General features: G+C 42.4%; 102 protein-coding genes, 1 tRNA gene and 1 pseudogene (1 of these 104 running past the window's edge). 35 read left to right on the plus strand and 69 right to left on the minus strand.

Going from position 1 to position 115,343, the window contains the following annotated elements; translation table 11 throughout:
- Positions 1–165: 165 nt before the first annotated feature.
- Together AC1DO4_RS19995 and glmM are read right to left on the minus strand one after the other, a co-directional pair.
- A complete protein-coding gene (locus AC1DO4_RS19995) occupies positions 166–1,302 on the minus strand; it encodes a cysteine desulfurase family protein (RefSeq protein ID WP_477419031.1) in 1,137 nt (378 codons plus the stop codon).
- Between the two features lie 97 nt (positions 1,303–1,399).
- A complete protein-coding gene (gene glmM, locus AC1DO4_RS20000) occupies positions 1,400–2,788 on the minus strand; it encodes a phosphoglucosamine mutase (RefSeq protein WP_477419033.1) in 1,389 nt (462 codons plus the stop codon).
- Positions 2,789–3,060: 272 nt separating this feature from the next.
- On the opposite strand from glmM, the gene AC1DO4_RS20005 reads away from it, so the two are divergent.
- Positions 3,061–3,624, plus strand: a complete 564-nt coding sequence (locus AC1DO4_RS20005) for a phosphatase PAP2 family protein (protein ID WP_477419035.1) — start codon at positions 3,061–3,063, stop codon at positions 3,622–3,624.
- The gene (locus AC1DO4_RS20010; RefSeq protein WP_477405219.1) at positions 3,624–4,340 is read left to right on the plus strand and encodes a ZIP family metal transporter; all 717 of its coding nucleotides are present in this window, start codon (positions 3,624–3,626) and stop codon (positions 4,338–4,340) included. Before AC1DO4_RS20005 ends, AC1DO4_RS20010 begins: the two co-directional genes overlap by 1 nt.
- Positions 4,341–4,643: 303 nt before the next feature.
- Here AC1DO4_RS20010 and AC1DO4_RS20015 read toward each other — a convergent pair whose 3' ends face one another.
- Both AC1DO4_RS20015 and AC1DO4_RS20020 read right to left on the minus strand, forming a co-directional pair.
- Entirely contained in the window at positions 4,644–5,708 is a 1,065-nt protein-coding gene (locus AC1DO4_RS20015) for a M20 family metallo-hydrolase (protein ID WP_477419037.1), read from the minus strand.
- A gap of 198 nt (positions 5,709–5,906) precedes the next feature.
- Entirely contained in the window at positions 5,907–7,232 is a 1,326-nt protein-coding gene (locus AC1DO4_RS20020) for an MFS transporter (protein ID WP_477419039.1), read from the minus strand.
- 166 nt (positions 7,233–7,398) lie between these two features.
- Between AC1DO4_RS20020 and hscB the strand changes: the two genes are divergently transcribed.
- Positions 7,399–7,923 carry a Fe-S protein assembly co-chaperone HscB gene (gene hscB, locus AC1DO4_RS20025; protein ID WP_477419041.1) on the plus strand — a complete coding sequence of 175 codons (525 nt, stop codon included), beginning with the start codon at positions 7,399–7,401 and terminating at the stop codon, positions 7,921–7,923.
- Between the two features lie 28 nt (positions 7,924–7,951).
- Positions 7,952–8,031 (plus strand) — tRNA-Leu (locus tag AC1DO4_RS20030).
- Between the two features lie 728 nt (positions 8,032–8,759).
- Here the strand turns inward: AC1DO4_RS20030 and AC1DO4_RS20035 are convergent.
- The 3 genes and pseudogenes from AC1DO4_RS20035 to AC1DO4_RS20045 form a co-directional block, all read right to left on the minus strand.
- A pseudogene (locus AC1DO4_RS20035) lies at positions 8,760–9,539 on the minus strand (recombinase family protein); the annotation flags it as partial.
- A complete protein-coding gene (locus tag AC1DO4_RS20040) occupies positions 9,536–9,727 on the minus strand; it encodes a hypothetical protein (RefSeq protein WP_477419043.1) in 192 nt (63 codons plus the stop codon). The pseudogene AC1DO4_RS20035 and the gene AC1DO4_RS20040, both read right to left, overlap by 4 nt.
- A gap of 110 nt (positions 9,728–9,837) precedes the next feature.
- Positions 9,838–10,947, minus strand: coding sequence for a DUF4238 domain-containing protein (locus AC1DO4_RS20045; protein WP_477419045.1), 1,110 nt, complete (start codon positions 10,945–10,947; stop codon positions 9,838–9,840).
- Between the two features lie 450 nt (positions 10,948–11,397).
- On the opposite strand from AC1DO4_RS20045, the gene AC1DO4_RS20050 reads away from it, so the two are divergent.
- The 6 genes from AC1DO4_RS20050 (at position 11,398) to AC1DO4_RS20075 (ending at position 15,447) form a co-directional block, all read left to right on the plus strand.
- Complete coding sequence (locus AC1DO4_RS20050; protein ID WP_477419047.1) at positions 11,398–11,808, plus strand: mobilization protein; 411 nt, start codon at positions 11,398–11,400, stop codon at positions 11,806–11,808.
- The gene (locus AC1DO4_RS20055) at positions 11,790–12,728 is read left to right on the plus strand and encodes a relaxase/mobilization nuclease domain-containing protein (RefSeq protein WP_477419049.1); all 939 of its coding nucleotides are present in this window, start codon (positions 11,790–11,792) and stop codon (positions 12,726–12,728) included. The genes AC1DO4_RS20050 and AC1DO4_RS20055 overlap by 19 nt, the downstream gene beginning before the upstream one ends.
- Before the next feature lie 461 nt (positions 12,729–13,189).
- Positions 13,190–13,798: a hypothetical protein gene (locus tag AC1DO4_RS20060; RefSeq protein ID WP_477419051.1), complete on the plus strand. Its 609-nt coding sequence runs from the start codon at positions 13,190–13,192 to the stop codon at positions 13,796–13,798.
- 80 nt (positions 13,799–13,878) lie between these two features.
- On the plus strand, positions 13,879–14,007 hold the full coding sequence (locus AC1DO4_RS20065) for a hypothetical protein (protein WP_477419053.1): 129 nt from the start codon (positions 13,879–13,881) through the stop codon (positions 14,005–14,007).
- Between the two features lie 177 nt (positions 14,008–14,184).
- Complete coding sequence (locus AC1DO4_RS20070; protein WP_477419055.1) at positions 14,185–15,252, plus strand: DUF932 domain-containing protein; 1,068 nt, start codon at positions 14,185–14,187, stop codon at positions 15,250–15,252.
- Positions 15,253–15,297: 45 nt separating this feature from the next.
- The gene (locus AC1DO4_RS20075; protein WP_477419057.1) at positions 15,298–15,447 is read left to right on the plus strand and encodes a hypothetical protein; all 150 of its coding nucleotides are present in this window, start codon (positions 15,298–15,300) and stop codon (positions 15,445–15,447) included.
- 754 nt (positions 15,448–16,201) lie between these two features.
- On the opposite strand, the gene AC1DO4_RS20080 is transcribed toward AC1DO4_RS20075, so the two are convergent.
- The 3 genes from AC1DO4_RS20080 to AC1DO4_RS20090 all read right to left on the minus strand — a co-directional run bounded on the left by AC1DO4_RS20080 (position 16,202) and on the right by AC1DO4_RS20090 (position 18,315).
- The gene (locus tag AC1DO4_RS20080) at positions 16,202–16,579 is read right to left on the minus strand and encodes a tautomerase family protein (RefSeq protein WP_477419059.1); all 378 of its coding nucleotides are present in this window, start codon (positions 16,577–16,579) and stop codon (positions 16,202–16,204) included.
- Positions 16,580–17,018: 439 nt separating this feature from the next.
- A complete protein-coding gene (locus AC1DO4_RS20085) occupies positions 17,019–17,744 on the minus strand; it encodes a YoaK family protein (RefSeq protein ID WP_477419061.1) in 726 nt (241 codons plus the stop codon).
- Positions 17,745–17,841: 97 nt separating this feature from the next.
- Positions 17,842–18,315, minus strand: a complete 474-nt coding sequence (locus AC1DO4_RS20090) for a Dps family protein (protein ID WP_477419063.1) — start codon at positions 18,313–18,315, stop codon at positions 17,842–17,844.
- A 384-nt stretch (positions 18,316–18,699) separates the two neighbouring features.
- Between AC1DO4_RS20090 and AC1DO4_RS20095 the strand changes: the two genes are divergently transcribed.
- Positions 18,700–19,845 (plus strand): alpha/beta hydrolase, encoded by a 1,146-nt coding sequence (locus AC1DO4_RS20095; protein WP_477419065.1) that lies wholly within the window; start codon positions 18,700–18,702, stop codon positions 19,843–19,845.
- Positions 19,846–20,510: 665 nt separating this feature from the next.
- Here the strand turns inward: AC1DO4_RS20095 and AC1DO4_RS20100 are convergent.
- The 5 genes from AC1DO4_RS20100 to AC1DO4_RS20120 form a co-directional block, all read right to left on the minus strand.
- On the minus strand, positions 20,511–21,089 hold the full coding sequence (locus AC1DO4_RS20100) for a Crp/Fnr family transcriptional regulator (RefSeq protein ID WP_477419067.1): 579 nt from the start codon (positions 21,087–21,089) through the stop codon (positions 20,511–20,513).
- 120 nt (positions 21,090–21,209) lie between these two features.
- On the minus strand, positions 21,210–21,572 hold the full coding sequence (locus AC1DO4_RS20105; protein ID WP_477419069.1) for a hypothetical protein: 363 nt from the start codon (positions 21,570–21,572) through the stop codon (positions 21,210–21,212).
- Between the two features lie 2 nt (positions 21,573–21,574).
- Positions 21,575–23,074 (minus strand): malate dehydrogenase (quinone), encoded by a 1,500-nt coding sequence (gene mqo / locus AC1DO4_RS20110; protein ID WP_477419071.1) that lies wholly within the window; start codon positions 23,072–23,074, stop codon positions 21,575–21,577.
- 4 nt (positions 23,075–23,078) lie between these two features.
- On the minus strand, positions 23,079–23,840 hold the full coding sequence (locus AC1DO4_RS20115; RefSeq protein WP_477419073.1) for an alpha/beta hydrolase: 762 nt from the start codon (positions 23,838–23,840) through the stop codon (positions 23,079–23,081).
- Positions 23,841–24,043: 203 nt separating this feature from the next.
- Complete coding sequence (locus AC1DO4_RS20120) at positions 24,044–24,892, minus strand: SDR family oxidoreductase (protein ID WP_477419075.1); 849 nt, start codon at positions 24,890–24,892, stop codon at positions 24,044–24,046.
- Between the two features lie 500 nt (positions 24,893–25,392).
- Here AC1DO4_RS20120 and AC1DO4_RS20125 point away from each other — a divergent pair, with 500 nt between their 5' ends.
- The gene (locus tag AC1DO4_RS20125; protein WP_477419078.1) at positions 25,393–26,667 is read left to right on the plus strand and encodes a hemolysin family protein; all 1,275 of its coding nucleotides are present in this window, start codon (positions 25,393–25,395) and stop codon (positions 26,665–26,667) included.
- Between the two features lie 5 nt (positions 26,668–26,672).
- Here AC1DO4_RS20125 and AC1DO4_RS20130 read toward each other — a convergent pair whose 3' ends face one another.
- The 3 genes from AC1DO4_RS20130 to AC1DO4_RS20140 all read right to left on the minus strand — a co-directional run bounded on the left by AC1DO4_RS20130 (position 26,673) and on the right by AC1DO4_RS20140 (position 29,341).
- The gene (locus tag AC1DO4_RS20130; RefSeq protein WP_477419080.1) at positions 26,673–27,314 is read right to left on the minus strand and encodes an oxidoreductase; all 642 of its coding nucleotides are present in this window, start codon (positions 27,312–27,314) and stop codon (positions 26,673–26,675) included.
- Positions 27,315–27,362: 48 nt separating this feature from the next.
- Positions 27,363–28,682 carry an IS110 family RNA-guided transposase gene (locus AC1DO4_RS20135; protein ID WP_477419082.1) on the minus strand — a complete coding sequence of 440 codons (1,320 nt, stop codon included), beginning with the start codon at positions 28,680–28,682 and terminating at the stop codon, positions 27,363–27,365.
- A gap of 164 nt (positions 28,683–28,846) precedes the next feature.
- Complete coding sequence (locus AC1DO4_RS20140; RefSeq protein WP_477419085.1) at positions 28,847–29,341, minus strand: oxidoreductase; 495 nt, start codon at positions 29,339–29,341, stop codon at positions 28,847–28,849.
- Positions 29,342–30,102: 761 nt separating this feature from the next.
- Between AC1DO4_RS20140 and AC1DO4_RS20145 the strand changes: the two genes are divergently transcribed.
- The 3 genes from AC1DO4_RS20145 to AC1DO4_RS20155 all read left to right on the plus strand — a co-directional run bounded on the left by AC1DO4_RS20145 (position 30,103) and on the right by AC1DO4_RS20155 (position 31,552).
- Positions 30,103–30,480, plus strand: a complete 378-nt coding sequence (locus AC1DO4_RS20145; protein ID WP_477419087.1) for a tautomerase family protein — start codon at positions 30,103–30,105, stop codon at positions 30,478–30,480.
- 173 nt (positions 30,481–30,653) lie between these two features.
- Positions 30,654–30,989, plus strand: a complete 336-nt coding sequence (locus AC1DO4_RS20150; RefSeq protein ID WP_477419089.1) for an NAD(P)/FAD-dependent oxidoreductase — start codon at positions 30,654–30,656, stop codon at positions 30,987–30,989.
- A gap of 272 nt (positions 30,990–31,261) precedes the next feature.
- Positions 31,262–31,552: a putative quinol monooxygenase gene (locus tag AC1DO4_RS20155; protein ID WP_477419091.1), complete on the plus strand. Its 291-nt coding sequence runs from the start codon at positions 31,262–31,264 to the stop codon at positions 31,550–31,552.
- A 351-nt stretch (positions 31,553–31,903) separates the two neighbouring features.
- Here the strand turns inward: AC1DO4_RS20155 and AC1DO4_RS20160 are convergent, their stop codons facing one another.
- The 5 genes from AC1DO4_RS20160 to AC1DO4_RS20180 all read right to left on the minus strand — a co-directional run bounded on the left by AC1DO4_RS20160 (position 31,904) and on the right by AC1DO4_RS20180 (position 39,043).
- The gene (locus AC1DO4_RS20160; RefSeq protein ID WP_477419094.1) at positions 31,904–32,836 is read right to left on the minus strand and encodes a LysR family transcriptional regulator; all 933 of its coding nucleotides are present in this window, start codon (positions 32,834–32,836) and stop codon (positions 31,904–31,906) included.
- Between the two features lie 896 nt (positions 32,837–33,732).
- Entirely contained in the window at positions 33,733–34,641 is a 909-nt protein-coding gene (locus AC1DO4_RS20165) for an AraC family transcriptional regulator (RefSeq protein WP_477419096.1), read from the minus strand.
- 372 nt (positions 34,642–35,013) lie between these two features.
- On the minus strand, positions 35,014–35,448 hold the full coding sequence (locus tag AC1DO4_RS20170; protein ID WP_477419098.1) for a TetR/AcrR family transcriptional regulator: 435 nt from the start codon (positions 35,446–35,448) through the stop codon (positions 35,014–35,016).
- Positions 35,449–35,589: 141 nt separating this feature from the next.
- Positions 35,590–37,158: a GMC family oxidoreductase gene (locus tag AC1DO4_RS20175; RefSeq protein WP_477419100.1), complete on the minus strand. Its 1,569-nt coding sequence runs from the start codon at positions 37,156–37,158 to the stop codon at positions 35,590–35,592.
- 1,576 nt (positions 37,159–38,734) lie between these two features.
- Entirely contained in the window at positions 38,735–39,043 is a 309-nt protein-coding gene (locus AC1DO4_RS20180; protein ID WP_477419102.1) for a hypothetical protein, read from the minus strand.
- Positions 39,044–39,716: 673 nt separating this feature from the next.
- On the opposite strand from AC1DO4_RS20180, the gene AC1DO4_RS20185 reads away from it, so the two are divergent.
- The 6 genes from AC1DO4_RS20185 to AC1DO4_RS20210 all read left to right on the plus strand — a co-directional run bounded on the left by AC1DO4_RS20185 (position 39,717) and on the right by AC1DO4_RS20210 (position 46,078).
- Entirely contained in the window at positions 39,717–40,292 is a 576-nt protein-coding gene (locus AC1DO4_RS20185) for an outer membrane beta-barrel protein (protein WP_477419104.1), read from the plus strand.
- Between the two features lie 376 nt (positions 40,293–40,668).
- Positions 40,669–41,556, plus strand: a complete 888-nt coding sequence (locus AC1DO4_RS20190; RefSeq protein ID WP_477419106.1) for a hypothetical protein — start codon at positions 40,669–40,671, stop codon at positions 41,554–41,556.
- A gap of 18 nt (positions 41,557–41,574) precedes the next feature.
- Positions 41,575–41,880 carry a phosphoribosylpyrophosphate synthetase gene (locus tag AC1DO4_RS20195; RefSeq protein WP_477419108.1) on the plus strand — a complete coding sequence of 102 codons (306 nt, stop codon included), beginning with the start codon at positions 41,575–41,577 and terminating at the stop codon, positions 41,878–41,880.
- 54 nt (positions 41,881–41,934) lie between these two features.
- The gene (locus AC1DO4_RS20200; RefSeq protein ID WP_477419110.1) at positions 41,935–42,882 is read left to right on the plus strand and encodes a heme-binding domain-containing protein; all 948 of its coding nucleotides are present in this window, start codon (positions 41,935–41,937) and stop codon (positions 42,880–42,882) included.
- A 1-nt stretch (position 42,883) separates the two neighbouring features.
- Positions 42,884–43,369, plus strand: a complete 486-nt coding sequence (locus AC1DO4_RS20205) for a cytochrome P460 family protein (RefSeq protein ID WP_477419112.1) — start codon at positions 42,884–42,886, stop codon at positions 43,367–43,369.
- Positions 43,370–43,621: 252 nt separating this feature from the next.
- A complete protein-coding gene (locus AC1DO4_RS20210; protein ID WP_477419114.1) occupies positions 43,622–46,078 on the plus strand; it encodes a tetratricopeptide repeat-containing sensor histidine kinase in 2,457 nt (818 codons plus the stop codon).
- Positions 46,079–46,134: 56 nt separating this feature from the next.
- Here the strand turns inward: AC1DO4_RS20210 and AC1DO4_RS20215 are convergent, their stop codons facing one another.
- The 3 genes from AC1DO4_RS20215 to AC1DO4_RS20225 are packed head-to-tail and all read right to left on the minus strand — an operon-like array spanning position 46,135 to position 48,716.
- A complete protein-coding gene (locus AC1DO4_RS20215) occupies positions 46,135–46,569 on the minus strand; it encodes a nuclear transport factor 2 family protein (protein ID WP_477419116.1) in 435 nt (144 codons plus the stop codon).
- Positions 46,570–46,602: 33 nt separating this feature from the next.
- Positions 46,603–47,664, minus strand: a complete 1,062-nt coding sequence (locus tag AC1DO4_RS20220) for an alpha/beta hydrolase (RefSeq protein ID WP_477419118.1) — start codon at positions 47,662–47,664, stop codon at positions 46,603–46,605.
- A gap of 53 nt (positions 47,665–47,717) precedes the next feature.
- Positions 47,718–48,716, minus strand: a complete 999-nt coding sequence (locus AC1DO4_RS20225; RefSeq protein ID WP_477419120.1) for an alpha/beta hydrolase — start codon at positions 48,714–48,716, stop codon at positions 47,718–47,720.
- 470 nt (positions 48,717–49,186) lie between these two features.
- Between AC1DO4_RS20225 and AC1DO4_RS20230 the strand changes: the two genes are divergently transcribed.
- Positions 49,187–49,579 (plus strand): YidH family protein, encoded by a 393-nt coding sequence (locus AC1DO4_RS20230; protein ID WP_477419122.1) that lies wholly within the window; start codon positions 49,187–49,189, stop codon positions 49,577–49,579.
- A 9-nt stretch (positions 49,580–49,588) separates the two neighbouring features.
- On the opposite strand, the gene AC1DO4_RS20235 is transcribed toward AC1DO4_RS20230, so the two are convergent.
- The 11 genes from AC1DO4_RS20235 to AC1DO4_RS20285 form a co-directional block, all read right to left on the minus strand.
- On the minus strand, positions 49,589–50,968 hold the full coding sequence (locus AC1DO4_RS20235) for a sigma-54-dependent transcriptional regulator (protein ID WP_477419124.1): 1,380 nt from the start codon (positions 50,966–50,968) through the stop codon (positions 49,589–49,591).
- 52 nt (positions 50,969–51,020) lie between these two features.
- Positions 51,021–53,360, minus strand: a complete 2,340-nt coding sequence (locus AC1DO4_RS20240; protein WP_477419126.1) for a histidine kinase dimerization/phosphoacceptor domain -containing protein — start codon at positions 53,358–53,360, stop codon at positions 51,021–51,023.
- A 179-nt stretch (positions 53,361–53,539) separates the two neighbouring features.
- Positions 53,540–55,852: a histidine kinase dimerization/phosphoacceptor domain -containing protein gene (locus tag AC1DO4_RS20245; RefSeq protein ID WP_477419129.1), complete on the minus strand. Its 2,313-nt coding sequence runs from the start codon at positions 55,850–55,852 to the stop codon at positions 53,540–53,542.
- A 70-nt stretch (positions 55,853–55,922) separates the two neighbouring features.
- Positions 55,923–58,217 (minus strand): tetratricopeptide repeat-containing sensor histidine kinase, encoded by a 2,295-nt coding sequence (locus AC1DO4_RS20250; protein WP_477419131.1) that lies wholly within the window; start codon positions 58,215–58,217, stop codon positions 55,923–55,925.
- Between the two features lie 55 nt (positions 58,218–58,272).
- Positions 58,273–60,504 carry a sigma-54-dependent Fis family transcriptional regulator gene (locus AC1DO4_RS20255; protein ID WP_477419133.1) on the minus strand — a complete coding sequence of 744 codons (2,232 nt, stop codon included), beginning with the start codon at positions 60,502–60,504 and terminating at the stop codon, positions 58,273–58,275.
- A 253-nt stretch (positions 60,505–60,757) separates the two neighbouring features.
- Positions 60,758–61,249: a DUF302 domain-containing protein gene (locus AC1DO4_RS20260; RefSeq protein ID WP_477419135.1), complete on the minus strand. Its 492-nt coding sequence runs from the start codon at positions 61,247–61,249 to the stop codon at positions 60,758–60,760.
- Positions 61,250–61,251: 2 nt separating this feature from the next.
- The gene (locus tag AC1DO4_RS20265) at positions 61,252–61,815 is read right to left on the minus strand and encodes a DUF417 family protein (protein WP_477419137.1); all 564 of its coding nucleotides are present in this window, start codon (positions 61,813–61,815) and stop codon (positions 61,252–61,254) included.
- Positions 61,816–61,858: 43 nt separating this feature from the next.
- The gene (locus AC1DO4_RS20270; RefSeq protein ID WP_477419139.1) at positions 61,859–62,197 is read right to left on the minus strand and encodes a DUF983 domain-containing protein; all 339 of its coding nucleotides are present in this window, start codon (positions 62,195–62,197) and stop codon (positions 61,859–61,861) included.
- A gap of 179 nt (positions 62,198–62,376) precedes the next feature.
- Positions 62,377–63,336, minus strand: coding sequence for an MBL fold metallo-hydrolase (locus AC1DO4_RS20275; RefSeq protein ID WP_477419141.1), 960 nt, complete (start codon positions 63,334–63,336; stop codon positions 62,377–62,379).
- A gap of 49 nt (positions 63,337–63,385) precedes the next feature.
- Positions 63,386–63,814: a nuclear transport factor 2 family protein gene (locus AC1DO4_RS20280; RefSeq protein ID WP_477419143.1), complete on the minus strand. Its 429-nt coding sequence runs from the start codon at positions 63,812–63,814 to the stop codon at positions 63,386–63,388.
- Between the two features lie 67 nt (positions 63,815–63,881).
- Positions 63,882–64,427, minus strand: coding sequence for a carboxymuconolactone decarboxylase family protein (locus AC1DO4_RS20285; protein WP_477419145.1), 546 nt, complete (start codon positions 64,425–64,427; stop codon positions 63,882–63,884).
- 441 nt (positions 64,428–64,868) lie between these two features.
- Between AC1DO4_RS20285 and AC1DO4_RS20290 the strand changes: the two genes are divergently transcribed.
- Both AC1DO4_RS20290 and AC1DO4_RS20295 read left to right on the plus strand, forming a co-directional pair.
- Entirely contained in the window at positions 64,869–65,891 is a 1,023-nt protein-coding gene (locus tag AC1DO4_RS20290; protein WP_477419147.1) for a class I fructose-bisphosphate aldolase, read from the plus strand.
- A gap of 46 nt (positions 65,892–65,937) precedes the next feature.
- Positions 65,938–67,110 (plus strand): sensor histidine kinase, encoded by a 1,173-nt coding sequence (locus tag AC1DO4_RS20295; RefSeq protein ID WP_477419149.1) that lies wholly within the window; start codon positions 65,938–65,940, stop codon positions 67,108–67,110.
- A gap of 113 nt (positions 67,111–67,223) precedes the next feature.
- Here the strand turns inward: AC1DO4_RS20295 and AC1DO4_RS20300 are convergent, their stop codons facing one another.
- Positions 67,224–68,015 carry an SDR family NAD(P)-dependent oxidoreductase gene (locus AC1DO4_RS20300; RefSeq protein WP_477419151.1) on the minus strand — a complete coding sequence of 264 codons (792 nt, stop codon included), beginning with the start codon at positions 68,013–68,015 and terminating at the stop codon, positions 67,224–67,226.
- Positions 68,016–68,122: 107 nt separating this feature from the next.
- On the minus strand, positions 68,123–68,914 hold the full coding sequence (locus AC1DO4_RS20305; RefSeq protein ID WP_477419153.1) for an alpha/beta hydrolase: 792 nt from the start codon (positions 68,912–68,914) through the stop codon (positions 68,123–68,125).
- Between the two features lie 534 nt (positions 68,915–69,448).
- Here AC1DO4_RS20305 and AC1DO4_RS20310 point away from each other — a divergent pair.
- From AC1DO4_RS20310 to AC1DO4_RS20330, 5 genes are all read left to right on the plus strand, one after another.
- A complete protein-coding gene (locus AC1DO4_RS20310) occupies positions 69,449–70,390 on the plus strand; it encodes an alpha/beta fold hydrolase (RefSeq protein ID WP_477419155.1) in 942 nt (313 codons plus the stop codon).
- A gap of 20 nt (positions 70,391–70,410) precedes the next feature.
- The gene (locus AC1DO4_RS20315; protein WP_477419157.1) at positions 70,411–70,824 is read left to right on the plus strand and encodes a DUF1348 family protein; all 414 of its coding nucleotides are present in this window, start codon (positions 70,411–70,413) and stop codon (positions 70,822–70,824) included.
- Between the two features lie 77 nt (positions 70,825–70,901).
- Positions 70,902–71,897, plus strand: a complete 996-nt coding sequence (locus AC1DO4_RS20320) for an SLAC1 anion channel family protein (RefSeq protein ID WP_477419159.1) — start codon at positions 70,902–70,904, stop codon at positions 71,895–71,897.
- On the plus strand, positions 71,897–72,127 hold the full coding sequence (locus AC1DO4_RS20325) for a hypothetical protein (RefSeq protein WP_477419161.1): 231 nt from the start codon (positions 71,897–71,899) through the stop codon (positions 72,125–72,127). The genes AC1DO4_RS20320 and AC1DO4_RS20325 overlap by 1 nt, the downstream gene beginning before the upstream one ends.
- Before the next feature lie 48 nt (positions 72,128–72,175).
- Positions 72,176–72,649 (plus strand): Dps family protein, encoded by a 474-nt coding sequence (locus AC1DO4_RS20330; protein WP_477419163.1) that lies wholly within the window; start codon positions 72,176–72,178, stop codon positions 72,647–72,649.
- A 40-nt stretch (positions 72,650–72,689) separates the two neighbouring features.
- Here AC1DO4_RS20330 and AC1DO4_RS20335 read toward each other — a convergent pair whose 3' ends face one another.
- From AC1DO4_RS20335 to AC1DO4_RS20355, 5 genes are all read right to left on the minus strand, one after another.
- Positions 72,690–73,289 (minus strand): FMN-dependent NADH-azoreductase, encoded by a 600-nt coding sequence (locus AC1DO4_RS20335; RefSeq protein ID WP_477419165.1) that lies wholly within the window; start codon positions 73,287–73,289, stop codon positions 72,690–72,692.
- A gap of 17 nt (positions 73,290–73,306) precedes the next feature.
- The gene (locus tag AC1DO4_RS20340) at positions 73,307–73,483 is read right to left on the minus strand and encodes a hypothetical protein (protein WP_477419167.1); all 177 of its coding nucleotides are present in this window, start codon (positions 73,481–73,483) and stop codon (positions 73,307–73,309) included.
- Between the two features lie 360 nt (positions 73,484–73,843).
- Positions 73,844–75,553 (minus strand): NAD(P)/FAD-dependent oxidoreductase, encoded by a 1,710-nt coding sequence (locus AC1DO4_RS20345; protein ID WP_477419169.1) that lies wholly within the window; start codon positions 75,551–75,553, stop codon positions 73,844–73,846.
- Positions 75,546–76,946: an ATP-binding protein gene (locus AC1DO4_RS20350; protein ID WP_477419171.1), complete on the minus strand. Its 1,401-nt coding sequence runs from the start codon at positions 76,944–76,946 to the stop codon at positions 75,546–75,548. Before AC1DO4_RS20350 ends, AC1DO4_RS20345 begins: the two co-directional genes overlap by 8 nt.
- A gap of 13 nt (positions 76,947–76,959) precedes the next feature.
- Entirely contained in the window at positions 76,960–79,533 is a 2,574-nt protein-coding gene (locus AC1DO4_RS20355; protein WP_477419173.1) for a BamA/TamA family outer membrane protein, read from the minus strand.
- A gap of 453 nt (positions 79,534–79,986) precedes the next feature.
- Between AC1DO4_RS20355 and AC1DO4_RS20360 the strand changes: the two genes are divergently transcribed.
- Together AC1DO4_RS20360 and AC1DO4_RS20365 are read left to right on the plus strand one after the other, a co-directional pair.
- Positions 79,987–80,376: a nuclear transport factor 2 family protein gene (locus AC1DO4_RS20360; protein WP_477419175.1), complete on the plus strand. Its 390-nt coding sequence runs from the start codon at positions 79,987–79,989 to the stop codon at positions 80,374–80,376.
- 199 nt (positions 80,377–80,575) lie between these two features.
- Entirely contained in the window at positions 80,576–81,388 is an 813-nt protein-coding gene (locus AC1DO4_RS20365; RefSeq protein ID WP_477419177.1) for a cytochrome ubiquinol oxidase subunit I, read from the plus strand.
- A gap of 440 nt (positions 81,389–81,828) precedes the next feature.
- On the opposite strand, the gene AC1DO4_RS20370 is transcribed toward AC1DO4_RS20365, so the two are convergent.
- The 6 genes from AC1DO4_RS20370 to AC1DO4_RS20395 form a co-directional block, all read right to left on the minus strand.
- The gene (locus tag AC1DO4_RS20370; RefSeq protein ID WP_477419179.1) at positions 81,829–81,990 is read right to left on the minus strand and encodes a hypothetical protein; all 162 of its coding nucleotides are present in this window, start codon (positions 81,988–81,990) and stop codon (positions 81,829–81,831) included.
- Between the two features lie 598 nt (positions 81,991–82,588).
- Entirely contained in the window at positions 82,589–83,602 is a 1,014-nt protein-coding gene (locus AC1DO4_RS20375; RefSeq protein ID WP_477419181.1) for a zinc-binding alcohol dehydrogenase family protein, read from the minus strand.
- Between the two features lie 10 nt (positions 83,603–83,612).
- Positions 83,613–83,948, minus strand: a complete 336-nt coding sequence (locus AC1DO4_RS20380) for an L-rhamnose mutarotase (protein WP_477419183.1) — start codon at positions 83,946–83,948, stop codon at positions 83,613–83,615.
- Between the two features lie 15 nt (positions 83,949–83,963).
- Complete coding sequence (locus tag AC1DO4_RS20385) at positions 83,964–84,980, minus strand: aldo/keto reductase (RefSeq protein WP_477419186.1); 1,017 nt, start codon at positions 84,978–84,980, stop codon at positions 83,964–83,966.
- Positions 84,981–84,996: 16 nt separating this feature from the next.
- The gene (gene fucP, locus AC1DO4_RS20390) at positions 84,997–86,265 is read right to left on the minus strand and encodes an L-fucose:H+ symporter permease (protein WP_477419188.1); all 1,269 of its coding nucleotides are present in this window, start codon (positions 86,263–86,265) and stop codon (positions 84,997–84,999) included.
- A 9-nt stretch (positions 86,266–86,274) separates the two neighbouring features.
- On the minus strand, positions 86,275–87,918 hold the full coding sequence (locus tag AC1DO4_RS20395; RefSeq protein ID WP_477419190.1) for an alpha-L-fucosidase: 1,644 nt from the start codon (positions 87,916–87,918) through the stop codon (positions 86,275–86,277).
- 337 nt (positions 87,919–88,255) lie between these two features.
- On the opposite strand from AC1DO4_RS20395, the gene AC1DO4_RS20400 reads away from it, so the two are divergent.
- Positions 88,256–89,137: a helix-turn-helix domain-containing protein gene (locus tag AC1DO4_RS20400; protein ID WP_477419192.1), complete on the plus strand. Its 882-nt coding sequence runs from the start codon at positions 88,256–88,258 to the stop codon at positions 89,135–89,137.
- Positions 89,138–89,815: 678 nt separating this feature from the next.
- Here the strand turns inward: AC1DO4_RS20400 and AC1DO4_RS20405 are convergent.
- From AC1DO4_RS20405 to ribD, 16 genes are all read right to left on the minus strand, one after another.
- Entirely contained in the window at positions 89,816–90,316 is a 501-nt protein-coding gene (locus AC1DO4_RS20405; RefSeq protein WP_477419194.1) for a hypothetical protein, read from the minus strand.
- 518 nt (positions 90,317–90,834) lie between these two features.
- Positions 90,835–91,821 (minus strand): 3-keto-disaccharide hydrolase, encoded by a 987-nt coding sequence (locus tag AC1DO4_RS20410; RefSeq protein ID WP_477419196.1) that lies wholly within the window; start codon positions 91,819–91,821, stop codon positions 90,835–90,837.
- Positions 91,822–91,893: 72 nt separating this feature from the next.
- Positions 91,894–93,069 carry a bile acid:sodium symporter family protein gene (locus tag AC1DO4_RS20415; protein WP_477419198.1) on the minus strand — a complete coding sequence of 392 codons (1,176 nt, stop codon included), beginning with the start codon at positions 93,067–93,069 and terminating at the stop codon, positions 91,894–91,896.
- 25 nt (positions 93,070–93,094) lie between these two features.
- Positions 93,095–94,015 carry an RraA family protein gene (locus AC1DO4_RS20420; protein ID WP_477419200.1) on the minus strand — a complete coding sequence of 307 codons (921 nt, stop codon included), beginning with the start codon at positions 94,013–94,015 and terminating at the stop codon, positions 93,095–93,097.
- A gap of 23 nt (positions 94,016–94,038) precedes the next feature.
- Positions 94,039–95,316 carry an amidohydrolase/deacetylase family metallohydrolase gene (locus AC1DO4_RS20425; RefSeq protein WP_477419202.1) on the minus strand — a complete coding sequence of 426 codons (1,278 nt, stop codon included), beginning with the start codon at positions 95,314–95,316 and terminating at the stop codon, positions 94,039–94,041.
- A 104-nt stretch (positions 95,317–95,420) separates the two neighbouring features.
- Positions 95,421–96,629: an aminotransferase class V-fold PLP-dependent enzyme gene (locus AC1DO4_RS20430; protein WP_477419204.1), complete on the minus strand. Its 1,209-nt coding sequence runs from the start codon at positions 96,627–96,629 to the stop codon at positions 95,421–95,423.
- A 25-nt stretch (positions 96,630–96,654) separates the two neighbouring features.
- Positions 96,655–97,110: a RidA family protein gene (locus tag AC1DO4_RS20435; RefSeq protein ID WP_477419206.1), complete on the minus strand. Its 456-nt coding sequence runs from the start codon at positions 97,108–97,110 to the stop codon at positions 96,655–96,657.
- Positions 97,111–97,143: 33 nt separating this feature from the next.
- On the minus strand, positions 97,144–100,545 hold the full coding sequence (locus tag AC1DO4_RS20440) for a SusC/RagA family TonB-linked outer membrane protein (protein WP_477419208.1): 3,402 nt from the start codon (positions 100,543–100,545) through the stop codon (positions 97,144–97,146).
- 168 nt (positions 100,546–100,713) lie between these two features.
- Positions 100,714–101,685, minus strand: a complete 972-nt coding sequence (locus tag AC1DO4_RS20445; protein ID WP_477419210.1) for a FecR family protein — start codon at positions 101,683–101,685, stop codon at positions 100,714–100,716.
- A 196-nt stretch (positions 101,686–101,881) separates the two neighbouring features.
- Positions 101,882–102,448 carry an RNA polymerase sigma factor gene (locus tag AC1DO4_RS20450; RefSeq protein ID WP_477419212.1) on the minus strand — a complete coding sequence of 189 codons (567 nt, stop codon included), beginning with the start codon at positions 102,446–102,448 and terminating at the stop codon, positions 101,882–101,884.
- A gap of 195 nt (positions 102,449–102,643) precedes the next feature.
- Entirely contained in the window at positions 102,644–103,012 is a 369-nt protein-coding gene (locus tag AC1DO4_RS20455) for a VOC family protein (RefSeq protein WP_477419214.1), read from the minus strand.
- Between the two features lie 264 nt (positions 103,013–103,276).
- The gene (gene bioB, locus AC1DO4_RS20460) at positions 103,277–104,284 is read right to left on the minus strand and encodes a biotin synthase BioB (protein WP_477419216.1); all 1,008 of its coding nucleotides are present in this window, start codon (positions 104,282–104,284) and stop codon (positions 103,277–103,279) included.
- A gap of 49 nt (positions 104,285–104,333) precedes the next feature.
- Entirely contained in the window at positions 104,334–105,689 is a 1,356-nt protein-coding gene (gene mgtE, locus AC1DO4_RS20465; protein ID WP_477419218.1) for a magnesium transporter, read from the minus strand.
- Between the two features lie 307 nt (positions 105,690–105,996).
- Positions 105,997–106,611: an IMPACT family protein gene (locus AC1DO4_RS20470; RefSeq protein ID WP_477419220.1), complete on the minus strand. Its 615-nt coding sequence runs from the start codon at positions 106,609–106,611 to the stop codon at positions 105,997–105,999.
- Positions 106,612–106,677: 66 nt separating this feature from the next.
- The gene (locus AC1DO4_RS20475) at positions 106,678–107,556 is read right to left on the minus strand and encodes an EamA/RhaT family transporter (RefSeq protein ID WP_477419222.1); all 879 of its coding nucleotides are present in this window, start codon (positions 107,554–107,556) and stop codon (positions 106,678–106,680) included.
- A gap of 1 nt (position 107,557) precedes the next feature.
- The gene (gene ribD / locus AC1DO4_RS20480) at positions 107,558–108,613 is read right to left on the minus strand and encodes a bifunctional diaminohydroxyphosphoribosylaminopyrimidine deaminase/5-amino-6-(5-phosphoribosylamino)uracil reductase RibD (protein WP_477419224.1); all 1,056 of its coding nucleotides are present in this window, start codon (positions 108,611–108,613) and stop codon (positions 107,558–107,560) included.
- 33 nt (positions 108,614–108,646) lie between these two features.
- Here ribD and prmC point away from each other — a divergent pair, with 33 nt between their 5' ends.
- A complete protein-coding gene (prmC, locus tag AC1DO4_RS20485) occupies positions 108,647–109,513 on the plus strand; it encodes a peptide chain release factor N(5)-glutamine methyltransferase (RefSeq protein ID WP_477419226.1) in 867 nt (288 codons plus the stop codon).
- A 97-nt stretch (positions 109,514–109,610) separates the two neighbouring features.
- Here prmC and xerD read toward each other — a convergent pair whose 3' ends face one another.
- Positions 109,611–110,510: a site-specific tyrosine recombinase XerD gene (gene xerD, locus AC1DO4_RS20490; protein ID WP_477419228.1), complete on the minus strand. Its 900-nt coding sequence runs from the start codon at positions 110,508–110,510 to the stop codon at positions 109,611–109,613.
- A 40-nt stretch (positions 110,511–110,550) separates the two neighbouring features.
- Here xerD and aroQ point away from each other — a divergent pair, with 40 nt between their 5' ends.
- Positions 110,551–110,967 carry a type II 3-dehydroquinate dehydratase gene (aroQ, locus tag AC1DO4_RS20495; protein ID WP_477419230.1) on the plus strand — a complete coding sequence of 139 codons (417 nt, stop codon included), beginning with the start codon at positions 110,551–110,553 and terminating at the stop codon, positions 110,965–110,967.
- Positions 110,968–111,265: 298 nt separating this feature from the next.
- Positions 111,266–113,824 (plus strand): mechanosensitive ion channel family protein, encoded by a 2,559-nt coding sequence (locus tag AC1DO4_RS20500; protein ID WP_477419232.1) that lies wholly within the window; start codon positions 111,266–111,268, stop codon positions 113,822–113,824.
- Here the strand turns inward: AC1DO4_RS20500 and AC1DO4_RS20505 are convergent.
- Both AC1DO4_RS20505 and AC1DO4_RS20510 read right to left on the minus strand, forming a co-directional pair.
- Positions 113,793–114,845, minus strand: coding sequence for a glycosyltransferase family 2 protein (locus tag AC1DO4_RS20505; protein ID WP_477419235.1), 1,053 nt, complete (start codon positions 114,843–114,845; stop codon positions 113,793–113,795). The genes AC1DO4_RS20500 and AC1DO4_RS20505 overlap by 32 nt on opposite strands.
- Positions 114,842–115,343, minus strand: partial view of a lysophospholipid acyltransferase family protein gene (locus AC1DO4_RS20510; RefSeq protein WP_477419237.1) — the 3' portion only. It continues 383 nt past the right edge of the window; the window shows 502 of its 885 coding nt (coding positions 384–885); its start codon lies off the right edge, out of view; its stop codon occupies positions 114,842–114,844. Before AC1DO4_RS20510 ends, AC1DO4_RS20505 begins: the two co-directional genes overlap by 4 nt.

Here is a 115,343-nt window from a genome sequence, read left to right on the forward strand (position 1 = left end):
AATGAAAATGAAGGATTATAAATCTTTCGAACACTTATGGTTTCAAACCCATCGCTATGGTGAAAGTTTTAATTTAATTTAAAAGCGATTCCCCTGCTTTACAGATCTGATGGAGCGTAAAACTTACGAAATTTTCAGAACTTCGTAAGTTTTACGCATAAAGAATTATGCGCTAACCAAACAAAGTTCCTTTACTTTGGCAACGGTAAAATCCACTTCGTCCTTTGTGTTATATTTTGAGAAAGAAAACCTGACTGAAGGTCTTGATGAGCTTGCCCCAATAGCCGTAAGCACATGCGAACCAATATCGGTACCAGAACTGCAGGCACTGCCACCTGAAGCAGATATCCCTGAAATATCCAGATTAAATAACAGCATGTCAGCCATTTCCATTTCAGGAAAAGCTACATTAAGTACTGTATACAAGCTTTTATCGGCATCGGTTTCACCGTTGAAATTCACACCCGGTATTTCGCTGATCAATCTACCATGCATGTATGATTTTAAGCCCTGGATGTGTGCCTGGTGCTGCTCCATTTCGGCATAAGCTATTTCAAGTGCTTTCGCCAGACCAACTATGCCATAAATATTTTCGGTACCACCGCGCATATTGCGTTCCTGGGCGCCGCCGTATATAAATGGTTTTATTTTAATGCGATGGTTGATATGTAAAAAACCTACCCCTTTTGGCCCATGCAGTTTATGGCCGGCACAAACTAAAAAGTGTGTTTTAAGCTTACTCAGGTCATGTTGATAATGGCCCATGGTTTGTACTGTATCGCAATGATATATGGCATTATAGGCTTCGCAGAGGTCGCCAATACGGTTCATGTCTGATAATGTACCTATCTCGTTATTGGCATGCATGATAGATACAAAGCTACGCTCGTTATCCTTAAGCAGGGTTTCCAGGTGATCGTAATCAATGTTGCCTTTGCTATCAACATTCACAAAACTCAATTTTATGATACCTGATTTTTCCATGGCCTCCAGCGTGTGCAATACGGCATGGTGCTCAATATGGCTGGTTATAGCATGTGTAATTTTATGATCAGCAATACCGCAGCGGATTGCGGTATTATCGGCCTCGGTACCGCTTGATGTAAAAAATATCTCGGCAGGCGAAGTATGCAGCAGGTTAGCTATAGTTTTGCGTGATCTTTCGATCAGTGTACGCGCCTCACGGCCATGCGAATGGATTGACGATGGGTTGCCATAATGGTTTTCCATCACCTTATACATTTCTTTTAAAACTTCCGGATCAAGCGGCGTTGTAGCAGCATTATCAAAATAAACACGCATCGTTATAGTAATTATTGATTTATTAAATTACTGAATTATTGAATTAAAACTGATCCCTCAATCAGTAATTCATTAATCCGGTAATTCAACAAATGGGTCAGTTAACTTGTAAAATTTCTTTAATATCTGCGATTATCTTATTTGCCAGGCCGTTTGCAACGGTTTCTGAGTTGCCTTCGGAGTAAATACGAATAATCGGTTCAGTGTTTGAACGACGCAAATGTACCCATTCTTTATCAAATTCTATTTTCAGGCCATCAATTGTTGAGTGCGGCTGCTTATTGTACTTCTCTTCTACTTTAATTAAAAGAGCATCTATATCCATTTCGGGGGTTAGGGTTATTTTATTTTTTGAGATAAAATAACCTGGGTACGACCGGCGCAGGTTTGAAACCGACTTGCCATACTTAGCCAAATGGGTCAAAAACAAGGCGATACCAACTAAAGCATCGCGGCCGTAATGCAGTTCGGGGTAAATTATTCCGCCATTGCCTTCACCACCAATAACCGCGTTAACTTCCTTCATTTTGTTAACTACGTTCACCTCACCCACAGCCGATGCATGGTATTCGCCACCAGCTTTTTCTGTTACATCGCGCAGCGCACGGGTTGATGACAGGTTGGATACCGTGTTACCTAAATTATGCTGTAATACATAATCGGCAACAGCCACCAGGGTATACTCTTCACCAAACATATTGCCATCCTCGCAAACAAAGCAAAGACGATCAACATCTGGATCGACCGCTATGCCCAAATGCGCTCGTTTATTTAAAACTTCTTTTGATAACGCGGTAAGGTTTTCTGGTAACGGTTCCGGGTTATGCGCGAAGTTACCATCGGGCTCACAATATAATTTATGAATGGTACTTACACCAAGGGCCTTTAATAAAGCAGGTATAAAAATACCACCGGTTGAGTTAACACAATCAATAACTACATGAAAATCGGCTTTCCTGATAGCGTCAACATCAACTAAAGGCAGGGCCAGCACAAGGTCGATATGCTTTTGCAACCAGCTGTTATCCTGGGTTGCCTTGCCCAGGTCATTTACATCAGCATAATTAAAATCGCTGCTTTCGGCAATCGCCAATACTTCTTTTCCATCGGCATCATTTATAAATTCCCCATCAGCATTCAGGAGTTTCAGCGCGTTCCACTGTTTAGGATTATGACTCGCGGTAAGAATTATGCCCCCTGCAGCCTGTTCGCCGGTTACAGCCAGCTCAACAGTAGGCGTAGTTGATAAACCAAGATCAATAACATCAATGCCCAGTCCTTGTAAAGTGCCAATAACCAGGTTGTTTACCATTGTGCCTGATAAACGGGCATCACGGCCTACAACAATTTTTTTTATCCCCGATTTTTGAACAGCCCAGGCACCATACGCCGAGGTGAATTTTACAATATCCAGCGGTGTTAAACCATCGCCAACGGCGCCACCAATGGTGCCGCGTATACCCGAAATTGATTTTATAAGTGTCAAATTTGTTGTGGTTTTTTGTGTAACAAAAGTAAAATATTTAACCAATAGCAGTGTACAAATTATGTAGTTTTTAAGCGTTCTTAATTAGTGAATATTAGTTGATAAGTCGCCAAAAAGCTTTTTTTGTTTGCAGTTAAAGCGTTATAAAGTGAATCTAAGTGTATGTTATTTGTAAACTATGTATTGTTTTTGGGGAATTAACTGCAAGGCGTTAAAAGTTGTTTTAAAGTATTTGATAACTTTGGGCCAAAACCATAGCATATATAATATCAATGCCCGAATACATCTTACATCTCGACCGGCATTTATTTTACTTTATTAACCATGACCTCTCGAACCCGTTTTTCGACCTGGTGATGCCCTGGTTTCGTAACCCTAAATTTTGGATTCCGCTATATATTTTTATTATTGTTTTTTGTTTGTGGCGATATAGAAAGGTGGGTGCAATCATTATTGTGCTGCTGGCTACCACCGCAGGCTTTGCTGATTTTACCAGCGCAAGCATTATTAAGTATAATGTTAAACGCCTGCGCCCCTGCCGCGACCCTGTAGTTGGCGCTACTGATATAAACCGTGTTCCTTGCGGGACGGGTTATAGTTTTCCCTCAACGCACGCTACAGACCACTTTGCCATGGCTATATTTTTATCCCTCGTTTTTGGAAAAAAATGGCGGTGGATTTGGTTTGGGGCAATTTTATGGGCATCGCTGATCTGTTTTGCACAGGTATATGTTGGGGTTCATTTTCCAGTGGATGTGATCTGTGGAGCCATTTACGGTTCATTGGTGGGTATCCTGTTTGCTTATCTGTTTAAAAAAATACAACCTGCCTTTTAATGGAGATCTGGAAAGTTTTAATATTGTTTTTAAGTGCCTCATGCGGCGGATTAGCCGTTTTTCTGTTCAAAGGCGATAACCACAGAATGCTTAAACTGGTGCTTGCTTTTAGCGGGGCTTATCTTTTTGGCATAACTGTTTTACATTTAATACCAGACGCTTACCATGGCAATGATAATTTGGTGGGTGTATTTATACTGATCGGTTTCCTGTTCCAGATTGTTTTGGAACAATTCTCGGACGGTATCGAACACGGGCATATGCACAAACATACGCATGACGTGGCTATTTTTCCTGTTGGTATTATGGTGAGCCTTTGCCTGCATGCCTTTTTAGAAGGTATGCCGCTGGCGCAGGGAAATCAGAATCAACTGGTTTACGGTATAGCCCTGCACCATATTCCTGCTTCATTTGCCCTGGGTACTGTGCTTTTAACAAATAAGCAGGGAAAATCACGTACTGTGTTTTTTATTTTGCTGTTCGCGATAATGGCGCCTGCAGGGTACTTTTTCAGTAATGCGCTAAGTAGTGGTGATATTGGCAACCTGCAGCATTACTTTAACCGGATAATGGGTATAGTTATTGGAATATTCCTGCATATTTCTACTACTATCCTCTTTGAATCGAGCGCCGATCATCGGTTTAACCTGCGGAAGATGATTGCTGTACTATTTGGTGTTGCTATTGCGTTGGCTGGATTTTTGGGAGAATTATAAAACAAACCCTTCTCGATTTTTTTAAATTTTCGGTATATTTGTACTGAAACAAAAGTACGCGGGTATAATTACCCTGTTCTATTTAATACAGAAACCTGAAAAATTAGCAACTTAAAGCAATAAGCTTATTATTAGATAGTTAAGCTGTGTTTAATGATCTTAGAGGGTTGTTTTAAAGGGCATAAAAGATATCGGTAAAGTAATCCTTAGGTATATGAATGGAGTATCAAAGGTGCACGAACGGTATATAAACAGGACATATTTAAATACTCCTTATTTACAGAATATTTAAATATGTATGGGTTAATTTATGCTCTCCAGCATTTTGATATACAGTTCAATACCTTCGCGTATCTCATCTACATATACAAACTCGTCAGCAGTATGCGAGCGCGCCGAATCACCCGGACCTACTTTTATGGATGGAATATCCAACAACGACTGGTCTGACGTAGTTGGCGAACCGTAGGTTGTTCGGTTTAAGGCAATACCTGCCTGAACTATGGGGTGCTCTTTTGGTATAGATGATGGTTTTAAGCGGATAGACCTTGGTTTAACATCACAGCTTACGTGCTGTCTGATGATCTCCAATACTTCCTCATTACGGTAAGCATCCGTAACACGCACATCAACAGTAAACACACAACTGGCTGGCACTACATTATGTTGTGAACCGGCATTGATAATGGTTACCGACATTTTGATAGGCCCGAAGACTTCCGATTCCTTAGGAAATTTAAAACCACGGAACCATTCAATATCTGCCAATGCCTTATAAATAGCGTTCTCGCCCTCTTCGCGGGCTGCATGTCCTGCCCTGCCATGTGCGGTGCAGTCAAGCACCATTAAGCCGCGCTCGGCTATGGCTAATTGCATTAAGGTAGGCTCTCCTACTATACCAAATTCCAGTTTGCCTAATTCGGGGATGATCAGTTCAAGTCCGTTTACGCCAGAGATCTCTTCTTCGGCAGTGGTGGCAAGGCAGAAGTTGTATTTGAGGTTCTCTTTATCATGAAAATAAATGAACACTGCAATAAGTGATACCAGGCAGCCCCCGGCGTCATTACTACCAAGGCCATAAAGCTTGCCATCTTCAATTTTGGCATCATAAGGGTCGCGGGTATAGCCCGAGTTTGGCTTCACAGTATCATGATGAGAATTGAGCAGGATTGTAGGTTTTGCCGGGTCGAAATGTTTGTTCCAGGCCCAGATGTTGTTTAGTTTACGATTGGTTGTTACGCCATGCTGCTGCAAAAATTCATTAATAAGATCGGCAGTACGGTCCTCCTCTTTGCTAAAGGATGGTATAGATATAAGTTGCTGCAGTAAAGTAACCGCAAGTTGAAACAGATTGTTGCTATCGGCCATAGATGTTGGGAATTCCCTTAATGTTAAGGGGGCAAAATTAATACTTTTTACGTAACGAAACGGATGTGCAAACAGTATAAATATCTCCCTGAATTTCAATAATTTGGATCAGGGTTTATTGAAAAACATATCCGGTTATCCGCACCGGCACCCTGTTTCATCATATGCACATCTAAAATTTGCATATCTGCACATCTATTAATCCTCTTCCATTTTGGAGTGCTTTCTTGTATCATTCATAGTAACATAAAGTACTAAGGATAAGGCAATACAAACGGTTACATACCAGTAAAACCATTGGGGATGGTGGTGATTTTTGAATAACAGGGCGATGTATTCTGCCGTTCCGCCAAACATGGATACTGCTATGGCGTAAGGGAAACCTACGCCAAGGGCACGCACATTTGCAGGAAAAAGTTCGGCCTTAACCACAGCATTGATGGATGTGTAACCGCTCACAATTATCAATGCGCACAAAATAAGCGCGAAAGCTACCCAAACATCTTTAGTGTTACTTAATAATGTGAGGATAGGTATAGTACTGATTGTACCCAAAACACCAAAGCCAATAAGCAAAGGTTTGCGACCAATTTTATCTGAAAGCAAACCGAAAACCGGTTGAATCAGCATAAAAACAACCAAAGTAAGGGTCGATATTAATGTTGCAGTGGCTTTACTGAAACCCGAACTGTTCACCAAAAACTTTTGCATATAGGTGGTAAACGTATAAAAAGCCAGGGTGCCCCCCACTGTTAAGCCAATAACGGTAAATACTGCTTTTGGGTGTTTGGCTAATGCGCCGATAGTACCATGCATGGAGTCAGACTGGTCTTTTTCTTTAGTAAAAGATGCCGATTCCTGTAAGCTGCGTCTCAGGTACATAGTAATAACGGCCAAAAATGCGCCTATACCAAACGGGATGCGCCAACCCCAATCGTGCAGCTGTTGTTCGGTTAAAAAGGCGCGTTGCAATAAAACCAGCACCCCAAGGGCCAGTAACTGCCCCATAATAAGGGTTACATATTGGAAGCTGGAATAAAAACCGCGGTGTTTTTTGCCGGCCATCTCGCTAAGATAGGTTGCACTGGTGCCATACTCACCTCCTACGCTCAAACCTTGAATAATGCGGGCTACCACTAATAAAATCGGTGCTGCAACACCAATAGATTTATAGCCAGGCGTTATGGCTATAATGAGCGAGCCCACACTCATTAGTAATACCGATGTGGTTAACGCCGTTTTACGGCCACGTTTATCAGCAAACGTCCCCATCAGCCAGCCCCCGATTGGGCGCATTAAAAAGCCTATAGCGAAAATACCCGCTGTATTTAACAGCTGCACAGTTTCATTTTCCTTAGGAAAGAAAGCATCCGAAAAATACAGAGAAAATGCTGTGTACACGTACCAATCGTACCATTCAACCAAATTACCCAATGAGCCACCGATAATTGATTTAATGCGACCGCCCGTTGTTTTAGGAAGTGATATGGCAGGTTGAGGTGATATGGTAGAATAATTATTCATAATTTAGATATTGTATGATCAAAGCATAAATGTAAGAGATAATTTTAATTTACGATGATTCATAAGGGTTGGGATTCAATAAAGGAATTATTGAATTTTACAGCACTGGTGCCGTTCTAATTGCTAAGAATTCGTAAAATCGGATAATATTCGTGAAATTCGTGCTATGAATTATTTTGAGTTTTATAGCATTCCCGAATCTTTCAATATTGAACCGGTTATGCTTAAAAAGAAGTTTTATGAGCTAAGTAAACTTTATCATCCCGATTTTTATGCTGGCGAAGATGAAATAAAGCAACAGGAAATACTGGAACTATCCACCTTAAATAATAAAGCATTCCATGTTTTAAACGACCCGGCACGCCGAATGGAATACATTTTAAAGCTGCATGACCTGGTATCTGAGGGTGCAAAACCGCAATTGCCGGCAGATTTTTTAATGGAAATGATGGATATTAACGAGCGGCTGATGGAAGTTGACGACTCGGGAGAATTGGGATCTATAACAGCAGAAGTGCTTGCTATTGAGGGAGATATTACTGAAAAACTATCTGGTTTAACCACCGGTTATACCAAACTCGACCATAGCGCACAGGAAGAACGCCGCATAAAAATCGCTGATATTTATTATAGACAAAAATATCTGTTGCGAATTAAAGAGAGTTTAGATACATTTGCAGCCCGCCTGTAAGAAATCATTGATCATTACAGCATAGTATGCCCAGCTGGCGGAATTGGTAGACGCGCTGGTCTCAAACACCTGTGGGAAACCGTGCCGGTTCGACTCCGGCGCTGGGTACTAACCGGGTTTAGGTTAGAAAACTGAAAGGGTTGCTCGTAAAAAAGCAGCCCTTTCTCTTTGACTTTCAATACGTTATCATAGAATACCGGATCGATAAAATCGGTTCTAAACATGGTCCCACCCCATAGCAGATTATCTTTGAACACCCCTCTTATTAAGGTATGCTTCTGAATAATGTTACCCTTTTCATAAATCTGACAGATGTTAGAAAGTTCAGGTAACAAACGCTCGATAATATCATCACTTGTATCAATCTTAGGTTTGTTTTTGTCATTTAAAGCCAATTCCAAAACGGCTTTTTCTTCTTTAAATTTTTTAAACCAGGTTTGATAAGTCGAACTTTCAATTTCATTATTCATTAGGCGTTCTTCAAGTTTGTAAATTTTTTCATTTACTACTTTCAAAGCCTCAACCTTTTCTTTAAGTCTTTCCTGTTTAATTCTGATTGGCTCAATAAGCATTGTTTTTGCTGTTTCGATCAAAAACCTTATTTGATGGGGCTGGAAACTTAGTGCTTTTAATAGGCGTTCAAAATACTCATGCAACATTGAACCTGCCAAGTTATAGCTTGTATGTTCAGTGCACCTATAGTATAAATAGTATTGTTTTCTACCTTTTGTCCAGCCAGCCGTCATGCTTTTACCACACCAACACCTCAACACACCTCTTAATGGAAAGTCTTCAGCCGGTTGAACTCTTGTTCGTCGCTTATTGGAATTTAACATACTTTGAACAAGCCAAAATTCGGCATCAGCTATGATAGGCTCATGTAAGCCCTTAACATATTTTTCAGGCAACTCCCGAAAAGCAGGAACTTTTATCAGTCCTGCATAAACGCAATTTTGTAGTATATCTTGAATTGCTGTTTTTCCAGTATAGGTGAAACCGAGGGCCTTTGCATTTTTGTAAATCAAATATGGCGGAATACCCACTATATAATCCCTGAAAATACGCTCGACAATTAATGCCTGGCCTTTATCAATTTCTATCAGGTTACGTTTTGTACCATCTATGATATTCTTATATCCAAACGGCGCACGACCTAAATAGCGACCATTCTCTTTAGCATTCCTGATACCTTGTTTTGTCCGTTTTCTGATATTGAATAACTCTTTATTCGCCATCATGTAATCAAGCGCCCGTTTCATGAAAACGTCAGGGTCTTGCGTATCTAAATCTACCCGTTCGCTTGTCGATAGCACCTTTACACCGTATTTGTTTTCTAATTCAGCAATCTTCATTAAAGCCTCGGGCAAATTGCGGCTAAACCTATCATGATCTAACACAATAAGGTATTGACACTCTCCCTTATATTTCCTTAAATATGCTTCTAAAGCTTTGTAATCCGGTCTGTCAAACGTATAACTCGATTCTCCATTATCTTTAAATAAGCCAATAACATTTAACTGGTTTCGTCTGCAATATTCTTTAATAGATGATTCTTGATATTCTAAAGATTTTGATTGGTCTTTTGAACTCAATCTCATATATCCAATGGCATTCATAATTCTTCCCTAATAATGATTTCAACGATCGCACTTGCTATTAAAGTTAGCAAAATTTCTTCGCTTTTGGTAACTTTTTTGTCCATTTTTTGATAATTATTTTCTATAATCCCGAACTCTTTTGATAGATGATCAATCAGTAAAATGGGCTTTAATTTGGCTTTCTTTTCTTTATTAAACGTATTCATACCTGCATCCTTTCAGATGCAAGTGTCTTTAGAAAGGAAAACCTTATTTGAATAAAGTGCAGTAGTACTGCACTTTTTGTCTTACATTTTGAATAATAACTGTTAGCGGATTAACCCATTTTGAAACCTTGCATTGCCAGACGGATAGCTATTTTCTTAATTTCAAGATCTTCTTTGTGTATTGGGTTCTTCAACATTTCTCGTACTTTTTCTGCCACTTTTTCATGAAAGAAACCATGTTCTTCCATAACGCGCAGTAACTCATTGTCATCCTCCGCCCGCTGTTTCAAATCCTCAACTGCCTGAATATTTTCGGCAGTTTCCTGATTATATTTTATTTGATCAGCTATGTGTCCTCTAACAGCCTCTGGTCTACCCAATATCCAATCTTCTGAATTTTGTTCAACCTGAAGATTAGTTGTTAAGGCAAACCATTTATCCCTATCCGTGCGATAAATTGTATCTAACATAGCCTCCTCTGTATTAGGAAATATGGACAAATAATGTTTACTGTCCAGGGGCAGTGAAATCATATTGGTTKGATCAAACAAATCAAATGGCCGACCTTTTACACTGTGCATAAAAACCGGATTATCAGAAGTAATGAGCTGGTTATCGTCGTAAATTCGGTAGACAGATATCGGAGATTGCAATTTAAAGGTGGCAAATTCATGCCAATCCTTCAAATGACGATCTAAAAATTTTAGCTTATTTTCTATTTTAAGATCGTTTCGCACACTCTCAATATCCTGCACATTGAAATCTAATCGGTAATCCTTGAAATTAAATTTTACTCGCCCATCTTTATCCTGGAAATTTCTTAGACCATAATCCAACATGGCGTTAATCGTTCGCTGATTGTGGTTCAGAAATTTTGGAGTACGAAAAAAAAGGCTCATTGTGGTGCGAATGATTTTAGCACGTTGTTCGGCAGAAATTTTTTCAACTTTTGGATCGACTAACCAGCCGTACACTTCAGGATAAACTTCGTCAATCTCACTCGCATAATAACGTTCGAGCGCATATTTATCATCCCCCTCCTTATTTGGAATCGTATAAAGATTTTTGTTAACACAAATATCTTTAATACTTATCAGGTCTTTTTTTGGTTCTACTTCGCTTCGCAACTTGGCCTCTACAAAATGCTTATCGTCTTCTGTAACGGCAAAGTTTTTAAGATAAGATCGTGGTATAAAATGTTGGTGTTTAGGTCTACTCATTTTTGTCTTTGCCTTAAGATAAGTTATAAAAATTACAGTAGTACTCTACTTTCCTCAAATATCGGAAATAAGGACATTGATTTTTGCCTATCAAAATTGATAGCAATGGAAACCAACAGCAGCATCAAAGGCCGCAAACTCAACGGCCAATATTACCCCAAGATCAAACGCATAAAGCAAGAGCCACGGCAAAGGATACGTCAACTATTACGGTCATTTATCCCACTAAACCAACCGGAAAGCAGCCGCCAACAATCCGGCCAAAGTTGACTACCCAATAACACAATTTAAAAACCATCAACCAAACTGCGCAGCAGTTTCGCAACGCCAGTTCTGCATTCGCCAGAATGCAGCAAGATGGATTTTCGTATACGAAAATCATCTTGCCGCCCTTACGGTCGGGACTTCGCTCGGAACTCGCGAAGTCTGGAACTCCATTAAATGTACGTTATGCCACGTAAAAAACTCGACAACCCCGAAGATATATTAAGCCAGCCCATTATTGTGCGGGTAACTGAAAAAGTCTTTAAAAAATTGGAAAAGATACAGCAAGAAAGCGGCTGCCAAAGCATAGGCGAAGTGGCACGAATGATATTATCCGGCGAACAAATCAACTGTTTTTATAAGGATGTATCATTAAATGCCCCAATGGAGGAAATGGCTTTGATAAGGAAAGAATTGAAAGCTATTGGTATCAATATCAACCAGCAAACCAAATTCTTTCACATGAGCAAAAGCGAAGCGCAACGCGCCTTTTTTGTGCTTAAAACGGTAGAGCTATATAAAAAGGTCGGTGGCAAGGTTGAGGAATTACTAAACATCATTAACCGCTTAGCTGAAAAATGGTTGCACGTTTCGTAAACGGGAAAAATATCAGGGGTATGTTGCATTACAACGAAAACAAGGTAGCAGCCGGTGAAGCCAGGCTATTGCTGGCGAGCGGCTTCGCAGGTGATATTGAAAAGTTTAACCTGGAGCAAAAACTGCAACGTTTTGAGCATTTAACCATGCTGAACACCAGGATTAAAACCAATGCGGTACATATTACCCTCAATTTTGACGAACAGGATAAACTAAGCAACGAGCAAATACAGCAAATTACCCTATCCTACATGGAAAGAATCGGTTTTGGTGACCAGCCCTACTTAGTTTATAAACATCATGATGCCGCTCATACACACGTCCACATTGCGACTATCAATATCACACCGCACGGCAACCGTATTGATACGCACGGTATCGGTTGGAAATTATCCGAACCGGCCCGAATAGCACTGGAAAAGGAATTTGATTTGATACAGGCCAAAGGCAGGAAAAACAGCAATACCTTAAATATCAAACCTGCCAATTTGGAGAAAGCCATCTATGGCAAAACACCTACTAAAAGGACTATCACCAATGTTGTAAATGCTGTAATCGGCAGCTACAAATTTACGTCACTGGCTGAATTTAACGTTATACTCAAACAGTTTAACGTCATAGCCGACAGGGGCGGCGAAAATACGCTAATGCGGGAAAAACGCGGGTTAATATATAGTCTTATTGATGACAAAGGCGAACACGTGGGTATACCCATAAAGGCAAGTGCCATCTATAATAAACCCACATTAGCCAATTTGCAAAAAGAGTTTGATAAGAATATTGAAAAGCGCAAGCAATTTAAAGATCCGCTTAAAGAAACCATTGAAAGGGTATTTAAACAATACGATGCGATTACTAAAAATACTTTCATTGCCGAATTGCAAAAGCAGCACATCAATGTCGTTTTCCGCATGAAGTAGTTCAGCAGTGAAGCCACTTCATTCGTTCCTCATTCAGTCACTTCACTGCATTTAGGCAACATGGGCCTCGTTCCTCGCCCCATATTGCCGGATTTTCCTTGATTAAGTTTTTCTAACTTCTTTTATCTCATTCCATTTTCTCCACTGGCTTTTTCGCAAGCAAATTTCTGAATGGCGGGACTGAAATGCCAAGACCGTGCCCTGCGGGTTTGCTGGAAAAAAATCTCCACACCCCTCGCTTCGCTCGGGGGTAGTATTTTTTTCCGCAAAGTTTTGTCCTTCAGCCCGTCGTGTTCAGGTGAGGGTGCTTACAAAAAGCCGACGGGGGCTGATTAAAAAAAGCAATTCGGACAGATTATGGAAACACGAAACGACAGGGCACCACCACAGCAGGAACAGCAAAAACCGCAGACCGTCACAGCTAAAAGAAAAAGTATTGAACAATTTAAAATTTAGAAATCATGAAAACTACAGTAATAGGAAGCGATAAAGCTAAGAGCAACCAATCAGTAAACAATAACATCCGTCCAAACCTAACAGGAAAAGAGGCAAAAGATGAAGCCAATAATAAAGACACCGCCAAAACTCCGCAGGCTAAGGAAGCCAAAACTCCCGAAGCCAAGACCGATAACGCCCCTGCAGCGGATAACGAACCCGCTAACGTTGCAGAAGCCCCAAAAGCCGGGGATGTAAAACAAGGCGAAGAAGCAAAGCCACAAGGCGAGCCGACCAAAAAGGAACTGAAAGAGCAGTTTATCGCACAGCAGGGGCGCAAATTAGCCGAGACGGTAAAAATAGTGGAAGTATTGGGCAAGAAGATAGCGCAAAAAAACAAACTGGAAAACACCATCAGCAACCTTGACAGCTTTACAGTTGCGCAAACTGACGATAAAGACGACATGGCAAGCGACAGCCGTTTTGCACGTTGCGAATTGGTTATTTCCGATGATGACGGCAACGAGTTCGTAACTAAAAACCCTTTTATTATTGCCTATGTCGCACATGAAGTTAAACAGCTTTGTATCGATAAACTGGCAGAAGTTGAAGCAAGTATCATCATACCCGCATAAGTTAACAATGGCAACGCCCTATGTATTCGTGGTACATAGGGCGTTTTGCTAAGATGGTTAAATCTTAATAAGCTAAGACAATGTTAGAAATTTTCATCGAATTAACCGACCAAATATTTTGGAAAGGTTATGCACAACAGTTAGCAATAGATAACCCCGCAGCTTTTCAATTTGAACTGGCTGAATTTATCAACTCCTATAATTCGTGAAGCCATGACGGACACCATTTATTTATTGGTGAAAGTGGTAATTAACCATACGCATGTCCAGGTACATGACGCCATCAACGAACTACAGCAACATGCGGTTTGTTTAATTACCGACACGGAAAATGTAAAAATCGAGGAATTAACAATAATGCAGTATAATTTTAAATCTTAAAGGCAATGGCACACAACATTAATTATAACGAACAGAAAGAAAGCCACAGCTTTTTCAGCGTGAAAGAAAAGGCATGGCACGGTTTAGGGCAAATCATCAGCGATTACCCGACCAGCGCCGAAGCCCTGCAATATGCAAATTTAGATTACGAGGTAGAAAAACGCCCTTTATTTACCTACGGCGATGATACTAATTGGGACAGTGATGCAGATGTGATTATGGAATGGCAGATTACCATCCCCAATTATTTTGCTACCGTAAGAACCGACACCGAAAAGCCATTAGGCGTAGTTGGTAAGGATTACGAGATTGTGCAAAATGTGGATGCCTTTACCTTTTTTGATAGTATCGTAGGCGGCAAAGACGGTATTTTATATGAAACCGCAGGAGCATTAGGCAACGGTGAGCGTATTTTTATTACTGCTAAACTGCCCGATTATATTAAGGTTGGCAGGAAAGATTGCATTGAGAAATATTTGTTTCTCACCACTTCGCACGATGGTACAGGGAGTATCACGATTGCATTTACACCCGTGCGGGTAGTATGTCAAAACACGCTCAACGCCGCTTTGAACAACCATGTTAATTGCATCAAGATAAGGCACACCGTAAGCGCAACCGATAAGCTTAAAGAAGCACATAAAATGCTCAGTATCACTAACCAGTTATCGGTCGAACTCGAAGCCGTATTTAACCGTTGGTCAAGGGTTCGGATAACCGACCCCGAATTAAAAAAACTGATACAGTTAGCAATGATACCCAACCGTGAAACTTTTGAAAAGTTAAAAGCGGGTAAAACGGATGAACTATCAAGTCATTTTAACAACATGGTGAGTAGTGTGTTTGATTACGCCATGACCAACCCCACGCAACAGGTGGACACAACTAAAGGCACATTGTTCGGTGCATATAATGCGGTAACCGGCTACTTTCAAAACGTCCGCAATTTCAGGGACGAGGAAAGTAAGTTTAAATCTATCATGTACGGTACAGGATTGCAAAAGAACCAAACGACCTTTAACCTATGTGCCGATTTTGCCAAAAATGGTAATCGGGTATTAAATTTCAATTAATCACTTAGGGGGGAGCAGATCCCCCCTTATAAAAACTTTACAGCCATGAGCTTTATAATCATAGAAACGCACGGTGGCGCAGAATATGCCATCATCGTTACAGATACCGATGGGAACAATCTTGTTTTTGACGAACTTTCCGAAGCGGAAAAAGAAGCAAGCGATTGTCAAAATGGTGTGATAGTCGAATTGTAAATAATATATCCTGCCAACGTGCCGCCCAAAATTCCGAGCGGCCCCTTGCGGGGCGTAAAGTGTTTTTTACATTCTATTAAATCTCGACAAATAGTTTATATTTGATTATACAATATTTCACAAATGATCAAAAGCGAATTCCTCCTACCCTATTCGACTTTAATTTGCCACTGATCCGTAAATTTTGAATTGTGCCCGTGGAGACCTTCAGTAATTGTCTCACATCTGAGCATCTTAACCACTCTTCGCGATTATTTTCAGAAGGGCGTAGTAATGATTTAATATCCTCCATAAGGACTTGTCGAAACTTTTCGAGATCATCTTTAGTAACTAATTCCTGCGACATTTTCCAAATCATAATATCAATTTCAAGAACTAAATTAAGATGACGGATAAGGTAAAAACAGTGAAAGGGGGTGAAAAGAAGTCTTCACCCCTCCCCCAGGATCGATCTGAATTTTTGAGAATATTACCTAATATATATACATGTAATTACTGAGTTTAAGCACACCCGAGGCCAAAATTCAAAAAAGTGCTCATTTCCTGCATCTGGGATTGAAGCGGCACCCTTAGTAAAAGATACAGCGTAAAGCCAGGCCCAACGGGCGATGCCCTAAATTTGATATTTACTTATTTACTAAGATTATAAAAAAAGGCAACCATCGCTTTCGAGGATTGCCTTTCACAAATCATTTTTACAAGTTAAGCATGAAGCTTTACAGGTTCTTCAATGGGGTATTATTTGTTAAAGCGATTAAACCCAAGGTTCGCCATTACCAAATGACCAATCTGAACGATCAACGAACACCATGTTGATCATTACGTCATCTGCGCGCACATCCAATTGCCTTCTTAATTCGTCGGAGATGTACCTGAAAAAGGCAAGCTTCGAATCTATATTATTACCCACAGTGCTGGTAACCTGTATCAGCATGAAATCAGGCGAGCGATCCCAACCAAGAAAGTGTTTATCATAAATTAAATTGTCTGGTGTCTGCTCGTTGATGACGATAAATTTGTCGCCGTCCGGCGCTTTTAAAACGTCAACAATTCCTTTGTAAACGATATCGGCTACTGTGGCGCGATATTCGGCTGTTTTTCCTTTTAGTAAATCAATACGTGCGAATGGCATAATGTTATCCTCCTGTTTGTTTTTAAATTTATTTGTTCTGTTAATTTATGGCAACCGTATCAGCGATTGCTTGAAACAAATGTGAGGATAAAGCCTCTGCCGCAGCGAAGGCATATGACACAATCTGAAAGTGACATTTGTCACAGTTTCTGCTATTTAAGGCAATTTCGTTTACTACCGGATAAAAGGAAATCGCTAAGGAACTCAGATTTAATAATTAAGCTTTAAACATATAAAGAAAAAGAGACTCCAAAATATCGGAATCTCTTTATTTATTGCCGGTCAGGCGAAATGAGCATGCATTGGCCAAGATTCTTATCAACAAAGGTGTCGACCTGATCGATTGTTCAACCGGGGGCAATGTGGCTGTTGTTAAAATTCCTGTAGACCCGGGATACCAGGTACATATAGGTACTATTAGAAATATGATAGTTTTACCTTATACGTTATCATCGCTTTTGACCCCAGGGAGGTGTTTGAAAGGGTGAATGCGGCTAAGGTTTTTTGTACAGAAAAAAATAATGACCATGGTGATTCCGGGCAATGCAATTCCCAACAGGCCAAAATGATGTCCGCTAAAAGCGCCGATTATACAACCAGCCAAAAAGCCTCCAAGCGTTATCAATTCGTTCCCTATAACGGAAAACAGTTCCTTATTCCTAGATCCGGAACTTAGCATCGACCCTATATCCAGGGCAAATTTTGTGACATTACCGGTCATCATCGTTGTGGGGCCGTAGGTTACTTTTGAAAAACGTCTCCCCGCCGCGTTTTGTAAACCCATGGCAAACACTACGATCATTGTTATCAGGTACTTTGAGGCTACCATTTCCCCATTGACTGCATTGTGCAGAAAATATGCTATTGCTGCACCAATGAGAAGCGTAACACCTTCACAAAAAAAAAGAAAATGAACATTTGAAAATTTGGCAATTAACCAACCACCTGCCATGACCGAAAAGAAAAACATTGGGAATGTGATCAGGCTGGCCCAGGCACTGTCATTTGTACCCATGATGACCTGGTACGCGAATACAATGAAGTTGCCTGTGACGTGAGCTGAAAAAATCTTGTCGGCAGCAACAAAAGTGAGGCTGTCGCAATACCCCGCAGTAAGTGTGAGCACCAGAGTCAAAAATCGGATGTTATCTCGTTTTTCCTCCATGGAACAACAGCTTTAAAACTGATTTAAATTCTTAAAAAGACGGCTGTCCCATTCAGCTTTAAAAATGGGATAGCCGTCTTCAATTAAGTATAGACGATTATTTCAAATGTGACCTCAGCATCCAGGCCATTTTTTCATGCGTTTCGAGCAACCCGGTGATAAAATCGCTTGTGCCCAAATCCTTTAATTCATTTGCGAAAATGTCGATATTTTCTCTTAGATGAATGATCAAACTTTCGTGACCGGAAAGAAGCTCCTCTATGAAGCCTTTTGAATCGTTCGGTTCATGTAAACGCTCGGAGAAATGGGTCAACTCTAAAAAACCTTTTAATGTGGCGGGCGCATAATGGCCCAAAGAGCGGATGCGTTCGGCTACGCTATCTACGATATCGTCCAGCTGGCCAAATTGCGATTCAAAAAACAAGTGTTTACTGTGAAAATCAATTCCCTCTACGTTCCAATGGGCATTTTTAGTCTTGGTGTATAGTAAAAATTCATCTGCGAGTATCACATTCAAACTATGTGCAACTTTAGAAAGATTTTCAGGTGTTATTCCGATGTTTGGCTTCATGCTTTATTAACTATTTAGTTTAAATTGTTGTTGATTTCAAGGTTCATCACCAGCTAACGGTCCAAAAATTTGGTTACCCAAACATGCCAGTTACTTGCTGCACATCGGCAATCCAGTAATTTGTGTCGCATTTTTTCCTAACCGGCGTGAAGGATCGGGCGTTAGCTACAGGATAAAGATAAAAATTAATTGCGCCGGCAACGGCTGATTTAGATGTTTTTGCTATCACAATTATAATACGAAATATAAGCCATCTTATAGCCGGCTACGCTTATTCCACAGATGTTTTTTATAGGTTTATCTTGAAAAAAATTGCAGCCTGTTGCTCTTTTGAGGATGCGACAATTCGGGATTCGCCGCTACACATTTTAACTACCAAGTATTATGAAAACTAAGCATATTTTCAGCATGATCGCTTGCAGCATGCTCCTGGTAACAGCGTGCAAACGCAAAGCAAGCTATTCGCATACGGATAGCTCACTTGTTGCGACAGACACTATTGCTCTTAAAGATCCCGCAATTGGTACAATCGCAGACATCAAGCCTAAAGGCCCTGCACCTGCGTGGGCACCATCGGATATTGCACCGCAAATGCTGGCAGTGCTCGAAAAAATAGATAGTTACGGTGATAAACCAACGCTAACCATAAGCCCCGCAGAGGCAAGAAAGAACCATACTATCAAAGATGCTGTTAACGACATTTTAAAAGAATATCATATCCCGCAACCGGTATACGACATCGATACGACAGGCAGAGACATCCCTGTTAGTGGCGGCACTATACATATCAGCATTTACACCTCCAGAAAAGGAAAAGGTCCATTACCTGTTATCCTTTATTTTCATGCAGGTGGGTTTGTTGTGGCCAATATTGAGGTGTACGCATCTTCCGCCAAGATCCTTGCTGATCAGGTTGGCGCTGTGGTAATTTCAGTGGGTTTTCGTTTAGCGCCTGAACATAAATTCCCCACAGCACATAACGATGCCTATGCTGCTTATTTGTGGGAGATAAAAAACGCGTCATCCATCAAAGGTGATCCTAAAAAAATAGCTTTGGTTGGTGAAAGTGCCGGAGGCAATCTCGTTGTGGCGACAGCAATGAAAGCCCGCGATGCCGGAGTAATGTTACCTAAAGCAATTGTAACTATTTATCCCATAGCCGGTGCTGATACAAATACCGCCTCTTATATCAAAAATGCGCATGTGAAACCACTAAATAAGCCATTAATGATCTGGTTCACCAGGCAATACCTTAATTACCCGGCTGAAAGCAAGGACCCGCGAATGGACTTAGTCGACGCAAATTTAAAAGGATTGCCGCCAACAACGGTTATTACTGATGAAATAGATCCATTACAGAGTGAAGACCTTACGCTTGTCGAGAAGCTAAAGAAGGCAGGTGTAAATACCGCCACGCGAAACTATAAGGGTGTAACGCATCAATTTTTTGGATTTGGGGCGGTCATCCCGCAGGCAAAGGAAGCCGAAGATTACGCAATAGGTCAACTAAAAAAAGCGTTCAGTTTATAATCGATCTTTATCATTCAATAATCTTGTCAATTAGAGCTATTTCTATGAGTTTATAATTAGTCAAAGTGACGACCGACAAGGTCAGAGAACTACATCTGATATCTAGCAGGGCTAATGCAGAAAATATAAAGCATCCTTGGCCCGAGAATGGCCTTGATCTTTACCTCGCTAAAGAATTTGGTGAATAGAAACTTTTGAATGATCTAAAAAACTGATTACTGGGATTATTATTTTATCAGCCTTAATGGCGAAAATATTGGATTTATACAATTGAAACTGGAGGCGAATTTGCCAAACCAAAACCCACATGACGGCAATGGGATTAAAAAAGATCTATTTGGAAGCGGAATAGGGAATGATGTCATGCGGGGGATCAAGCAAATCGCACGGGCTAAATGAAAAAAAATCTATTTCTCAAAGTAACCGATCAAAATGCGCCCGCAATCCGGTTTTACGAAAAGTCAGGTTTCAAATTTCACAGCAAGGCAATTTTGAATGTCCCTCTGTTTAAGGAAGAGTTGAGGAGAATGAATGTTTTGTATCTGAATTTATAACGAGTGATGAAGGAAGGCCTGTTGAATATTGATTGTTTCGAAACAGCAAAGCGTTTTACCGAAAGATACATCAGTTTAAATTTCCTAAAAGGGCCCGGAAGTTGCTTTTTATTACCGTTTCGTAAAGTCCTTTCTTAACCTGCTGACGGTTTCCCGTGATACGCCAAGATAGGATGCGACCATGTGCAGCGGCACGCTGTTAAAGACCTTTGGATAAGTTTTTTGGAATTCGTTGTATTTCTCTTCCGCAGATAGACTGATCAAAGAATATATCCGGCGTTGACTGGCTTCATAACTGTTGGCCATCAGAATTTCCTGGAATTGCTTTAAAGCCGGGATTTGTTCCATTAATTCCGTCCATTTCTTTTTTGTCCATATTAGTACTGTACTTGCCGATAATGCTTCAATATTAAACAGAGACGGTTTTTCACGATTATAGCTCTCCACATCCGTCACCCACCAGCTTTCAACCCCAAACCTGAATGTATGCTCCCTGCCATCTTCACCAATCCTGTAAACCCGCAAACATCCGCCAGTGATAAAACAATTAATTAGCCAGGTTTCGCCATCCTGCAATAGCGGCTGCCATTTACGCAGGTGCCGCTCGACACCTCCTGAGCGGATCACTTCAAGTTCTTCATCAGAAATTTCAATATGAGTACGCAGATATTTGGCAAAGATTTCGAACATATGAACAAATCTAATAAAACCAGTGACATCTAAAAACATCCAAAAAAAAGCCAGGCAATACGATCCCTATTGAATACTTATATTTTGCTCCATAATCAGCAGTTTTTAATTGGGAAAAGATTACTCTTGGTCGGGCACAAAATGGGTATCCTCGCCGGTTTTGAATATGACATAAACCCTTTTCCATGGATCATCATTCAATAAGCGCCATTTGTGCCCGGTGCCGGTGTGGTCGGTTGCCAGGAGCACGTCGCCCGGATGAATCGTAAATGTTTCCCCGGTTTTTGTTGTAAATTCAAGGATACCCGATAAGGTAATGACATATTGAGGTATCGGATCGTTATGCCAGTCAAATGAACCATTTGCCGCAGTTTCTTTAAACAACGTATGGTCAGCTTGTACCAATGCGCCATAACTGATGCTTCCTTTTTTGAAATGTGAATTTCCGTCTTCGCCTGTATATAGAAAATATGCTCTGATCATGATTAAATATTTTTAAGGTTTAACACTTTCGCCGTTTCAGCTCTTAATTCCAACGCAAGTGAAGGATTAGTAACGAGCGATTGCCCATAGGATGGGATCATTTCTTTTAATTTTTGAGTCCACGCGCCGTCTTTTAGTTTTTCATCGAAGCAACGCTCCAATACATCTACCATTATTGATACTGCTGTTGAAGCGCCCGGTGATGCGCCGAGCATCGCGATAATGCTTTTGTCGGATGCGCCTACCAGTTCAGTGCCAAATTCAAGTATACCCCCATGAACGGGATCTTTTTTGATGATCTGGACACGCTGCCCGGCAACTTCCATTCGCCAGTCACTTTCAACCGCATCCGGAAAAAATTCTCTTAACGCCGCAAAACGCGCTTCGGATGATTCCATAACCTGACCAATGAGGTATTCTGTAAGCGCTATGTTATCCCGTCCAACCGCAAGCAGTGGAAGAATGTTACCCGGATCAATGGAACCGAAAAGATCGAGGTAAGATCCATGTTTTAGGAATTTAGTGGAGAAGCCGGCATAAGGACCGAAAAGCAGTGATACTTTTCCCTCGATATGTCGTTGATCCAAATGAGGAACAGACATCGGTGGAGAACCCACAGATGCTTTCCCGTAAACCTTTGCCTCGTGTCTTCGGGCAATTTCTTCTTTGTCGCATCGTAACCATACGCCGCTAACCGGAAAGCCGGCATAACCATTTGCTTCTTCTATACCTGATTTTTGCAATAATGGTAATGAACCACCTCCAGCACCAATAAAGACAAACGGGGTCAAAATATAATGATGGTCTCCGGTTTTTTCATTTCTTATCTTCGCTTTCCAATCTTTGCCTTCACGTTGCAGGTCCTGAACGCGGTGATTATAGTGGACAAAAACATTATCCGCTGCTTTCAGGGAGTCAAGCAGGATTTTCGTCAATGCGCCGTAATCTACATCCGTACCGGTTTGCATTCGCGTTGCTGCGACTGCTTCATTCTGATCGCGCTCCTCCATAACCAATGGAATCCATTCGGCTATAACTTTTTTGTCGTCGCTGAATTCCATTCCATGATATAGCGGATTGGCGGAAAGTGCCTCAAATCGCTTTTTCAAAAAGGCAACATTTTCAGCACCACGTACAAAACTGACATGCGGCACGGAATGTATATAAGCCTGCGGATCCTTGATTGCACCCTTTTTAACCAGATATGACCATAATTGCCGCGAGAGATCGAACTCTGTGTTTACTTGCAATGCTTTGGAAATATCTATGCTGCCATCTTCCTTTTGCGGTGTATAATTTAATTCGCAAAGGGCGGCGTGACCTGTCCCTGCGTTATTCCATGCGTTAGAACTTTCTTCAGCAGGCTTGTCAAGCACTTCATATATCCTGATCTTAAGATTGGGGTCAAGTTCATGCAGGATTACTGCCAGAGTAGCGCTCATAATACCCGCTCCAATGAGCACGATATCGGGATTCCCGCCATTTTGACGCGAAACTTCCATAATTCTAATATTTAAAGTTTGCGGCCTCTTCGATTAATTTTAAAACTTCTGTTGGACGGGAAAGCATTTCAACATGGCTTGATACCAGTTCAACCGTTTTTGCTTTCATCCTTTTTGCCATGAACCGTTCAAGATCGGGATTTATCGCTTTATCGTTTTTCGCTATTGCGAACCATGTGGGCTTATGCTTCCAGGCAGGTGCCCCGCTTTTATCTGCGAAAACCGTGTGCGAAGCCGGGGTCTGTGTTGCAAATACCAGTTTCTGCTTGTCCGGGCTTAAGTCACCGGCAAACACAGTTTTGGCCCCTTCTTCGGATAAATAAACAAAGCCGCCTGAAGGAGAAAGATATTTGGATAGCTGGGTCGGAGCAGCATTTGACGATAACGCGGGTACAGTTTCACCCGAGTCAGGCGCAAAGGCGGCCAGGAAAACCAGACCTTCGACCTTCGGATCGTTACCGGCTTGTGTAATAACGAAGCCGCCCCAGGAATGGCCGACCAGAATCACTTTGCCTTTGGACATATTTATAGCTCTTTGGGTGGCCGCCACATCATCTGCTAAAGATGTGATTGGGTTTTGAACCGAAATTACAGGGAAACCTTTGGCTTGCAAAGCAGCTATCTGACTGGCAAAACAAGACCCGTCCGCCCAAATTCCGTGTACAAAAATAATTGTTGGCTTTTCGCCCGCGGTGGTCTGTGCGCCCGCGGTCGTGCCGGCGAATAATATTAAAAGTAATATATATTGAAATTTAAATAAATTCATGGTAGTTGATTTAAATAGCCTTTTAATTGAGATCGCTGGCCGGTTCACCTAAATGGCGCCGAGGCTCGTAAATTGTATATCAAACAATTCCTGAGCAGCTTTTTTGGAGCAAACCTATTGAAGATGAAACCTCATCCTCATTCACAATTTTACAGGATGCTGCTTCCAAAAAGCAGCATCCCTGTAATATTAATTGTGATTGATTATTTTGATACGGGGGTCTCTGGCTTCATGTCGAACGATGCCTGAAGTGCGGCAGGACGTGTTCCAAGACCTTCTTTTGATTTTTTCAACCAGACATTTTCTATATTTCTCTTGGTTTCCTCCAGCATGGAATGAGGCTCAAGATTTCTGAAGGTATCTACTTCACCTGCGGCTACGGCTGTTAAAGTAGCATATACGGGTTCCGGATCAAACTGGGCTCTTGGAAATGCCAATTTGGAATAATCGAAGAGGCGGGCGGTAGGATCATCGATCCAGCTTTCCCATGTCTGAAATCCACGGTCATTGAAACCTGTAAGGAATGGTCCCGGATTCACCGTATAAACTTCCACACCGAATTCCTGGAGTTCAAGACTCATCGTCTGCGCAATGGCCTCGGTCGCATGCTTTGACGCAGCGTAGATTCCGGTAAATGGATTTACATTTACACCTTCCCTTGAAGATACCCACACGATCCTTCCTTGTTTGCGTTTAGCCATTTGTTTGGCAATGCCCTGCGTTAACAAAAGCGGTCCGATCACATTTACTTCGAACTGATTCCGCTGGTTCGATCCGGGAATATCCATAACGGATCCCCCTTCGAGCAGGCCCGCGTTGTTAACCAGGATTTCGACATTCCACTTAAGCGCTTTCAAACGGTCGCCTTCATCAGTTACATCGAGTTTGACCACTTTAATGTTCACGCCGCGTTCAACTGCCTGGCGTTTTAACGGTTGTACCTGTGCGTAAATTTCTACAGCAGCTATTACATCAAAGCCCTTTTCCGCCAGTCTCATGGCAGCTTCATTTCCGAAGCCTGTACCTGCGCCTGTCATTAACACGGTTTTCATATTTTACCTCCCTTTCTTTTGGTGTTGTTTGTTAGCGATGCAGGATACCCCGGCATCGGACTGAATGGAATGTTAGCAAATGGTTTCATTTTCATGGTAGCAGTTTTTATTTGTATGAATTAATTCATTATCCTTTAATATGAAGATGGTTTCAGATGATAAAACAGCAGGATTGTATTATCTGTATCGACCTTCGTTTCAGCAGTGACAATAAAGTGTTGATGCAAGGTCTGCATATCACGGCGGAAATAGAAATAGCTTAAATTATACGATGTATCAGTAAAGTAATAGCGCGGACCATCCAAACATCAAATGAAATTCTTAAACTAGCATCTGTTTTAAACGCTGATGGCATAGCTCGCTTAAGCGGCCGGAATGCCTTTTAATTTAAAGACATTCCTGTCGAATTGGCCAACCTGGATAATTGGTGTATATTTATTGTAAAAGACCATATTAAGCGTATTGGTCCCATTACTTCTTGTTTACTGAAACTTTACTATATGGGTTTTCTTATTATCATTCTGCTCATTGCTTTAAACAGTTATTTTTCATTGGCGGAAATGGCATTGGTCTCCGTCAATCACGCAGACCTGGCAGAAGAAGAAAGCAGAAATAATCGCAGGGCACGCCAGGTACTGCAGTTGACAAAAGACCCGGATGAGTTTCTAAGCGCTATTGAGGTAGGTATAACACTACTGGGCTTACTGGAAGGAATTTATGGTGGCGGTATGGTAGCCGGGCAATTGAACCACTGGTTCTTAACCCTGGGGATGGGCGTTGCTGTCGCCCACATTACTGCACTGATTATTGGCATTGGTGCGATTACTTATCTGTCGCTTGTTTTTGGAGTATTGGTACCCATGTCAGTCGCTATTCAGACCCCACTCAAAATATCGTTGGCAGTTGCGCCTTCCCTCACTGTTTTTCATAAAGTACTGTATCCTTTTATTAAACTGTTGACAAAGAGTACCCGGTTTATTTTATCGGTATTATCTATAAAAAAGGCTGATAACAAAAAGATATCTGAAAAGGATTTAAAAGGCATGCTCGGTACCGCTTACAAACAAGGCTTACTCGGGAAACAACAACTATCGATGCATGAAAATCTCTTTGCCTTTAACGATTTGAAAGCGAAAAATATCATGAAGCCAGCACGGATCATCATTTGCCTTTCAATTGAATTGACCAGGGAACAAGTACTAAAAAAAATACAAGAGCGCCCTTATTCTAATTTCCCGGTTTATCATGGAGATAGCAGTAACATTATTGGTGTGCTTCATGTGAAGGCTTTTTTCTTAAATGAAGCAGCGGATTGGCAAAAGTGCATCACCTATAATTGCTCAGTAAAGCCGGACGCAGCAGTAAGGGATGTATTTAACGCATTTAAAAAGAAAAAAGTCGAGTTCGGAATTGTTGTGGATAATGAAAAGAAGTTTTTGGGAGTGATTGCCATGCAGGATATTATGGAAGGCGTTTTCGGCGATATCCCTGAACTAGAAGACTATACTGCCTATTTTTATCAGAAATCCGAAACAGAATGGATCGCTGAAAATTTTATCCATCTCCAGCGGATACGCAACACGCTAAATTTAAATTGGCTGAGGGCTTATGAAGCAAAATATTTAAGTCTGGCCGACCTTTTTAAGGGTGAAGCGGCACTGCTAACAGCTGACGGGACAATCACACTGAAGGGAGTAACTTTCAAAATCATTACCGGATCGCATGATAACCCCCAAACAATACAAATTAACTTGTCGGGCCATTCAAAAAGTTAAACCCGCTAATTCCGCCATTTTGCCCGTTCGTACTGTACAGGCCATTTTACTTCAACATCTAATTCATGAGCTGCACGTAAAGGGAAATAAGGGTCACGCAGCATTTCACGCGCCATAATAACAATGTCCGCCCGACCGTTTTTTATGATCTCATCGGCCTGTTGAGCTTTAGTAATCATGCCAACGGCACCGGTCAGAATTCCGCTGGCCAGTTTTACTTTTTCGGCAAATTCCACCTGGTATCCCGGGCCGACCGGTATTTTTGCAGAGGGAACATTACCGCCCGTCGAGCAATCGATCAGGTCAACGCCTTTGTTGATCAGAACTTTCCCTAGTTCTGCCGAATCGTCCGCTGTCCAGCCGCCATCCGTCCAATCCGTAGCCGAGATTCGTACAAATAGCGGTAAATCATCCGGCCAGGTTTCCCTGACACTTTCAATAACCTCCAACAAAAAAAGGATCCGGTTCTCGAACGAACCTCCGTATTTATCAGTACGATGATTGCTCAGGGGCGATAAAAATTCATGGATCAGGTAGCCATGTGCACCATGCAGTTCTAGCACCTTAAACCCGGCTTTTAAGGCGCGTCTCGCGGCAGCTTTAAAATCGGCTTTTATTTTTTCGATCCCTGTCGAATCAAGTTCCAATGGCGCGATTTCATCGGGCCTGAATGCCAGAGCACTGCCAATGACACATTATGCAGCTTTCTGATTTTCAACGAGTTGTATATTATGTTTTTTAGCCAACCTTTTTAATGATGTTAACTCCCTTCTTTTAATTTGCTCCTCATATTGTTTTATTCCCTGTTCAACGTAAGCTGCTCCTTTGGTTAATGCGTTGTAGTAAGCCATAGCCAGCTTTCTTGCCCCTGCTTTTATAGCTATAGCCGAATCTTTTCTCCCGCGAAGCTTTCGCATGAAACTGCCTATTGCAATATACTTACTGTTCATCAACCCTTGCGCGCACTCCTTGAATATCTGCCCTGTGGGGTTACAGGGTGTGCCTCGTACTTTTTTATTCATCTTACCACTCCGGTGGCTTTTGGGTGATAATCCAGCCCAGCTCACAAAGCTTTTTACGGTTGGAAAGCGACCCATATCCGTTCCTGTTTCTCCAATCAGGCGTAATGCGGTATAGTCGTTTATTCCGGAGATACTGCTAAGGTCTACACCATATAACCGGGCCATCGTATTGTGGAGGCCGCTGATTTGAGGTTTGTGATGACGAATCGGCTTTTTGGGACCTACAGTTACTTCTTCTTTATCCATACTCAGTTCGTCCAATAACAGTGAGATCCTGGCATCAATAACCGCTATCCGTTCCTGGTGTATCTCCCATAATTCCATGTTCTGCCGAAGCATAAAAAGGTAGGTTTCATTATAATTTCCCTCCAGTGCTTTGATTACTTGTTCGCCTTTATACTTTTGGATCCGTTCATCACAAAGGCTCAATAAAGATGCTCCGTCACGGATTCCGTCTATGATCGCTTTGATCATTTTTATTCCGCTTTTCCCATGGATTTGGCTGATGACCTCTTTAAGTTTGATATTCATCAGTTCCAGGCATTTCTGCATTTTATTAACATAGGTACTCCCCATATCGATCACATCAAGACGTTCACGAACTAATTGCCGAAGTTCCATGTACTTGCCTTCGGGGATAAAACTATGACGTAAAATACCAGCTGAAAATAACTTTTGTATCCACTGGCAGTCGGTAACATCTGTTTTGCGACCTTTTATCTGCCTGGTTTCTTTGGGGTTGACAAGGCATACCAACATGCCTAACTCTTCAAGCAGGAAATACAAGGCGATCCAATATATCCCTGTTGCTTCCATCGCTACTTTTTTGATCCCTTTTTCTTTCAGGTAGATCGCACAGGCATGATAACTTGATGTAAAGGTTTCAAAAGCTCGTACTTCTTTTCCATCCGGCGATACAAAAATCTGTTCGGCGCCGATATCTATACCCGCCACATTTTCATGAACTGTTTCAAAAATTGTTTCTTTTGCCATAACTTTACTTTAATTGTTAAACAATAAAGCGACTTATGGCTCAGGAAAGCGATAGGGATAAATGGCACGCTGCCATACGGGAATACTGCCGGAAACAGTATCACCAAAATGCTTACGCTATTTCCTGAAGCAAAACTCAGGCACGGGTAGTAAACACCAGGAGACTAAACTGCTAATCTGCCATAAGTTGCTTTTCTAAAGCAAAACTCATAACTATCCGTGTCATTTTCAATGCGATTATTTGGAACCAAATAAAGATTACTCGGGCCGACACTTTGCCAGCCGTTCTTTTCATCGGGTGGTATTTGGGTGTTGCCCTCCCATGTTTTGGTGTGACTGGCCTTACGGCCGGCATGAGAAAGTTGTGTGCCGGCAATTGCTCCCTGAGCATGGATGAAGTCCGTAATCTCTTTTAGTTTGGGAATATGTTCGTCTTTATATATTCCAAGGTCTCCGTGGGTAATGCGTCCTTCTGATGAGACGGCGTTGGCTTCGGTAATAATTAAACCCGCCCCTCCAACCGCACGGCTTCCGAGATGTACAAGATGCCAGTTATTGGCAAAACCATCTTCGCTGCTGTATTCACACATAGGAGATACAACAATACGGTTTTTAAGTTCGATGCTCTTTATTTTTAAAGGAGAGAACAAATTTGGCATGAAGTGTTTTTATGTAAAGATATACCTACCGCAATTCTTTTCTACTCTCATTTTTTCCTGCACTGCTTATAAGGTTTAACAAATGACGATTGTTTCAACTTGCCTTTTTCTCGAGAAATCAAATTGTTAACTGGTTTAAATTTCCAAGCTAATATTGTAAAATGCTGTTAATCAATAAATTATTATTCTTTTTTTTACTTATCGGCTATGTCGGGCGTAAGAATTGGCACACGTTTTTCCGAATTCAGCATTCCCAAAACAGCGTTTTAAACCTCATTATGATATTTATCATACGAAGTATAATTAATCTTATAGTTTGGTTTGCTTTCATTTTTTTCTAATAGTTTAGTACACAAACTTCAGCATTAGGCTGGGGTGTAACATTTATATCTTACACTTCGATTTTCAACATGTTCTAATGCTTATTTTGCTGAAATGAATACCGGGATTTATTTCATGCCGGGATTTAGCTACGATCCCGTTTTTACGAAAGCAAAGCTATTTCAAAAAGGTACAACCTTCAATTAGGTACAATCTGGTATCCTGGGAACCAAAAGATTACCTCACTGAAATTCAGAGTCTTATTTTTAATAGATAACAAGTGTATTAGATTTGCTATAACCCCGCTTATACCTTGTATGATAATTATCATACGAGGTATAAGTTATCTTATAGGCAAGCGTGACTAAAGTCACTCATTTGTAGCTAATTTCGTCTTGTTAGGTAATGCAACCAACAACAAAAAATAAGGAGGAATTATTATGCCATTCGCACGTATTGATTTACTTACAGGAAAACCAGCAGATTATCGCGCCACCGTAGCCGACATCGCTTATCATGGAATCGTCGATGTTTTAAAGGCTCCTGACGGCGATAATTTTATTGTCATCAATGAACATTCGCCGGAAAATCTGATCTTCGATAAGACATTCCTCGGCTTTAACCGCTCTGACGACTTTATACTGATCCAAATAACGAGCACTGTGGGTAACAACCTCGATGCGAAACTTGCCGTTTTTAAATATTTATCTACGGAATTAAACAAAAAACTGGGACTTCGACCTGATGACCTGATGGTTAACATGGTGTATGTTGACCGTTCAGATTGGTCATTTGGCAATGGCGAGCCGTGGACATAGGTATCATCGCGCAGGCTTGCTGATCAGATCTGCCTGTTTAACATTAGAAACGGAATTTCGGGGTAACGAAGTTCCGTTTTTGTTTTTTGTATTTACCTTTTATCAGGTTTTAGAGATAACGATTTTAAAGTTGTGACAAATGTCAACGCCAAATTGTGTCATATGGTATCGTTATGATACATTACAAAAGCGATAATGCAACTAAATGGCATAATACCAGTAAGCTGTTTATTTGTATCGGCGGTAATCCGAATACGAATTGGGCGCTTGAAACTGCAATATGCAGAGATAAAAATGGTTACTTGATCACAGGAGCGGATCTGATTGGAAACGAAAAATTCGAAGATCTATGGAAACCTGATCGCAGACCATATAATTTGGAAACGAGTGTTCCGGGTGCGTTTGCAGCGGGTGATGTACGATATAACTCTGTAAAGCGGGTTGCTGCTGCTGTTGGCGAAGGTGCCATGGCTGTAACCCAGGTCCATCAGTATCTTGCAGGTTTATAAAGTTAAGGTATAATAATGATGGCTCAATGTAAGACTATTTCAGCGCAGACGATTCGAATCAGTTTGCGTCCTGGCTTATACGAGTCAGCTGTTTGATGGAAAAACGTAAAATTCATTCAGAAATTATTTTATTAACCATCATATATATGATAACTGCTACAATTAATGTTATTTTGATTGAGGTTTAAACTCTGATACATTTACTTCAAAGATGTAAAACCTTGCCTTCTTGCGTATAAAAAGGATCGAGATTTATAATAATTTACAGCATAATGAATCTCTACGTGTCAGCTATTATCAGATGCAAAAAAAGCCATGCCGAAACTTTAAAGGCTCTTCTCTACAATTTTGTAGATGCTTCTCGCTATGAAAAAGCCTGTTTACAGTTTGACCTGTTTCAATCTATAACGGATCAAAATGTTTTTATTCTTGAAGCAGAATGGTTAGAACAATCGTGGTTCGAAATATACGCCCAACAGGAATATGTAAGTCAATTTAAGCTTTCAATAGAAAAAATGTTGGAGCGTGATGTTGAGATCATTGTGAGCAACAAGATCACCTAATACCTACAATAAGCAAATTCGATAGAAATTATTTATTTGTGAGATTAAGATCGACCGGCTGGTCATGAAGTTTGGCTTAACTCGTGCTTCATCATCTCAATTTTGCTCTCGGCCGTCAACGGACTTGAACAAATAGCTCTGGACTGGGGAGCGGACTATTTTATCCATAAGCCCTTTGATATAAATCATTTACTAAGAACGATAAAAATGTTTTTGTAAAAGTATTTTAACGTTTATAACCGCGGGGATTAATATTCACTTTATTTCTATCTTGCTGTATGCTTTTTAATAAAGGTTGAAGTTTGCTCCTGTCGCATTGATACTCTCTTACAATTTGGGCGAGAGGTGATGCTATATAATAATTTTGGTTTCTTCACCTTCATATTGATCCACCCAGTTTCTGGTTAGTATTTGTTCTAGTTGTTCTATCTCCTTAGGATAAATGGTCTTGATTCGTTTTCCAAAATACATGATGTCTTCCATATAAAGATGTCCCTGCCACGCCAGCTTGATTGCACAGCTCTCAATTTCATTCCTGCATACAAAATCAGGAACAATGGCAAACCCTCTTCCTTTTTTCAACAAATTAATAATGCTGCTAAAAGAAGGTAGTACAAAGTTCGGTTTAAAATCGGGGGGTGTATCGAAGTTTAAAAGCCAAAAATTCGTTAAGTGCTCCATTTGCGCGGCATTCGTAAACCAAAGCTGATTTTTGAGCCAGTCTCTAATTTTGTCCCGGTCACCAATCTTAATCAGGTCTTCCAGGTCACCCGTGTCGGCCTCGGCTCCGCAAATTAGTATTATACGCTGTTTAGCAAAAGGGCGGTATTCGACGGATCCCTGATAACCTCGTTGCGGCGTAAGCACCAGATCAACCTCTCCAGTTTCAAGCTCGTGGATCATTTGAGGGTAATTACCTGTTCTCACAATAAGATTAAAAGATAATTCCGGTATATATTCTTCCAGAGCATATTCAAAGCTTTCGAAACACATACCCAGGCTAATGGTTGGCCTGTCAAATTTGGCGTTCCTGTGAAAGATATCTTCCGCTCTTTCCAGCTTGTTGATCGGGTCAATTAGAAAGTTATAAAGCATAGTGGCCCTGTCCGTCGGTGCCATTTTCCTGTTCTCTCTCTCAAACAAGCGATAGCCTGTATAAGATTCCAGCGCGTTTAAATGAAGGCTTACTCCCGGTTGCGATATGTATAGAACCTGGGCAGCAGCGGACAGCGTCCCTGTTTCGTAAATAGCTTTAAAAGTTCTAAACCACTCCAGATTCAGCATTCAATTTCGTTTAATAATAACAGCGTATCCAACATTCACCCAAACATTCAATATAGATCCAAAATCATTTAATCCTCGTCGAACGAACAGGATCACCACACACCCATTTGCGGTAACGGCTCCTGACCTGGAGATGTACAAATCCTGGTGGACTGCCAAACTCATTTAAATCAAGTTCCGTTGTTTTTATTTAGACCTCAAAACTATCTAAATACTGTGTTTTAACTCTTATCAATTTCAAGGGTTCTTATGCTAATTTCAAGGTTTTTATATAAATTAATTTTAGTGGCAACATCGATTCTTATATCGAACCCAGGTGAGAAAAAATTCGGGGACGATCACATCATAACTCAACTGTCTGAGTCAAAAGCAACATGCTGCACGTTCCTTCAGACAGTATATAAATGTCCCTCTGCCCTACCATGATTCTGAATTGTCGGGATTTCATCAAATCGAACATCCTATCATGAGTACCTTGAAAGCCTGAATTTATTAAGTCATTTTATCAATAATTTTGTCTGTAACCAGATTTTCGATGAAATAACTGCCTTTCAGTGTACATTCATATTCACTAAACAAAACTATACAAGGAAATGCCCCTGAATAGGTATATCTATACCTTTTTTCGGTAATATTTTGTTATGATAAAGAATAAAAAATTGACGATCTATTTAACGTGGACCTCAAAACGGCCTAAGAACTTTAACAAACATCAAACCAGGCACGCGTAAATCATCTTTTTAAATTGAGTAGATAGTTTGCCGGCCCGAACTGAGTCTTAAGTACGTTTATCATTATAAAACACCTTAATAAATAAATAGGCACTTAACCAACGACCTCCATGAATCGGTCGCTTGTTGAGTTAACGCCGTCAAATAGGTACCCGAATGCTAGTTCTAATACTTACAAACTTTCGGGGTTTTAATGCTAATTTCAAGGACGATATTTCTAAAATCTTCGGGAGGGATACCGGTTTGCCTTTTAAAGAACTTAGTGAAGTAAGCCGCTTCATTAAACCCAAGTGAATAAGCAATTCCCTTTATTGAATCCGTCTTATGGTAAAGCATATTTTTAGCCTCCAGCATTATTCTTTCCTGAATACACAGTAATGCGGTTTTACCTGTATTTTTTTTAACCAATTCATTCAGATGACCAGGAGTGACGTTTAAGAGCGCGGCATATTCTGCTACCAGGTGATGCTTGTTAAATCCGGAGTTTACTAAATTGAAAAACTCTGTGACGATTTTTCCCTTCACTGATGTATCGGCGTTATTTGACAATTGATTATATAACCGACTTACCTGCACCAAAAATGTTCCCAGACCAGAGATAAGTGATAATAACGCTAACTCGTCCTTTTTAGCATATTCTTCTAACATTTGTAGAAGTGTGAATTCTAATTCTTTTCTTTCCTTTATCGAGGGCTTGAATATTAAAGTTTTATCACTGTTCAAAACCGGCAGGCGGTCAATGGGGCCTCCCATTTGCAAAAATTCCTTCGTAAAACATAATATAATTCCTTCCCTCGGCAGCATGTCCTTAACCAATACTTGTGTAGGACCTGTAAAATATATACCTCCAGTTTCAAAAGAATAATATTGAAGATCAGCCCAAAAGCTTGAATTCCCTTGCCATACATATACAAACTGATAAAAGTTACGTCTGTGAGGTTTTAAAAAAAGTTTATTCTCCGGAACAAGCTCTTTACCAACCCTGTATATTTCAAAGGCCCCACCGCCTTGTGGTTTTAGCTGTTTCAAATTGAATGAAGCTATAGATTCGCCGGAAAGGTTTTCTTTGCTCATATCATAAAGATAAGTTTTTCATTTTATTTTAAGAAAGACGTAATTACAACATTAACTGGCTTATTTGTTAGTTCTAATGATAACTTTGCCTGTATTCCTTCGGCGTAAGATTAGTTTTATTTTTGAATGCTCTCGGAGGTGATCCGAGCACACTATTATACTGTACAGTGCACCGTAATTCTATGGAGAGGTTTTTACAATCGTACCGATAATCAGATCATAAACATCATAGCATTTACCGACGTCAGACAATTATCACCTATCTCAAACTATAAGTTAGATTGAGTAAGGTTTGCAATGGTTTTAGCGTTCATATTTGCCCGGATCATTTGTTCAGCGGCTAAAAAGATCTGATCCATTTTTTCCATGTCATTAGTTAACCTGGCTAATACTCCCCCCCTCTATTAAAGATAAGATTGAAAAAGCAATCTGGCCAGGATTAGCATCAGGTCTGAAATCACCAGCTTCTATTCCTTCTTCAACAAATTTGACCATACATTGCTGCCATTTGTCACTGGCGCACGCAACCCTTTCCTTCAAATGTACATGAGTATCGTCAGCTTCTGAACCCGTATTTAATATCGGGCTACCTCCCAATACAAAATTGTCTTCTACAAGATTTTTGTATACTCTGGCAAATACCATTAACTTGTCATGTGCATTATAGGCTTTTCTTATCCTGTTTTGAATGGCCGTACAAAGTTTCCCCAAATTATGATCAAAAGCGGCAAGGGCTAAAGCCTCTTTATTTTCAAAATGCGCATAAATGCCGCCACGCGAGAGACCGGGACGATAGTTTATTTTCATTCCGTTTAACCTGACCGGTGCCCCAAAATAAAACTGGTGGTTACCTGATTGACCAGCTGTTTTGGGACCGTACCAATCACCGCAAAGATGATTATTTTAGTAAGGATAGTCTGACAGCGTTATATTAGGCTAATTGATAAGCTATCTCAAACCAAGCAGCATTTCTGCAGCAAATTCAGCGATCATAATCGTGGGTGCATTGGTGTTGCCTGTAGGGATTTGCGGCATTACTGATGCGTCCGCTATCATCAGGCCTTTAACACCAATTACTTTGAGCCTTTCATTTACAACGGCTTCGGGTCCGATCCCCATAGCGCAGGTTCCTACCGGATGGAAATAAGTGGAACAGGCGTCACGTAAAAAATGCTTAATTTCGCTGCGGTCAAGCCGTCGGTCCGGAGCGACCCAGCTCTTTATTATTGCACTCAATTCCTGTTTTTCCGCCAGGTCCATGCAAAGTTCCATCGCCTTTACCAGTGCTTCAAAATCATCCGGGTCCAGCATCAGGTTTGGCTGGATCTCCAAGGGCCCGTCATGGGCTGAGCCCGTCATTTTGATATAACCACGGCTTTTAACATCAATAAGCGTTACGAAAACGCTGAACGCATTTTCAGGAACGGCATACTGCTCCGAGATCTCCGTTGTGAGGATTGGATATTGAATGGGGATCAGCATGAGGTCCGCCTTTTTTAAGTCAGGGTGACTTTTCCAATACAAGTTTATGCCTCCAAGATTATAAGTAAGCTGGCCGAGGGCCTCCTTAAACTGGTAGGTAACCGAAACCAGGGGATGATCCTGCAGATTTTTACCTACACCGGGCAGATCAATTTTTGCTTCAATGCCCAGCGCTTTTAATTCCCCGGCATGACCGATTCCGGAAAGCATCAGCAGCCTCGGAGTTTCAATTGCCCCGGCACATAAAATAACTTCCCCGGCTGTAATCACAACAAGCTTGCCATCTTTTAAAAATTCAACGCCAGCACATCTATCCTGTTCAATCGTTAATTTAACGACTTTGGCTCCGGTCATAATATTTAAATTTTTTTTACCCATGACCGGTTTTAGGTAGCCCGAAAAGGGGCTGTTTCGCCGGCCCTTAGCAATGTTCATACTCATCGGGCCGACACCTTCGGGATCAGGAATATTTGAGTCTTCCATATAGGCCATACCATAGTCTTTGACGGCATGGATAACAGCGGTATCGATCAGGTGAAATTTTTTTGGGCGTTCAACATGAATCGGCCCTCCGGAGCCGTGTATAGGCGTTTCTCCGCCATCCCAGTCCTCCATTTTCTTGAATAACGGCAGCACCGATGCATAATCCCACCCCTTATTTCCGGCTGCCGCCCAGCTATTGTAATCATCCTCATTTCCCCTCGCCCAAACCATGGCATTAATACTGCCGGAGCCACCCAGCATCTTTCCCCGCGGCACATAAATTGTTCGGTAATTAGTGATAAGTGCCGGGTGGTACTTATAAAGATAGTCCTGCGGTGATCCGATATTTTCTAACCAGCGGAGCGGGTTTTGAATCCGCTCCAGTTCCCCGTCATTTTCGCCGGCTTCCAATAGCAGGATACGGGCACCTGAATTTTCCAGCAGCCGTCTTGCAATCACACAACCGGCAGAACCGGCGCCAACAATAATATAATCATACACTGAATGTATTGCCGGGTTGTTCCCCCTTAAATTTTCCTGTGACTCGTTCATCTTTTCCTTGTTTTAACTGAGAGGCCTGCTTGCCGCGATAAAATCAATCCGGCCGCCCTTTTGCAGTAGTAACGGGAGGTATAATATCATGCCAAGCCATACTCCGCTGGTTGCCAGCAGCTTAAAGGTATTTCAAAGTTAATCAGCCCGTGATATTTCAATATTCAGCGAACAGACCATGAAATAGCAATAAATCATCATTTAATGTACCGTAGCCCGAAGTGCCTTTTGCTGTAAAACCGCGCACAAAGGATGCTTAGGAGTTAATTCCTCCTTTTTATATCTAATAAACAGTCAGAATTCAAGAAGGTTGAAACCCTGTTTAATAGTTAAAAAATTAAAGGTAACCTGTCAAAAGACTTAGTGCTTATTCAGGAGGTAACCGATAACAACCCCGACGGATCTACACTTTCTGGGATTACCTGCGGGATGCTTACGGGCGGAATGCCGGTCTGCGGTTGGATCACTTCCTGTTGAATGATCCGCTCAGGGAGAAACTGGTCAAAACTGTGGTCGATGCCCACGTCCGGGGCTGGCCGCACAGTAGCGATCACGCGCCGGTCCGGATAGAATTAGACATCTAAAATAACAGCCCACTGGCCGTTATCATTTGCGGCATAAGGCAGCCCGTCACTCATTTTCGTGCAGTTCCCAGCCATGTTTTTCACTTTGATGACTTTTAACTTCCCGAACTGGCCCGCCGTTTTCCCGGCGCAGGTAAAGAAGTAACGCGCTCATATTCGGCGTTACGCCCTTAACTGCTGGTATTCGCTTTCTTTGACAAATGCGGAGCTCATTTCTTTAGTTTCTTTTCAATGGCGGTGCGCTGGTTGCTGCCGCCAAAAAATACTACCCGGAGCGCAGCGAGGTGTGGAGATTTTTTTAGCGGCACTCGCATGGCCTTGACCGCTGAAGAGGGGTAAATTTGCCTCAAGCAAAGGCGCTAAATGAATAATGTTATAAATTCATTAATGCAGTCCGCATGACAATGGAAGAGACCTTTAAACAGCTGCTGCAACGGATATAAGCCGGTGGAAAAGAAGCTGCACTTCCGGCTACAATTGCCGGACGAGGCACCCGCAGGGCCTGGATTGTTTTTCCGCCGGGTCATTTAGAGAGCGGGGGGATGGACCTCAAAATTTGAGAAAACCTTTTGATGCAACCGAACTGATACAACTGAGTGCCATCGGCCTAGGGATAGCATGAACAATTACATGTTTCCGTTTACGCTTCCCCTGGATTAAAGACGATGCCAAGCCGTTCGTAATGGGATCTTAGTTTTGCGGCTGTTAGATGATAATCGGTCTTAAACCAATCTTCATAAACGGACGAGGAGCCGGGTGAAAGGAAACTTTCACGCTGGGTCCTGAAGACCAGCCGTAGAGACGTCTTTACGGCTGTCGAGATCTGGCTTATTTTCCCGGCTTTAAAAATGGTATAGAATGCCACCTTTAGCAGGGGCGCGATCTTTGAGGAGTGAGCTTGCCGGAGATCAATGTTGTGTAAGAGTTTTCCGGCTTGAGCCGGTGTCGCGTTTTATGAACTAACGTTGTGTAGATTTAATTTTTGGTCATACTCAGTTAAGTTTGGCACCCAGTTTTGACCACAGGTGAATCGACAACCCTTGGGTAAAGGCGCTATAAGAGGTCATTAAAATACCCTTGATACCGTTGTGCAGGGAACTGATCGCGTAAATGACATAAGGCATACCTGACTGTGCTTCACCCTCAAATAAATAAGTTTCGGCAATTTCAAAATCATCCGGGCCGATCAGTTCACCATCCTGCACACAGCGCAGGAATTCATTGTTAAGCGTAAAGTCAAGCTCGTAACCCTTGTTTTGCAGACCGATGATCACTTCGGCTTTAGAGTCTAAATTTTTCATGTTTATCGTTTTAATGTTGATGATTAAATTCATTGCCACTCATCGATCTGCACTATGGTCAACTACTACCCAAAGGGAATGCCAATCACTAACAAGCTGATTATATGTCAATTACATTTTAATTTAATTTTCATAGCCTGCTTTATTTCGCCAAACGGGAGGCGGATTAGCGATATATAAGTAAAGCGGTTTGGCATAGCCGGTAGAGATCAGATAAATACTTAAAAGAGGTGCTATTTACACCTGTTCAGCGAGGCAATAGGAGGTTGTTCATATTTCATTATGTTTTCGCCAATTTCCGAAATAACATGAGCCTGCTATTATTTAATACTTTCATAATTATTTGATTATAAGCCATTTATACCAATGGCACAAGATGTGCCTAATCCGGGTCATCACCAAATAAAATGAGTTACGCTATGCAAATGTCAAATGACGCAACAGGGGCAATTTTGCCGAATAGGATCGCTAAACAGGGAGCGATAGGAAAGACAGGAGATCGTCTGAAGCGCGTTGCGCGGTTATGGAGATTGTTCTGTCGGCGAGCCTTCGTGCTTGATGCACCGCTCCAATTTTTGAAGGGGCAGTTGTTTGTCATTTATATGCATACACTGGAACTGCTTTATACACTATATAAATAAATCAATAATTAATCCATTCAAATTTTAAAATCATGAAAAGTTTCACGAAAATCTATGTATTCGCAATCGCTTTAGCAGCGCTGTCAACGGGTGTTAAGGCCCAGAGTACTTCAGGCCCAAAGGGAATCCTCTACAGTGTTGGCGTAGAAAGTGGTATTTCCTCCGGCAATTTTAACAGTGCTTACCGCTGGAACATCGGCGGATCCGTTCAGGCAGATATACCTGTCGCTGATAACCTGTACGCAACAGTTAATGCCGGTTACCTGAACTTCACCGGTAAAAACAACATTAATGGTACCAATGTATCCGCACACGATATCCGCTTATTGCCAGCAATGGCCGGTTTTAAGTATTTTCCGATCGCTAACTGGTATGTACAGGCGGATGCCGGTGCTGGCTTTGCACTGAATAAAAAAGATCTGGGCTATACCAAAACAGTAGCCTTTCTGTACACGCCGCAAATAGGTGTGCTGTTGAATGTTGGTGGCAACAACTATATCGATGCCGGGGTGCGCTATGAAGCCACCAGTAAATACATCAGCAGCAATGAAAACAGCAAGATTAATTTTTTCGAACTGCGTGTAGCCTATGCCTTTGATGGTAAATAAGCCAAACCCTATAAACAAAGGCCGGAGCGGTTACCTGTTCCGGCTTTTATTCATCACTCACACAATTAATCTGAATAACATGGAAACGATCGTCTTTATATTAACACGCCTGGTGATGTTCGCTTGCGCAGTAACCATTTTCCGGGCGGTTTACGCGCAGCATAAAAGTAATGTTGTTGCCGACCATCGGATCTTTTAAGACTACAGGTGTTCAATCACTAAATTATTGATATTTCAATTTCCGGCCCGAGAAAAGCGAAATATCGCCCGCAGCATTTTTCATACCTTTATGTAACAACCTGATTATTAACAATTTGAACATTGGCATCATCTTTACATACCTAACGATATTGGCAAGCGCTATAAATAAAAAAACATGCCGGACACCATATTTCATTCGGGCGAGGAATTTGTTCAGGAACAATCCGGTGAGCGGGAAATGGCCATGCGTAATGAGCGGATCATCAGTAATCAACTAGCGGCAGGCGCCTTGATCTTTCTGCGCGGTCAAAAGATATTTTTTGCTTCATCCACGGATGCGCAGGGCGGGCTTTGGGCTTCGGTGTTAAGCGGCGCACCCAGCTTTTTGGAATTGGATGAATCGCAGCAATTGTTTCTTGATCCTGCACGTCTGGAATCCAGTCCGGATGATATTTTTTGGGAAAATATCCGCAACGCACCGGGTGTCGGCCTGTTGTTTATCGAATTGCAGACCCGCCGCAGGTTCCGGGTAAACGGGCATATCACCGCTGATGCCGGTCGCTGGCGAATGGTAATAGATCAGGCCTACCCCAATTGTCCGAAATATATTCAACGCCGACAGTTGCTCAGTGAACACACAAACGCTCCGGCTACCGTTCATGAACTCCGGGCCTGGATAGCTAAAGCGGATACCATCTTTGTCGCAAGTGCCGACCAGCACGGCAACCTGGATGTATCGCACCGGGGCGGCGACACCGGCTTCGTAGAATATATCGGCGACCAGACCCTGCGGATACCGGACTACGTGGGTAACAGCATGTTCAATACACTGGGCAATTTTCACGTCAACCCGGCAGCCGGGATCCTGGTGGTAGACTTCACCAATGGTGAAACCCTGCAACTGAGCGGAAAGGCAATAGTACATTTGAATGAGGGGCCCACTGATGTTTATACCGGTGGTACCACCCGTTTTTGGGATTTCAAAATCGAAAAATCGGTTTTTAGCACGTCCCTCTTTGATTTCAGTTCCCGCTTTATAGATTTTTCACCTTATAACCCTTAACGGCCAAATAGATTAACTATGGAAACGAATTTTCACTATGACACCGCAGCAAAAGCCATTACCGAACTTAAACGCCAGGGCTTCAGCATCGATTTTAACCTGCTCGCCAACCGCCTGATCGGGCCGGACAATAAATACAACATTGACAACTTTGAGATCAGGGATATTTATCGTTATGAAGGTGATTCAGACCCGGCTGATGAAGTGATCATTTATGCGATCGAGTCCGGCGACGGTGAAAAAGGGATCTTCGTCGCTGCCTATGGGATCTCAACGGACGAAATGACGGCGCAGGTAATAGAACGCCTTAAAAAGTCGGTTTAGCCTTTCAATACGTGTACGTTACTTGCAGCCTAACCAATTTAACCCATTAAAGCCATGAGCATATTTAATAAAAATAATTTCGTAAGCATAGGGCTGATACTCCTGATTGTTTTCATAGTCATTCAGTTTCTACGCCCTGAAATAAAAAAACAACCAGTGACCGGGGATATGCCCGTTCCGGCCGATGTCAAAGCGATCTTCAAGAGGGCCTGTTACGATTGCCATTCCAATGAAACCCAATTAGGTTGGGGAGATAAGATCGTACCGGTTTACTGGCAGGTGGCCAGGCACGTTAATACGGGCCGCGCAGACCTGAATTTTTCGGAATGGGATAAACTAACGCCAGCGGAACAAAAAGTAAAACTATGGGAAGCGGTCAATCAGGCTTCGCTGGGTGCGATGCCGCTCCCTGATTATTCATTCGCCCATCCATCTGCTAAAATCAGTGAAACCGATCTGCAGGTACTAAAAAATTACCTGGCCGGAATGATTGACCGTAGGCCGAGCGATACGGCCACTATCAACACAGAATCACGCCAATTTACCGAATGGCAGCGCAAAGCAATTGATAATGACAACTACCCGATCGCGTTAAACGGAATCGCCTACGATCCTGATTATAAAAACTGGCAACCTATCAGCACCACGGAGCGCTTTGACACAAAAACCATGCGGGTTATTTTCGGCAATGCGATCGCTGTTAAAGCGCTCCAAGAAAATCGCATCCACCCCTGGCCGGACGGTACACGCTTCGCGAAGGCCGCATGGAAACAGATCGAAGACGAGGGTGGAAACGTCCGTACAGGCGCATTCCTGCAGGTCGGATTTATGATCAAAGATGCGCGGAAATATGCATCAACTGGCGGCTGGGGTTTTGCCACATTTCTGACCCCAAAAATGACACCTTACGGCAAGACAGCACTATTCGCCAATGAGTGCCTTGCCTGTCACCGCCCAATGAAAAATGCAGATTATGTCTTTACCCTCGCAATTAAGCAATAACATGACGAAAACATTTATCAAATTTATTTTTATCATCCTCATTGGGATTCATACCAGTTGCTCTTCGACGCCTTCCGCGGATCAACTCATAAACGAAAAAGCTTCTTTGCCTGCCTCCTTTCAGTTCGACAAATTAGGGTTAAAAGTGATCGCCACGTTAGTCAATAAAAATGAGCATACGATGTCGACACTATATGGAAACTCGTTAGCTTTGGAAGCAGCAAAAACGGGCGAACACATGATCGGAGATGGTGAGGTGTTCGCGCTGATCACCTGGAACCAGCAAGCCGATGAGAATTGGTACGGAGCAAATATTCCCGCGGAGCTGCAATCTGTGGAATTACTGCATATATCAGCGACGAATGGTCGCGGCGTGTTTAAGTATCAATCTTTCAAAGGCAAAACCCTTCAGCCAAATAAGGATACACTCCAACAGGATGAAAGAATCGTGTATATCCTGAGTCAAAAACCCGCTGTTTTGCCCTGATCGAAGCCATCTTAAAATCTGCACAAAACAATCAGACGAACATGATTAATAATGAATTCATGTACAATTATTTACGCGGTAAAAGCTTGCAAATGAATTAAAATTGAATTAGTTTAGATTATCAGAAAGAAAATCAGTATCTCGTTACCGACACCGGCGATTATCAGAAACCCAATGATTTTGATTCTGTGTTTTTCAATTCCTTAAGCCCAGGGTATTATTTTACTTGGTTCTGCAATTTTATGATAGTTTATGGGAACAAAAATCAGACGGCTTTCATTCCTCTTTTTTCTGAGTTTTCCTGTGTTTACCCGCGCACAGCCGTCCAAATTGAGCCCGGAAAAACAACAGCTTTTACTCCAATTAAGCCTAAACTACTATACGGTCGTAAAGGAAGGGCTTGTCGATCAGGATAGCAGTTTATTGTTAGTTAGCCAAAAAGATAAGCTCAGCCGCTGGACGGTCATCACCGATAATTTCGGGAACGAACTCGCACAATCCGACAATAAATGGGTCGATACCCGGCAACCCGATATCGCCATAAAAAGATTGGCCGCACTGCATGGCATAGACCGTGTTCAGTTGCTGGTGCTGTTAGGCGCTTACTATGCTTTTCAGCCTGGGTACCGGCAAAAAGACAGGGATAACGCACAATATTATTTATCGCAGGCCAAAGAGCAAAGTGAAGCGCTTCACTCGACCTTCTGGACAAATCAAACCCTTTGCTTATTGGGCAAGAACTATTTCAAGGAAAACAAGGTTAAGGAGGGTACAGATTGCTTTACAACGGTAATCGCCGGCTCCGAAAAAACCAGGGACATGGCAATGGAAGCCAAAGCATGGGATTACCAGGGAACCTATATTCCCCCTACGGCCACCACTATTATGTTAAAAGTAACCAGCATAAAAAAAGCCGCGCAGCTATACCAGCAGACCAATCAACCGACAAAACAAGTAAATACGCTGATCAACCAGGCGTATTTAGGCTTTGTGATGAAAGATCTAAAAGGCGCGGAAGCGAATAGCCTTAAAGCGCTTCAAATGCAGAAGGATTTGGATTTTCCTTATGTGCATTATACTTACGATATTCTTTCATTGATATCCGCGGCAAAGAGCAGTTCTGGCAAAGACCTGGACTATTCATTAAAAGCTGTGAAAGCTTCGCTGTCCACGCGCGACAGTTTAGGCTTGGCCTATTTCTATGCGAGAATTGGCCATATGACCTATGGGCAAAAAGCCACTTTATATCCGTTCTCAAATTATTGGCTGGAAAAAGCCATTAAAGAATTCAATAAAACCCGGAACCCCGCTGTATACCGTACGCTGTTTAACCTGACGGATAACCTCATTAAAATGGACAAATCAGACACCGCCATTGCTCTTTTGAAAAATACGCTCAAAAGCGTTGCCCCTGTTGATATTCGGGACAAAGCTGTAGCTTACCTGTCTATGGCAATTTGTTACCAAGGTCTAAAAAACTACAGGCAGGCCGAAAAATATTATCTAATGGCGGACCAAATGTCAAAACAAGACTCGTTGATCACCAGAGGATATCGCGATTCGTACACCAAATACAGGATCGGCATTTTCTACATGGAGATAAAAAACTATGACAAAGCCGAATTTTATTTTACTCAGGTTTTGAAAGAACCCGGACCTACGAATGATGAGATGGCCATGTTGCTGGATGTGCACCAGGCCCTCTATAAAATAGACTCAGCACGTGGAAATTATGCTTCCGCAGCTAAACATTTGCAACAATATATCCGGGTTAACCAAGCCCGGATTGATTCTAATGATGCAAAAGGTATTGCTGGGATGAAAATTCAGTTCCTGATGACACAGAAGGAAAAAGACTTACAGCTGCTCCAAGCCAAAAGTGCCCTTCAAAACCAACGAGCGAATGCGGTAAGAAAATTTATTTACATAGGGTTGGCGGTGGCACTCCTGGTCATCGGCATGCTATACAGCCGTTACTACATTAACCGAAAGCAAAGGCAGGCAATGGACAAGAAGAATCTTGAGTTACAGCATGTCATCGGTGAAAAAGACGAACTGCTTATATCAAAAGAATGGCTTTTAAAAGAGGTTCATCACCGGGTAAAGAATAACCTGCACACGGTAATATGCCTGTTAGAATCACAAGCTGCTTATCTGGAAAGCGACGCATTAAAAGCCATTGAAAACAGCCAGCATCGTATTTACGCTATGTCGCTGATCCATCAGAAACTCTACCAGTCCGAAGATATCAAAACTGTCGATATGTCCGCTTATCTACCGGAATTTGTGGGGTATCTTAATGATAGTATCGGGACCGGGAATCAGGTACATTTCGAATTAGCCATTGAGGCGTTAAAGCTCGGCGTATCTTATGCCGTTCCTTTATCACTGATCATTAACGAAGCAGTGACCAATTCGATCAAATATGCATTCCCGAAAAGCAGAAAAGGTATCGTAAGGATTACGATGAAAAAAATTGAGCAACACGTCCAATTGGTCATTGCTGATAATGGCATTGGGATAAGTATGGACAAAATTAATTACTCTTCAAGTTCCTTAGGTCTGAAATTAGTGAAAGGATTAACTGAAGACATTCAAGGCGACATCTCGATCATCAATGATAATGGAACCACGATCAGGATAGAATTTGAAATCGATCCTTTAATGGCCTCCGCGGTTCCTGAAGCCGGGGATCAGGTAAAAGTTTAGGTAACGGACCTGAAAAATACCTCAGGCCCGTTGTTATTATTAAATTCGACTCTCGATTAACAACCGCCAGTATCTTTGTTAAAGGCCTTTTCGATCTCGCGTGAATCTTCCAGAATGAGGAACCTGGTGATCAGGCCATCCACAACGGTAAAGCGCATACAGATCTTAGCTGAATATCTTCTCTTGGTGTCGTTAACTACCCGGCTGGCGACAGCAAACAAAGCAGCTTCCTGGCCATCAAAAAAGATATGATCAATATCGAAATTTTCATCCCCCGGCACGTGGGCATCAAAAAGTTGTTTCAGTGCGACAGCTACATCCGCGCGTTTGTTCCGCTTGCCAGTCCATGGCATAAACGGTGATGCCGCGATATAGTAATCCGGCTCCTCAGCAAAGAATGAAGCCGCGGCTGCTGCGTCAAGTTGGCCTGCGCTTTGAAAAAAACCATTGATCACGTCCTGTGTCGATGGCACTTGTGCTGTTGCTTCCATTTTTATTTTTTATAAAATTAGTTGTTATTAAAACTATTTCAGGTATTTTTTCATTTCAGCCGCCGCCTGTACAAACAGTGAACGGGTTTGCGGTATGGTCGCCAGGCCGTTTAGTAACCCGAAATCGTGGATCACGCCATTATAACGGACTGCGGTAACCGTAACCCCGGCCTGTTCCAGTTTACGGCCATATGCCTCGCCCTCATCCCTTAATATATCGTTTTCAGCGACCTGGATCAGCGCAGGTGGTAACCCCTTTAGCTCTTCGTTGGTGGCTTGTAACGGCGATGCAAAAATGTTAGTCCGTTTACCTGGTTCCGGGATATACATATCATACATCCATTTCATCACCGGCGTGGTCAAAAACCGTTGGTTACCAAATAATTTATAGGATTCCGTTTCAAAGTTAGCATCCAGGATCGGCCACATCATGATTTGTAAACTGATATGCGGCCCCTTATTGGCCTTTGCTTTAAGCGCGGTTACCGCAGTCATGTTGCCACCGACACTGTTCCCAACCACAGCCAGCTTTTTGCCGTTCACATTGATCTCGCTGCCATGCGCTGCAACCCATTTAGTGGCTGCATAGATCTCATTGATCTGTGTAGGAAATGCGGCGTCAGGCGTCCGGGTATAATTAACAAAAACACCGACACAGCCGGAGAGCACGGCCAGGTCTCTCACCATACGCTCATGTGTAGGAAAATCACCCAGGACCCAGCCGCCGCCATGTATATAAATAAAAACCGGTAAAACGCCTTTTACCCCGGCTGGTCTGACAATATTTAGTTTGATTTTATAACCATCAGCGCTGATCGTTTTTTCAGATACGGTTATGCCGGAAAGATCTACTTTATAGGCCGCCTGAACGTCTACCAGCACCTGTCGTGCCTGTACCGGGCTGAGTGTTTCCAATCCTGGGCCACCGGTATTTAATGTTTTTAAAAAGATTTTGACAGCCGGGCTCAGGTGTTCGTCCGTGGCATAATCTTTTATCTGCGCTTGGGTATTAAGGCTGCCTGCCGTAATCAGCATTAGGATTCCGGCAAACCAATTAATAGTACCCGGCCATTTTATTTTGTTTTGATTTTTCATGTTTATATATTTTAGAAATTTATATGATCTGTACTTTGCTTTATTTTCCTGGGCTACATCAGGTGCTTTTTAAGTTCAGCACCGGCCTGTGCGAACAATGACCTTGTAGGATGGATATTCGCCAACGGGTTTAGTAAACCAAAGTCATGGATCACACCGTTATAACGAACAACGGTTGTGCGCACTCCAGCCTCATCCAGCTTCCGGCCATAAGCCTCGCCTTCATCACGTAAAACATCATTTTCTGCTACCTGGATCAATGCCGGGGGTAAACCGGTCAATTGCTCTTTAGTGGCCTGCAAGGGCGAAGCATAGATATCTTTCCTTTTTTCGGGATCCGGGATATACATATCATACATCCACTTCATTAATGGCGTGGTTAAAAACCGGTCTTCACCGAACCGGAGGTAAGAACCGGTTTCGAAATTCGCATCTACGATTGGCCACATCATGATCTGTAATTTTATTTCAGGGCCATTGTTGGCTTTTGCCTTCAGGGCGGTTACCGCGGTCATATTGCCGCCTACACTGTTGCCGGCAATTGCCAGGCGCTTGCCGTCAACATTGATCTCATGCCCGTTCGCAGCGACCCATTTGGTAGCAGCAAAGATCTCGTTAATGGCTTGCGGGTAAACAGCATCAGGCGTCCGGGTATAATTGACAAATACGCCTGCTGCCCCGGAAACCACCACCAGGTCGCGGACCATTCTTTTGTGTGTTGGATAATCGCCCAAAACCCAGCCGCCGCCATGGATAAAAATAAATACTGGTAAAACCGTATCCACGCCTGCCGGCCGCACAATATTTAAGACGATCTTAAACCCATCTGCATTTATGGTATGTTCCGATTCATCCACGCCGGACATATCGACCTCAACCGATAATTGTGCCCCCTCCAGCACTTTGCGCGCTTCTAATGGTGGCAGTGATTCCAGCGGTGCACCGCCGGGTGCATTTAACGCTTTTAGAAAAGTTCTTACTTCAGCCGACAGCATCGGATCCTGGTCAAATGGCGGTATGGTAACCTTGCCTTCATTTTTTTTTGTGTCCATCTTTTTGATTTTAAATGATTAATAATGACTTGTTGTCCGGGCGTCACAGTTAGGGTTGAGTTGCTAATAACTATTCCACAAACCTGTCAGCTGGCCGTTTTTATTAAACCAATGCAATGCCACATTCAAAACAGCTGATTAACAGATCATTACACAAAAAAAATAAAATAAACAGGTAGCGATATATCATCTATATGAGCGGCTTTGTTTAAATATCATGTTTTAAAAAAAAGGAGCCTGTCCGGGGGGGAAACTGCTTTGCTGCCAGGTTAGGCTTTAGAAGGAAATACGCCCGTGAAAGGGTCAGTGGATTTCATGGTTAATCAATAAAACCGCGGCATGTCGTGGGTGCGATTAGATACAATTGCTTCGTAAAAGCCTGATAAACAATTAATTGTGACTTTGGCATGATTTTGTTACCGGTCAGGCATATAACCAGCAAAAATTTTAAATCTCTCATACAAAACAAGATGAAAATTAATGATCAAGCTTACCTGAACGGCCCATCCGCTCACTTCCCCGAAAAACGTGTTTTTTATATAAGGCTAATAAAAAGTATTGCGGTCATGGCGCTGGGGTTCATCATCGAGAAATTCACCATTCCTATCATACAGGCAACTTCCTTATCCGCCCGTGAATTGACGCTTATTTCGGCAAAAACCTATGCCGGAGATTTTGGTATTCTGCTGGTGGCTATCGGCCTTTGTTCAGCCGGCTACGCCTACTACCAGTATTGTTTCCGGGAAAAACAACGGAGGAAAGGCGGGTTCATCCCTACCCCGCTACCTGCTTTATTCCTTACAGCCGGAGTTTTGGTGCTTGGGTTATTTTTATTCAGCGAACTCCTGCAAGGAGTTTACTGAATGGTGTAGTTAATTATGATGTTTTTTATCAATGCCCAGCTTTTTCATCCTGGAATTAAGCGTGGACACATTGATATTTAAAAGTTCCGCCGCCCCGCCTTCCCCGTAGACTTTCCAGTCACATTTGGCAAGTGTGGCCAGGATATGATCGCGTTCATTTTCCTCCATCGTTTTCACTTTATCCTCTTCAATATCGATAATAGCGGAGCCCTTATCTTTGGGCAGGACTAACGTATTGATTAGCGTTCCCATAGACAATAAAACACTTCTTTCCATCATATTCTCCAGTTCACGAACATTTCCCGGCCAGCTATACTTGCGCATTATACTAATGACCTCATCTGAAAAGCCAGTGATCGTTTTGCCTTGCTTGTCCGCATATTTTTTCAGGAAATAATCGGCCAGCAATAGGATATCGTTACGCCTTTCCCGTAACGGTGGTAAAAGGATCGGGAAGATATTAAGCCGGTAATATAGGTCAAGCCGGAACCGGCCGGCGCTGATCTCCTCTTCGAGATTGCGGTTGGTTGCCGCAATGATACGCACATCAACTTTTTTGGCATTACCGCCTATGCGCTCAATTTCCTTTTCCTGTAAAACCCGCAAAAATTTGACCTGGAGATCCAAGGGCAATTCTCCGATCTCGTCTAAAAATATGGTTCCCCCATCCGCTTGTTCAAACTTTCCGATCCGCTTATTATACGCGCCGGTAAAAGAACCCTTTTCATGCCCGAATAGTTCAGATTCGATCAGATTGGCCGGAAGCGCGCCGCAATTAACCACGATCAGGGGCTTATTTTTCCGGTTAGATAACCGGTGGATGCCTTGTGCGATCATCTCTTTACCAGTGCCGCTCTCGCCCAGGATCAAGACCGCCGTATCGGACTGGCTGACGATCTTTACATTATTCAGTATATCCACCATCGCCGGGCTGTTACCGATAATACTTTTTAACTCTCCCGCTTCAGGGTGCCCGCCTTTCTTTAAAAAGGCCTCCCTGTTTTTTACTTCTTCCTCTACCTGACTATGCAGGTACCAGGCAACATCAAGCATGACCAATACATCCTTTGCCCGGAATGGTTTAACCAGGAATCCATAAGGCTTTGTGGCCTTCGCAGCATCCAGAATTTGTTTATTGGAATTAGCAGATAAATACACAAAAGCGATTTTCATTTCCCGAAGTTGTGCAGCCAGGTCTATCCCCGTTAAAGTGCCTTGTAACAGGATGTCCAGCATGACCATATCCGGCCTTTCCTTTTCGATCAACTTTAAGGCAATGGGCACAGAGCGGGCAATGCCGGTAACTTTGTATCCTTCACGTTCCAATATACCCTGCATGTTATTGGCTTCAATAAACTGGTCCTCGACGATTAGTATTTTGGTTCTCACAATTTGTTTAGTTTTATTGGTAAAGCCATCAAAAACATGCTGTTTTTCTCTATCACAATTTATTGCCATCATTTTTGTACGCGCCGAAAGCACCTGACAAATTATGCTCGGGACTGAGCGGATCAACGTTAAATATAACGGTTATTTTTGTCCCCTTATCATTTTCGAAAGTGATACGCGCGTTAATATCCTCACTTAACCCATTCATTAATTTCAGGCCAAGTGATTCCATAGGCTTATCAGCAAGCGCGGGGTCTATTCCCACCCCGTTATCACAAACAATTAATTTGATTTCTTTCCCTTGTTGGGACATGGAAATAGAAATTATACCTATAACACCCGGTTTAAAGGCATATTTAATAGAATTCGTCACGGCTTCGTTCACGATCAGGGCTAAGGGTATTGCCTGGGAAACGCCAAGCTGCAGCGGTTCTATCTCCAGGTGGAACCGTACCTGACGCTGCACGCCAAAACTGTCATTCAGGTATTGTATGAATTCCGGCAGGTACACCGACATGTCAATGGTCTTGATGTCATCAGACTGGTACAGCTTTTGATGGATCAGGGACATGGCATATATACGATGCTGGCTGCTTTCAATGGCCTTCAACGCATCATTTTCAAGATAAACGGCCTGAGATTCTAATAAACAGATTACGGTATGCAGGTTGTTTTTTACCCGGTGATGCACTTCCTTTAGCAGCCACTCCTTTTCTTTAATTAAATGTTCTTTTTGTAACAGTAGCTCATCTTTTTCAACTACAGTGATTTGAAGGTTTTTATTGCTACGCGTAATTTCCTCCCTTTGAGCCTGCAATAACTTATTGCTTTTTTGTTTTAACCTGTACCTGTTATAAATAATGACCACTAGGATCAGTAACGTGGCCGCTGCGGCGATGATCCAAGTCCGGGTTTCTTCGGCATATTGTAATTTGGCCGCTTGCAACTTTTGCAAGCCCTCGAGTATCTTAATATCGCGTTTTTTTTGTTCCGTGTCATAGGCTATACCCAATTCTTCAATTTGTTTACTCTTCATTTCTGTGAAAGTTGAATCATTGTAGCTTTGTTTCCGTTGCAATTGTTTTATGGCCGAGATATAGTTTCCGGTAGCGGAATCCAGTTTGAAATTCATCTGAAGTTCAAATAAGTATTTCGTCTTTTGGTCTGAGGTCCAGGTATCCAACGTTTTTTTGAGATACATTCTCGTTTTCTTGTATCCGCCTTTTTCGTATTTGAGGTAAAAAGTGGCTATCCGGGAGTTGGCCAATGGGTCTCCCGCAAGTTCACCTTTGGTAACTTGCAGGTCGGAATACCTGATCATTTTCCGGTAATACTTTTCAGCAAGAGGAACCTGATTGAAGGCTTCATAGGTCTTAGCCAACGCTCCGGCCAGTAATTTTTCCTGCTCGTTATTCTTGGGCGGTAGTTTTTGTTTTATGGAGTCAATGAATTTTAAGCCATCGCCAGGTCGTTTTTCGTTATTGTAACGATCAGCGAAGAGAGGCAACATATGATAAATCCTACCCCTATCGTTTTTCGCCATGTAATAGTTCAAGGCTTTTTCAAACCATTCCCTTGCTTCAGCATCTTTATTTAAGCGGATATAGATGTATGCCAGTCGGTAGTAATAGGAACAAATATATGCCGAATCCTGCGCCGTTCTAATACTCTTGACCGATTCCAATGAATTATAGATCGCTTTAACGTTATTACCCTGACTCCAATAGGCAACACCCAAAAGATCGTACACCATAAATATTCGCGGAGCCCCCGTTTTTTTATAGTCCGCAAGCAAATCATTAAGTTCATTGATCGCCAACGCAAATTTTCCTTGCTGGTAATGCACATCGGCGATTTCTTTTCGAACAATCAAACTTTCTCTCACTACCAGCGGGTCATTTCCGGCCTTTCGTAAGATCGCAGCCGCGCTGTTCAACAATTCCATTTTAGTGACTGCTTCTGCAGCAATATTCGCATTATAGTACCTGGCTACTTCCACTTTTGCCAGAGAGAGGTGGTAAAGGTCTTTAGTTGTCTGCAGAGCTACTTCCGCCTGTATATACAACTGTTTTGAACCTTTCCCTTTTTCGTCAGAGAAATAAGCGTCTACTAATTTTATATAGCCGTTCGCTTCAGGTGATTTTAAGGTAACGTTCAATTGGTGAGCCTGATTTAAAAAATTTTCCGCGGAGTCCAGGTCGGCTTTAACCTCGCCCTGTTTAAAAATATTGAACTCGGCAAGTTTTAATAATCGATTTAATTGAACGATATCTTTCCGGTTTATTTTAATTGATTGAAGTAAACTATCTGCCTCCCTCCTGCCGATATCCTGACCTTTAACCAGTGTGAGCTGACTAGCTGCTAAAATTGTAAGTAAAATTTGCTTTATCATCTTTCTATAAATTAATTAGCAGCCGCAGAATATCAGGTTCATTTTTTATGATATTACCGATGAGTTTATTATAAATAAATATAAGAGTTATTATTACTTTAAAATAGATGATACTTTTCCGGTTTTAATCGGAGAAGCCCATAAAAAATTAGCTGCCAAAAAGCGTCAGTATCATCCCATCATTCATGTCCGGTATCCATAAGATTATCCGATAATTGATGATCCAAATTCAGCGGATCAGCGTTAAACATAATGGTTATCCTGGTACCTTTGTCGTTTTCTATCTTTATCCTGGCGTTGATATCTTCGCTTAAACCGTTCATTAATTTCAAGCCAAGAGATTCTAAAGGCATATTAGCAATAGCCGGGTCCATTCCTATGCCATTGTCAGCAATTACCAGCGTAATATCCTGACCACGCTGGTTCATAGAAACTGTTATAATCCCAATGGCACCAGGGGCGAAAGCATATTTTATCGAATTGGTTACCGCTTCGTTGACGATCAGCGCCAACGGGATCGCCTGTGATACACCCAATTGAATTGGCTCGATTTCCAGGTGAAAACGCACATGTCGCTGCGTGCCAAAACTTTCATTCAGATACTGAATAAATTCTGGGAGGTAGGCTGACATATCTATTGTTTTGATGTCCTCGGACTGATAAAGCTTTTGATGGATCAGCGACATCGCGTAGATCCTGTGCTGGCTATTTTCAATGGCTTTTAGCGCGTCGTTTTCAAGGTATAGCGCCTGCGATTCCAATAAGCAGATGACGGTATGCAGGTTATTTTTCACCCGGTGATGTACTTCCTTTAACAACCATTCCTTTTCCTTGAGCAGATGTTCCAGTAATTCGTTTTTTTGCGTAATTAGCAAATTATTACGCTGTACGATCTCATTGCTTTTCTGTTTTAACTGGTATTGGCGGTAAAAAAGAGCCAGAATAACTAACAGTAAAAAAATGATACCAAGTGTGAAAATTCGAAATATATTGGCATTCTGAAGCCCCCTTTGTTGTATTTGTTCTTTTTGTTGTAATAGCCGGATCGACTGGTCCTTTATTTTAAGTTGGATCTCCTTTTTTTCAGTTTGGTATTCTACCGCTATCTGCCTGATCTGCTGGCTCTTCTTTTCGGAAAAAAGCGAATCGTTTAACTTACGGAATTTTAATAAATTGATCATTGCGCCTTTATAGTTAGCATTCGCTGAATCAATTCGAAATGCATTCCAATATTGTTCCTTGAAGAATTGAGGTTCATTGACTCTGTTTATAATTTTTTGGTTGATTAAAAAATATTTATGTGCCAACTTCAACTTGCGTTCATGTATATAGTACCGAATAAAGCTATAATTGCTATTGATTATGATGGTCGGTTGCGCCGTGGGGTAGGTCTTGATCATCTGCTGTAGTCGCGTACAGTATGGACCCGCTTTCAGATAGTCCTCTTGGGCGAGATGGATTTGCAAATAACTAAGTGGGATATAAAGAACTTGACCATCTCGGCTTAGAGGCAGGAGTTTTGATACCTCGAACTGGCCAAGCAATTTTAGTCCCTGTTCATACTCCCCGATTTTAATATAATCAAAAACGGTGTTCCACATAATGATCAGGGCATTATTTATATCCTTGTTTCGCTGCGCTATTCCCATCGCTTGAACGAAATAGGGAACAGCATTTTTGGGCTCATTGAGTTGATTGTAAATCAGTCCGATCATATTGTAGACCTGACAAAGCTGCATCGTGGTATCTCTGGACGTTTCAGCAGCTCTTAAGGCTTTGAACATGTAACCCAGTGACTTTTGATAGCCACCCAACGAATAGTATATGGTTGCAAATCTCGTATAAACACCCTGCAATTGGTCATAATGAATCGACTCGTATTCTTCCAGCGAACGTTGAATTGCTTTCAATGCTTTTTCATTGTAGATTATAAAACAATACAGTTCTGATAGGTTCTTTAAAAGAAATGCCCGTAATTCGATATGTTTTGAGTGGTCTAATGACATCACTGCAAGTTCTGTATACCGAATCTTGACTTTTATGTTGTTAACGCTTTGCATGGGTTCATACTGGACCAGTTCATTATATGCCAGCGCTAAATGATATTCGTCATCGCTGTTCTTTAATTGACTAACTGCTCTTTCTGCAAATATTTTTCCTTTCTTTTCATCTCCTGTTTCCCGACTTAGGTTTGACTTAACATACGACAAATAGCCATTAAGTGGTGCCGACTTTAGGCGTATAATTATCGATTCGGCATGACTGATAAAATTCATTGCGCTGTCGACATCCGATTTTTCACTTCCCGGTTTTAAAATATTAAAGAGCGCCAGACGTAATAAAACATCCGTTCTTTTCGCGTCTGACATGTTGGTGGACAGTGAACGGTTTAGTTTATCTGCCTGGCTCTGCGGAAGGCTCCGGGTAATATCCTGGGCATAGAGCCATGAATGGCTCAGGAGGATGAAGGTTGCAAATAGAATTTTTCTCATTTTATTGGATTTGATCAATCATTAATCAATAGCAAAACTGATTTAGCAAAGACATTCAGGCCGAGCCTGTTCAGGAATAATTATGAGCCTCCCCCGTCAGCATTTGTTCGGCTGGAAAAATTAGCGTAACGTTTGTACCATGATCGTTTTTGATATTAATTTCCGCATGGATATCTTCACTTAAGCCATTAATCAGCACCATTCCCAGGGTGTCGGAAGGCCCGCTGCTTTTATCGAGATCTATTCCTATTCCGTTATCGGCGATAACTAACGTGACCAGATCGCCTTTTTGATGCATGCTTATTGTAATACTCCCTGATGCATTTTGATGAAAAGCATGCACGATAGCGTTGGTGATGATTTCATTTATGATGAGCGCTAAGGGGATCGATTGGGTGATACATACTTTTACCGGATCAAGATCAAGCTTAAAATGTATTTTCTGGTGTGTTCCGTAGCTATCACTCAAGTAACGGGCCAGTTCCGGGACAAATCCCGATATGTCTACAGTTTGTGCGTTCCCGTCCCCGTATAATTTTTGATGGATCAGGGACATCGCATAAATGCGGTGCTGACTTTTTTCGATCGCGTTTAGCGCATCATTCTTAAGAAACACCGCTTGTGATTCCAGTAAGGAAACCACCGTATGCAGATTGTTTTTTACCCGGTGGTGAACCTCCGAAAGCAGCCATTCCTTCTCTGTTAACAGATTATCTTTTTCTTCCAGCAAGCCATTTTTTTCCAGCACCAGGTTTTTGTTATCTGATTTTATCTTTACCTGCTGCGCTTCAAGAAGTTTGTTAATTCTTTGTTTAACCCGATAGCGGTCAACCCCTACCGCTAAGAGGACAAATAGTAGCAGGACTAGGGAAATCGCCCACTTTCGGGTTGTTTCCGCGTGAACTATTCTATTCTGCTGAAGCCTGTTTTGAGCCTGAAGCAATTTAATGGAGTTTTCCTTTTCTTCGCTTTCGTAAAAGGCAGTTATCTGATTTAATTGCCTGATTTTATTTTCATTGGCAACGGAGTCGTTCAATTTATTTTTAAGCAGCAAATGATTGACAGCAGACTTATAGCGTCTTTGAGAGGTGTCCAGGCGAACCCAAAGATCATAATTACGGGAGATGGTGCCAGGATCCTTTACGCGCTGTAAAGTACTATTGTTTTTAATCAAATATTTTTGAGCTTCCGCATATTGCTTAGAAGCGACATAATATTTGGCCAGCGCCGTATAAATATTACTCTTATCGTGGGTCCCGAAGTTATTATGCTTCAAATAAGCAAGCAATTGAGTACCATAAATTTCTGCTTTATTGTATTTTTTAAGGCTGGTGTAAATATTTATATAAGCCATTGGGACGCAATAATTCATGGAATTATCATTTGATTTTAGATATTTCAGGGGAATACTTTTAATAAAAACCAAAGCGTCAGTGGCTTTTTTAAGTAGGATATAACTGTTTACCGTATTGTATATTAATAGCGCTACACTTGCATTCTCGTGGTATTTCTCCGCGATAATGATTGCCCTTTTAAAGTATGTTATTGCTTTTTCATTCTTATCAAGCTTGGTATATATTAAGCCGATGTTATTGTTAATCTCACATACCTGCATGGTGGTATCCCGGACTTTCCCGGCAGTTTCTACTGCGGCTAACTCATATTTTAAAGCTTGAATAAAATCAGATTTTATATAGTAGATAGAGCCCAGTTGATCATAAACCCCTTGAGTTTCTTTATGACCAATAGCTTGGTAAGCTTTCAGTGATCTCTTAATCGTTTTCAACGCGTTGTAGCTATCGTCATTGTAATTATATAGATCCGCCAGCATTTTAAGGCTGAACGCCATCAGCTCAGTATTTCCAGATTGCTCAAACGTGGAACTTGCCAATTGCGTTAAATTAATCTTCAAAGGCAGTTGAGCGGGGTCGCTGAACTCGTAATATTGTGAAAGCTCATAATAGGCAAGGCCCAAGTCACGCATATCATTGGCCGGTTTTAAAATCAAAATTGCGCGTTCAGCGGCGGCTTTACCCTGCACTTTTTGCCCTCTCTCCCTAAATAAGCTTGCTTTTGCTAATGCAAGCCTTCCTTCGTACTGCGGCAATTTGATTGCCGGGTTTAAATTCGCCGCTGCCTTTATACAGGTCTCTGCGCTATCAAGGTCAGCCTTGTATTCACCCGGCTTTAATATGTTAAATTGCGCGAGACGTAATAATATATTTATACGGGTTGTATCCAGGTGATTTTTGGTGATTAGGCTTGCTAATGAATCTGCCTCATGTCTTGAAATATTGTGTGTAATATCTTGCCCCAGGCAGTTGCAAGCTATAAAAGCGAATAAAATGGTATAGACAATTTTCATTTAATATTGGATATGAATGCGATTATAAAAGTGATCAGGAAAAACGCTGTAATACTTAAACCAAGTGTTCCTTTTTAATCCCCAGCCGTTTGATCTTAGAATTTAAAGTACTTGGCGGCACCCCCAAAATATCAGCCGCCCCACCGGGCCCCGATATCCTGCCCTGGCAATATTTTAAGATCCGCAAAATGTGTTCGCACTCATTTTCATCGATCGTTTTGAGATGGATCTCTCCGTTGGAAGTGATCACCGTGTTGCTAGATTTCGTGGTCGGCAAATGGATATGTTTTAACGCATCCCCGGTCGCCAGTAAAATACTTCGTTCAATCAGATGTTCCAGCTCCCGGATATTACCCGGCCAGCTATAGTGCATCATGTCCTGCAATGCCTTATTTCCCAACGTTGTGATCTGTCGCCCGGTCTTCTTGGAATAACGGTGTATAAAATGGGTAGCTAGTACCGGGATATCTTCCTTTCGGTCCCTTAGCGCAGATAGGTGGATCGGGAATATATTTAAACGGTAATACAGATCACTTCTGAAACGTCCTTCATCTACTTCCTTTTCAAGATCCCGGTTGGTAGCGGCAATGATCCTTACATCCACCTTGATGGTGCCCCGCCCGCCAACACGTTCGATCTCCTTTTCCTGCAGGGCGCGCAAAAGCTTAACCTGCAATTCCAGCGGCATTTCGCCGATCTCATCTAAAAACAAGGTGCCGTTGTTGGCGAGTTCGAACTTACCCAGCCTGCGTTCGGTAGCACCGGTAAAGCTGCCCTTTTCGTGACCGAACAATTCGCTTTCGATCAGGTTAGCCGGCAGCGCAGCGCAATTAACCTTGACCATTAATTTGTTTTTGCGGGGTGAATTATTATGAATTGCGCGTGCGATCAGTTCTTTGCCGGTGCCTGTTTCCCCTAAGATCAAAACTGTACTGTCCGAGGGTGCCACCTGCGTAACCAACCGGAAGGTCTTTTGCATCACCGGGCTTTCCCCAATGATTTCCGCGTAGTTTTGATTAACCTCTATCTCTTCCTTTAAATAAATCGTCTCCTCTTCAAGTTGTCGTTTATAACGGTCTATCTCCTGGTTGGCAATGATATTGGCAACTGAAATGCAAAGCTGATAGGACAAACTTTGTACGAGTTTTAGTTTGCTATCCGTGATCAGTTGTTTTTCTTCAAAGTATAACAGCCAAAAGCCGAAAACATCTTCGCCTTTAGCAAAACGGGTGACCATTAATTCCTTAAGCCCGCTCTCATGATTGATCTTTATATAGATCGGTACATTTGGCTCTGATACCAATTCATCCAGATCAAACAATACTGGTAGATCTGTTTGCATCGCTTGCTTTAACACGCTATCATTTATTGGATATTGACCATCTTTGGCATCCCGGTAGGCCGGGTGAGCTTTTGCCATGGCATCTTCATCCAGCAGAAATGCGCTGACAGTAAGACCATCGGCATCCCGAACTGCGATCAGCGTATGGCTGCATCCCAATAAAAGTTTGAGCTTATCCTTAATCACCTTTTCAAGTTCCTCCGTGCTCCTGACGGAGGCGATAGCAGTGTTGATAGACAATAATAGTTCCATTTCATTTCGCCTGCGAACAACTTCCTCGATCAGGATGATATTGGAGAGCGCGATGGACAATTGAGAGCAAACACCTCTTAAAAGATTGCCCCGCAACGACTCGATAGAAAGTGTTTCCGATATAAATAGCAGGTAACCTAAGATGTCGCCACCTGCTTCCAGGGTAACAACAGCAAATGTATCCACACCCTTATTTTTCCAATTATTTAAATAGGACATATCTGGAAACAGATCAATCGCTTCGGCCAGATCGATGACGGCCGGTTGCCTGGTAGCAGCCAACTGCATTAATACAGGTTCGGGTATAGAACCGGTTTCAAATTCTGTATCATTTAAGCCCTTTCCGTCAGGGTGGTAGGGCTCCCGACCGAACTCATAAACACGGTAAGCGTTGTTTTCCGGGTTAACCAGGATGATTGCAAATCCTTCAACGTTAAATAAGGTATCCAAATTAGTTTTTACAACACCGAACAGGTCGTCTTTATTTTTTACGGCCGCGATCTCGTTGCTCAGATCAAGCAAAATCGTTTTCTCATCTTCATCCTGTAAAAAACCCGAATCAAAGTGCTCTTTTACAGCCGCCTTAAATTTTTCGGCAAGGTTTTCTATGCATTCGAAATGTTCATTAACCAGCGCAGAAAGTTCTTTGCTCTTTGGGGAATAAGATGAAATTAGGCTGTCAATGTAAGGCATATTGGTACGTTTTGAATTGTGATTAAAAACTAAGGGCGGCCTGTCTGGCGTCAACTCAACCATAAAACAGGCTGCAAACCCAATACCATCTTATTATCAATTGATAATCAATACATTATAACTAAAGCCAGTAGGTGCTTTAGCGATATATCACCAACTGTGGTATCGCACTGTTGATATCTCAACAATTTCGCCACTTATGTGAGGGATTTTAGAGTGGTCTGAAAGCCAGTCAGGGCACTATAATGGGAAATTAAGATTCCAAAACCGCCTTTTGCAGCAGTTCAATATTCAACGAACCGGCCAGTTGAGGGGTTAAACTGTAACGCTCTTTAAGATAAACCGGATCATTGTAGGCGGCTCGGACAACATTGTTTTCATCGGCCCAAACCAGGACTTTTAAAGGCAGGTCCAAACCTGCGATAGCGTTGGCCATCATGACCGGTCCACCGGTTTTGGGATTGCCGAATAAAACGAACTGCATAGGCGGAATTTGGAGACCCACTTTGCCCAGCTCGTCCTGCTGATCGATAATCGCATAGACTTTTGCGCCTTTATTATTTAATAGTTCAGTAAGCCGCTTTAAGGTTAAATCAACGGAAAAGCGGCTAACCTTAATAACAACTCCCTTTGGGTTTGACATTTTCATAGCGGTCATGGGTAAATAGAGACTGAGGCCTGCGAAAATGGCTTGCCGAAGAAAATATCGGCGGCCATCGTCCGGAACCTTGTTTTCCTGCATCATTTTTATTTAAGCCGGCGCAGGTAAATCCCGGCAGATTCACTCATCGTGATAATAGCGCCGCCCATGATGACAATATCTTTTAATACTAACCTGCCCCTGGCTGACAAATAAGGAAAACCCCAATCGGTATCTCCAAGGCGCGGCACCCATGATTCGGGTGTCGTTATTAGAAATGACAGAGTGCCGACCGTCATCAAAATGATCAGCATGCTGGCGATCATACTCGGGATCGGGATCACTTTATATAGGGCTACCAGTACAGCCATCAGCACCAGAAAAGTGCCTAATATTTCTGAAAATAAGTAAGTACCGTTATCGGTTTGCCAAAGACGGTTTGCCACAATTAATTCCCCCTCCTTGTTCAGGTGCTTTTTATATTCCGCCGGATTTTTATAAAAAAAGGACATGAAAGGACTATTGGCAACGAATGGTACGATCCCGTCAGCCTCATAAGTAAAAAATTTCAAGCCGCCGATCCATAAAAAGATAACGACTATGGCAAGCCTGGTCACATTCTTTCCTGCCTGGTCAAGGCCGGCAATAAATTTTATAATTGAGTTTTTCATCTTTTGTTTTTCGGCGGCCGGTTAATTATAAATGCGCATTGTTCTAATCGTTATGAAGGGCAGTATCCTCACTCAGTTCAGGCCGGTAATGCAAACCGGGGGTGAGCCAGTATAAGAGGATGATCCTGGAATACCTGAAATTAAAGGGCGATAGCATTAAGGCTGCCGACAAAATGATGATCACGTATAGCCAGGGATTCTCGCTGCCGGTCAGTACAGAAATCGCTATAGATAGCGTGACCATTTCGGCTACATTCATGGCATAGCTAATAAGCATGGCGACATAAAAGTAGCCGGGCTCAATTTCATAGGTCAGATCGCAATGACTGCATTTTTTTAACATGACCTGGCCGTGGAAACCGTACATTTCGTTAGCAAACATATCCCCCCTTCTACAACGTGGGCATTTCGCATCTATAAATGCCGGCCAGAGCGGCCATTTTTTTAAATTTTCCATTTTACATTAGCTGACTATAGGTGAAACCAACTGTTTGATACCCCTAATAACCGAATAGGAAGCTAAGTTCCCTATTCGGTTGAACCAATGAACATAAGCCGGTCTTATACGCCCTTATAAACCAGTTTGGTAAAGAAATCGCCTTTGATCACAAAGCCTCCGAACTTTTGGTCATAAGAGGCAGTTGGTTTGGCCGCAATAACCTCGTTCAAGGACTTTCCCTGATTTTTTAATTTGCTCACACGCTCGCGGATCGTTGCCAGCATATCGTGAAACTCGATCAGTTGTGCACGGTTTCCTATAGCGCCGTGTCCGGGAATAATCACGGTATGATTTGTTGTCCTGGCCACGTTGCGTGCAGCCGCAGTGATCATTCCGTCTATACTTCCTCCGGTTGAATAATCAATCATTGGGTAGTAGGCATTCCAAAAAGTATCCGCCACATGCAAAATATCTGCGTTGGGAAAATAAATAGAAGAATCGCAATCCGTGTGCGCTGGCCTATAGGTTTCCACATGGATCTTTTCGCCATTGAAATGGTGGGTATGCTCTTTTTTGAATAATACGGTAGGCAGGCCCGCTTTCGGCAGGGGGGCAAAAGTATAATTCCAGTCTTCCTGGTGAATACTTTTCGTTAAATGTTCACGGGTAATGTCCTGCGCAATGATGGTGGCGCCTGCATTATGCAGCCATTCATTACCGCTGGTATGGTCAAAATGCCAGTGGCTGTTGATCAGCACTTTGATCGGCTGGTTGCTGATAGAATTCAGTGCGGCCAGTACGTGAGGTTTGGAAACACTAATGCCGCCATCTACCAGCAATTTACCCTCCGGGCCGTTCAAAACGGCGATGTTACCCCCAGAACCATCCAACATATAGATATTACCCCTTAGCTTGGTCACATTGATCTTGGCGGTAGCTGCAGCTTTAATAATGATCTCAACCGGACCTTCGGCTTTGGCCTGGCTGAACAAAAATTTGGGAGCCAAAAATACGCCCGCAGTTAAAATTCCTGCCGTTCCTAAAAAGTTACGGCGATTCATGTTGTTCTGATTTGTATTCATGATATGGGTTTTAAAAAATGGTGAAATATTTTATAATTGTTTAACTGACCTAATGCGACCATTCAGCGAAAAAGGTTCGCATACCGGGCACAGCTGAGAAGAAAGTGCTGATGCCCGAAATTTTGCCGTCACGCATCGTATTGACCGTAGCGATATGCTCATCAATATCAGCATCTCCGGTAATGGCCTGGTTGTGTATGGCCAAAGCCACACAATTCAGGCTATATTGGATGTGATCCAGTCCGAGACTAAGCTTGCTGGCAAACTTCATGGCTTTGCTGATCACTTCTTCTGCTCCTACTGATTCACCCGACAGTTCGCCTTCGCCGGGTAACGACCAGGTGCAGTCATCAGTAATAATAGATCTCAATAAATCCCAGTTATGATCCCTGAAGGCTAATAGAAACTGGTTACCCAGTTTTAGCTTATCCTCATCACATGTGATCGTGGAATAAGCATTGGTTTGAAAAGCGCTCATAATATTTCTTTTTAAATGATGATTCCGGATAATCCTCTCCCCCTGATTGCAGGCAGCGGTTTTCCTATTAATTTTTATCCAGGCTGACGGCTTCGGGAAAATCAAGTGGCACACCTGTTACAGCATATACATAATTTGTAAATATTTTAGCGGTGACCAATCCGATCAGCTCGATGAGCGCGTCTTCGTGATAACCGGCTTCAAAAAAAGCTTCCAGCAGTTGCGGGTCCGATTCACCCCTGTTTTCCGTGATGCTCTTAGCTAACTTCACTACGGCATTCAGTTTACTGTCTTCTGTATAACCCTTGCGGATGCTAATGATATCTTCATGGCTGAAACCCTTGCTTTTTGCGATCATGGTATGAGCAGCAAGGCAGTAATTACAATTATTGATTTCGGATACGACCAGGTTGATCGCTTCTTTTTCCTTGACGCTGAACACCCCGCCGGCCATTGCCCCCTCAAATTGTAAATAACCTTTCAGTGTACCGGAGGAATAACCCATCGTCGCGTACAGGTTTGGCAGCTTGCCCAGATGCTGGGTAACCTGGTCAAATAATAATTGTGATTCCGGGCTTACCTCATTCCGCCTGGGAACTTTAATCGTTTTCATATTGCTTTTTTCAAAATCTGGTGATCGTGCTCTTGCTTTGTTGACCGGTTAAAACTGATGGAAGCGTTAACGGCATGCATGAGGTAATATTTGTGCCAGTTTACAAATCGCTAATAATGAATAGCTTACAAAAATGGATATGCTTTTCGCTATGCGGCATTTCGTTATTTAGAGCCCAAAACTTGAAATGGCGAGGTTTTTAAAGAAACGGGGAACAGCCATGGGATACTTAAGCAGCGGTCAGGCCGGAATAGGGCAGATGTAAAGGAAGCTGACCCTTAATGTTATTTCATTTAAAAAAGAAGATTCCTTGATATATCGCCACGACCAACAGTAAATATTATTCATAAATAACTAATTATCAATTATTTGAATCGCGGCATATTATTTTCATCGTGGAGACCAGTAAACAATTATGATCAATAGCTATAATTTAAGTCAATGGATATTCAGGCATTACAAAAAACGATCAATCAGTTACTGACAGGAGACAAGGGGATTCTGGCGATGGACGAAAGCACAGCTTCCTGCAATAAACGGTTTGAAGCGATTGGAATACCACAAACATTTGAAATGAGGCGGCGATACCGGGAATTAATAGTAACCGCACCGGGCCTTAGTGATTATATCAGCGGGGCCATTCTTTTTGATGAAACGATCTGTCAGCGGACAAAGGACGGCAAACTATTCATCGATGTGCTACGGGATAGTGGCATCATACCCGGCATTAAAGTAGACCATGGAGCCGTTGACCTGGCCGGCTTTCCCGGTGAGAAGATTACTGAAGGTTTGGATGGCCTACGGGATAAATTGGCTGCATATTATATCATGGGCGCCCGCTTTGCCAAATGGCGGGCTGTCATCACCATACAGGGTGATTTGCCTACCACATCTTCAATTTATGCGAATTGTCATTTATTGGCACGCTATGCTGCACTTTGCCAGGAAGCCGGACTTGTACCGATCGTTGAGCCTGAAGTAATCATGAATGGCGATCATGATCTGTATATCTCCGAGCGGGTAACGCGGAGAACTTTAAATATCCTGTTTGAGGAATTATATAAACAGCGGGTAAACCTACAAGGTATAATTTTAAAACCGAATATGGTGCTGCCCGGACTAAGCTCCAGTGATCAGCCGGATCTTATCACCGTGGCTGATGCGACAGTGCTTTGCTTGCTGGAAGCGGTGCCAGCAATTATTCCCGGTATCGCATTTTTATCCGGCGGCCAGTCACCCGAACTGGCTACAGCGCGTCTTAACGCCATGCACCAGCGTTTTAAGCACTCCATTCCCTGGAAAATCACCTATTCCTATTCGAGAGCATTGCAGCAGCCCGCCCTAGAAAGCTGGAAAGGGGCTGCCGAAAATGAACTTATTGCACAGCAAAAATTGGTTAAAAGGGCGGCGTTAAATAGTAGTGCCAACCGCGGCGTTTACCAAACTGCGATGGAAACTGAATAGTCCATTTAGCGAAATCACGTCGCCTGTATTTTCAAATCACAACCTCATGGCCTTAATTAACCACAATTCCTATATGTCCGGTAATTTGCCGATCAAAGTAATCGAAGAAATTCCGGTTAGGCAAACCAGTATGTTCCGGCGGGCGGGCGTTACGGATAATAACATCCAACGCCTCATTCAGGCCGACCAGGCGTTTGAATCTGCCGGGTTGGGGGCCTGGAGTTTTGATTTTGAAGCAAATATTTTAAAGATCTGCCTGCGATGTAAAAAAATGCTCGGTATACCGGACGCGCAGGCGACAGCCATCGGTTTGCTGATCAGCCTGATACCAAAAGATCAGGCTCCCGCTTTAATATACGCCATCAGGACTGCTATGGAAAAAAGCACCCCCATCGATCTCCAATTCCCGGTCAACCGGGACGAGCCGGCGATGGAGCAGCAACAGTGGTTGCGGATAACGGGTATCGTAGAAGCCGGTTCCAACGGCAAAGCAAAAAGGTTGTATGGAACACTGGCTGATATCAGTCCCAGGATGCAGCGGGAGATCAGCCGCCAGGACCTGATGGCGCTGATCAGCCATGAAATGAAATCACCTTTATCATCCATTAAGTTATACGTCCAATTGTGCCAATCTATCGTAACCAAAACGGAAGAAGACCGCCTTTTGAAATTTTTGAACAGCGCTAATGAGATGGTAGACAAGGCCGACCAAATGCTGGATTACTTTCTTAAAGGGCCGACCATGCAAACAGGCCAGTTGAGCCTGGCCATGGCCGGGTTTAACATGCACGACCTGTTAATAGAAATGGTAGACCAGGTGCAGTTCAGGCACCCGGAGCATCAACTGATTCTAAGAAATTCTCCGGCTATGCGGGTACAGGCCGACCGGGAACGTATCGGTCAGGTGGTGGAAAATCTTCTGACAAACGCCATCAAATATTCACCGGATCCCGACGTCATCGTAATCAATTGTAAAATGTCAAAAGATCACCTGCAGGTTTCTATTAAAGACCATGGCATCGGGATACCGTCCAATGAGCATTACAAAATATTTGATAAATATTACCGGGTGGACAATCAGCTGGAAAAACCTGTGGGAGGTTTCGGCATCGGCTTATACCTGTGTAAAACCATTATCGAGGGGCACCATGGTAAAATCTGGTTTAAAAGCGAACTAAACAAAGGGACCACTTTTTTTTTCCGCCTGCCGGTTGCCTGATAGCAATATTAAAGCAAGCTTTTATCGGAACAACCAGATATAAGCAAAAATCCCTTAAAACGCTTTGTGCGTGCTTAAGGGATTTTTGCTTCAGCTATGATCGTAAATCTGTTTTATACCTGGGCAAAGCCGCCGTCTACAAAAATTTCGCTGCCTGTCATAAAGCTGCTTTCCGCAGTGGCCAGGAATAAAGCAGCAGCAGCTACTTCCTCCGGATCACCAATGCGGCCGAGCGGCGTTTGCTCACCAAATTGTTTGATACCTTCTTCCCGGTAACCGGTAGAATCCAACAGGTTAAACATACCTGGTGTGCCGATAGCACCGGGAGATAATACATTTACCCGGATACCCATTCCTTTCAGATCTAAGGCCCAGCTACGTGCAAAGTTCCGGATAGCGGCTTTGGTAGCACTGTAAACACTTAAAGACGCTGTACCTTTTACGCCTGTTGTGGAGCCGGTAAGGATAATGGATCCGCCGGGTTTTAAAAAGGGTAGTGATTTTTGCACGGTAAACAAGGTCCCTTTTACATTTACATTAAAAGCCAGGTCGAAGCCCTGCTCGGTTACCTGCCCGAGTGCTTCAAAAGCGCCTAAACCAGCATTGGCAAATACGATATCGAGGTGATTGTGTGCCGAAGCGATCACCGAAAAGATGTAATCCAGTTCTTCCAGGTTAGCGATGTCGCCACGGATACCGGTAACCTGTTGCCCGATAGCCGAAATAGCCTCGTCCAGTTGCTCCTGTCGGCGACCGGTAATATAAACATAAGCTCCTTCAGCTGAAAACCGCTTCGCGGTGGCTAAACCGATACCACTGTTCGCGCCGGTGATCAGAGCCACCTTTCCCTCCAGCCTGCGGCTGTTTCCATTGATTGCTGATGATACTTGCGATGTATTTTCCATAATTTAAAATGCTAATGTTGTAGTTTTCTTTATTGTTAGGTTTAATGTAAAAGGTCCCTTACGCTGTTTGAGAATAAAGCATAAGAGGGCCTTTTATAACAGGTCGGTTATTGACTGCCGCCCTTTTTAGCAGCAGCAATGATCACTGCCGATACTTCCTCCGGATGAGTAATGAATACGACATGGCTGCCGGACATCTGCGTGATGATGCTTTTTGATCTTTTGTACATGTTCATTGTAATTTCCGGATTGATGCTTTTATCTCCGGTGGAGGATATGCCAAAGGTTGGCTTTGATTTCCAGGCCGCTTCAGTTACCGGGGTTCCAAAAGCCGCTCCCGGTATAAATCCCTGGGAGGCGAACATGAAATCGGCCAGTTCCTTCGGTACATCTGCGCAAAAACCGGCATGAAATTTTGCCTTGTCGTAATAGACATTGCCCTTTTCATCCGGTGGCAGTAATCCATTTTCAGGTTTTGGCGGCAGACTTCCCGCCCAGGTTACTGTATTTTCGCCTACATCCGGCTGAAACGCGTTAACATAAACCAAGGCTGCAACCTTTGGGTTAACACCGGCCTGGGTGATTACGGTACCAGCCCAGGAATGGCCGACGAGCACCACCGGGCCATCCATCTTATCAATTGCGAAATTGGTCGCGTCGACATCCTCCTTTAAGGAAGTGCAGGGATTTTGTACGACAGTTACGTTATAGCCTTTTTTGGTAAGTACCTTAAATACGCCCTGCCAGCCGGAACCATCTGCCAGTGCCCCGTGAACAATAACCACGTTTTTAACGGGAGTTCCCTGAGCCTGCGCCGGGCTTGAAATGCTCAGGCAGCTAAAAATCGCCGCCAGCCAAATGAAGTGTCTTGACCATCGGGTCAATTGATTTGTTTTCATGTTAATTAAATTAAGATTTGTTACTGATTGAATTCATCTGTTCATGACTAACCAAACGCAGTACCAAACCACATCTAACTATTATTCAATTATTTAAGAAGAAGTTTAATTAAATTAAGTCTCGACATTTCAATAATGACCCTCCTATTGTTTAAATGTCAAGGTTGCAAACGAAAAGACTATAATGCTGCCAAGCCAACAGCCAGGCTCTGCCTTCAGCATGCTTTCTCCTCTCCTGTTTCTGACCATCTGATTTAAAACTTAGCCGGCGATCATGTCGGGATCGGGATACCTTTCCGGGGGACGATATATCATTAGTGTTATTTCAAGATGATTTGATCAATTCTTGATATATCGCTTGGGCTTTATTACCAATATTTTCACAATTAATTCATTTACAGGCTTTTAAAAAGTGGCATCAAAATTCTTTAATAGGGGATATTCAGCTGAAGCTACAACAGGTTAACCGGAGGATAGCACGGCTGGTTATTAAATCTCATTTATGTCTGTTCACTATTACAAAAAAAGAAAATCATGAAAAGTAAATTAATGATGCTATTAGCGCTCCTGTTATCAATAAACCTGGTAAGCGCACAAATTCCAAACATTACAGGTGTCAGGTATGGCACGGTAAAGATCGAGGGCCTGAACATTTTTTACAGGGAAGCAGGTTCGCCTGATAAACCCACCCTCCTTTTATTGCATGGATTCCCAACCTCATCACACATGTTCAGGAACCTGATGCAGGCCCTTCAGGACAAATACCATTTGATCGCACCGGATTACCCCGGTTACGGTGCCAGCTCCATGCCTTTGGTAACTGAATTTGATTATACCTTCGACCACCTGGCCAAGATCGTTGACCAGTTCGCGATCGCCAAAGGGTTGAATAAATACAGCCTTTACGTCATGGATTATGGCGCGCCGGTTGGTTACCGCCTGGCAGTTATGCATCCGGAAAAAGTGCAAGCGCTGATCATCCAAAATGGTAATGCCTACGATGAAGGGCTGGAAGATTTCTGGAAACCATTCCGCGCCCTTTGGAAAGACCCAAAAAATGAAGATGCCATCAATGGGATGAAAAAGATATTGACCATCACCGCTACAAAATGGCAGTACATGAATGGCGTGGGCGATACCACCAAGATCAGCCCCGACAACTGGATCATTGATCAGGCGGGCATGGATCGTCCGGGCAACGTGGATATCCAATTGGCGCTGTTTTATTCTTATGGCAGCAACCCGCCGCTATATCCTTCATGGCAGGCCTATTTCAGGAAATACCAACCACCAACCATTATCTTATGGGGCAAGAACGATTATATCTTCCCCGCCTCCGGCGCCGGGCCTTATAAAAGGGATCTGAAGAATATCGAAGTGCACCTCCTGCCCACCGGACACTTTGCACTGGAGGAATACGGATTTGAGATGGCCCAGAATATCGACCGGTTTCTGACTAAGAACAACATCAAATAATTAACATAATTTAAAAGATCATGGAAAAAAGAGAACCTTTACCGCCATTTACATTGGAAACCGCTTTACAAAAAGTGCAAGCTGGCGAGGATGCCTGGAACACCCGGGATCCGGAAAAAATAGTAATGGCTTATTCTGAGGATACGGAATGGCGCAGTCGCGGGACGTTTCTGAATGGACGCGAGGCGGCAGCGAAATTTCTTGCAAAAAAATGGCAAAAGGAATTGGATTACAAGTTGAAAAAGGAACTGTGGGCCTTCACCGATAACCGCATTGCGGTACGTTTCGAGTACGAATACCGGAACCAGAAAGGGGAATGGTTTCGCGCCTACGGCAATGAGAACTGGGAATTTGATGCGTATGGCCTGATGCAAAAAAGGTATGCGAGCATTAACGAGATCCCTATCAATGCGACGGACCGCCGCTTAGTTTAAGCAATATCCAGAAAAAGGATAGCCTGATCGTTAACATCAGGCTATTCTTACTCCCAGGAATACAGTTTAGTTATCACATGATGAATCGCACCGTTACGCCACGAGTTCGCTTTCTTGAGTTTTTACCGGTCAGCCTTTTTGGTGGTGTGATGGGATTAACCGGCTTATGTTTTGCATGGCGGCTGGCCGCAGCTCACTGGGCGCTGGACCATCGGTTACCGGAACTTATAGGGCTTATTGCCGTACTGTCTTTCGTTGCCCTGACCATCACTTATATTATCAAAATATTCAGGTATCCATCAGTTGTTTATCAGGAAATGCAGGACCCGGTGGCGGTTTGTTTTTTTGCCACCTTTATCGTGTGCCTGCTGTTGCTCCCGGGGGTTATATTACCCTATTTCCCGGAGGGCGCCACGGGGCTTTGGCGTATCGGGGCAGTGCTGATGTTTTATTTTGCATGGTATGTATTGCGAAAATGGTTCGACCATCAACAACAACCGCAAACAGCCAACCCTGCCTGGGTCCTGCCGGTGGTCGGCACGCTGGATATTCCCATTGTCGGCTATAAACTAGCGGTACCTTCAGCGCACGAAATCTCGCTGGCGGCCTTTGGTATCGGGATACTTTTTTCTATAATCCTGCTGACCATTATTTTCTCCAGGCTGTTGTTTCAGGCTCCTTTACCTCAGGCAGTACAACCTACCCTTATGATCCTGACAGGGCCTTTGGCATTGGCATTTTCGGTATATCAAGGCCTAACCGGGAGCATCGACCTGTTTTCAGCCGTCCTTTTTTATTTTAATATATTCCTGCTGCTTTTGTTTGGCAGCAAGATTATGCTGATCCCCAAGGCCTGTCCGTTTAAAGTCTCCTGGTGGTCGGTAAGCTTTCCCCTGACAGCGGTAACTGTTACTTCCCTGATCTATGCGGGTGCGCATACCGGTTGGGCGCACCAATTATTAGCTGGTATCTTGCTGGCGTTGACCACGCTGGTGATCATTTACCTATTTATCATAACCGTATATCAAATCATCACGGGCACCTTTTCACCTCCCGTTAATCTCAATCAATAATGGCATGTTCATTTAAAACGGCGGTCCTGATTTTTGGCAGTATCATAGTATTACGCTTCGGCGTCGTAGTAATTGCCCATGCTGGCGTCCGGCCCGAAAAAAACCTTAAACAATGGCATTTAAATCCAACTAAAGACCATGAAACTCTAAAAAAAGGGTATACACCAATTAAGGAGGGCGTGTGCCATACCATCAACAACGACGAACTGTATATCGTTCCGGCATATTAAAAGGCCTCAGCCTTAATCCCAAATAAATTCACTATTAAATCAAAAAACATGGAACCAACAATTGGCCTGTCGGCCGAGAACCTCGAAAAAGCAGCCCACGCCCTGAACAGCGTCCTGGCAGATGAATACCTGCTTTACACGAAAACCCGTAATGCCCATTGGAATGTGGAGGGGTCGGACTTTCATAGTAAGCACTTATTCTTTGAATCACAATACCAGCAGCTGGATGAAATATTAGATAGCGTGGCGGAACGCATCCGCACTTTAGGGCATTATGCACCGGCCAGCTTAAAAAGTTTTTTGGATCTAACCCGCCTCAGCGAACAACTGCACGAAAATAATACCGGCGTAGGCTTTATTCATGAATTACTAAAAGACCACGAAAGCCTGATCATTAGCCTGCGCGGCAAGATCGACTACACCGCTGATAAGCTCCACGATATGGGCACCAGCGATTACATGACCGGCCTTGCTGAAACACATGAGAAAATGGCCTGGATGCTCCGGGCGCATCTAAAATAATTACTAAAAAGGAGGGTTTTTTGACCCTCCTTTTTAGTAATCAGATTGCTATACTATCGCTACCCTTGTCCAGCGCGTTATCTTTTAACGCCTCAACTGAAAATCCTTCCGCGCGGATAACCGTTACATCAGTGATCCCTAAAAATCCTAAAAGATGTTTAAGGTAAGGCACCGCGAAATCATAGGGCTGATATATCCCTGAGCTGTAAACTCCGCCACTGGCGACCGCTAAATAAACCTTTTTACCCGATATCAGGCCTTCAGGGCCATGATCGGTGTATTTGAACGTAACGCCTGCGCGTGCGATATGGTCGATCCAGGCTTTCAAAGTGGACGATATGGAAAAATTGTACATAGGGGCGCCAATGACGATGATATCTGACTGCAGAATCTCCCCGATCGCCTGGTCGGATGCCTTGATCGCCTCTCTATTTTCAGCCGTGTGTTTTTCAACCGGGGTAAAAAATGCATTTAAATGCGCTTCCTCCAGGTGCGGGAATGGATGGGTAGTAAGGTCTTTAACCACGATGGTCGCAGAGGGGTGTTGCTCCCTTAATTTTTCAACTATCGCGTTGCCCAATTTGATACTGTTCGACTCTGAGCCCCTGGGGCTTGAGATCACATGAAGAATTTTTGCCATTTATGTTGAGTTAAATATTAAATACGACGCACTTTCCCGGCGAAATAGGTCAGGGTATAGATCAGCAGTCCAATGGTGCCTACCAGGCCTAAAATGATCAGCACTGCGATGATCAGCATCCCATCGAAGTTATGTTCTGTACCCGCAGCGGTCGCCCCGGCGGCTCCGTCAACACTACCCGTCATGGCGATCATTAGCGCTGTCCTCTTTAGTCGTTCATCCATACCTGGAACATGCACACAAAGTGCCGAATTGTAATTAATTGATTACGAGGATATTGATTAAAATATTGGCGATACCTATTTATGCTATCTCGCCAAATGGCGTCTTGAAGTTGATATCTCAACAGTAAATATTGCGGTAGTTCAACGCGGCGGACATGGATGTTTTAAAGAGGGGTTTGAAAAAGACCGGGCGGGTTACACGGGCATTAGGGAATAAGGCCGTTGAGTGCGGCGAGCGGACGCAGTAGCTTATGCCCGATCGATAATATCGACTACCCGCCACTCAGTCAGGTAGTGGATTGATTCCAAAGGCTAATGCCGAATATCGCTTTACTTTACCTCGCTTAAGTATCTGTGGACAAAACTGATCGCCATGGAACCTTCGCCAACAGCGGAGGCTACCCGGCACATGGATCCTGAACGCACATCTCCGGCAGCGAAAACACCGGGGCAGCTGGTTTCGAGCGGATAAGGATCCCGGTGTAGTTTCCATATTTTCTTGAAAGCCGCATAGGTTTTCAGTGATAAACCCGTTTCCAAAAATCCTTTCCGGTCTTTGACGATGTTCAATGTTATCCATTCAGTGATGGGTTTGGCACCGATAAAGATATATAAAGCATCGGCAGGCTTTTTTTGTCTTACGGATACACCCATTGCTGTTAAAACCAGTTCCTCCAGCCGATCTGTTCCTTTGGCCTGTAATATTTCCGTTTTACCAAGAATGTGAATATTCGGCGTTTCGTTGATCTGACTGATCAGATAAGCAGACATGGTGTTAGCTAAGGTTTCCTTTCTGATCAGTATATAAACGTTTTTTGCATATTTCGACAAATGCATGGCGGATTGTCCTGCAGAGTTTCCACCACCGACGATAAAGACCTCTTTGTCTTTGCAGACTTTTGCTTCTGTTATCGCCGATCCGTAATAGATTCCTGCCCCCGTAAAACGTGCGACACCCTCTGTCTCCAATTTCCGGTATTGTACGCCCGTGGTTAGAATTACGCTTCTTGCATTTATAAAAGTCCCATCCTCCAGTTCAATTTTTTTGTATCCGTTTTTTTCCTCCATAGCTATAACGGATGTTGAAGATATAAACTCGATACCCAGCCGTTTTGCTTGTATTAAAGCCCGGGAAGTCAATTCTGCACCGCTGATTCCAGCTGGAAAACCCAGGTAATTTTCAATACGGCTGCTGGTCCCGGCTTGCCCACCAGGAGAGCGTTTTTCAATCAGCAGTGTCTTTAGCCCTTCGGACGCGCCGTAGACTCCGGCAGCAAGGCCGGCCGGGCCGGCTCCGATGATAACCACATCATAAACATCATTCTTTAATTCCGGACGAAGCCCGATTTTAGCGGCCACCTCATGAACCGTGGGTTTAATTAATACCGACCCGTCGTCAAAAAAGATGACTGGCAGATCTTTGGGTGTAAGCCCGTTTAATATCAGCATTTCTTCGGCATTTTCTGTTACGTGGATATCCACCCAATGGTAGGGTACCAGGTTGCCGGCAAGAAAATCCTTGAGCTCATGCGATTGTTGGGAATATTGAAAGCCTACCACTTTAATACCCGTATAACCCGGCCGGTAGGAGTTTTGCCAGTCATTTAACAAACCGTCCAGCAGCGGATAGAGTTTTTCTTCGGGCGGATCCCAGGGTTTCATTAAATAATAATCCAGCTGGACACTGTTGATCGCATTAATCGCTGCATCTTTATCTGCATAAGCGGTGAGCAATACTCTTTTTGCTTCAGGGAAGAATTTCCGTGCGCAGCCAAGAAACATTACACCTTCCATTTCAGGCATTTTCTGGTCCGAAAGGAAAAGCGCAATGGCTTCCCCCTTGTTCCTTAAATCAAGCAAGGTATCTAAAGCTTCCTGGATATGCGTAGTACTCATAATCCGGTAATCTTCACGGTAATAATCTTTCAGGTCCTGTGTGATCGCCCTTAATACGTGCGGATCATCGTCAATGCAAAAAATTATGGGTAGGCTCATATCTTTGATATTTAGATTTATTAAATTTTTTATTGGGTCAGCCATTGACCGGCAGGCAAACTTCAAACACCGTTTGCCCGGACACGGAAGCCAGCCTGATACTTCCCGCATGCTGTTGAATAATACGCTGAACTATCTCCAGCCCCAGGCCGGTTCCGTTTTGAAGGCCCTTGGTAGTGAAAAAAGGCTCAAAGATTTTTTCCTGCAAGGCTGATGGGATGCCCACGCCGTTATCGGTAAAGGAAATGTATACAAAATCATCCTGCCGACGTGTCCTGATCTCCAGCGATCCGGCCTTAACCTCAGCCATCGCATCCAGCGCGTTATCGATCAAGTTAGTCCAGACCTGATTAAGTTCCCCAGCCATGGCATTGATTGGCGGCAACGCAGGATCAAAATCTTCCACTATCTTAACCTGGCCTTGTATCATTTTATGGCGCAGCATGACCAGCGTATTACGGATCCCTTCATGAACATCTGTATATTGCTTATCACGGTTTTGATCCATATGCGTATAAATTTTGACGGAACCAACGAGTTCAACAATTTTATTGGATGCTGAACCGATATCGCTGACCATGCGCGCAATTAACAGGTTGTTATGGATCCAATTCAATACCCCTCTCTTATTGGCTGCCGGCAATTGTTCGACCAAATGTTTCAGATCGGTTAAGCAAACAGCCGATTCCGCCAGGGTTTCTGCGATCGCTGCGGCGGGGATAATCTGCTGCCCGGCAAGCCAGGCCGTTAATTCATCTTCCAATACAGTGCGGTCTTTAAGGCTCAAAGTCGGCGCGGCGAGTTCATTGAGCAACCGCTCGATAAATGCATTGATAAAGGCAACCTTTTCCGGATCAATCCGAAGGCCAACGATGTTCTGAAAGCTTTTGCGGGCGGCCGTTAAATGAATTTTCAGGGAACGGGCATCTCGCAGGATCGCGGCCGCCGGGTTGTTTAACTCATGAGCCAGACTGGCCGATAACTTGCCCAACGCCATCATCTTTTCGTCCTGCTGCTGCCGAGTAGTAAAATCCCTGACCCGGCTGGTCATCACCTGCACCAACGCTTCGGTAAGCTCCAGGTGGTTACAGATCATGTCATTGCCCTTAGTAACCGGGAACGAAAGTAACACGGTTTTTTCCAAAGCCCGGCCGTAACCAAAGTTGATCTTGCCGCGTGAAAAAGGCAAATAACCATTGATAGCTTTCGGGCGGGCCAGCACAAATTCCCTGGCTTCACCATTTTGTAACACATACATGCTGATCCGGCCCGAATACACGATATAAGTAGCATCAACGGGCGTTCCGGGAGTAAATAAGAGCTCTTCCGGCTCCAGGCTATGCTCTAAACTGTTCGCAATGAACCATTCCAGTTGATGGATCGGCACCATTTTAAGTGCTTCGATCGATTGAAGCCAAATTGCGGTGATTTGTTGCATAGTGTTTATTCTGTTAGATTCTGAAATTAAGGGAGATATACGGGTACCACCCTTCGACTGAGTGGCCGGCGAGCACCTGGATCACCGTCAGGCTGGCCGGGGCAAAATATGCCCCGCCACCAACGCCGTGATGCCACCGGTCGTCATTTTGACCGTTAACCCATACACGACCGACATCATAAAAACCCGTGATGCCCAACTGTCCAGGTAGGATATAGCCACCAAGATTTGCAAGCCTCACCCTGGCCTGCAGGTTATTGAAAGCCAGGCGCGGTCCGGCAAACCTATTTTGCAGATACCCCAATAGATTGCCCTGTCCGCCCAGGAAGCCGGATTGATAAAAGGCCGGATTTCCGAAGGCGATACCAACGCCAAGCCGGTCAGACAGTACAAAAATGCCCGCGCTATCCAGTTTTTGATAGTAGGTAAACTCCGGTTTAACCTGCAAAAAAGACCGGGAATCATTGTTCAGGCCAATATAGCCCTGTACCTTCATATCCAGAAAATAGCCCTTAGAGGGTAATACTTTATTGTTTCTCTGGTCGGTTTTATAGTTTAGGACTAATCCCAGGTGGAGCCTGTCCTTATTTAACGTAGTGCTATCGTAAGATCTGACCACTCCCGGTTGGAGGATGGAACGGCCTATATTTACATCCGGGTTCAAATGGTAAAATTGCAGGGATGGGCCGGCACTGATCGAAGCCCCCTTACCCGTTGCCCAGCGCAGTGCCGGTTCGACCTGATAAAGATTGAACCGCGCACGGTAATAGCGTTGGTAATCACCGGTTTTATTTAATGCCGTGGCATTTCCCTGTCCAAAAAAGTTCATCGAATTGTCAGGTGCGTCTGCTGTCGCGTTGATCACCAGGTCAGCTTTGCCGATCGCCTGTACCCATTGCCCGTTGTAGGCCATACCAAATGCATTGGTCGCAAAGGAGCGGGTGATCATCAGTTCCTGAACCGTGGCATAAGGTAGTTTTCGGAACCCGTCCTTACCTGTATACCTAAAGCCTAAACCCAGTAAAAATCCATCATCCCGATTAATAGCGGCCGTTGCCAGCGGCATCCAGAGGTTATAATGATTGGTAGCTAAAAACCGGCTGTTAAGTGTATCCTTTGAAAAATGCGTATTGACCATTTTGGTATATCCCTTTAGGCCCAACGTGTTTTGACTGCCATACAGCACTATTTTATTGTTGGCATGTTGAATATCAAAAGATTTGTTACCCGTACTGTCAACAATCCTTAATTTTATTTTTGAGCTATCGATATTTATTCTGACCTGATCATTTCCGCCCATCAGGTACAACCTGATCTCTTTGGTTATTTCGGGGTGGTAGGTCATATCCAGCAATGCAACTCCTGCCTTTCCGCCGGGACCGCACTTATTAACCAAAATATGCAGTCCCTTTCCGGCAGTGTCGGAAATCAGTACGCACTCATCTTTATCTGTTAACCGCAGGTCAACGATCTTATTGATAAAGCGATAATATTCATCCATCGCCACAGGTAAATTGTCACGTCGCTTTTTAAGCTTTTCAAGCAGCTCCCGGTGACGCAATTCATAGACGCCATCAGGTAATCGCCGGATACCTTCTGCTAGTACTTCATTAGTCTCTGCTTTTACAAAATCATGGACTACCTGCACCCATTCCTCATAGCTGAATTGTGCATCCGGATAGGGCTGAATAAACCTGGTCTTAAATAGCGAATATTTGACATGCGGAATTTTTCCATCGAAATGATCAAGCTGGGGATCCAGCCATGGTAGTTGCGCGATAGAAGGAAAAAGCCCCTCTGTTAAATGGAACACCTGGTCACGGTCGCGGGGAACGGCAACATAGATCTTTTCTTTTCCGTCCCTCGTTGCAGCCCAGCGCCATTGGTCCTCATGCCTGTCCCAGTCGCCAATCAGCAGATCGAGCATCCGCGCCCTCAATACTTCCTTTTTATCTATTCGGTTATCAAAGTTTGAATAGACGGCTTTGAGCATTTTAAAGGTGTTGTCGGACGCCCCAGCCGGTTCACGTTCTTCCATCAGCACCAGGCGGCCTGCAAAGTCAGCACTAAATGTACCCATCACTGGATCCGCGGCAAGCACCCCGATCACCGGATTAGCATGCGGAACTCTTGCGGCCACGGCTAAAGGGGGCACGATCAGTGCTGAATAAGGATGCTGCCCGCTGTATTCGTCGTCAACCCAATCCACGGCAAAGGTCTGCCGCAAATTCTCCGGGACTAACATATCTGGAATTTTCTCCACGCTGCGGATAACCCATTCTTTGCCCGTCTTATCGATCATTCTGATCGATCTGGTTTCCATGCCACCGCCAAATTTTTCGGGTGTTAATCCCCCGAATAAACGAGATATCCTGATCACGGGGAGTTTGACGGTTGCGGCCCATTCCTTACGGTAATTTTCCCCGAACAGCCAACGGTGGATGCCCCTGACTTGATCATAGGATGCATGTACCTTGATCATTACGCTATCGGGAAAATTGGCATCGGGAGAAACCTTAGTTATCCCCTGCCCGAAAGCGTTGCCTACACCTGCGGCTAAAAGCAATAATATGGATCTCTTTAACATGGTGCTGAATTTCTAAGGAGAAGCCAAAGGTCATGCCTGTATTTATAATATTGACTATGAACTACTTACACCCAAATGCCACAATTGCAGGAAACGATATACCGCTGACATTACGGTAATTTAGCGATATAAAAACAATCGCTGTCTAAATTTTATAGTTCTGTTACTGAGCCAATCGTAACAGTTTGAAGTGAATATTCCTGCTATGAAATGCGGCAACTTAAACCACGGATCAAAGCTAAAAACGCAAATTTCCCTGGTTCTTAACTTCCCCCCCAGGGCGTTGATATTTGGACAATCCCCTTCGGTTTCTTGAAATAGCGTTAGGGCAACGATCCATGCTGTTTGGTGTAAGGTTCTGTTTTCCAGCAATTTATACTACGGCATTGCCTTTGAATAATTGGCTGCAGGAAAATCAAATATGATGAAAGGAATTTTACCATATCACGTACCATGGAAAATAAGGAAGTATCTGCTGCGATTGCCCTGGTCGAAGCACATCTGGCACTTTGGGGCGAGGCAGATCCAATAAAGCGTTTGGCTTTAGCCAGAAATATTTATACGGAACAGATCAGGGTATTTGATCCTAGCGGGATTTTAAGCGGCCATGAGGAGATCAGCGGTTTTATTGGCGATCTGCTGTCAAATAACCCGGGCTTCAAATTCGGCATCGCCAAACCGGTGGAGGTTCATCATCAGCAGGCGCTATTGTCCTGGCAGTTCGGACCGTCATCAGATCCGGGTCAAATTTCCGGGCAGGACATTTTTACGATTTCAAAAGGACGCATCAGTTCTTTACTGGTATTTGTACACGGTATCACACAGGAGGAAGTAGTCAATTAAAATAGATCAGGAAAAATGCAAGATTTAAATCAATCTGCGAATGGGCTTAAATCATTTTCGCTCTACAACATTGCTTTTACCGTACCCGGGATGCCTTACGAAGCGGCTACCAGTCTTCGTAGATGGAAAGGCGGGATCCTCATCATCAGAACAGCCGTAACAACACTGGCCATCTTTACACATAATAGACTTTAGATTTATGAAAGATCTTGCAGAATTTTTATCGCGTTTTCAATTTGGATTTACAGCTTCATTCCATATTATCTTCCCCTCGCTGTCAATCGGTCTCGCCTGGTTCCTTGTCCTGATCCATGGATTATATCTTAAAACAGGGAAACCAGTTTATTTCAGCCTTTACAAATTTTGGTCATCGATTTTTGCCTTGAATTTTGCGATTGGCGTGGTAACAGGGATCTTTATGTCCTTTCAGTTTGGCCTGAACTGGTCACGGTTTTCTTATGCTGCCGGTCCGGTTCTAGGTAGCATCATCGGCATGGAAGTGATCACCGCATTCTTTCTGGAGGCAGGCTTTTTGGGCATTATGCTGTTGGGCTGGAACCGGATAAAGCCTGGGGTTCATTTTTTTGCCACATTTATGGTGGCTTTCGGTACGCTGATCTCAGCCACTTGGATCGTGGGTGCCAATTCCTGGCTGCAAACCCCGGTCGGTTATGCGGAACATAACGGGCAATTCTTTATTACCCAGTGGTGGCATGCGGTCTTTAATTCGGCATTCAGGATTAGGTATCCTCACATGCTGTTGGCCTCGCTCTTTTCGTCCGCATTTTTGATCGTTGGCATCTCCGCATGGTATCTCCTGCGAAAGCGCCATTTGGAATTTGCCAGGATGGATTTTTCAATTGCTATAGCGGCAATTACGATACTGATTCCTTTACAAATGTGGATCGGCGATACCCTTTATGTAAAAAATGTCCGTCTTTCAGCCTGCCAAAACACAGGCACTCGAGGGCTTTTGGGAAAACACGCCAGATGCGCCTTACCTCTGGAGTAAAGGACTTTTGAAAGTGTAAATTACTGATTACCAATATATAAGAATCAAGGTTCACAACCCTAACTCTCCTAAAAAGGTGCATTGAAAAATGCGCTATACCTTTTGTCTGTAGCTGTAATTTTTTTAATATATCCAAGAAAAACGGTTCAAAAGTAATCCGGTCAAGGCGTATTAAAACTCAAGACATTAAGCCCCCTCACCTTATTTTATAAAGCCTTTAACTTTCAAATCTAGGATTATTGGCTCAATAAGCCGTAAAAAGGCTTCTAAGTGTTCAAAGTATTCCCGCTCAGGGGTACATCAAAATAATGTAGAAGGCTGCAAGTTAGATACTTACAGCCTTTCTTTTTTTGCTTGCATACGTATTCACATACACTATTTTAATAATTTAGCCGACCAAAGTCGGTGTTGAACGCGCCGGCTTTTACTTTACACATTTGTTAACCAGCAAGCTCAATTTTTCTAATCATCTCAATGGTTCTTTTTGAAGAAATAGAATTTCTTAATTGGCTTGCCAATAAATCGGCTGTCTGCTTTAAATCCTGTTTCTTTGTTAACTTTTTCAATTTTGGCCGACCATCGGTAATGTATACTACTTTCATATTTGCTCTTCTAACTTAATTTGCTCAAAAAAACGCTTCGCTGTTCGGCTATCCAACCGCCGCAATTTAATTGCCAAAAGGTCGGCGGCCTGTTTTAGCTCTTCTTTTTTAGTGACTCGTCCCATCTTATTGGCGATAACCGGAGCAATTTTTGTGATATAAATAAAACAGTTAACGTTTTTAGGTTTGCAATCGATTGCGAATTTTAATATCAAAAAGCTCGTCACAGTTCTTTAGTAAGGTTTTAACATATCAATAAAAATTTAAACTGGGCCTCAGCTGTTCGCTAAGTCAAAAAATAAATGGATGTTGGTTCAACTGGTAATTGTTGGAACATTATTCAAAATAAGCATTTCAAACATACCGCGTTGAACTATATTCCAAGGGATGAAACTATATTAACTTAAAAAAAGGGAGGGTGCAAGGATGAAAAAAATATAGACCAAATGTGCAAACATATACAATAATCTATAAATAAGACTGTTACATAAATTACCTGAACTCTTCCAGGTAGTTTTGGGTATTGCGGTGAGTTTTAAATTTGCTATCTTCACTTAACAAAACGCTCAATTTTTGCAACGAGAAAAAACCGCCGCTCCTATACCTCTACCATCGCTTTAATTACTCCGTTCGCCGGATCGAGCCAGCTTTCAAACTCATCTGCGACCGCGTCAAATTGCACACGATGTGTAATATAATTAGACGGTTGAACCAAGCCTTTTTTCATGGATGCAATAACATGCTCAAAATCTTCCCTTGTAGCGTTACGGCTGCTCATTAAAGTGGCCTCGCGCTTGTGAAATTCCGGGTGGCTAACACTAATATCTCCTTTTTGCAAACCAACCAGAACATACCTGGCTCCATGCGCCATATAATGAAATCCGCTATTAATTGCTTTTAAGCTGCCTGTGGCATCTATCACCACTGTAGGCATATCTCCTTTTGTTATTGTGGCCAGTCGTTCCAGTACATCTTCGGTAGATACATTTATAATATGATCTACCTGCAGTCTGTCCCGGCAAAATTCAAGCCTTCTTATGTTAAGGTCCATGGCAATTACTTTAGCTCCTGCAATGCGGGCAAACTCCATTATTCCGAGGCCTATTGGCCCGGCTCCCATCACCAATACATATTCGCCAGGTTTTACACCCGCCCGCCTGATCCCATGGGCCCCAATGGCTAATGGTTCTACCAATGCCAGTTCATCATAACTTAAACCATCACCGTGTACCAGTGAATACGTTGGTACATTCAGGTATTCGGCCATTCCTCCGTCCACATGAACGCCACAAACATTAATTTTAGCACAGCAGTTAGGCTTTCCTAATCTGCAGGCAATACAAACACCGCAGTTAAAGTATGGGATGAATGTAACTATCTCCCCTTTTTCAAAACCGGGCGCGCCGTTAGGCTCAACCAACTCACCTGAAAGCTCATGCCCCAGAACGCGTGGATAATTAAAATAGGGCTGTGTACCCTCAAAAGCATGCAAATCGGTACCGCAGATACCTATTCTTCTGATCCTGATCTGGGCATAGCCTTCTTCTATTGCCGGCTTTTCACGATAACTGAGTGCCATTTTTCCAGGCTCTTCACAAACTATTACTTGCATATTATTTATTTTAAAGCTGGAAGATCTGTTCCATCATTACCCACTTCTCCCCTTCTTTCGCCCAGGGTAAGGGCTGTTGGAATTTCCACATTAATTGTTCCCATTCCTGTACTTTAAGGTTACCTGCATCCATTAACGCTTTTCTTTCCGCTACATACTGGTCACTGGTTTCCATGATCATAAACAAACGGTTTCCTGTGCGATAGATCTGCATATTCTTAATTTCTGCATCCAGGATACTTTTTCGTATTTCAGGCCAGCCATTTTCAGCTTTATGCCAATGTTCATATTCAGCTATTAGTTGTGGATCATCCTTTAAGTCGAGAGCCAAACAGTATCTTTTCATAATAGTATTTAATTTTTATAAATAGGCTGAGGCATATGCCTTATCAATTAATCCCCGTTCTTTCATTTCATTCCAGAATGTTGCCGGGATTTTTAAAGAAGCCACCGCAACATTCAGTGCCACTCTTTCGGCATTGGTTGTATTCAATGCAATACTTTTAACGCCCGGCGCCTTTAATCCAAAAGCCACACATGCATCTGCCGGTTTAATTTTATGATCTGTACACAGCTGATAAAACATCGCCCGCCAATGATGTAAGCCACTATCTTTTATCGGATCAGTCATTCGATAGTTATAATAATGCGATCCTGTTAAAAAACCTCCATTGAAAACAGCAGAATTGATGATCAACGTTCCCTGTTTTTCAAGCTCCTGCATAAATTCAACCAATTCACCAGGGTGGCTGTGAATGGTCATACTGTTAGCTATCATGACCCAATCCAGCTTTACCTCATGAGTTATTTTTTTTATGATCCGCCAATCCTTCGAACCTACACCAATGCCCTTCACTTTACCGTCCCGCTTTAATTCATTCAGCGCACGGTAAGCGTCCAATATATCCCGGTAACGTTGTGTTTGTTCCAGCTCATCTTTAGCCGCAGTAAGGTATTCATCAGGGTCATGTACAGATACAAGTTCTGCACAGTAATCACCCAGAAGCTCATTCCCCTGTTCATAGCATTCCAGGATGCCTTCATAGCTTATTTTTTGCACCGCATCATATTTCAGATCCCGCCAAACGCCAGGCTCAAAAGTAGGTTCGGCTGTTTTTAATTCTGTACGCAGCCAGCCCAGTTTATTGCTGATAAGCACCTCCGAAGGTTTTACATTCAATTGCGTTAACGACTTTCCCAACGATTCCAGTGCGAGTCCGGCGCCATACTTACCGGCTGAGTCAAATACAGCTGGTTTAGGGGAACACCTCACACTTTCAGCAACAATAGCGCATTTAGCCTCATCAGAAAGAGCTACATATAAATTTCCTAAACCACTGGTTCCAAAAATTACTTTGGGTAAATTGATTTCTTGCATGTTAGAAATGGTTATTTTAAAGGATAGCTGAAACCGGTAAATCTTCAGCCTTCACTTTTACCCGATGACCTTTAAATCCAAAAACTGCCACCACCACAAAACAAAGCAATGGTACCACATAGCCATATTGAATATTGCCTGTCGCATCGCTGATATAACCAAACACCCTTGGCAAAACGGCTCCGCCGACAATTGACATAATGATCAGGCTACTGCCAAATTCTGTATCAGCCTTTAACTCTTTTATACCCAGCGCAAAAATGGTTGGGAACATAATGGACATAAAAAAGCAGATACCGATGACCGTGTAAACGGTTACCATGCCATGACCTAAAATGGCGACAATGCTAAGTAAGATATTGATGCCCGCATAAACTGCCAGCAAAACCGATGAACTGTAATACCGCATTAAAAACGTACCAATAAATCTGCCGATCAAAAATGCAAAACCGCATATACCTAAATAGTCGGCCGCCTTTACTTCTGTAACGCCGGCAGATTTCGTTGCATACAGGATAAACAAACTGAACACACAAACCTGCGCGCCCACGTAAAAAAACTGCGCAGCTACCCCCCATGCTAAATGGCGGTGTTTTAAGGCATGGAAAATGTTTTTACTGGCTGTATGCCCTTCATGCTGCTGAATCTTGGGCAGGCGGGTAAAGGCAAACACGATGGCGATGATCACCAGTACGCTACCGAGTATAAAATAAGGCATTTTCACGGAAGAGGCTTCGGCGGCAAGCGCTAGTTTGCGGCCTTGCTCTGTCATTACACCCAATTGTGCCGGAGTATAACCTTTGGTAAGTATAATACGTGCGCCAATTACAGGCGCCAATGTTGTAGCCAGTCCGTTAAATGATTGCGCAAAGTTAAGCCTTTGTGTAGAGGTTGCGGGATCACCTAATGAGGAAGCATACGGATTGGCGGCTGTTTCTAAAATGGTCAATCCGCAGGCAATGATAAACAAGGCTACAAGGAAAAACGTGTACTGCTGCGTATTGGCGGCCGGTATAAATAAATAGGAACCAAACGCAAAAATAAGCAGGCCCGTTATAATACCTGTTTTATAGCCGTATTTTTTCATAATAAACCCCGCCGGCAAAGCCATCAAAAAATAGGCTATAAATACGGCCGAATCTACCAGCGTAGCCTGAACGGTTGTCAGGGTAAATGATTTTTTCAGGTGTGGTATCAATATGGGGTCAAGGTTATGCGCAAAACCCCATAAAAAGAACAAACTGGTAATCAATATAAATGGGAAAAGACTTTTATTCTTTGTCATGATCAGATATTAAACAGCCCCTTCAATTTTTAAAACAAACGCATCTTTACCGGGGGCCTGTTCCGGCAATTTTACTTTGAGGCCTGCTGTGGTTTGCTCAAAACTCAAATTACCATTTCCAAGCAAACTTACCTTGCTTACCTTACCCGCCTCATTACCTGCTAACTTTTTAATCAGGGCTTCGTTTCCTGCCGGCCAACCCAACATTGTGGCATAAAGGCTTTTACCTTTTACAGTAAACCTGATATCTTCGGCCACGAACGGCTTCCCCTTACCCTCGTTAAAGCCCTGCGCGTTGATTGGCGCTGCCGATTCTATTGCCGGGCCTTCCCCAAATACTTTCCAGGGGCGGGTACCATAAATCGCTTCGCCGTTAACCTGCATCCACGCTCCTATGTTTTCAACTACCGCGCGTTCTTCGCTGTCGATAGTGCCGTCGCCACGTACAGGAATATTTAACAATAGGTTACCGTTTTTACTGACAATATCAACAAGGGTATGTACTACAGTTCTGGCACTTTTATAACCTTTGTTATCAAATATGCGGCGATCATAGTGCCAGCTACCGATACAGGTATCCGTTTGCCATGGCAAAGGTTCTATCTGGTTGCTTTGTCCGCGTTCTATATCCCATATCATGCATTTACGCTGCTGCTCATTCAATACTTTACCAAACAGTGCCGCTTGTAGTTTACCGTGTTTTTTGATACTGGTATTGTACATATGCGCCGCAATTTTCAACCCTACGTCGCTTACCGGCCAAAGGGGTAGTGCGGTATCATCAAAATAAATCAGTTCTGGGCCGTACTTGTCAATCAATTCTATAGTGCGGTTCAAAAATTTATCGCAGTAGGCTTTATTAGGTACGCTGGCCCCATTACCCCAATCCCAATGGGAGCCCATGCTGTTGTCATCAAGGCTGTCTTTACTCAGGGGATGGTTTTGCGCATACAATTCCTGCGGATCATAGCCATTCCACCATTTACCTGCGCCATCCGCTTTGGTAAGCTTACCATCATAAGGTATGCCCGCGTATGGTCCGGTTTTATCAGCGCGCTGGGCAACCTCGAACCAGGTCCAGGGGTGCGATGCATGCACACTGACGCCAAAAGGCAGACCCTGTTCTTTAGCAGCCTTGGCCCAGCCGCCAATCAGATCTTTTTTGGGGCCAAGCTTGGTAGAGTTCCAGCTCTGGTATTTACTATCATACAAATCAAAGTTATCATGATGATTAGCCAGGGCCATAAAGTATTTAGCTCCTGCCTTTTTGTATAAAGCCACCAATTCTTCCGGATTCCAGTTCTCAGCCTTCCAATCGTTAATCACATCCTTAAAACCAAATTTCGAAGGGTGTCCATATTTTTGGATATGGTATTTATACTGGTCGCTGCCTTCCTGGTACATGCCGCGGGCGTACCAGTCACCACGTTCGGCCTGGCATTGCGGCCCCCAATGCGCCCAGATGCCAAATTTGGCATCGCGGAACCAATCCGGAACCTGGTACCCGGCCAATGAATCCCATGTTGGCTTAAACTGCCCGGCGGCAATGTCGGGATTTGAAGGGGTTTGCAACAGATTGTTAGCATAAAGTTTAGACAGGTATAAGGAAGATATCCCTGTGGCCAAGCCTTTTATTAGTGTTCTTCTTTTCATAATTGGGGTTGGTGATTATTAATAAATAGCTATACTGATCTGCTATACAAATGAATAGCCGGACGATTAAGTAAAATTCTATAAGTCACTGTATATCTATAATTGGTTGATCAGCAATACACATTGTTTGCATCTATAATTGATAAATCAAATTTCATTTAAATTATATTTAAATAGTTGATCTAATGGGACTTTTTTTTATACAAAACCGACATTTTGTTTATTATTGTTCTGTCGAAAGCACGAAACCTGTTCTGGACGACGCAATTAGAAATACACAGAAAGGCATCCTTACAGATGAAACAATAATTTTATAATAGCTTACCTGCTGCACATTATGATTAAAAGAGTATTAAAACATACGTTTACGCTATTGAATGTAGATCATGTGAACCTTGGCACGAAATGGAATTATAAAAACGTGATTAGTCCGTATTTCAGACTTTATTACATCGATGCCGGTGCAGGTGAAATTTCAGATATTTCAACAACGCTGAACCTCGAGCCCGGATTTCTATACATGATACCAAGTTTCACTTTGTGCAACCTTGCTTGCCAAAATCACCTGAGCCAGTATTTTATACAGTTTTTTGAGGAGTCATCCGATGGTATCTCCTTGTTCGTCAACAACCGGTCTATTTTTAAAGTAAAAGCAACAACAGTTGATACCTTGAATTTTGCCCGCTTATTGGAAATAAACCCTGGCAGGGGTATCAACCGTTCTGACAATCCCAGGATATACGAAAAAAACATCTTTTATAAGGAGTATCAGGAACTTAATAATCGGCAAAACATGGCGACTTTTACAGAGACCCATGGCATTCTTTTGCAATTGGTCTCCCGCTTTTTAACACYGGAAATATTCAAACATAAAGAAGTCGGCCACATACCGGTTAAAATCCTTAATGCGATCAGCCATATCCAATTGAACCTGCACCAGGAGTTGTCAGTAACCAATCTGGCCGAAAGAGCGAATCAGCATACCGATTATTTCTCACGCTTGTTTCAACAGTACACCGGTGAAAGGCCCTTAAAATATATCCATGAAAAAAGAATTGAACGGGCTCAATACCTGATGGTTACCACTCAGCTGACTTATGCAGAAATTGCTGTTCAAACCGGCTTCGAAAATATATTTTATTTTTCCAAAATATTTAAAAAGGTTACCGGTATGTCTCCCGGTAATTATAAAAAACAAATTGATTTTGTCCGTTTTTAGGTTCCCAAGCAGTTTTGGGAGCATCAACCTTATACCATATTTCTTCCTCATCATTTCTCCGGTCAAAAGTCAGCATGGGCATTCCGGAGCCATTGGCAGCAAATTAAGAAATTTGCCGAAAAAGGGTATACCTCTAACTACGGAAATAAGGTAGCGATAATCCAAACTATGCCGACACGTATAGTGATTATTATGTCACCAGAGGCCGATTAATAATCTATAAGTAGATTATACTAAAGATCAAACTTAATACCACAACGTAAAACAACTCCGTTACGCTATATTGAACCGAAGATCAATTCATGGATGTTCAAAGAATTCCCCTTGTGGATCACCAAAATCGTAAAGAAAATAGTTATTAAAAGCCCCGCAACAGGCATTCCCTCTTGGTTTCTTTCAATGATATACGAAGGTCGCCGCTTATTCTGCTCGCCAATAAAATAGCTAACGGCCGATTTTCGCCTTATCCGGAACCTATCCGCGTAATATTCGTTATCCCAATAATTCAAACCTTATGTTTAAAATAAGTTTGAAATTTTTCTTTAACTAACGTACCATTAATGAGATTTTTCATAAATAAAATTGGAATGACCCTTATAAGTGAATCTGCGTATCCTGCGGGTGATTTTATTCCAATTTTAATTTTATTAGTTTTTGAGGATCAAAAATAGGTCATGGTTAGTTTTTGACTACAGTTTCTGGCTTAGTACCGGTTTTTAGTTCCTCTTTCACAGGATCTGCTGGTTTGGTATCCTTAAGAACTATCCCGACATCTCCCGATTTTGGTTTCAGTGAGTTAACCTCTAAAGTTAATGCTTCATTTTTACTTGTCCATTCTTTTTGCTGAGCCTGTAATCCATTAATATCCGTAGTTAATTGTGTTATCTTAGCTGTCTGGCTTTCAATGGTTATATTCCTTGCAATAAGCACCTCTTTTAAACTGTCTGCCTTATTTTCAAGTCGTTTGATTACTTCATTATGGGCATCTGTTGCACCTTCCATCCTTGCTAATTTTATTTGTAACTGAACCAAACTTTCATTCTTGACGACCAATGTTTTTTCAAGACTATCCGCCTTTCGCGTTAACAGTTCAATTCTTTCTTTTTTGCTTTGTGCGCTTACACTTATACCCGCTACCACCATGCCAATCATTAAGATGGCTACTTTTCCACTTTTCATGTTAATTAAATTTAATTGCCACACATTAGTTATATATCTATTTATTCAAAATCAGCGTATTAAAAACGGTTGAAATGAATGGAAGTATCGGGTGATAAATGAAAGCGGAATAATAGAATACCTTCTTACTTTTTTAACATTTTGAAAAATTAATTGTTTACGGATTTATCAGTTTTTATCACACAAAATCCTGCTTTTGCATGACCATAATTCTCCGGGAAAACATCTGTGAATAATTGTACGCCTATCGATTTGAAGAGCCTGATTTGACGTCGGAAAAATGATCCTTTATGCATCATGCAGAAAGATATTCTATAGCAGTCAAATTCCTGACGTTTTAAAATCAGAGAGAAAGGTTGCTTTCTTATGAGCTTTAATCTACCGAAATCGACTCATTTTGTCAGATAGAGCAGCCAAACGCTCCAAATCTTCGATAAATGGTTCGATTCTAATATGTCAAGAAACAACAACGTCCTCCTGATTCTCAGGAAGACGTTGTTGTTTATTAGCGTTCTCTATTATTTGGCGGGAGTTATAACAATATTCCTATAATCAATCGGCCCATGATCCCCCTGGATCAATATCGGGCCAGGTTCTCCTTCCATGCTGTTTATTGCACCGCCGGTTATGCCTGGGATTACCTGATCACATATTACCGTTTTTCCATTGGCTATAATAGTTACCATTCTGCCAACCAATGTAATATCGTAATACTGCCACTCTCCCGGATTTTTCGCCATCATTTTACTGGGCGGCAGGAAGCCATAGATTGAGCTGAACTGGTTGTTAATAGGCTCAGGGTCGCCGCTTTTTGTATCGATGATCTGCAACTCATACCTGCCCCGTAGGTAAACGCCGCTGTTGCTTCCCTGCGGGTACCTGAATTCAATATGAAGTTTAAAATCGGTAAAAGTTTTATCGGTTATAAGGTTGGCTCCCGAATGCGGGCTCCTCAAAATACCACCTTCCGCTATCCATTGATTTTTACCATCTGCATGCCAGCCCTTAACATTTTTTCCGTTAAACAATTTCACCGGCGCCCCCCAAACCGGGCTTTTAGATCTAATAAGCAACGGCGCGCGAACACCCGTAAATTCATAGGTAAGGCCATCGGTATAAACCATGGTGCCTTTTAGTTTATCGCCGTTAACTTCAAATTGAAAATCCATGTTTCTCTTCCCTTCTTCCCATTGCGGAGGAATAGAAAAGCTGTATTTACCATTATCAGGTTTGACCTCTGAAATAGGACGTGCGCTTCCAAAAGCATATACAAAACGACCAATCAGCGTATGTGTACCGGATTTCTGCACCTCCAGCCAGGAGGGTAAATTTTTACCTGCTTTGGTGATCGTAATATTCCACCTGCCAATCACATCAGGGTCTTTCTTCGGTTCCGTTTCACCGGCGGATGTTTTAAATGCCGTAAAAACAAATAAACACAGGATAATTTGTATCTTAAAAAAATGGTAAATTGACTTATTGCCTAATATTGATAAGTTTTTCATATTCTATTTTTAACAATTTATTGTTTCAAACTTTAATATACACTTGTAATGACAGGTTGAAAGGTAGTTTTTTTATTTTTCATTATCCAAAAAATTTGCCTGATTAGTACTTTCTATGGCATATCCCCCCGCACCTGATGAACCAGGGATCCCATTTTTTTCAGAAAGCGCCATAATTGGTTTGCGATGCCAGTAATTTGCCAGTAAAGAACCTGTAATGTTCATTAACGGGCCAAATACGGCCGCGGCTAAACCAACGGTTGCAACTTTACCCATCTCTTTAGCCAAACCCGATGCCAGGCCGCCATTTTGCATACCTACCTCTATCGCCATTGTACGACAATCGCGTTCATCCATTTTAAACAGCCGGCCAGCCCAGTAGCCCAGGGTATAGCCCATCAGGTTATGGATTAATACCAGTAAAACCAGCATGAAACCAATGTTAAGCAGGCTGCTTCGCCCGGCGGCAGTAATGATCACAATAATAAATGCAATACCGAACATTGATACAATCGGCATAACGCTCTCCAGCCACTTTGCTCTTTTAAGCAGGTACTTATTAAACACAATACCAGCTCCAATTGGTAATATCACCATTTTGGTAATATCCCACATCATTTTTAACATATCTATTTTAACGAAAGTACCGCCAAGCAATTTCATCAATAACGGTGTTAAAAATGGCGCAAGCATGGTAGAAACGGCCGTAATAGTAATGGATAAGGCCAGGTTGGCCTTTGCCAGGTACGAAACAACATTTGATGCCATTCCATTTGGCGAACAACCGATTAAAATTATACCTGCGGCAATTTCAGGTGGAAAACCACTTAGTTTGGCTAATGTGAATCCCAACGCCGGCATGATCAAAAAATGGCTGAATACGCCAATAAATACACCCTTAGGCATTTTTATTACGCCTGCAAAATCTTTAATACCCATAGATGTGCCCATGCCAAACATAATAAGCTGTATAAGCGGTGTAATGAGCATAGCCAACGTGAAACCGTTTATCTGAATAAAATACTGCGGATAATATAACGCGGTAGTAACCGCGGCAAATATAATAAGCGTATAAGAGAAGCCTTTTAGCAGCGTAAATCCCCGAAAAGAAATTGCCAGCGTTATAAAAAAAGCGATGAGGAACGGTCCGGCCTGTTCAATACCTCCACGGCAAAAGCAGGCGACCAAAATAAGCAGGCATATCATAGATAATCCTGCTACAATTTTATAAATGTTGAATTTATTCAATTCTTTACAGTTTAGTTTTGTATAACTACCAGGTCCTTTTTTCCATGAACGCGTCTAACTGCGCACGTGTCATTTTTACTTTATTGGGGCTTTGGTCAAGCCATTTCAAAAATGCATCCTGGATGGGCGTTGTCCACTGGCTGTCAATTTCGCCTGTACTATATGTGCCGGATTTAAGCATAGCGTGTCCAAATTCATCCCGCAGCGCTATAAATTCGGCAGTGGCGATGACCTTTTCTGCCAGGTGAGCAGGTATAAACAACACACCTTCTTTTTCGGAAATGACCAGATCGCCTGGCATCACAATGGCATGCCCTATTCTTATGGGGGTATTAAGCCCCATTAGTACCATCTCTTCTAAATAGGACGGATCAAAGTCACGAACGAATGCATTGAAACCCGGGATGCTTTTTAAACCCTGAAGATCCCGCGCCGAGCCATCGAAGATCACTCCGTTACCTGATTTACTGAATATTGAGCTACCCAAATTGTCGCCTATTAATGTTCCTCCTTTTATTTTTCCAAAACCATCGGCTACGTAAACATCACCCTTTTGTAGTAAATCAATAGGCCATGCATTGGTGTTACCCTTTCTGCCTTGCTTAATACCTCGTTCTTTAATGTTTTTTTCTACGTCGGGCCGGCTGGGCATAAACACCGCTGTTACGGCACGGCCAACTACTGGAATGTCATCGTTCACCATTTTCCAGCCGCTTTCAAACTGATTATTGTAACCTTCATTTCGCAATACAGTCCAGGCCTCTTCAATGCCAATGTTTTTGGCACGTGCAAGCAGATCATCCGGTATTTTGGGGCGGCCATCATCAAAACGCTCCCCTTTCCACTCCGACGTATAAAATACCAGTTGCTCTTTTGGTATCGTTTGCGCAGTGCTACTTGTATAAAACAGTAATATTGGCAAGCAAATTTTTAAAACACTTCTCATTTGGTTATATAGGTTAAAATTGGTTACTGAACTCTTGCAATTGACTTTGCAGCTATTTTTGGCGGCACTATGGGCATAGCAATACCATTTAAATCATACATTATTTTCCCGGCACGAATAGTCATTTCGCATTCTAACTTCTTATCGGCAACAATCTTGTAGCCGGTATAGTCAAACAATCCAAATTTACCTTTACGGACATTCAAAATGGCAACATCAGCATCTGAGCCAATAGAAAGGTTTCCCAGCTCTTCGTGTTTAATTTCTTTTGCCGGGTTTGAAGTAGTGGCTTGTATTACATCGTATATGGTCATACCTATATTAAGAAATTTAGACATAGTAGTTAGCATATCCTTCATTGCATTGTTCATGCTTCCCGAATGTATATCCGTACTGATCGAATTTGGAAAAAAGCCGTCTTTTGCGGCTGGTATGGCCTGGGAAAAAGTAAAACTGATACCACCATAACCAACATCGAAATAAATACCCCGTTTGCGCGCTTCCCACACAAAGGGTTTTATTTTTTGCGCTTTCAGATCAACAATATACTCTCTGTCATCAAACTGCCCAAAACAATGTGTAAAAATATCACCGGGGCGTAAATGCTGTGTAAACAGTTCCTGGATAGATAACGGCGGATTACTACCACCAAAATCAATCATAACCGGCAAACCGCCAGCCATATTCCCTGCTTCAACGGCACGGTCAACAGCAACCCATTCATGGCCTTCATAATGCGCAACTTTAAAACCCACAACGTAATTTCGATAACGGCGAGCCAATAACGCAGACATTTTAGCATCCATATCGTTTGAGTTTTGCTCATAGACACCACGCATGCCTTCGCCCACAATGTTTATGAAAGCCAGTACCCTTGTTTGTGATTGATCAATTGTTTGTGCCTTAAATGTGGGGAAAGTACGCCAACCCGAACTGCCTGCATCAACTACCGTAGTAACCCCATTGCGAAATGTGAAACCATCAGGAGGCAAAGCCTGGTTACCGTTTTCATACTGGTGATCTGGTTCGGTACCGAAAAAATTATGGGTATGGATATCAATCAACCCCGGTGTAACATATAAGCCGGTAGCGTCAACAACCTGTAGGCCCTGTGTCGGGTCAATATTTTTTACAATCAGTGCAATTTTGCCGTCTTTTATAGCTATATCCATATCGGCATCGATGTTGTTTTTCGGATCTATTACATGCCCTCCTTTAATTACTATATTATAGGACTGTGCCTTTAAATCCATAATAGTCGAGCTCAAGGCTACTATCATTAAGAGTATATATTTTTTCATTTTAAAATGGTTTAACTTTAATAATGCAGAAAACTTAAGGCTATATTTATCCTGTCAGAGCAGGAATAACCTGTTCTGTAAAGCAATAATTAATGTAAATCAGCTTAAACTGCCTGTTGTAAAATAACCTTAACCCGGCTGGCAACTACATCTACCTGGTCGGGCCTTAACAATACTACACCAATAACCAGCGTGTCATTATCCCTGTTGGCAACTATGCTTGGCGTACCGCTTTTAAGGGCGGCAAGTACATCTTTCGGGTCTGTTTTTATTTTGGTTTTATCCCAGGTAACGTGTAAGCTTGGAAACGCATTGGCCGGCCCGGGGTCAACAACTATTTTAGTTTTTACTGTAGAAATGGTTTCTAACTGGTTACCAATATGCTTTGCGCGTTGCAGCCAGTCATCCCACTCTTTACGGTGATCTTTTTCGAGGTACGCTTTTAGGGCCGCGTACATGCCAAACATTTCCTCTTTATTCACCTTCATCGGCCGGCCTATCGGCGCTTCATTAGGACTGTGATTAAGCCGGGCGGCAGTTATGAGATCTTTACGGCCGAATAGTATGCCTGCGCTTTGAGGTCCGTGAATCATTTTACCACCCGAAAAAGTAACTAAATCAAATCCCATTTTTTGAAATTTAAACAGGTTCTCCACCGGTGGTACGTCTGCTGCCGCATCTAAAAATGTAGGGATGCTGTTTTTTTTTGCAATTTTTAAAAACTGCTCATGCGTAATGCTGCTTTTTTCGGCGGCATTGAAAAATAAAGCCATCACTGTATTGCTGTTTATTGCGTTTTCCATACTCTCGGGGCCTTCTACTTCAATGATCCTTGCCCCTGTAGTGCTTACCGCCTGATCAAACAGGTACCGGTGTGTTTTCTGCATAATAACTTCAGGTCTGGGTCCCGGCAGGTTGGGCAGTTGCTTAATTTTATCCTTATCAGTACCCGTTATAGCTGCTGCTGTACCTAAAAGTATAGCGCATGAAGCCCCCGATGTTACCATAGCTGCTTCGGCATGAAGCATTTCAGCAATCCTCGCTCCTACTTTGTCTTGCAACTCATACATGTTGGCAAAATCATGCGATGTTGAATTAATAGCCTCCAATACCTCTGGCAGCATTAATGAACCTGATAAAAAGGTCATGGTTACCCCGGCATTAATAACGGGGGTAACACCAAGTTCTTTAAAAAAATCCCGCTTAGGGGGTGCTGTTGACGTCGGAGTAGCATTTAAAGTAGCAGCTTTGGCTACAAATCCACTGGTTAATGGTAATAAGGTAAGGCCTTTTAGTATATCTCTACGTTTCATATAAACCCGTATAATTTAATTGATACTATATATATGCGATACAATCCATTTCAACCAACGAATTACCCGGAACACCGCCCTTTGCCACGGCTACTGTAGTACGTACCGGTGGATTTTTACCAAAACGGCCTTTATAAACCTCGTTCATACCCTGGTAATCAGCAATATCATTCAGGAACACGGTTACTTTTAATACCTTTTCCATTGATGAGCCTGCTTTTTTAAGCTCATTTTCAAGTTCCTTTAATACAATTTCGGTATGGGCTTTTATCTCAAATGGCTCAACGTGAGCGCCCTTGCCAGCTACAAAAACCATATTGCCCAATTTGGTAGAGCCTGAAAACAGGGGCACATCCTGGTGTTTGGTAATGTTATTGACCTCTTTTTCGTCGCTTTTTGCAATACCTGCTTTTGCGAAACCAAATACCGAAATTCCGGCTACCGAAGCCAGCAGTTTTTTTAAGATTGATCTTCTTTCCATTGTTATTATGTTATTTTAAGTTTGTTGATAATATTAAAATTTGACCATTAGATTTAATCCGTAGCTTCTTGTTCTTGGTAACCCAAAAGATTCAAAACCCTGACCTGATCCATTCGTAAAGCCCGACTCTGGATCAAAATTGCTTGTCTGTTTGTAGATGGTGAATAGATTACGCGCAACAAACGAGATTGAAGCATTCTGTATGCTTATTGCTTTCAGCAAATCAGCCGTAATGTTGTAGGTTAATATCAGCTGACGAAGTTTTACAAAACCACCATCGTGCAAAAAAAGCTCAGAGTAAGATTTGTAGTTATCGTAGTAGCTCCGCAGATTTGACACAGGTACCGTTCTTGAATATGGGTTGCCGGCCTGGTCAACACCACTTAACTGCAAGCCGTTTTCCCTCCCCGGTAAAGTAGTTTTCATTAAACCTAAACGGGTGCCATAAACCTCCATCAATGAAAAGATTTTGTTGCCAAATTTGCCATCGACCAGGATATTTAAAGAAATTTTTTTGTAACGAAAATCACTAAAGAAACCCATAGTTACCGGGGGAACTCCCTTGCCCAAAGTTTGCAGCCCGGTTGCAACAGGTAGACCCGTAGTAGTATTGAATACTGTTTGACCATTAGCATTTTTGAGAATGCGCGTGCCTACTATTGAACCGTATGATTGGCCGGCGATGTTATTGATGTAAGCCCAGCCATTAACTGAGGCTGCCATCTGGAGCTGGTCAAGCCCCTGGGCCAGTCTTACAACTTCATTCTTGTTATAGGCAAAATTATAGCTGGCACTCCAGCTAAAGTCTTTAGATTTGACGGGGGTACCGTTCAACAATAGCTCAATGCCTTTATTGCTTAGTTCACCTACATTTAAGATCACGTTGCTGTAGCCGCTGGTACCGGAGATAGCTGTAGAAACGATATCATTAGTGGTTTTTCGATTATATAAGGTAATGTCAAAACTTAAACGGCTGTTAAATAAACGCGCTTCAACTCCTGCTTCGGTTGTAGTTGATGTATAAGGGCGAAGCTTAGAATTGGTAATAGTTGTACTGGAAACAGTTTGCAACGGCTGTCCCGAACTTGGTGGCATAGTAAAAGCCTGGTTAATTTGATATGGGCTTGGTGCACCGCCGCCTACCTGCGCATACGAAACTCTGAACTTGGCATAATTAATCACTTCGGGTAATTTAAACGCCTCAGAAAGAATAAAACTAAGGCCCGCTGAAGGATAGAAAAGACTATTGTTTTTGGGACTCAAGGTAGAAAACCAATCCTGGCGGCCGGTAACTGTTAAGTAAGCAAAATTCTTAAAACTGATGTCTGCCGAACCCATTAATGAATTTATAGCCATTTTGTTATTGGTGGGTGTAGTTGAAATGGTTGAAAGATTAGTTGAGCTGTAGAAATAAGGTATTATGTAATTGCTGCCCGTAATGTTACTTTCATTGTAAGCRGAACGTTGCTGGTTACCACCAACAAAACCTGTTAAACCAAAATTCCGGGTTACCTTGCCATTATAGTTAAGCATTAATAGTCCGTTAGTTTCAGAAGCATCAACTTTCAGTTCGCTGTACTGACCGTTTGGAACATATAATGTACCGGTTGGCAGAATATATTTATAGTTATAATAATAAAAGTCGCGGCTTACAACACCTTTTAATGAAAGGTTTTTAACGATCCCAATTGTAACGCCAGCCTGGCCAATGACCCGGTTTTTGTTATCATTTTCTTTAAACCTATTGGTTACGAAATAACTGTTAGTTGCAATGGCGGCATCGTTCCAGGCAATCTCATTGCCGCTTGCATTATAGCCAGGTTTTACCCACCTGATATCCGTGGTATTGGCAATCATATATGGTGTCCAGTTGGGGTTACCTAAAGCATCACCAGCTGTCGGTCTGTTATTTGCATTTTCAATATTATATTGTACTAAGGTTTCGAGATTAATATGTTTACCCAATTTACCGTTAATGCTAAGATTAGCGGTTTTGCGATCATAGTTTGTGTTAGGAAGCACACTTTTGCTATATAGGTCTGCCACAGAAAAACGGTAGCTGATTGCTTCTGTGCCGCCGGTGAAAGCCAAAGTGTTGGTAAAAGTGGTACCTGTTTGATAGAAGTTCTGAATGTTATCCTTCTGCGCACTGTAAGGGTGGGTTAATCCATCTGCGGTAACATAGGAAGAGCCATCAATTTTTGCTCCAAAAGACCGGCGGCCCGTCTGGATTGCTTCGTTTTGTGTTGTTGGTTTCACACCATTATCGCCCTGGCCATATTCATACTGCCAATTGGGAAAGACGGCGGGCGTCTCCAGGGTAAAAGACGAATTATAATCAATACCAGTACCTTTTTGTGCATGCCCTTTTTTTGTGGCTATTAGTATAACGCCATTAGCGGCCCTTGCGCCATAAAGCGCCGCTGCCGTGCCTCCTTTAAGCACGCTGATAGACTCAATATCATCCGGGTTAATGCCGCTTATGCCGTCCCCTCTGTCAACATTACCTGCGCTGCCGTTCGTCGTCGCACTGCCACCTGGTACCGAGTTTTCCAGCGGCATTCCGTTAACTACATACAAAGGCTGATTGTCGCCTGATAGAGCGCCATTACCACGGATAATCACCCGGCTTGATCCGCCAGGCCCTGTGGATAAGCCGGTGGCATTTACACCTGCAACTTTACCGGTAAGCGCATTAGCCACATTGTTTTCTCGGGCCTGGGTAAATTCATCGCCTTTTACTTCTGTAACAGAATAAGCCAAAGCATTTCGCTGACGCGAGATACCAAGTGCTGTTATCACAACCTCGTTCAGTTCGCTGGTTTCTTCCAGAAATTTTATATCGGCAATTTTGTGGTCACCAGCTACAATTTCCTGTGTTAAATACCCTAAAGATGAAAATATAAGAACCGCGTTTTCACCAGGTACGCTAATGCTGTATTTACCATTGGTATCAGTGCTGGTTGCAATCGCAGTGCCTTTAACCTTTACTGTGGCACTTTGTACTGCACCGGCATTATCTGTTACCCTGCCCGTTACCTGCGCAGGCGTTGTTTTTAGGCGCCCGGCAGGACGAAGCTGTTTTTTTTCTATCAGGATCATATTGCCCGATAGCGAGTACTCCATGCCCAGCGGATTTAATATCTTTGATAATACCAAACCCAGTTTTTCATTTTTAACTTCAATAGTTACCGTTTGATCGGTAATTATTTCGTTACTGAAAACAAAACTCAACTTAATCGTTTTGTTGATTTTTTTTAATACGTTTTTAACGGACATGTTTTTCACTTTCAGCGATATGGGAGTATCTAAATCTGGCGTAATGCGACTTACCGCACTGGTTTTGAGGCAGCAAATGACTAAAAACCCCGTGACGATGACTATCCTGCTTACAGCCTTGCGCAGCCTGTTAGAGGACAAAGATCTTTTTGTCATATACTTGATGAGAATTTTTAGTGATTAAATGCCCTTACGGAAAACTATGAACTGTTTAAGCTTAAGCTTGATGAGGTTGGGTGTGCTGCAATCACACTCAACCTTTTTATGTTGTTGTTATGATATCTATAGGCAATTAGTTTTAAGGTTTATCATTAGGTTTATTTATTAAAATAGGGTATAAACATTTTTATTAACGTGGTATTTAGAATGCGTAAGCCTGGTAATACCGTTTAAAATGTCAGGCAGAGTTTGGTTCTGAAATATCGCTGTGATACGCTGTGCCGCCAACTGATGATTTGATATTTTAATGTTGACTGCATATTTATTGCTTAAAGCATTTGCCACATCGGCCAATGTTGCGTTCTCGAACGTCAACTTATCATCCAGCCATGCAATGGCATCAGCCGGGTCGGCAATATGGCTTATTGCGAAGTTTTGGTTTGTTTGATCAGTGGTGGCACAAAGCCCAGGGGTAAGTATAACATGCGCTTTATTGCTTTGATCAACCAGACCTACCTTGCCGGTTAAAACGGTCACTTTTATGGGTCGGTGCTCGTCATAAGCGCTAATCGTGAATGATGTGCCTAAAACCTGTGTTTTTAGCGTGCCCGAATAAACAATAAATGGTTTCTTTTCATCGTGAACTACCTCAAAATAAGCCTCGCCTTTTAAATAAACTTCTCTTGTCGTACCATTAAATTCTTGTGGGTAGCGCAAATCGCTGTTCGCATTTAAGGTAACACGGGTGCCATCAGCTAATGTTATTACCTTGGTTTTTGCAGGCAAAGAATAAGCGGTTAAATATTTTGTACCAATGACAACTTTCTTATACTTATATACACTTATAGCACACACAAGAAATATTAAAGCAAAGCATGCGGCGTATTTAAACATCCTTGCGGTATTATGACGCTTTTGCGTTTTCGCTTTGACATTTTCATAAATACCATCCCAGTTTACGTTATGTTGGTTAGTCGTATGAGCCGACTTTGCCCAATGTTTTTTTAGCACCTTATCAAAATCGATCAGGTTTTGGGAAGTTTTAATTTCAAACATCAATTCATCAAATTCTTGCTGGGTGCAAGCATTATTGATGTATTGGTTTAATAGATATGATATTCTTTGTTTGTGATCCATTTAATTTGTGCAATTACATTAAAGACACAGCAAAATCACAAACAGACTAATGCAAATAAAAATTTTATTCTTTTTTAAAGAACGTTAAAAAAATGTTGTTTTATACAACTTGCAAAATGCAGAATATACCATTAACAATCACATTTATTGTATTAAATAAAATAAACATTCCCATAAACATTTAATTTTTGAAAAGCTATAGTTTGATAAACATTAAAATAAGAATAATGGTTGGATCGATACCATTTTGGGTAAGATACCCTCTTATCGAAGCCAATGCGGAGAGCAAATGGTTTTTTACGGTGTGTTTTGATAAATTTAATTGAGAAGCGATATCGTCGTAACTCAAATCGTTATCCTTACTCAGTTCGTAAACCAATCGACGTTGTGGCGATAGCTGGCTGACTGCTTTATGAATAAGTCTTTTGTACTCGGATAGCTGCACTGCCGATTCTGTGTTGTTATAACCGGGGACTGCAGTTTTCATTAAATGGTTGATAAGTCGCAGATCACTCGCGGCTTTTCTTAAATAATTTAATGAATAATTACGAACGATAGTATAGATATATCCATCCAGATTTTCAATACTGCTAAGTAATTCGCGATTCTGCCAAATTTTAATAAATATCTCCTGGGTAATTTCCTCTGCCGCATATTGCGATTTTGCAATAGCATAAACCTGCGTATAAACCTGACGTTTATATTCCTCAAATATCCGGCGAAATTCAAACTCTGGCTCTGTTTTCGGGATATCGCTTTTCATTAAATCGGCAACAGGTTCATATTATGTTAAAATAATAAAAATTTTACCTAATATAATGAAGGTTTTATTCATTTCAACAAATCATTATAAAATATTTAACCGTTGATAATGTTGCATTAATTTAGATGGGTTTAGGTTTTTTTATATTCCGAAATAATCACAGATATCGCAGCAAATCCGGATAATAGTTGGTTTTCACTGCTTAAAAAATTCCCCAAAATGCCATAGGATTCCGGATGGGTCATGCATAAAACATTCTCGCCCCCAATCATATTGTCGAATCGGCGTTAGTTTTACGCGTTTATATTTAGATGTAAGATCCAAAGCCAAAAGTTGATTCCAATACCGGCCAACGTCTTCAACTTCTAAAAAAATCATTGAATTATCTATCCAATCCCGCACATAAGCATCCTGTAAATAAAACCCCAGGCCATCCGTTTTGAAATAGGACATATTATGAGCCAAAATACTTTCTTCAAATCCCAGGTCCCGGTAAAAACTGCGTGACAGCTCAAAATTCTCGGCGCCAATGAATGGTCGGATTGATATGGCTTTATGTTCCATTTTTTTTTGATTTTTAATTGCCGCTAACCGTTACAGGGCCAGAAGATTATGGCGATAGTAGAGAACACCCAGCCCTGAACTAAAGTTGAATAAAGATAAAAAGTTTACTTGGTTATTTCTACTGTTCAATAAAATGTGGCAATGGTTTCCTATGCCACATTTTATTGTTAGCTAAATCACATACCAAAATGCCACATTGGTATTATTAAGATAATTTCAGGCCGGAAAAATTTATCAAATTACTTGATGCTATCTCCTGGTTGATTAGGAGATGATGTCCTTTTCCATTTCTTTCACTTCGTTCGGGCGCCCATTTTTGAAAGCTTTACGTGGCGACAGACCGAGCAAATCAAACATAGCCATATCGCTATCAAATGATGGATTTGGGGTGGTTAGGAGCTTCTCTCCTGCAAAAATTGAATTAGCACCTGCCATAAAGCAAAAAGCCTGCTCAACAACACTCATTTCGGTACGACCGGCTGATAAACGTACAACCGTTTTTGGCATAATGATGCGGGTAGTAGCTATCATTCTTACCATTTCCCAAACAGATACCCTTGGCTGATCGGCTAACGGCGTACCTGCCACAGGTACCAAAGCATTAATTGGCACAGACTCAGGATGCTTTGGCAGGTTCGACAAAGTTTTCAGCATGGAGATCCGGTCTTCTACTGTTTCTCCTAAGCCGATAATGCCTCCACTACAAACCGAAATTTTTGCTTTGCGTACATGCTTCAATGTTTCAAGGCGTTCATCATAAGTACGGGTTGTTATAATACGCTTGTAATCCTCTTCAGATGTATCAAGGTTGTGGTTGTAGGCATACAAGCCTGCATCTGCCAAACGTTGAGCCTGGTTCTCGGTAAGCATACCCAGCGTACAGCAAACTTCCATATCAAGGCTATTAACTGCCTTCACCATATCTATTACCTTGTCAAAATCGCGGTTATCACGTACCTCGCGCCATGCGGCACCCATACAAAGCCTTGACGCGCCACCTGCCTTTGCCTTTTCGGCCGCGGCAATAACTTCATCTTTAGGCATTATAGCATGTACATTAACACCTGTATTGTAACGTGCAGCCTGGGGGCAATAAGCGCAATCCTCAGAACAACCACCAGTTTTAATGGAGATAAGTGAACTGATCTGTACCTCGGCGTAATCAGTATTTTCACGGTGTATAGTTGCCGCCTTGTAAACAAGATCAAGCAATGGGGTGTTGTATATTTCTGCTATCTGCTCTTTTGTCCAATCGTATCTTACTTCAGTCATAGTCTCAATTTTGATGGTTCAAATTTATAATAAAAGCTTGATTGGAAAATTAATGATGTAATAAAAGCTTAGTAGCAAGGTAAAGTGGCAACAAAAAACCCGCGCAATCTGTAAAAGTAGTTATGATAATAGATGACGCAACTGCCGGATCGACCCCTATCCTCTTTAATACAAGCGGAATAGATGCACCGGTGATGCCTGCAATAATTAAATTACCTGTCATTGCTAAAAACAAAACCAGGCCCAACATTGGGTTGGCATCATAAAATAAGGCAATACAAAATACTACTAACCCATTGGCCGCACCGTTGAGCATACCAACTAAAAACTCTTTAATAACTGTGTTGTATGCCTGGCTATCGGTAAGGTTGCTTAGCGATATACGCCTAACCGTTACTGCAAGAGCCTGCGTGGCAGCGTTACCTCCCATACCTGCTATAATAGTCATGTACGCCGCTATTCCCTTTACCTGGGAAACAGTATCATCAAAATGACGGATTACAGATGCTGCTAAATACGCTGTAGCTAAGTTTATCACCAACCATGGCAGGCGGCTTTTTACAGCATCTTTCCAGTTACCGCTTAGTTCCTCATCTTCAGACACACCAGAGATCTTTAACAGATCCTCGGTATTTTCCTGCTCCATTACGTCGATGATATCATCAACTGTAACCCTGCCAAGCAGTTTCATGTTATCATCAACTACGGGGATAGTGGTTAAATTGTACTGTGATATTAAGCGCGCCACTTCCTCCTGGTCAAGATCGGCCTTTACGTAAACAGGGTCGCGTTTTACCAGGTCCTTCACTTTTACATCGGCGTGGGCCTTAATTACATCTTTTATGGACAATATTCCTTTCAGGATATCAAAATCGTCGACAACATAAATGGTGTAAAACTCTTCCATTTCTTCAGATTGACGGATGATCTCGTCCAACGCCGCCTTTTTATCAAGGTTGATGTTCACCTTAATAATATCGGAGTTCATCAAACCACCCGCTGTATCCTCGTCATAACTTAACAAGGCCCGAATGCTGCTTGCGTCTTCCTGGTCAATATCCTTTAATATTTCATGCTGCTGATCCTCGTCGAGCTGTGAAATAATATCGGTGGCATCATCATAGTCCAGCTCCTCTACAATCTCCGATCTTTTCTCGGGATGCAGGTTAATGAGCAGTTCTTCGGGATGATGCTCCTCGTCCATTTCCGAAATTACTTCTGAGGCAACGTCGGTTGGCAGGATATTGATAATGCGTTCTTTCGCCTCCTGCGGAAGCTGTTCAAAGAGTAAGGCAATCTCCGAAGCGTGGTAGTCCTGCAAAACAACCTCTAAATCAGCATCATCGCCCTCAAGGGCGGTTTTAATGCGGAGCAGATCGGTTTTATCTAATTCAAAAGATTGCATATGCGACTAAAATAGTCATTTAAGCCACAAAACAGGAATTAAAAAGGCATTAATTGAGCGTTAAAATTAAGGCTGAACTAACAGGTTAACAATAACATTAACGTGGCTGGTAAATGTGTATCGATTTGTGTGTTCCGGTACAAAAGTGAGGTATTGTCATTTTTTTTAACTATTTCGCATTTAGTCTTGTAATTGTCTTATTATTAGAAACTTAAAGGCGAAAATAAAAAAAAGATGTACGACATGAACTGTCGTACATCTATAAATCGGCATTGATATTTATTCTGGAAAAATAGATATATATCCATTATAGACTATAATTGTACAGGGATTTTAGCCCGTTCACCTTATTTAATTTACCCAGAGTTTGTTCTACCTGTGTTTTGCGGATAGAAAGCTGTATACTGCAATCATTGTCAAATTGCTGTTCAAGTATATCCAGGTTATCATCCTTAATTATCCGCATTACATCGTTCATTTGCAGGTAATCAAATGTAATGGTATAAACATCGTTTACGGTTTTGTGGATAATAACTGCCTGCTTCAGGGCCTCCTCGGTAGCAACCTTATAAGCATTGATCAAACCGGGAACGCCTAACAATGTACCACCAAAATAGCGCACAACTACAACCAGGATATTGGTAAGATCCTTTGATAACAGCGTATTTAAAATAGGCCGCCCGGCTGTGCCCGATGGCTCACCATCATCATTTATCCTGAACACCAACCTATCGATACTTAACCGCGTGGCCCAGCAATGGTGATTGGCTTTGGGATGTTCGGCTTTCAGTTTAGCAACAATGCCTTTAATCTCAGTTTCTGACCTGATAGGATATRCAAAGCCAAGGAATTTACTGCCCCGGTCGCGAAACAGGCTTTCGGTTGGTTTTTCTATAGTTTGGTAAGTATCGTCAAAAAGCATTTTTAAAGCTGTAGCTGAAAGTTTAAAGCAAAAGCGGTTATCGGCCTTCGTAATGAATATTAAATATTACAGGTACAGAAAACCCAGCGTTTGCGGAAAGTAGATGATTACAATAGCCAATACAGCTATCACTATTCCTATTTTATTAAGCAGACTAAGTTTTTCTTTGAATATCAGCATACCAACCAAAGCACCAGCAACAATAACACCGATGTTCATTGCCGAAAATACAGATGATGGATTGTTTGCCAGCACCTTATGGGCCTTTAGGTAAAATAGTATATTACCAAAGTTAAACATACCCAATACCCAGCCAATTAAAATATGCGGCCAGGAAAAACGCATTTTTTTTGTAATAACCTGGTAAAACAATCCAATCAGCGATAATACAAACGCCAGTATAAATATGATAAAGATAGCCGTAGTGAACGGTACGTTGTTTACCTTGGTTATCTGTTTTAATAATACATCAATAACTCCAAAACCTAAAAATACAATAAGCAAATAAAACCACGAGCCCTTTTCTATTCTGTTGCCCGCGTTTTTTTGCCAGGGGATTGAACATATAATAGCAATAAAAGCCAGCACAATACCAATTATTTTAACTGTGTTTGATGCTTCGCCAAATAAAAAGAATGCTGCAACTATAGGTATAAACAGCGATAAACGTTGCGCCACATCTGTACGCACTATACCTGCCTTACGTACCGACGATGCCATAATTACAAAAATCAATGGAAATAATATCCCAAGCGCCACGTAATTATAAATTGGAGTCTCCTGCAGGTTTGATAGAGATGGTTTAAAAAATATCCAGGTAAGCAGTATGGCCATTGAGTAATTCCAGGTGATTGCCTGGAAAACATCAATATGATAGCGCCTGGCCAGCTTTAGCATAACCGAAACAATAACACTGCAACAGATACTTAAAAAAACGTATAGCATTTTATATAATTGGCTTGTTGTATAACACTTGCAGACGGTCGGCTCCAATAAAAGATTCGCCCGCAATTATACCTGTTATTTGCGGTGATTTTATGCCTTTTGCTAAAACAGTTTTCCCGGTGAAAATACGGGCCTCGTCCCATAAACCGGCTTCAATGAATGTTTGCAGGGTACGTGCGCCGCCTTCAATAATAACCGATTGAATATCCTGCAGGTATAACTGGTACAAAATATACTGGGGCACATAGCGTTCAAAATCTTCCAGGGCAATATATTTGTTTTTGCCGTCAACATTAAATTCAATTTCGTTAAAAATCAGTGTTTCAATAGATTGATCAAATATATTAAAGTTTTTATTTAACTCCAGGCGCCTGTCAATAACCACCCGTTTGGGCGATCGGCCTTCCCAGTAGCGTACGTTCAATCGTGGGTTATCAATGGCAACGGTATTCTTTCCCACCAATATAGCATCTTCCTCGCTGCGCCATTTATGTACCAGCTTACGCGATTCGGTACCGGTTATCCAAAGCTGGCTGCCATCATCCGGGGCAAAAAAGCCATCGGCGGTTTGCGCCCATTTCAGGATGATGTATGGCCTGTGTTTTTGCACCTTGGTAAAAAAGCGGCGGTTGAGCCACTGGCACTCGGCTTCCAACACCCCAGTGATCACGTCGATACCGGCAGCTGTTAGCTTTTCAATTCCCTTACCATCAACCTGCGCAAAAGGATCGCGCGTGCCAACAACCACTAAGGGGATCTGGTGCTTAATGATCAGATCGGCGCAGGGCGGCGTTTTACCATAATGCGCGCATGGCTCCAAAGAAACATATATTACCGATTGCTTTAGCAATTCAGTTGAATTATCAAACCGGCGGGTAACCTGTGCAATAGCATTTACTTCGGCATGGGCTTCGCCATATTTCTGGTGATACCCCTCGCCTATTATTTTACCATCATGAACAACAACGGCGCCCACCATCGGGTTCGGACTAACCAGCCCCACGCCCAGTTCGGCAAGTTCCAGGCAGCGCTGCATAAATATTTCATGTTGAACCATGCAGCAAAAGTAGCTTTTATGTTACTTTGTTGTATGATTACTATCCAGGATGTTTTTGAAGATTACAAAAGGCTGAACAATATCTACGCCTTTACTGAAACAGAATCGATTAGTTTACTGTGTATCAGTGAGATAACTCACTTATCAAAAGCATCTGTTAAAGCATTTCCTGAAAGGAAGATAACCACAGAACAATATGAAAAGTTAAAACAGATTCTCGCCGAATTACTGACAGGTAAACCCATTCAATATATTTTAGGTGTTACTGAGTTTTACGGCTTACCTTTTAAAGTAAACCCTTCCGTGCTGATCCCCCGGCCTGAAACCGAAGAATTGGTGGAGTGGATTTTGGGAGAAAGGCAAAAGATGAAAGGTAAAAAGTTTTCCGGACGCATTATCGACATAGGAACCGGTAGCGGGTGTATCGCTATCACTTTGAAAAAGAATTTACCTGGTGCTGTTGTTTTTGCAATAGATATATCTGAGGACGCGTTAAGAACTGCCGAGGATAATGCAGAACTTAATGAAACAGAAGTTCATTTCTTAAACCTTGATATACTCACCTTTTTACCTGATAACACCATTCCAAAGTCGGATATCATTGTGAGCAATCCTCCCTACGTTACTATTGTTGATAAAAAGCAGATGCATACCAATGTAACTGATTTTGAGCCGCATACAGCCTTGTTTGTGCCAGAAAACGATCCACTGCTATTTTACAGAGCTATAGCCGATTTTGCTTTGATTAATTTAATGCCTGGCGGGTACCTGTTTTTCGAGATCAACGAAAACTTTGGTAAGGAAACAGTCGAATTATTGCGGGATAAAGGCTTTGTAAACATAGAATTAAGAAAAGATATGAGCGGCAGGGACAGGATGGTGAAAGCGGCTATTGTCTGAACCGGAATTCATCGAATTCGTTGAATTAATAGAATTTTAAAATTCTGATCATTCCTTAATTCGATGAATTCCGGTTCAGAAAAAACTAACCGCCAACTCATGACCGGGGATGAAACTGGCTGATTGTACTCTTCAGATACTCCCTGTCTAAATGCGTATAGATTTCGGTAGTGGTGATACTTTCATGGCCCAGCATTTCCTGTACGGCACGTAAATCAGCACCGCCTTCAACCAGGTGAGTGGCAAAGGAATGGCGGAAAGTGTGCGGACTTATCGTTTTTTTTAACCCCACAATCTCTGCAAGATCTTTGATCATTAAAAATATAAGCTGGCGGCTTAGCCTTGATCCCCTCCTGTTTAAAAACACAATGTCCTCCTCTCCTTTTTTTATTGGAGTATGTACACGAATATTTTCAATCCATATTTTAAGGGCTTTGATGGCCTCGGCACCAATAGGTACCAGGCGTTCTTTATTGCCCTTACCGTTTACCTTTATAAATTCAATATCAAGGTATAGGTTTGATAGTTTAAGCTCTGTAAGCTCAGATACCCGCAGGCCACTGCCATAAAGTGTTTCTAATATGGCTTTGTTACGCGTGCCTTCGGGTTTGGAAAGATCAATAGCAGCAATTATTTTATTGATGTCCTGGTAGCTGAGCGTATCTGGCAGTTTGCGCTGTATTTTGGGCGATTCCAATAATTCCGACGGATCATTTTTTATAATATCCTCCATGAGCATGTACTTATAAAAAGCCTTAATGCCCGATAGTATCCGGGCCTGCGAAGACGGAATCATCCCCAACTCATTAACCCAGTTAATAAACTGGCGCAGATCATTTAAAGTAATAGCTTCTGGCTTTAGCTTAATTGTCTGTGCATCAGCAAATTGATATAATTTTTCTATATCCCTGCTATAAGCTTCAACAGAGTTATCAGCCAGCGATTTCTCTAATTTTAAATAAGCCTGGAAACCTTTTATTGCCGAACGCCAATCCAATTGATTTTACTTTTAATGTTTTATAGTTAAGTTTGAACCAATGAAGATACAAATTATTAACGGCCCCAATTTAAATCTGCTTGGTGTACGCGAAAAATCAATCTACGGTAACACCAATTTTGAAAGCTACCTTGAAGAACTGCGCTCGCGATACGCAAACATCACCATTAATTATTACCAAAGTAATGTTGAAGGCGAAATTATAAACAAGCTGCACGAAATTGGTTTCGAATACGATGGCATAGTAATAAATGCCGGCGCTTATACCCATACATCTATTGCTATCGCCGATGCTATAGCCGCCATCAACACGCCTGTTATCGAAGTGCATATCTCTAACGTTTATAAGCGCGAGGAGTTTAGGCATCACTCCATGTTAGCTGCAAGTTGCAAAGGTGTTATTGCCGGTTTTGGCATGGATTCATATAGGTTGGCGATTGAAAATTTTGTTGGTTAAAATGGTGTAAGAAAAGTTATGGTAAGCCATAAAATTTCTAAAACTTTGAACGAGAAGTAGCAAACGGTTAAAGATTTACGAAGTTTTAAAAACGTAAATCTGGAATTCTACAACCTGTCATGGGTAGGCACGAAGCAATTCCGCCGTACAGAGTAGCTTTGCAAATCCGATCTGCATAGTAAACCTCACAATTACGAGCTGTTTTTTTATTTTTAAACAGCTTCTTACATCTTTTATCTTTTTTAAAACGTTTTCAGGTATAATGTGTTAACACATTGCTTTCAGCCTATCTTTTACGATGCATAAATTATCTAAGGTTACCGCTTTTATCTTATTATTCATCACGCTTTTTTCTTGTGCCGATGTGCTTGCGCAAACAAAAAAGAAAAAACAGCGATCGGTAAGGGATTCCCTCCGCGCTGCCATCCTGTCGCGGGACTCCCTGATGCGGTCACTCAAAAAATCAGACACATCGGTAAATAACCTTTTACAAAAGGTGGAGTATTATACTTCGTCTTTTAACCAAATCAAAACCAATCTTTCTAAAGAATTGGATACGATAGAAATCAGCCGGAAGCTGCCTTCTTTTGAAAGACGGATTGGCCTGATTAAATCATTAATAGACAACGATAAATCGAGCACCCTGCGCTATTTGTATGCTATCCGCGATGTTTTAACCCGGAGTGACGATCAATTAGACCTGTGGCAGGATCAACTGGCCGACATTAATACCAAACTGGTTCAAAACCAAACCGACCTAAATGCCATATCGAAAGATAGTGTGTTAAAGATTCTGCCGTCTGACAGTTCATTGGCTACTACCTATCTCATCCAAAAAATAGCTATAGATAGCAAATATCACAGGCTGGATACTGTTAACAAAAAGTTGATGGTAAAAATAGGTCTGCTTCAAAATCGTGCATCAGCCGTTTATATCGGTGTGCTTGATTTGAAAGATCAGATAGACCTGAAGATCAGAAATTTCAGTATCCGCGCTTTATCTGCAGAATACAGCAGTATATGGGAGATGAAGGCCGATGAGGGGACTGATTTTGGTGATGCGGTTTCAAAATCAGCAACCATGAACTCCAAATTGTTGAACTTTTTCATTGGTCGCGATATATTGATCCACCTGGCCGGGTGTTTATTATTAATAGGCTTTGTACTCTGGGTTTATACCAGCCGTAAAAAAATTCTAAAGATAAATGAAGCGCCCGACAATATATTTAGCCAGGCTAATTATGTAGTTAATTACCCCATTGTTTCTTCGGTAATTATAACATTTACCTTATTACCTAATTTTTATGATCATCCACCGGTGGTAGTGTTAGAGGTATTTTTCCTGGTACTTATCAGCGGAATATTATACCTGGTGAATAAAGCCTGCCCTAAACCATTTTTTAATTATTTAATGCAGCTTTATGTGCTAACTATACTTTACTGTCTCAGTAATTTATTTGTACAGGTTGCCAATGCCGATAGAGTGGCGGTGCTTATCCTGGGTATAGCATCGGCATATATTAGTATCAGGTTTGTAAATATTGTACGCAAAGCGCCAGGTGATTTTTTACCATATACAGGCCTGGTACTTAAGCTTTTTGTATTGCTGCAGGCATGTTCATTTATCTGTAATGTATTTGGCCGCTTTAGCCTGGCTAAAATAATTGGTGTAACCGCCATACATAACCTGTGGCTTGTATTAAGCATGTATTTTGTGGTACAGATACTAATGGAAGCCTTGTTTTTACAATTGGAAGCCAGTAAAAACAACAATAGCATTAGTTCATTTATTGATTTTAAGCTGCTTAAAAACAGGTTCAAAAGCGTACTCACAGTATTAGCAAGTGCGCTTTGGCTGGTTATGCTTACCCAAAACTTAAGTATTGAAGACGCCGTTTTTGACCGCCTTGCTGCTTTCCTTACAGCAAACCGCAGCATTGGTGGCACCAATACGCAGTTTACCTTTCAAAGTGTCATCATATTTTGCGTGGTGATATGGCTATCAACCCTTACTTCAAAAATCATCAGCTATTTTTACGATATATCTGCCAAACACCATAACGATATGGATGTGCTGAAAAAGAAAAACCGCACCTCTACCCTGCTCATCCGTATAGGGGTTATTGCGGTTGGTTTTTTCCTGGCAGTTGCAGCTTCGGGTGTTCCATTAGATAAGATCACCATTATTGTAAGCGCCTTTGGTATTGGCATCGGTTTTGGTTTGCAGAATATTGTAAATAACCTTGTTTCGGGACTGATACTGGCCTTTGAAAAGCCTATCCAGGTTGGCGATATTATTGAGGTAGATAACCGCTCGGGTACCATTATGGATATCGGTATCCGCGCCAGCAAAATTGCTACCGGCGACGGCGCAGAGGTAATTATCCCTAATGGCGACCTGATATCACACCATGTAATTAACTGGACCCTAAGCAATAACAACCGCCGTGTTGAACTGATTGTAGGTGTAGCTTATGGCTCAAATATTGAAAAGGTAAAGGGTTTGCTTACGGATTTATTGAACAACCACGAAGACATCATGGCCGAACCTGCTCCCTCCGTATTTTTACATAGTTTGAGCGAAAGCTCTGTTGATTTCAGGTTGTTTTTCTGGGCCGATGATATAAATACATGGCTTGGACTTAAAAGCCGTGTATTGACTGACATTTACGATACTTTCAATAAAGAAGGGATCGAGATTCCTTTTCCTCAACAGGATATGCATGTTAAATTTCCCCAGGGAATGCCTGCGTTGAACATTCCGGTAAAAGCGAAAAGCAAAGCTAAAGCAGATAAAAAAACTGAAGAGCCGAATGCCACTGATACTAAACCAGGTCGGCCTGCGGAAGATCAGTAAACCTGGTTTTCTTTTTAACAAAAAACTGCCATACAATACTGCCTTTGAAGGTTCCTTTTAAGTGAATAGTGCGTGACGAATCGGGTAAAATAACTTTTGACTTTTGACTTTTAGCTTTTGACTTAAATAACCCTGCAAAAAAGCTTTGGTGTGCCCTGCTTATCGCCCAGGCATCTTTGCGCTTGCCTTCGGTTAAAAACCGCAGTAAAGCCAGCAGATCCAGCCATATGCGGATACTGATGAGCCAAAACGCTCTCCAGAAAGACAGGTTATTTTTAATCAACAACAAATTGTTCCTGAAGTTGAGATAGGTTTTAAAAGGGTTTTCTGCGTTCAATGTGCCCCCACCGACGTGATATACCGTTGATTGTGCACAATACATTACCTTGTAACTCATGTTTTTTAAGCGCCAGCATAGGTCTATTTCTTCCATGTGTGCGAAAAAAGATTCGTCAAATCCACCGGCAAGGTCCCAGTATTTCTTTTTGATAAATAAGGAAGCGCCCGATGCCCAAAATATTTCGCCCGACTGCTCATATTGCCCATGATCTTTTTCTACTTCATTAAACAGTCGTCCGCGGCAAAACGGATAGCCATAAGCGTCAATAAAGCCTCCGGCAGCACCTGCGTGCTCAAATGTATCTTTTTTAGCGTAAGCCAGTATTTTAGGCGCAGCAGCAGCAATTAGGTCATCACTTTCCATCAGGCTTACAACCGGCTCAATCCAGCCGGGTACTACTTCCACATCCGAGTTCAGCAGGATGTAATAATCGGCATCAACCTGGGCCAAAACCCTGTTATAACCGCCTGTAAAGCCATAATTCGTGTCATTTTCTATGATCCTGATGGATGGGTAGTTATCGCGGACAAAAGCCACAGAATCATCAGTAGAAGCATTATCGCCCATTACAACTTCCAGCGCAGGCCAGGTTGAGGCCAAAACCGATGGAAGAAATTGCTTAAGATATTTAGCGCCGTTCCAGTTTAAAATAACTACGGCAACTTTGGGTTTATTTATCATGTATGTTTGTCCTCCGGCTTAAACTTCCACCTCCGGTGCGACCATAGCCAATATTGTGGTTCCCGCCTGATCATGCTTTCCAGGTATTGCACGTGTATGTTGGTAATTTCATGCTCGGCTGTCTGCTTCGCATTTTCTGTTAAGGGAATCAGCGTATAAGTATAATAGCCACGTTTAACGCGTTTCATGTCGTAAAAAACAACGGCCGCATCAATTGTTTTGGCTATTTTTTCGATGCCCAAAAATACGGCAGTAGGTTGGTTTAAAAAGCGGGTAAAGTAAGTCACCTCGTGCATAACGGGAGTTTGGTCGCCAACAAGTACACTTACGGTTAATTCCTTTCGGTACTCTACCATCTTGCGCATAGTTTGTTTCATGGCAACAGGCTGCCCGCCAAACCGGGATCTGATTTTGATAAAAAAGTCATTAAACGTAGCGTTCGACAGCGGTTTATAAACTATCATAAACCTTTTATCGGTTACAAAATTAAAATTCAGC

This window comes from Mucilaginibacter sp. P5_A6 (assembly GCF_056400585.1).

Bases quoted from the DNA above. Each gene is read 5' to 3' on its own strand.
- AC1DO4_RS19995 (WP_477419031.1), bottom strand. From the start codon at position 1,302: ATGCGTGTTTATTTTGATAATGCTGCTACAACGCCGCTTGATCCGGAA.
- AC1DO4_RS20005 (WP_477419035.1), top strand. From the start codon at position 3,061: ATGCCCGAATACATCTTACATCTCGACCGGCATTTATTTTACTTTATT.
- AC1DO4_RS20010 (WP_477405219.1), top strand. From the start codon at position 3,624: ATGGAGATCTGGAAAGTTTTAATATTGTTTTTAAGTGCCTCATGCGGC.
- AC1DO4_RS20015 (WP_477419037.1), bottom strand. From the start codon at position 5,708: ATGGCCGATAGCAACAATCTGTTTCAACTTGCGGTTACTTTACTGCAG.
- AC1DO4_RS20020 (WP_477419039.1), bottom strand. From the start codon at position 7,232: ATGAATAATTATTCTACCATATCACCTCAACCTGCCATATCACTTCCT.
- hscB (WP_477419041.1), top strand. From the start codon at position 7,399: ATGAATTATTTTGAGTTTTATAGCATTCCCGAATCTTTCAATATTGAA.
- AC1DO4_RS20040 (WP_477419043.1), bottom strand. From the start codon at position 9,727: ATGAATACGTTTAATAAAGAAAAGAAAGCCAAATTAAAGCCCATTTTA.
- AC1DO4_RS20050 (WP_477419047.1), top strand. From the start codon at position 11,398: ATGCCACGTAAAAAACTCGACAACCCCGAAGATATATTAAGCCAGCCC.
- AC1DO4_RS20055 (WP_477419049.1), top strand. From the start codon at position 11,790: ATGGTTGCACGTTTCGTAAACGGGAAAAATATCAGGGGTATGTTGCAT.
- AC1DO4_RS20060 (WP_477419051.1), top strand. From the start codon at position 13,190: ATGAAAACTACAGTAATAGGAAGCGATAAAGCTAAGAGCAACCAATCA.
- AC1DO4_RS20065 (WP_477419053.1), top strand. From the start codon at position 13,879: ATGTTAGAAATTTTCATCGAATTAACCGACCAAATATTTTGGAAAGGT.
- AC1DO4_RS20070 (WP_477419055.1), top strand. From the start codon at position 14,185: ATGGCACACAACATTAATTATAACGAACAGAAAGAAAGCCACAGCTTT.
- AC1DO4_RS20075 (WP_477419057.1), top strand. From the start codon at position 15,298: ATGAGCTTTATAATCATAGAAACGCACGGTGGCGCAGAATATGCCATC.
- AC1DO4_RS20080 (WP_477419059.1), bottom strand. From the start codon at position 16,579: ATGCCATTCGCACGTATTGATTTACTAAAAGGAAAAACAGCCGAATAT.
- AC1DO4_RS20085 (WP_477419061.1), bottom strand. From the start codon at position 17,744: ATGGAGGAAAAACGAGATAACATCCGATTTTTGACTCTGGTGCTCACA.
- AC1DO4_RS20090 (WP_477419063.1), bottom strand. From the start codon at position 18,315: ATGAAGCCAAACATCGGAATAACACCTGAAAATCTTTCTAAAGTTGCA.
- AC1DO4_RS20095 (WP_477419065.1), top strand. From the start codon at position 18,700: ATGAAAACTAAGCATATTTTCAGCATGATCGCTTGCAGCATGCTCCTG.
- AC1DO4_RS20100 (WP_477419067.1), bottom strand. From the start codon at position 21,089: ATGTTCGAAATCTTTGCCAAATATCTGCGTACTCATATTGAAATTTCT.
- AC1DO4_RS20105 (WP_477419069.1), bottom strand. From the start codon at position 21,572: ATGATCAGAGCATATTTTCTATATACAGGCGAAGACGGAAATTCACAT.
- mqo (WP_477419071.1), bottom strand. From the start codon at position 23,074: ATGGAAGTTTCGCGTCAAAATGGCGGGAATCCCGATATCGTGCTCATT.
- AC1DO4_RS20115 (WP_477419073.1), bottom strand. From the start codon at position 23,840: ATGAATTTATTTAAATTTCAATATATATTACTTTTAATATTATTCGCC.
- AC1DO4_RS20120 (WP_477419075.1), bottom strand. From the start codon at position 24,892: ATGAAAACCGTGTTAATGACAGGCGCAGGTACAGGCTTCGGAAATGAA.
- AC1DO4_RS20125 (WP_477419078.1), top strand. From the start codon at position 25,393: ATGGGTTTTCTTATTATCATTCTGCTCATTGCTTTAAACAGTTATTTT.
- AC1DO4_RS20135 (WP_477419082.1), bottom strand. From the start codon at position 28,682: ATGGCAAAAGAAACAATTTTTGAAACAGTTCATGAAAATGTGGCGGGT.
- AC1DO4_RS20140 (WP_477419085.1), bottom strand. From the start codon at position 29,341: ATGCCAAATTTGTTCTCTCCTTTAAAAATAAAGAGCATCGAACTTAAA.
- AC1DO4_RS20145 (WP_477419087.1), top strand. From the start codon at position 30,103: ATGCCATTCGCACGTATTGATTTACTTACAGGAAAACCAGCAGATTAT.
- AC1DO4_RS20150 (WP_477419089.1), top strand. From the start codon at position 30,654: ATGATACATTACAAAAGCGATAATGCAACTAAATGGCATAATACCAGT.
- AC1DO4_RS20155 (WP_477419091.1), top strand. From the start codon at position 31,262: ATGAATCTCTACGTGTCAGCTATTATCAGATGCAAAAAAAGCCATGCC.
- AC1DO4_RS20160 (WP_477419094.1), bottom strand. From the start codon at position 32,836: ATGCTGAATCTGGAGTGGTTTAGAACTTTTAAAGCTATTTACGAAACA.
- AC1DO4_RS20165 (WP_477419096.1), bottom strand. From the start codon at position 34,641: ATGAGCAAAGAAAACCTTTCCGGCGAATCTATAGCTTCATTCAATTTG.
- AC1DO4_RS20170 (WP_477419098.1), bottom strand. From the start codon at position 35,448: ATGAAAATAAACTATCGTCCCGGTCTCTCGCGTGGCGGCATTTATGCG.
- AC1DO4_RS20175 (WP_477419100.1), bottom strand. From the start codon at position 37,158: ATGAACGAGTCACAGGAAAATTTAAGGGGGAACAACCCGGCAATACAT.
- AC1DO4_RS20180 (WP_477419102.1), bottom strand. From the start codon at position 39,043: ATGAAAAATTTAGACTCTAAAGCCGAAGTGATCATCGGTCTGCAAAAC.
- AC1DO4_RS20185 (WP_477419104.1), top strand. From the start codon at position 39,717: ATGAAAAGTTTCACGAAAATCTATGTATTCGCAATCGCTTTAGCAGCG.
- AC1DO4_RS20190 (WP_477419106.1), top strand. From the start codon at position 40,669: ATGCCGGACACCATATTTCATTCGGGCGAGGAATTTGTTCAGGAACAA.
- AC1DO4_RS20195 (WP_477419108.1), top strand. From the start codon at position 41,575: ATGGAAACGAATTTTCACTATGACACCGCAGCAAAAGCCATTACCGAA.
- AC1DO4_RS20200 (WP_477419110.1), top strand. From the start codon at position 41,935: ATGAGCATATTTAATAAAAATAATTTCGTAAGCATAGGGCTGATACTC.
- AC1DO4_RS20205 (WP_477419112.1), top strand. From the start codon at position 42,884: ATGACGAAAACATTTATCAAATTTATTTTTATCATCCTCATTGGGATT.
- AC1DO4_RS20210 (WP_477419114.1), top strand. From the start codon at position 43,622: ATGGGAACAAAAATCAGACGGCTTTCATTCCTCTTTTTTCTGAGTTTT.
- AC1DO4_RS20215 (WP_477419116.1), bottom strand. From the start codon at position 46,569: ATGGAAGCAACAGCACAAGTGCCATCGACACAGGACGTGATCAATGGT.
- AC1DO4_RS20220 (WP_477419118.1), bottom strand. From the start codon at position 47,664: ATGAAAAATCAAAACAAAATAAAATGGCCGGGTACTATTAATTGGTTT.
- AC1DO4_RS20225 (WP_477419120.1), bottom strand. From the start codon at position 48,716: ATGGACACAAAAAAAAATGAAGGCAAGGTTACCATACCGCCATTTGAC.
- AC1DO4_RS20230 (WP_477419122.1), top strand. From the start codon at position 49,187: ATGAAAATTAATGATCAAGCTTACCTGAACGGCCCATCCGCTCACTTC.
- AC1DO4_RS20240 (WP_477419126.1), bottom strand. From the start codon at position 53,360: ATGATAAAGCAAATTTTACTTACAATTTTAGCAGCTAGTCAGCTCACA.
- AC1DO4_RS20245 (WP_477419129.1), bottom strand. From the start codon at position 55,852: ATGAGAAAAATTCTATTTGCAACCTTCATCCTCCTGAGCCATTCATGG.
- AC1DO4_RS20250 (WP_477419131.1), bottom strand. From the start codon at position 58,217: ATGAAAATTGTCTATACCATTTTATTCGCTTTTATAGCTTGCAACTGC.
- AC1DO4_RS20255 (WP_477419133.1), bottom strand. From the start codon at position 60,504: ATGCCTTACATTGACAGCCTAATTTCATCTTATTCCCCAAAGAGCAAA.
- AC1DO4_RS20260 (WP_477419135.1), bottom strand. From the start codon at position 61,249: ATGATGCAGGAAAACAAGGTTCCGGACGATGGCCGCCGATATTTTCTT.
- AC1DO4_RS20265 (WP_477419137.1), bottom strand. From the start codon at position 61,815: ATGAAAAACTCAATTATAAAATTTATTGCCGGCCTTGACCAGGCAGGA.
- AC1DO4_RS20270 (WP_477419139.1), bottom strand. From the start codon at position 62,197: ATGTTTGCTAACGAAATGTACGGTTTCCACGGCCAGGTCATGTTAAAA.
- AC1DO4_RS20275 (WP_477419141.1), bottom strand. From the start codon at position 63,336: ATGAATACAAATCAGAACAACATGAATCGCCGTAACTTTTTAGGAACG.
- AC1DO4_RS20280 (WP_477419143.1), bottom strand. From the start codon at position 63,814: ATGAGCGCTTTTCAAACCAATGCTTATTCCACGATCACATGTGATGAG.
- AC1DO4_RS20285 (WP_477419145.1), bottom strand. From the start codon at position 64,427: ATGAAAACGATTAAAGTTCCCAGGCGGAATGAGGTAAGCCCGGAATCA.
- AC1DO4_RS20290 (WP_477419147.1), top strand. From the start codon at position 64,869: ATGGATATTCAGGCATTACAAAAAACGATCAATCAGTTACTGACAGGA.
- AC1DO4_RS20295 (WP_477419149.1), top strand. From the start codon at position 65,938: ATGGCCTTAATTAACCACAATTCCTATATGTCCGGTAATTTGCCGATC.
- AC1DO4_RS20300 (WP_477419151.1), bottom strand. From the start codon at position 68,015: ATGGAAAATACATCGCAAGTATCATCAGCAATCAATGGAAACAGCCGC.
- AC1DO4_RS20305 (WP_477419153.1), bottom strand. From the start codon at position 68,914: ATGAAAACAAATCAATTGACCCGATGGTCAAGACACTTCATTTGGCTG.
- AC1DO4_RS20310 (WP_477419155.1), top strand. From the start codon at position 69,449: ATGAAAAGTAAATTAATGATGCTATTAGCGCTCCTGTTATCAATAAAC.
- AC1DO4_RS20315 (WP_477419157.1), top strand. From the start codon at position 70,411: ATGGAAAAAAGAGAACCTTTACCGCCATTTACATTGGAAACCGCTTTA.
- AC1DO4_RS20320 (WP_477419159.1), top strand. From the start codon at position 70,902: ATGATGAATCGCACCGTTACGCCACGAGTTCGCTTTCTTGAGTTTTTA.
- AC1DO4_RS20325 (WP_477419161.1), top strand. From the start codon at position 71,897: ATGGCATGTTCATTTAAAACGGCGGTCCTGATTTTTGGCAGTATCATA.
- AC1DO4_RS20330 (WP_477419163.1), top strand. From the start codon at position 72,176: ATGGAACCAACAATTGGCCTGTCGGCCGAGAACCTCGAAAAAGCAGCC.
- AC1DO4_RS20335 (WP_477419165.1), bottom strand. From the start codon at position 73,289: ATGGCAAAAATTCTTCATGTGATCTCAAGCCCCAGGGGCTCAGAGTCG.
- AC1DO4_RS20340 (WP_477419167.1), bottom strand. From the start codon at position 73,483: ATGATCGCCATGACGGGTAGTGTTGACGGAGCCGCCGGGGCGACCGCT.
- AC1DO4_RS20345 (WP_477419169.1), bottom strand. From the start codon at position 75,553: ATGGCTGACCCAATAAAAAATTTAATAAATCTAAATATCAAAGATATG.
- AC1DO4_RS20350 (WP_477419171.1), bottom strand. From the start codon at position 76,946: ATGCAACAAATCACCGCAATTTGGCTTCAATCGATCGAAGCACTTAAA.
- AC1DO4_RS20355 (WP_477419173.1), bottom strand. From the start codon at position 79,533: ATGTTAAAGAGATCCATATTATTGCTTTTAGCCGCAGGTGTAGGCAAC.
- AC1DO4_RS20360 (WP_477419175.1), top strand. From the start codon at position 79,987: ATGGAAAATAAGGAAGTATCTGCTGCGATTGCCCTGGTCGAAGCACAT.
- AC1DO4_RS20365 (WP_477419177.1), top strand. From the start codon at position 80,576: ATGAAAGATCTTGCAGAATTTTTATCGCGTTTTCAATTTGGATTTACA.
- AC1DO4_RS20370 (WP_477419179.1), bottom strand. From the start codon at position 81,990: ATGAAAGTAGTATACATTACCGATGGTCGGCCAAAATTGAAAAAGTTA.
- AC1DO4_RS20375 (WP_477419181.1), bottom strand. From the start codon at position 83,602: ATGCAAGTAATAGTTTGTGAAGAGCCTGGAAAAATGGCACTCAGTTAT.
- AC1DO4_RS20380 (WP_477419183.1), bottom strand. From the start codon at position 83,948: ATGAAAAGATACTGTTTGGCTCTCGACTTAAAGGATGATCCACAACTA.
- AC1DO4_RS20385 (WP_477419186.1), bottom strand. From the start codon at position 84,980: ATGCAAGAAATCAATTTACCCAAAGTAATTTTTGGAACCAGTGGTTTA.
- fucP (WP_477419188.1), bottom strand. From the start codon at position 86,265: ATGACAAAGAATAAAAGTCTTTTCCCATTTATATTGATTACCAGTTTG.
- AC1DO4_RS20395 (WP_477419190.1), bottom strand. From the start codon at position 87,918: ATGAAAAGAAGAACACTAATAAAAGGCTTGGCCACAGGGATATCTTCC.
- AC1DO4_RS20405 (WP_477419194.1), bottom strand. From the start codon at position 90,316: ATGAAAAGTGGAAAAGTAGCCATCTTAATGATTGGCATGGTGGTAGCG.
- AC1DO4_RS20410 (WP_477419196.1), bottom strand. From the start codon at position 91,821: ATGAAAAACTTATCAATATTAGGCAATAAGTCAATTTACCATTTTTTT.
- AC1DO4_RS20420 (WP_477419200.1), bottom strand. From the start codon at position 94,015: ATGAGAAGTGTTTTAAAAATTTGCTTGCCAATATTACTGTTTTATACA.
- AC1DO4_RS20425 (WP_477419202.1), bottom strand. From the start codon at position 95,316: ATGAAAAAATATATACTCTTAATGATAGTAGCCTTGAGCTCGACTATT.
- AC1DO4_RS20430 (WP_477419204.1), bottom strand. From the start codon at position 96,629: ATGAAACGTAGAGATATACTAAAAGGCCTTACCTTATTACCATTAACC.
- AC1DO4_RS20435 (WP_477419206.1), bottom strand. From the start codon at position 97,110: ATGGAAAGAAGATCAATCTTAAAAAAACTGCTGGCTTCGGTAGCCGGA.
- AC1DO4_RS20445 (WP_477419210.1), bottom strand. From the start codon at position 101,685: ATGGATCACAAACAAAGAATATCATATCTATTAAACCAATACATCAAT.
- AC1DO4_RS20450 (WP_477419212.1), bottom strand. From the start codon at position 102,448: ATGAAAAGCGATATCCCGAAAACAGAGCCAGAGTTTGAATTTCGCCGG.
- AC1DO4_RS20455 (WP_477419214.1), bottom strand. From the start codon at position 103,012: ATGGAACATAAAGCCATATCAATCCGACCATTCATTGGCGCCGAGAAT.
- bioB (WP_477419216.1), bottom strand. From the start codon at position 104,284: ATGACTGAAGTAAGATACGATTGGACAAAAGAGCAGATAGCAGAAATA.
- mgtE (WP_477419218.1), bottom strand. From the start codon at position 105,689: ATGCAATCTTTTGAATTAGATAAAACCGATCTGCTCCGCATTAAAACC.
- AC1DO4_RS20475 (WP_477419222.1), bottom strand. From the start codon at position 107,556: ATGCTATACGTTTTTTTAAGTATCTGTTGCAGTGTTATTGTTTCGGTT.
- ribD (WP_477419224.1), bottom strand. From the start codon at position 108,613: ATGGTTCAACATGAAATATTTATGCAGCGCTGCCTGGAACTTGCCGAA.
- prmC (WP_477419226.1), top strand. From the start codon at position 108,647: ATGATTACTATCCAGGATGTTTTTGAAGATTACAAAAGGCTGAACAAT.
- aroQ (WP_477419230.1), top strand. From the start codon at position 110,551: ATGAAGATACAAATTATTAACGGCCCCAATTTAAATCTGCTTGGTGTA.
- AC1DO4_RS20500 (WP_477419232.1), top strand. From the start codon at position 111,266: ATGCATAAATTATCTAAGGTTACCGCTTTTATCTTATTATTCATCACG.
- AC1DO4_RS20505 (WP_477419235.1), bottom strand. From the start codon at position 114,845: ATGATAAATAAACCCAAAGTTGCCGTAGTTATTTTAAACTGGAACGGC.